Origin of the sequence: Streptomyces sp. NPDC086080 (genome assembly GCF_044540255.1) — a bacterium.
GTDB lineage: Bacteria > Actinomycetota > Actinomycetes > Streptomycetales > Streptomycetaceae > Streptomyces.
Window position 1 is genome coordinate 43,246 of sequence record NZ_JBITRU010000018.1, and the last position, 112,843, is coordinate 156,088.

Annotated in this window: 103 protein-coding genes, 1 tRNA gene and 2 pseudogenes (1 of these 106 cut by a window edge); 71 read left to right on the forward strand and 35 right to left on the reverse strand. The window is 71.5% G+C overall.

Translation table 11 applies throughout. The annotated features are described in order from the left end of the window. Nucleotides 1-523: 523 nt before the first annotated feature. The 15 genes from ACIF9R_RS21585 (at nt 524) to ACIF9R_RS21655 (ending at nt 15,585) form a co-directional block, all read left to right on the forward strand. Nucleotides 524-1,318, forward strand: coding sequence for an aldose 1-epimerase (locus tag ACIF9R_RS21585; protein WP_399982421.1), 795 nt, complete (start codon nt 524-526; stop codon nt 1,316-1,318). Between the two features lie 10 nt (nt 1,319-1,328). Continuing rightward, nucleotides 1,329-1,877 (forward strand): orotate phosphoribosyltransferase, encoded by a 549-nt coding sequence (pyrE, locus tag ACIF9R_RS21590; RefSeq protein WP_399982424.1) that lies wholly within the window; start codon nt 1,329-1,331, stop codon nt 1,875-1,877. Nucleotides 1,878-2,028: 151 nt separating this feature from the next. Beyond that, nucleotides 2,029-3,060 (forward strand): class II fructose-bisphosphate aldolase, encoded by a 1,032-nt coding sequence (gene fbaA, locus ACIF9R_RS21595; RefSeq protein ID WP_399982426.1) that lies wholly within the window; start codon nt 2,029-2,031, stop codon nt 3,058-3,060. A 322-nt stretch (nt 3,061-3,382) separates the two neighbouring features. After that, a complete protein-coding gene (locus ACIF9R_RS21600) occupies nt 3,383-3,796 on the forward strand; it encodes a DUF3151 domain-containing protein (RefSeq protein ID WP_399982428.1) in 414 nt (137 codons plus the stop codon). A 149-nt stretch (nt 3,797-3,945) separates the two neighbouring features. After that, a complete protein-coding gene (locus tag ACIF9R_RS21605) occupies nt 3,946-4,776 on the forward strand; it encodes a tryptophan 2,3-dioxygenase family protein (RefSeq protein WP_399982430.1) in 831 nt (276 codons plus the stop codon). Next, a complete protein-coding gene (gene kynU / locus ACIF9R_RS21610; protein WP_399982433.1) occupies nt 4,769-6,007 on the forward strand; it encodes a kynureninase in 1,239 nt (412 codons plus the stop codon). Before ACIF9R_RS21605 ends, kynU begins: the two co-directional genes overlap by 8 nt. 161 nt (nt 6,008-6,168) lie before the next feature. Beyond that, the gene (locus ACIF9R_RS21615) at nt 6,169-7,038 is read left to right on the forward strand and encodes an alpha/beta hydrolase (protein WP_399982435.1); all 870 of its coding nucleotides are present in this window, start codon (nt 6,169-6,171) and stop codon (nt 7,036-7,038) included. Between the two features lie 358 nt (nt 7,039-7,396). Beyond that, the gene (locus ACIF9R_RS21620; RefSeq protein WP_399982438.1) at nt 7,397-8,317 is read left to right on the forward strand and encodes an alpha/beta hydrolase; all 921 of its coding nucleotides are present in this window, start codon (nt 7,397-7,399) and stop codon (nt 8,315-8,317) included. Next, nucleotides 8,314-9,501 carry an acyltransferase gene (locus tag ACIF9R_RS21625; protein ID WP_399982440.1) on the forward strand — a complete coding sequence of 396 codons (1,188 nt, stop codon included), beginning with the start codon at nt 8,314-8,316 and terminating at the stop codon, nt 9,499-9,501. The genes ACIF9R_RS21620 and ACIF9R_RS21625 overlap by 4 nt, the downstream gene beginning before the upstream one ends. Next, the gene (locus ACIF9R_RS21630; protein ID WP_399982442.1) at nt 9,494-10,837 is read left to right on the forward strand and encodes a sensor histidine kinase; all 1,344 of its coding nucleotides are present in this window, start codon (nt 9,494-9,496) and stop codon (nt 10,835-10,837) included. Before ACIF9R_RS21625 ends, ACIF9R_RS21630 begins: the two co-directional genes overlap by 8 nt. Beyond that, entirely contained in the window at nt 10,834-11,499 is a 666-nt protein-coding gene (locus ACIF9R_RS21635; RefSeq protein WP_399982445.1) for a response regulator, read from the forward strand. Before ACIF9R_RS21630 ends, ACIF9R_RS21635 begins: the two co-directional genes overlap by 4 nt. Before the next feature lie 114 nt (nt 11,500-11,613). Next, nucleotides 11,614-12,978, forward strand: coding sequence for a sensor histidine kinase (locus ACIF9R_RS21640; RefSeq protein ID WP_399982448.1), 1,365 nt, complete (start codon nt 11,614-11,616; stop codon nt 12,976-12,978). Continuing rightward, the gene (locus ACIF9R_RS21645) at nt 12,975-13,640 is read left to right on the forward strand and encodes a response regulator (protein ID WP_399982450.1); all 666 of its coding nucleotides are present in this window, start codon (nt 12,975-12,977) and stop codon (nt 13,638-13,640) included. Before ACIF9R_RS21640 ends, ACIF9R_RS21645 begins: the two co-directional genes overlap by 4 nt. A gap of 40 nt (nt 13,641-13,680) precedes the next feature. Then, entirely contained in the window at nt 13,681-14,904 is a 1,224-nt protein-coding gene (locus ACIF9R_RS21650; RefSeq protein WP_399982452.1) for a cytochrome P450, read from the forward strand. A gap of 87 nt (nt 14,905-14,991) precedes the next feature. After that, entirely contained in the window at nt 14,992-15,585 is a 594-nt protein-coding gene (locus tag ACIF9R_RS21655) for a Uma2 family endonuclease (RefSeq protein ID WP_399982455.1), read from the forward strand. Between the two features lie 44 nt (nt 15,586-15,629). Here ACIF9R_RS21655 and ACIF9R_RS21660 read toward each other — a convergent pair whose 3' ends face one another. Together ACIF9R_RS21660 and ACIF9R_RS21665 are read right to left on the reverse strand one after the other, a co-directional pair. After that, the gene (locus ACIF9R_RS21660) at nt 15,630-17,291 is read right to left on the reverse strand and encodes an ABC transporter permease (RefSeq protein ID WP_399982458.1); all 1,662 of its coding nucleotides are present in this window, start codon (nt 17,289-17,291) and stop codon (nt 15,630-15,632) included. Next, nucleotides 17,288-18,271 carry an ATP-binding cassette domain-containing protein gene (locus ACIF9R_RS21665; RefSeq protein WP_399982460.1) on the reverse strand — a complete coding sequence of 328 codons (984 nt, stop codon included), beginning with the start codon at nt 18,269-18,271 and terminating at the stop codon, nt 17,288-17,290. The genes ACIF9R_RS21660 and ACIF9R_RS21665 overlap by 4 nt, the downstream gene beginning before the upstream one ends. 103 nt (nt 18,272-18,374) lie before the next feature. On the opposite strand from ACIF9R_RS21665, the gene ACIF9R_RS21670 reads away from it, so the two are divergent. Together ACIF9R_RS21670 and ACIF9R_RS21675 are read left to right on the forward strand one after the other, a co-directional pair. Beyond that, on the forward strand, nt 18,375-18,872 hold the full coding sequence (locus ACIF9R_RS21670) for a GbsR/MarR family transcriptional regulator (protein WP_399982463.1): 498 nt from the start codon (nt 18,375-18,377) through the stop codon (nt 18,870-18,872). Nucleotides 18,873-18,952: 80 nt separating this feature from the next. Further along, nucleotides 18,953-19,540, forward strand: a complete 588-nt coding sequence (locus ACIF9R_RS21675; RefSeq protein WP_399982466.1) for a Uma2 family endonuclease — start codon at nt 18,953-18,955, stop codon at nt 19,538-19,540. Between the two features lie 13 nt (nt 19,541-19,553). Here the strand turns inward: ACIF9R_RS21675 and ACIF9R_RS21680 are convergent, their stop codons facing one another. Continuing rightward, nucleotides 19,554-20,390, reverse strand: a complete 837-nt coding sequence (locus ACIF9R_RS21680) for a diacylglycerol kinase family protein (protein WP_399982468.1) — start codon at nt 20,388-20,390, stop codon at nt 19,554-19,556. A 223-nt stretch (nt 20,391-20,613) separates the two neighbouring features. Here ACIF9R_RS21680 and ACIF9R_RS21685 point away from each other — a divergent pair, with 223 nt between their 5' ends. The 6 genes from ACIF9R_RS21685 to ACIF9R_RS21710 all read left to right on the forward strand — a co-directional run bounded on the left by ACIF9R_RS21685 (nt 20,614) and on the right by ACIF9R_RS21710 (nt 24,195). Next, complete coding sequence (locus ACIF9R_RS21685; protein ID WP_399982471.1) at nt 20,614-21,897, forward strand: adenylosuccinate synthase; 1,284 nt, start codon at nt 20,614-20,616, stop codon at nt 21,895-21,897. Nucleotides 21,898-22,018: 121 nt separating this feature from the next. Then, complete coding sequence (locus tag ACIF9R_RS21690; protein ID WP_399982473.1) at nt 22,019-22,210, forward strand: DUF397 domain-containing protein; 192 nt, start codon at nt 22,019-22,021, stop codon at nt 22,208-22,210. Nucleotides 22,211-22,247: 37 nt separating this feature from the next. After that, complete coding sequence (locus tag ACIF9R_RS21695; RefSeq protein WP_399982476.1) at nt 22,248-23,099, forward strand: helix-turn-helix domain-containing protein; 852 nt, start codon at nt 22,248-22,250, stop codon at nt 23,097-23,099. Between the two features lie 12 nt (nt 23,100-23,111). Continuing rightward, on the forward strand, nt 23,112-23,303 hold the full coding sequence (locus ACIF9R_RS21700; protein WP_399982479.1) for a DUF397 domain-containing protein: 192 nt from the start codon (nt 23,112-23,114) through the stop codon (nt 23,301-23,303). Between the two features lie 194 nt (nt 23,304-23,497). Beyond that, complete coding sequence (locus tag ACIF9R_RS21705; RefSeq protein ID WP_399982482.1) at nt 23,498-23,911, forward strand: hypothetical protein; 414 nt, start codon at nt 23,498-23,500, stop codon at nt 23,909-23,911. A 38-nt stretch (nt 23,912-23,949) separates the two neighbouring features. Next, nucleotides 23,950-24,195, forward strand: a complete 246-nt coding sequence (locus ACIF9R_RS21710) for a hypothetical protein (RefSeq protein ID WP_399982726.1) — start codon at nt 23,950-23,952, stop codon at nt 24,193-24,195. A 409-nt stretch (nt 24,196-24,604) separates the two neighbouring features. Here the strand turns inward: ACIF9R_RS21710 and ACIF9R_RS21715 are convergent. After that, a pseudogene (locus ACIF9R_RS21715) lies at nt 24,605-24,712 on the reverse strand (hypothetical protein); the annotation flags it as partial. 306 nt (nt 24,713-25,018) lie between these two features. On the opposite strand from ACIF9R_RS21715, the gene ACIF9R_RS21720 reads away from it, so the two are divergent. Then, nucleotides 25,019-25,537, forward strand: a complete 519-nt coding sequence (locus tag ACIF9R_RS21720) for a hypothetical protein (protein ID WP_399982485.1) — start codon at nt 25,019-25,021, stop codon at nt 25,535-25,537. A 349-nt stretch (nt 25,538-25,886) separates the two neighbouring features. On the opposite strand, the gene ACIF9R_RS21725 is transcribed toward ACIF9R_RS21720, so the two are convergent. The 3 genes from ACIF9R_RS21725 to ACIF9R_RS21735 form a co-directional block, all read right to left on the reverse strand. Beyond that, nucleotides 25,887-26,537, reverse strand: coding sequence for a hypothetical protein (locus tag ACIF9R_RS21725; protein WP_399982487.1), 651 nt, complete (start codon nt 26,535-26,537; stop codon nt 25,887-25,889). 161 nt (nt 26,538-26,698) lie between these two features. Further along, nucleotides 26,699-27,409 carry a GntR family transcriptional regulator gene (locus tag ACIF9R_RS21730; protein WP_399982489.1) on the reverse strand — a complete coding sequence of 237 codons (711 nt, stop codon included), beginning with the start codon at nt 27,407-27,409 and terminating at the stop codon, nt 26,699-26,701. A 163-nt stretch (nt 27,410-27,572) separates the two neighbouring features. After that, complete coding sequence (locus tag ACIF9R_RS21735) at nt 27,573-28,928, reverse strand: aspartate aminotransferase family protein (protein WP_399982492.1); 1,356 nt, start codon at nt 28,926-28,928, stop codon at nt 27,573-27,575. A 205-nt stretch (nt 28,929-29,133) separates the two neighbouring features. Between ACIF9R_RS21735 and ACIF9R_RS21740 the strand changes: the two genes are divergently transcribed. From ACIF9R_RS21740 to ACIF9R_RS21750, 3 genes are all read left to right on the forward strand, one after another. Further along, nucleotides 29,134-29,739 (forward strand): DJ-1/PfpI family protein, encoded by a 606-nt coding sequence (locus ACIF9R_RS21740; RefSeq protein ID WP_399982494.1) that lies wholly within the window; start codon nt 29,134-29,136, stop codon nt 29,737-29,739. Continuing rightward, complete coding sequence (locus ACIF9R_RS21745) at nt 29,736-30,230, forward strand: MarR family winged helix-turn-helix transcriptional regulator (RefSeq protein ID WP_399982497.1); 495 nt, start codon at nt 29,736-29,738, stop codon at nt 30,228-30,230. The genes ACIF9R_RS21740 and ACIF9R_RS21745 overlap by 4 nt, the downstream gene beginning before the upstream one ends. A 79-nt stretch (nt 30,231-30,309) precedes the next feature. After that, entirely contained in the window at nt 30,310-32,319 is a 2,010-nt protein-coding gene (locus ACIF9R_RS21750; RefSeq protein ID WP_399982500.1) for a serine/threonine-protein kinase, read from the forward strand. A 105-nt stretch (nt 32,320-32,424) separates the two neighbouring features. Here the strand turns inward: ACIF9R_RS21750 and ACIF9R_RS21755 are convergent, their stop codons facing one another. Beyond that, nucleotides 32,425-33,171, reverse strand: coding sequence for an SLATT domain-containing protein (locus ACIF9R_RS21755; RefSeq protein WP_399982502.1), 747 nt, complete (start codon nt 33,169-33,171; stop codon nt 32,425-32,427). Between the two features lie 333 nt (nt 33,172-33,504). Here ACIF9R_RS21755 and ACIF9R_RS21760 point away from each other — a divergent pair, with 333 nt between their 5' ends. The 7 genes from ACIF9R_RS21760 to ACIF9R_RS21790 all read left to right on the forward strand — a co-directional run bounded on the left by ACIF9R_RS21760 (nt 33,505) and on the right by ACIF9R_RS21790 (nt 40,502). Then, nucleotides 33,505-33,846, forward strand: a complete 342-nt coding sequence (locus tag ACIF9R_RS21760; protein ID WP_399982504.1) for a YbaB/EbfC family nucleoid-associated protein — start codon at nt 33,505-33,507, stop codon at nt 33,844-33,846. A gap of 110 nt (nt 33,847-33,956) precedes the next feature. Beyond that, nucleotides 33,957-34,556, forward strand: a complete 600-nt coding sequence (gene recR / locus ACIF9R_RS21765) for a recombination mediator RecR (RefSeq protein WP_399982507.1) — start codon at nt 33,957-33,959, stop codon at nt 34,554-34,556. Further along, on the forward strand, nt 34,549-35,208 hold the full coding sequence (locus tag ACIF9R_RS21770; protein WP_399982510.1) for a DUF5063 domain-containing protein: 660 nt from the start codon (nt 34,549-34,551) through the stop codon (nt 35,206-35,208). The genes recR and ACIF9R_RS21770 overlap by 8 nt, the downstream gene beginning before the upstream one ends. Nucleotides 35,209-35,464: 256 nt before the next feature. Continuing rightward, nucleotides 35,465-36,742 carry an aspartate kinase gene (locus tag ACIF9R_RS21775; protein ID WP_399982513.1) on the forward strand — a complete coding sequence of 426 codons (1,278 nt, stop codon included), beginning with the start codon at nt 35,465-35,467 and terminating at the stop codon, nt 36,740-36,742. After that, a complete protein-coding gene (locus ACIF9R_RS21780) occupies nt 36,742-37,815 on the forward strand; it encodes an aspartate-semialdehyde dehydrogenase (protein ID WP_399982515.1) in 1,074 nt (357 codons plus the stop codon). Before ACIF9R_RS21775 ends, ACIF9R_RS21780 begins: the two co-directional genes overlap by 1 nt. Nucleotides 37,816-38,310: 495 nt before the next feature. Next, complete coding sequence (locus ACIF9R_RS21785) at nt 38,311-38,886, forward strand: SigE family RNA polymerase sigma factor (protein WP_399982705.1); 576 nt, start codon at nt 38,311-38,313, stop codon at nt 38,884-38,886. A gap of 305 nt (nt 38,887-39,191) precedes the next feature. After that, a complete protein-coding gene (locus tag ACIF9R_RS21790; protein ID WP_399982517.1) occupies nt 39,192-40,502 on the forward strand; it encodes a hypothetical protein in 1,311 nt (436 codons plus the stop codon). Here ACIF9R_RS21790 and ACIF9R_RS21795 read toward each other — a convergent pair. Continuing rightward, complete coding sequence (locus ACIF9R_RS21795; protein ID WP_399982520.1) at nt 40,469-41,347, reverse strand: SURF1 family protein; 879 nt, start codon at nt 41,345-41,347, stop codon at nt 40,469-40,471. The genes ACIF9R_RS21790 and ACIF9R_RS21795 overlap by 34 nt on opposite strands. 233 nt (nt 41,348-41,580) lie before the next feature. Between ACIF9R_RS21795 and ACIF9R_RS21800 the strand changes: the two genes are divergently transcribed. Further along, complete coding sequence (locus ACIF9R_RS21800; RefSeq protein WP_399982522.1) at nt 41,581-43,428, forward strand: prolyl oligopeptidase family serine peptidase; 1,848 nt, start codon at nt 41,581-41,583, stop codon at nt 43,426-43,428. Nucleotides 43,429-43,644: 216 nt separating this feature from the next. Here ACIF9R_RS21800 and ACIF9R_RS21805 read toward each other — a convergent pair whose 3' ends face one another. Then, nucleotides 43,645-45,519: a potassium channel family protein gene (locus ACIF9R_RS21805; protein WP_399982708.1), complete on the reverse strand. Its 1,875-nt coding sequence runs from the start codon at nt 45,517-45,519 to the stop codon at nt 43,645-43,647. 191 nt (nt 45,520-45,710) lie between these two features. On the opposite strand from ACIF9R_RS21805, the gene ACIF9R_RS21810 reads away from it, so the two are divergent. Next, a complete protein-coding gene (locus tag ACIF9R_RS21810) occupies nt 45,711-46,820 on the forward strand; it encodes a permease (RefSeq protein WP_399982524.1) in 1,110 nt (369 codons plus the stop codon). 8 nt (nt 46,821-46,828) lie between these two features. Beyond that, on the forward strand, nt 46,829-47,533 hold the full coding sequence (locus tag ACIF9R_RS21815) for a TIGR03943 family putative permease subunit (RefSeq protein ID WP_399982711.1): 705 nt from the start codon (nt 46,829-46,831) through the stop codon (nt 47,531-47,533). A gap of 49 nt (nt 47,534-47,582) precedes the next feature. Here ACIF9R_RS21815 and ACIF9R_RS21820 read toward each other — a convergent pair whose 3' ends face one another. Beyond that, a complete protein-coding gene (locus tag ACIF9R_RS21820; protein WP_399982527.1) occupies nt 47,583-47,879 on the reverse strand; it encodes a zinc-ribbon domain-containing protein in 297 nt (98 codons plus the stop codon). A gap of 188 nt (nt 47,880-48,067) precedes the next feature. Here ACIF9R_RS21820 and ACIF9R_RS21825 point away from each other — a divergent pair, with 188 nt between their 5' ends. From ACIF9R_RS21825 to ACIF9R_RS21840, 4 genes are all read left to right on the forward strand, one after another. Further along, entirely contained in the window at nt 48,068-48,493 is a 426-nt protein-coding gene (locus tag ACIF9R_RS21825; protein WP_399982529.1) for a VOC family protein, read from the forward strand. Between the two features lie 738 nt (nt 48,494-49,231). Then, nucleotides 49,232-49,528 carry a DUF3040 domain-containing protein gene (locus ACIF9R_RS21830; RefSeq protein WP_399982532.1) on the forward strand — a complete coding sequence of 99 codons (297 nt, stop codon included), beginning with the start codon at nt 49,232-49,234 and terminating at the stop codon, nt 49,526-49,528. Nucleotides 49,529-49,555: 27 nt separating this feature from the next. Beyond that, entirely contained in the window at nt 49,556-51,067 is a 1,512-nt protein-coding gene (locus ACIF9R_RS21835; RefSeq protein ID WP_399982535.1) for a potassium/proton antiporter, read from the forward strand. A gap of 490 nt (nt 51,068-51,557) precedes the next feature. After that, nucleotides 51,558-52,769: a cation:proton antiporter gene (locus ACIF9R_RS21840; RefSeq protein WP_399982538.1), complete on the forward strand. Its 1,212-nt coding sequence runs from the start codon at nt 51,558-51,560 to the stop codon at nt 52,767-52,769. 208 nt (nt 52,770-52,977) lie between these two features. Here the strand turns inward: ACIF9R_RS21840 and ACIF9R_RS21845 are convergent, their stop codons facing one another. After that, complete coding sequence (locus ACIF9R_RS21845; protein ID WP_399982714.1) at nt 52,978-53,448, reverse strand: cation:proton antiporter regulatory subunit; 471 nt, start codon at nt 53,446-53,448, stop codon at nt 52,978-52,980. A 346-nt stretch (nt 53,449-53,794) separates the two neighbouring features. Here ACIF9R_RS21845 and ACIF9R_RS21850 point away from each other — a divergent pair, with 346 nt between their 5' ends. The 3 genes from ACIF9R_RS21850 (at nt 53,795) to ACIF9R_RS21860 (ending at nt 58,871) form a co-directional block, all read left to right on the forward strand. Further along, nucleotides 53,795-56,713, forward strand: a complete 2,919-nt coding sequence (locus ACIF9R_RS21850; protein ID WP_399982540.1) for an AfsR/SARP family transcriptional regulator — start codon at nt 53,795-53,797, stop codon at nt 56,711-56,713. Between the two features lie 512 nt (nt 56,714-57,225). Beyond that, the gene (locus ACIF9R_RS21855; protein ID WP_399982542.1) at nt 57,226-58,161 is read left to right on the forward strand and encodes a hypothetical protein; all 936 of its coding nucleotides are present in this window, start codon (nt 57,226-57,228) and stop codon (nt 58,159-58,161) included. A gap of 164 nt (nt 58,162-58,325) precedes the next feature. Beyond that, nucleotides 58,326-58,871, forward strand: a complete 546-nt coding sequence (locus ACIF9R_RS21860) for a sigma-70 family RNA polymerase sigma factor (RefSeq protein ID WP_399982544.1) — start codon at nt 58,326-58,328, stop codon at nt 58,869-58,871. A gap of 72 nt (nt 58,872-58,943) precedes the next feature. Here ACIF9R_RS21860 and ACIF9R_RS21865 read toward each other — a convergent pair whose 3' ends face one another. The 3 genes from ACIF9R_RS21865 to ACIF9R_RS21875 all read right to left on the reverse strand — a co-directional run bounded on the left by ACIF9R_RS21865 (nt 58,944) and on the right by ACIF9R_RS21875 (nt 61,308). After that, the gene (locus ACIF9R_RS21865) at nt 58,944-59,978 is read right to left on the reverse strand and encodes a MerR family transcriptional regulator (protein ID WP_399982546.1); all 1,035 of its coding nucleotides are present in this window, start codon (nt 59,976-59,978) and stop codon (nt 58,944-58,946) included. 153 nt (nt 59,979-60,131) lie between these two features. After that, the gene (locus ACIF9R_RS21870) at nt 60,132-60,782 is read right to left on the reverse strand and encodes a DUF305 domain-containing protein (RefSeq protein WP_399982549.1); all 651 of its coding nucleotides are present in this window, start codon (nt 60,780-60,782) and stop codon (nt 60,132-60,134) included. A 118-nt stretch (nt 60,783-60,900) separates the two neighbouring features. Continuing rightward, nucleotides 60,901-61,308: a DUF6153 family protein gene (locus ACIF9R_RS21875; protein ID WP_399982552.1), complete on the reverse strand. Its 408-nt coding sequence runs from the start codon at nt 61,306-61,308 to the stop codon at nt 60,901-60,903. Between the two features lie 451 nt (nt 61,309-61,759). Here ACIF9R_RS21875 and ACIF9R_RS21880 point away from each other — a divergent pair, with 451 nt between their 5' ends. Then, on the forward strand, nt 61,760-63,127 hold the full coding sequence (locus ACIF9R_RS21880) for a S8 family serine peptidase (protein WP_399982555.1): 1,368 nt from the start codon (nt 61,760-61,762) through the stop codon (nt 63,125-63,127). A gap of 25 nt (nt 63,128-63,152) precedes the next feature. After that, nucleotides 63,153-63,419: a hypothetical protein gene (locus ACIF9R_RS21885; RefSeq protein WP_399982557.1), complete on the forward strand. Its 267-nt coding sequence runs from the start codon at nt 63,153-63,155 to the stop codon at nt 63,417-63,419. Nucleotides 63,420-64,094: 675 nt separating this feature from the next. Here the strand turns inward: ACIF9R_RS21885 and ACIF9R_RS21890 are convergent. The 6 genes and pseudogenes from ACIF9R_RS21890 to ACIF9R_RS21915 form a co-directional block, all read right to left on the reverse strand. Continuing rightward, nucleotides 64,095-64,520, reverse strand: coding sequence for a PIN domain-containing protein (locus ACIF9R_RS21890; RefSeq protein ID WP_399982561.1), 426 nt, complete (start codon nt 64,518-64,520; stop codon nt 64,095-64,097). Then, the gene (locus ACIF9R_RS21895; protein ID WP_399982563.1) at nt 64,517-64,795 is read right to left on the reverse strand and encodes a CopG family transcriptional regulator; all 279 of its coding nucleotides are present in this window, start codon (nt 64,793-64,795) and stop codon (nt 64,517-64,519) included. Before ACIF9R_RS21895 ends, ACIF9R_RS21890 begins: the two co-directional genes overlap by 4 nt. 64 nt (nt 64,796-64,859) lie before the next feature. Next, a pseudogene (locus tag ACIF9R_RS21900) lies at nt 64,860-65,003 on the reverse strand (restriction endonuclease); the annotation flags it as partial. Nucleotides 65,004-65,178: 175 nt separating this feature from the next. After that, nucleotides 65,179-65,252 (reverse strand) — tRNA-Pro (locus ACIF9R_RS21905). A gap of 48 nt (nt 65,253-65,300) precedes the next feature. Then, complete coding sequence (locus ACIF9R_RS21910; RefSeq protein ID WP_399982565.1) at nt 65,301-66,074, reverse strand: Pr6Pr family membrane protein; 774 nt, start codon at nt 66,072-66,074, stop codon at nt 65,301-65,303. A 73-nt stretch (nt 66,075-66,147) separates the two neighbouring features. Next, a complete protein-coding gene (locus ACIF9R_RS21915) occupies nt 66,148-67,101 on the reverse strand; it encodes a metallophosphoesterase (protein ID WP_399982567.1) in 954 nt (317 codons plus the stop codon). A gap of 103 nt (nt 67,102-67,204) precedes the next feature. On the opposite strand from ACIF9R_RS21915, the gene ACIF9R_RS21920 reads away from it, so the two are divergent. Beyond that, a complete protein-coding gene (locus ACIF9R_RS21920; RefSeq protein WP_399982569.1) occupies nt 67,205-67,669 on the forward strand; it encodes a GatB/YqeY domain-containing protein in 465 nt (154 codons plus the stop codon). Nucleotides 67,670-67,799: 130 nt separating this feature from the next. Here ACIF9R_RS21920 and ACIF9R_RS21925 read toward each other — a convergent pair whose 3' ends face one another. After that, the gene (locus ACIF9R_RS21925; RefSeq protein WP_399982572.1) at nt 67,800-70,052 is read right to left on the reverse strand and encodes a transglycosylase domain-containing protein; all 2,253 of its coding nucleotides are present in this window, start codon (nt 70,050-70,052) and stop codon (nt 67,800-67,802) included. A 429-nt stretch (nt 70,053-70,481) separates the two neighbouring features. Here ACIF9R_RS21925 and wblA point away from each other — a divergent pair, with 429 nt between their 5' ends. After that, on the forward strand, nt 70,482-70,820 hold the full coding sequence (gene wblA, locus ACIF9R_RS21930; protein ID WP_399982574.1) for a transcriptional regulator WblA: 339 nt from the start codon (nt 70,482-70,484) through the stop codon (nt 70,818-70,820). Between the two features lie 116 nt (nt 70,821-70,936). On the opposite strand, the gene ACIF9R_RS21935 is transcribed toward wblA, so the two are convergent. Continuing rightward, nucleotides 70,937-72,349 (reverse strand): ArsA family ATPase, encoded by a 1,413-nt coding sequence (locus tag ACIF9R_RS21935; RefSeq protein ID WP_399982576.1) that lies wholly within the window; start codon nt 72,347-72,349, stop codon nt 70,937-70,939. A gap of 193 nt (nt 72,350-72,542) precedes the next feature. Continuing rightward, nucleotides 72,543-73,520 carry an ArsA family ATPase gene (locus tag ACIF9R_RS21940; protein ID WP_399982578.1) on the reverse strand — a complete coding sequence of 326 codons (978 nt, stop codon included), beginning with the start codon at nt 73,518-73,520 and terminating at the stop codon, nt 72,543-72,545. A 288-nt stretch (nt 73,521-73,808) separates the two neighbouring features. Between ACIF9R_RS21940 and ACIF9R_RS21945 the strand changes: the two genes are divergently transcribed. The 4 genes from ACIF9R_RS21945 (at nt 73,809) to ACIF9R_RS21960 (ending at nt 76,681) form a co-directional block, all read left to right on the forward strand. Next, entirely contained in the window at nt 73,809-73,970 is a 162-nt protein-coding gene (locus tag ACIF9R_RS21945) for a DUF4177 domain-containing protein (protein ID WP_399982581.1), read from the forward strand. Further along, nucleotides 73,967-74,434 carry a RidA family protein gene (locus ACIF9R_RS21950; protein WP_399982584.1) on the forward strand — a complete coding sequence of 156 codons (468 nt, stop codon included), beginning with the start codon at nt 73,967-73,969 and terminating at the stop codon, nt 74,432-74,434. Before ACIF9R_RS21945 ends, ACIF9R_RS21950 begins: the two co-directional genes overlap by 4 nt. A 538-nt stretch (nt 74,435-74,972) precedes the next feature. Further along, nucleotides 74,973-75,854: an NUDIX hydrolase gene (locus ACIF9R_RS21955; protein WP_399982587.1), complete on the forward strand. Its 882-nt coding sequence runs from the start codon at nt 74,973-74,975 to the stop codon at nt 75,852-75,854. Next, nucleotides 75,851-76,681, forward strand: a complete 831-nt coding sequence (locus ACIF9R_RS21960; protein WP_399982589.1) for an MBL fold metallo-hydrolase — start codon at nt 75,851-75,853, stop codon at nt 76,679-76,681. Before ACIF9R_RS21955 ends, ACIF9R_RS21960 begins: the two co-directional genes overlap by 4 nt. 103 nt (nt 76,682-76,784) lie before the next feature. On the opposite strand, the gene ACIF9R_RS21965 is transcribed toward ACIF9R_RS21960, so the two are convergent. Then, nucleotides 76,785-77,606, reverse strand: a complete 822-nt coding sequence (locus ACIF9R_RS21965; RefSeq protein WP_399982591.1) for a nucleotidyltransferase domain-containing protein — start codon at nt 77,604-77,606, stop codon at nt 76,785-76,787. 142 nt (nt 77,607-77,748) lie between these two features. Then, the gene (locus tag ACIF9R_RS21970; RefSeq protein ID WP_103543795.1) at nt 77,749-78,423 is read right to left on the reverse strand and encodes a Crp/Fnr family transcriptional regulator; all 675 of its coding nucleotides are present in this window, start codon (nt 78,421-78,423) and stop codon (nt 77,749-77,751) included. 275 nt (nt 78,424-78,698) lie between these two features. Here ACIF9R_RS21970 and nth point away from each other — a divergent pair, with 275 nt between their 5' ends. The 3 genes from nth (at nt 78,699) to ACIF9R_RS21985 (ending at nt 81,972) form a co-directional block, all read left to right on the forward strand. Further along, entirely contained in the window at nt 78,699-79,940 is a 1,242-nt protein-coding gene (gene nth, locus ACIF9R_RS21975; RefSeq protein WP_399982594.1) for an endonuclease III, read from the forward strand. A gap of 91 nt (nt 79,941-80,031) precedes the next feature. Then, nucleotides 80,032-80,727, forward strand: coding sequence for an NUDIX hydrolase (locus ACIF9R_RS21980; RefSeq protein ID WP_399982597.1), 696 nt, complete (start codon nt 80,032-80,034; stop codon nt 80,725-80,727). A gap of 45 nt (nt 80,728-80,772) precedes the next feature. Then, nucleotides 80,773-81,972 (forward strand): MarP family serine protease, encoded by a 1,200-nt coding sequence (locus tag ACIF9R_RS21985; protein ID WP_399982599.1) that lies wholly within the window; start codon nt 80,773-80,775, stop codon nt 81,970-81,972. 12 nt (nt 81,973-81,984) lie between these two features. Here ACIF9R_RS21985 and ACIF9R_RS21990 read toward each other — a convergent pair whose 3' ends face one another. From ACIF9R_RS21990 to ACIF9R_RS22015, 6 genes are all read right to left on the reverse strand, one after another. Beyond that, complete coding sequence (locus tag ACIF9R_RS21990; RefSeq protein ID WP_399982602.1) at nt 81,985-82,164, reverse strand: hypothetical protein; 180 nt, start codon at nt 82,162-82,164, stop codon at nt 81,985-81,987. Between the two features lie 138 nt (nt 82,165-82,302). After that, entirely contained in the window at nt 82,303-83,253 is a 951-nt protein-coding gene (locus tag ACIF9R_RS21995; RefSeq protein WP_399982605.1) for an alpha/beta fold hydrolase, read from the reverse strand. Next, the gene (locus tag ACIF9R_RS22000) at nt 83,250-83,738 is read right to left on the reverse strand and encodes a phage holin family protein (RefSeq protein WP_399982608.1); all 489 of its coding nucleotides are present in this window, start codon (nt 83,736-83,738) and stop codon (nt 83,250-83,252) included. The genes ACIF9R_RS21995 and ACIF9R_RS22000 overlap by 4 nt, the downstream gene beginning before the upstream one ends. 85 nt (nt 83,739-83,823) lie before the next feature. Next, nucleotides 83,824-85,260 (reverse strand): Na+/H+ antiporter NhaA, encoded by a 1,437-nt coding sequence (gene nhaA, locus ACIF9R_RS22005; protein ID WP_399982611.1) that lies wholly within the window; start codon nt 85,258-85,260, stop codon nt 83,824-83,826. A gap of 180 nt (nt 85,261-85,440) precedes the next feature. Further along, nucleotides 85,441-87,396 carry an acetate--CoA ligase gene (gene acs / locus ACIF9R_RS22010; protein ID WP_399982614.1) on the reverse strand — a complete coding sequence of 652 codons (1,956 nt, stop codon included), beginning with the start codon at nt 87,394-87,396 and terminating at the stop codon, nt 85,441-85,443. Nucleotides 87,397-87,596: 200 nt separating this feature from the next. Continuing rightward, nucleotides 87,597-90,077 (reverse strand): bifunctional SulP family inorganic anion transporter/carbonic anhydrase, encoded by a 2,481-nt coding sequence (locus ACIF9R_RS22015; RefSeq protein ID WP_399982617.1) that lies wholly within the window; start codon nt 90,075-90,077, stop codon nt 87,597-87,599. A 338-nt stretch (nt 90,078-90,415) separates the two neighbouring features. On the opposite strand from ACIF9R_RS22015, the gene ACIF9R_RS22020 reads away from it, so the two are divergent. Next, entirely contained in the window at nt 90,416-91,687 is a 1,272-nt protein-coding gene (locus tag ACIF9R_RS22020; RefSeq protein WP_399982620.1) for a hypothetical protein, read from the forward strand. Nucleotides 91,688-91,690: 3 nt separating this feature from the next. Here the strand turns inward: ACIF9R_RS22020 and ACIF9R_RS22025 are convergent, their stop codons facing one another. Then, the gene (locus ACIF9R_RS22025; RefSeq protein ID WP_399982622.1) at nt 91,691-92,671 is read right to left on the reverse strand and encodes an ATP-binding protein; all 981 of its coding nucleotides are present in this window, start codon (nt 92,669-92,671) and stop codon (nt 91,691-91,693) included. A gap of 101 nt (nt 92,672-92,772) precedes the next feature. Between ACIF9R_RS22025 and ACIF9R_RS22030 the strand changes: the two genes are divergently transcribed. Continuing rightward, a complete protein-coding gene (locus ACIF9R_RS22030) occupies nt 92,773-93,597 on the forward strand; it encodes an oxidoreductase (protein WP_399982625.1) in 825 nt (274 codons plus the stop codon). 394 nt (nt 93,598-93,991) lie between these two features. On the opposite strand, the gene ACIF9R_RS22035 is transcribed toward ACIF9R_RS22030, so the two are convergent. Then, nucleotides 93,992-94,825 (reverse strand): HAD family hydrolase, encoded by an 834-nt coding sequence (locus ACIF9R_RS22035; RefSeq protein ID WP_399982628.1) that lies wholly within the window; start codon nt 94,823-94,825, stop codon nt 93,992-93,994. Nucleotides 94,826-95,416: 591 nt separating this feature from the next. Between ACIF9R_RS22035 and ssd the strand changes: the two genes are divergently transcribed. From ssd to ACIF9R_RS22070, 7 genes are all read left to right on the forward strand, one after another. After that, complete coding sequence (ssd, locus tag ACIF9R_RS22040; protein WP_399982631.1) at nt 95,417-96,526, forward strand: septum site-determining protein Ssd; 1,110 nt, start codon at nt 95,417-95,419, stop codon at nt 96,524-96,526. Next, nucleotides 96,523-97,731 (forward strand): TadA family conjugal transfer-associated ATPase, encoded by a 1,209-nt coding sequence (locus tag ACIF9R_RS22045; RefSeq protein WP_399982633.1) that lies wholly within the window; start codon nt 96,523-96,525, stop codon nt 97,729-97,731. Before ssd ends, ACIF9R_RS22045 begins: the two co-directional genes overlap by 4 nt. Further along, nucleotides 97,728-98,600, forward strand: a complete 873-nt coding sequence (locus tag ACIF9R_RS22050) for a type II secretion system F family protein (RefSeq protein ID WP_399982636.1) — start codon at nt 97,728-97,730, stop codon at nt 98,598-98,600. Before ACIF9R_RS22045 ends, ACIF9R_RS22050 begins: the two co-directional genes overlap by 4 nt. Further along, on the forward strand, nt 98,597-99,388 hold the full coding sequence (locus ACIF9R_RS22055) for a type II secretion system F family protein (RefSeq protein ID WP_399982639.1): 792 nt from the start codon (nt 98,597-98,599) through the stop codon (nt 99,386-99,388). Before ACIF9R_RS22050 ends, ACIF9R_RS22055 begins: the two co-directional genes overlap by 4 nt. 76 nt (nt 99,389-99,464) lie before the next feature. Beyond that, nucleotides 99,465-99,674, forward strand: a complete 210-nt coding sequence (locus ACIF9R_RS22060) for a DUF4244 domain-containing protein (protein ID WP_399982717.1) — start codon at nt 99,465-99,467, stop codon at nt 99,672-99,674. Next, nucleotides 99,661-100,026, forward strand: a complete 366-nt coding sequence (locus ACIF9R_RS22065; RefSeq protein ID WP_399982642.1) for a TadE family type IV pilus minor pilin — start codon at nt 99,661-99,663, stop codon at nt 100,024-100,026. Before ACIF9R_RS22060 ends, ACIF9R_RS22065 begins: the two co-directional genes overlap by 14 nt. Before the next feature lie 44 nt (nt 100,027-100,070). Then, a complete protein-coding gene (locus ACIF9R_RS22070) occupies nt 100,071-100,499 on the forward strand; it encodes an Rv3654c family TadE-like protein (RefSeq protein WP_399982719.1) in 429 nt (142 codons plus the stop codon). A gap of 49 nt (nt 100,500-100,548) precedes the next feature. Here the strand turns inward: ACIF9R_RS22070 and ACIF9R_RS22075 are convergent, their stop codons facing one another. Continuing rightward, nucleotides 100,549-103,248 carry a DEAD/DEAH box helicase gene (locus ACIF9R_RS22075; protein WP_399982645.1) on the reverse strand — a complete coding sequence of 900 codons (2,700 nt, stop codon included), beginning with the start codon at nt 103,246-103,248 and terminating at the stop codon, nt 100,549-100,551. A 79-nt stretch (nt 103,249-103,327) separates the two neighbouring features. On the opposite strand from ACIF9R_RS22075, the gene bldG reads away from it, so the two are divergent. The 7 genes from bldG to topA all read left to right on the forward strand — a co-directional run. Next, nucleotides 103,328-103,669: an anti-sigma factor antagonist BldG gene (gene bldG, locus ACIF9R_RS22080; RefSeq protein ID WP_003991900.1), complete on the forward strand. Its 342-nt coding sequence runs from the start codon at nt 103,328-103,330 to the stop codon at nt 103,667-103,669. Between the two features lie 111 nt (nt 103,670-103,780). After that, entirely contained in the window at nt 103,781-104,215 is a 435-nt protein-coding gene (locus ACIF9R_RS22085) for an ATP-binding protein (RefSeq protein ID WP_399982648.1), read from the forward strand. Nucleotides 104,216-104,545: 330 nt separating this feature from the next. Then, nucleotides 104,546-106,951 (forward strand): sodium-translocating pyrophosphatase, encoded by a 2,406-nt coding sequence (locus tag ACIF9R_RS22090; protein WP_399982651.1) that lies wholly within the window; start codon nt 104,546-104,548, stop codon nt 106,949-106,951. Nucleotides 106,952-107,144: 193 nt separating this feature from the next. Further along, nucleotides 107,145-107,735, forward strand: coding sequence for a small secreted protein (locus ACIF9R_RS22095; RefSeq protein ID WP_399982654.1), 591 nt, complete (start codon nt 107,145-107,147; stop codon nt 107,733-107,735). 56 nt (nt 107,736-107,791) lie between these two features. After that, nucleotides 107,792-109,321: a methyltransferase gene (locus ACIF9R_RS22100; protein WP_399982657.1), complete on the forward strand. Its 1,530-nt coding sequence runs from the start codon at nt 107,792-107,794 to the stop codon at nt 109,319-109,321. Between the two features lie 317 nt (nt 109,322-109,638). After that, complete coding sequence (locus ACIF9R_RS22105; protein WP_399982660.1) at nt 109,639-109,836, forward strand: hypothetical protein; 198 nt, start codon at nt 109,639-109,641, stop codon at nt 109,834-109,836. A gap of 245 nt (nt 109,837-110,081) precedes the next feature. Next, nucleotides 110,082-112,843, forward strand: partial view of a type I DNA topoisomerase gene (topA, locus tag ACIF9R_RS22110; RefSeq protein WP_399982663.1) — the 5' portion only. It continues 103 nt past the right edge of the window; the window shows 2,762 of its 2,865 coding nt (coding positions 1-2,762); it begins with the start codon at nt 110,082-110,084; its stop codon lies beyond the right edge, outside the window.

The window sequence follows — 112,843 nt, forward strand, 5'->3', positions numbered from 1 at the left end:
CGGCCCGGCGTCTGCCCGGCACGGGGCGCCCGGGACATCGCTCGCCGCCTGCCCGGCGGGACGCTCGGCCCCGCGTCTGCTCCCGGGGCGCTCGGCCCTGCGCCTGCCCGGCACGTTGCTCGGCCCCGCGCCTGCCCGGCACGGGGCGCCCGGGACGTCGGTCGCCGCCTGCCCGGCGGGACGCCCGGCCCCGCGTCTGCTCCCGGGGCGCTCGGCCCCGCGTCTGCTCCCGGGGCGCTCGGCCCGGCGTCTGCCCGGCACGGGGCGCCCGGGACATCGCTCGCCGCCTGCCCGGCGGGACGCTCGGCCCCGCGTCTGCTCCCGGGGCGCTCGGCCCGGCGCCTGCCCGGCACGGGGCGCGCCCGGGACGTCGCTCGCTGCCTGCCCTGCGTCTGCTCGCCGGGGCGCTCGGCCCCGTGTCTGCCCGCCGGGGCGCCCGGCCCCGCGCCCGGCCCCGCGCCCGCCCGGCGGACGCCGTCCGGTGCTGGGGGTGCCCTCTTGATCGTCCCAGTAGGGTCGTCATGTGAGTAACGAACACATCACGCTGACCGCGGGAGACGCGGAAGTGGACGTGCTGCCGGGGAACGGCGGGCGGGTCGGTGGGCTGCGGGTCGGGGGCGTCGAGTTGCTGCGGCAGGGAGAGCGGTTCGGGTGCTTCCCGATGGTGCCCTGGTGCGGACGCATCCGTGAGGGGCGGTTCCGTGACGGCGCCACCGTGCGCCAGATGCCGCTCAACGCCCCGCCGCACGCGATCCACGGCACCGCACGCGACGCCGCCTGGCGCACCGCCCGTACGAGCACCGACGAGGCCGTGATCACGTACGACTTCGCCGAGCCGTGGCCGTACGCGGGCCGGGTCACCCAGCAGATCACGCTCGGCGAGGGGTCCCTGACGCTGACGACGGGCGTGGAGACGTACGAGTCGTCCTTCCCGGCGCAGATCGGCTGGCACCCGTGGTTCAACCGCAGCCTCGGCGGGGACGGCGAGGAGGTGGCGATCGACTTCTCGCCCGCCTGGCAGGAGGAGCGGGGGGCGGACCATCTGCCGACCGGGCACCGGACCGACCCGAAGCCGGGACCGTGGGACGACTGCTTCGGGATGCCCGGCGGTGTCGATGTCACCCTCACCTGGCCGGGCCGGCTGGAGCTGAGGGTGACGAGCCCGCAGGAGTGGGTCGTCGTCTACGACGAGCAGCGCGAGGCCGTCTGCGTGGAGCCGCAGACCGGCCCGCCGGACGGGCTGAACACTCACCCGCGCCTGGTCACCCCCGTGGAGCCGCTGGAGGCCTCGACGACCTGGACCTGGACCCGCCTCTAAGCTGGCCCGCATGACGGACACACGCGGCGCGCTGCTGCAGCAGATCAAGGACAAGGCCGTGGTGCACGGCAAGGTGACCCTCTCCTCCGGTCTGGAGGCCGACTACTACGTCGACCTGCGCCGCATCACCCTCGACGGCGAGGCCGCCCCGCTGGTCGGGCAGGTGCTGCTGGACCTCACCGCGGAGCTGGAGTTCGACGCGGTGGGCGGGCTGACCATGGGCGCCGACCCGGTCGCCGCAGCGATGCTGCACGCCGCCGCCGCGCGGGGCCGGAGGCTGGACGCGTTCGTCGTCCGCAAGGCCGCCAAGGCGCACGGGCTGCAGCGGCGCGTCGAGGGCCCGGACATCGAGGGCCGCCGGGTGCTCGTCGTCGAGGACACCTCCACCACCGGCGGCTCCCCGCTGGCCGCCGTCGAGGCCGTGCGCGAGGCCGGCGCGGAGGTCGTGGGCGTCGCGACCATCGTCGACCGGGCGACCGGCGCCGCCGAGAAGATCCGGGAGGGCGCCGGGGTTCCGTACCTCTTCGCCTACGCCAAGGACGAGCTGGGCCTCGACTGACGGGCCGGCCGCCGCCCAGTGGGCGGACGGCGGGATGGACCTTCCGGCCGAGTCTGGAAGGATGGGCGCGACAATGACGTCGCTTCCAAGGTTCCAGGTCAGGGCCGACAGCACGCAGTACGCCACACCGCACGCTTAAAGGAGCGGACAGATGCCCATCGCAACTCCCGAGGTCTACAACGAGATGCTGGACCGGGCGAAGGCGGGGAAGTTCGCCTACCCGGCCATCAACGTCACGTCGTCGCAGACCCTGCACGCGGCGCTGCGCGGCTTCGCCGAGGCGGAGAGCGACGGCATCGTCCAGATCTCCACGGGCGGCGCCGAGTTCCTGGGCGGCCAGCACAGCAAGGACATGGTGACCGGCGCGGTCGCCCTGGCCGAGTTCGCGCACATCGTCGCCGAGAAGTACGACGTCAGCATCGCCCTGCACACCGACCACTGCCCGAAGGACAAGCTCGACGGGTACGTACGCCCGCTGCTCGCCGTGTCCGAGGAGCGCGTCAAGGCCGGCCGCAACCCGCTGTTCCAGTCCCACATGTGGGACGGCTCCGCGGAGACCCTCGCGGACAACCTGTCCATCGCCCAGGAACTCCTGGAGCGCACCCGCGCCGCGAAGATCATCCTCGAGGTCGAGATCACCCCGACCGGCGGCGAGGAGGACGGCGTCACCCACGAGATCAACGACTCCCTCTACACCACGGTCGACGACGCCGTCCGCACCGCCGAGGCGCTCGGCCTCGGTGACAAGGGCCGCTACCTGCTCGCCGCGTCCTTCGGCAACGTGCACGGCGTGTACAAGCCGGGCAACGTCGTCCTGCGTCCCGAGCTGCTGAAGGAGCTCAACGAGGGCGTCGCCGCCAAGTACGGCAAGCCGGCCGGCTCCCAGCCGTTCGACTTCGTCTTCCACGGCGGCTCGGGCTCCTCCCCCGAGGAGATCCTCACCGCGCTGGAGAACGGCGTCGTGAAGATGAACATCGACACCGACACCCAGTACGCGTTCACCCGTCCGGTCGCCGACCACATGTTCCGCAACTACGACGGCGTCCTGAAGGTCGACGGCGAGGTCGGCAACAAGAAGACCTACGACCCCCGCACCTGGGGCAAGCTGGCCGAGGCGTCCATGTCGGCCCGCGTCCTGGAGGCCTGCCAGAACCTGCGCTCGACGGGCACCCGCATCAAGTAGCCCGCCCGCGGCACGCAGGGCCCGGTACCGCTCGCGCGAGGCGCTCGGTGCCGGGCCCTTCCGTATGCGCGGCCGCATGCCCGACGTCCGGCGGCCCCGTGCGCGGGCATCCTGGTGGCGGGCTCCGCCCTCGCCTTCGCGACCGTACGCCGGCCCGCGCCCGAGTGCCGCCGGCCGGAGTGCCGCACCCACGGCAGCGTGGCGGTGCCGCCGCTGGAGGCGGGCGTCCCGGTGGCCGGCTCCGCCCTGGCCGGCTCCGCCCTGGCCGGCTCCGCCCTGGCCGGCGCGGCGGCGCGGCACGCCGATGTACGAGACTGGACCCATGTCGATTCACGAGAACCTCCTCGGGGGCCCGCCCCCGACCCACCTCCCCGACGACCCCGGCCCGCGCGAGCTGCTCGCGTCGGGCACCTCGTCCGCCGATGTCGCCGCCAAGCACCCCACCTCCTCGCTGGCCTGGGCCCAGCTGGCCGACGAGGCGTTCGAGCGGGGCGGCGTCGTGGAGTCGTACGCGTACGCCCGTACGGGCTACCACCGCGGGCTGGACGCGCTGCGCCGCAACGGCTGGAAGGGGCACGGCCCCGTGCCGTGGGAGCACGAGCCCAATCGCGGCTTCCTGCGCGCCCTGCACGCCCTCGCCCGCGCCGCGCAGGCGATCGGCGAGGAGGAGGAGTACGCGCGCTGCTCCCAGTTCCTGAAGGACTCCTCGCCGACGGCGGCCCAGGTCCTGGGCTGAGCCGTCACACTGTCGTGGCCCGCCTGTGAGCAGGCGGGCCTTGCGGCGGCGGGGGACGATTGCGCAGGATGCACCGTGGGGACCGGGGCCCCCGTGCCGGTAACGGCAGGGGCGGACCGCTACCCGGAGTACAGGTACAGGAGACAGCGATGTCCCACGAGGCTCATGAGCCGGAGACCCCGCATCTCGACTTCCACGGAACGACCCCTTACGAGGACTACGTCCGGGCCGACGTTCTCACCCACCTCCAGCACACCCTCTCCGACGATCCCGGAGAGATGGTCTTCCTGGTCACCACCCAGGTGATGGAGCTGTGGTTCACCGTCATCGTCCACGAGTGGGAGACCGCGGCGAAGGCGCTGCGCGAGGACGACGTGCCGACCGCGACCGACGCGCTGAAGCGGTCCGTGCGGGAGCTGGAGGCACTGAACGCGTCCTGGCGGCCGCTGAGCGGACTCACCCCGGCGCAGTTCAACTCCTACCGCGGCGCCCTCGGCGAGGGCTCCGGCTTCCAGTCGGCGATGTACCGGCGCATGGAGTTCCTGCTCGGCGACAAGTCGGCGTCCATGCTGGTCCCGCACCGGGGCGCGCCGCGCGTGCACGCCGAGCTGGAGAAGGCGCTGCACGAACCGAGTCTGTACGACGAGGTCCTGCGGTTCCTCGCGCGGCGCGGGCACGCGATCCCGGAGGACGTGCTGCGGCGCGACGTGACGCTGCGGTACGAGCCGTCGGCGGAGGTGGAGGCGGCCTGGACGGCCGTCTACTCCGGTGACGAGCGGGACGAGGTGGCCCGGCTCGGTGAGGCGCTGACCGATGTCGCCGAACTGGTGTGGCGCTGGCGCAACGACCATCTGGTCGCCACCCGCCGCGCGATGGGCTCGAAGACCGGCACGGGCGGCTCCGCCGGGGTGGCCTGGCTGGAGAAGCGGGCGCGGAAGAACGTGTTCCCCGAACTGTGGACGGCGCGGTCCCATGTCTGAGCTCGCGGTGAAGGCGGAGAAGCTGGACGCCTCGGACGAACTGGCCGCCAAGCGAGCCGAGTTCGTGCTCGACGAGGTGGTCTATCTCGACGGCAACTCGCTGGGCGCGCTGCCGGCCGCCGTGCCCGGACGGGTCGAGGACGTGGTGCGCCGGCAGTGGGGCGAGCTGCGCATCCGGTCCTGGACCGAGGGCGGCTGGTGGACGGCGCCGGAACGGATCGGTGACCGGATCGCGCCGCTGGTCGGTGCGGCGGCCGGGCAGGTCGTGGTCGGCGACTCGACGAGCGTCAACGTGTTCAAGGCGCTGGTGGGAGCGGTGCGGCTGGCACGGTCGGCGGACGGCGGGGGGCCCGGACGGGACGAGGTACGGGACGAGGTACGGGACGAGATCGTGGTCGACGCGACCACGTTCCCCACGGACGGCTACATCGCCGAGTCGGCCGCCCGGATGACCGGCTGCACGCTGCGTCCGGTGACGCCGTCGGAGGTTCCCGGTGTGCTCGGTGCCCGCACAGCCGCCGTGCTGCTCAACCACGTCGACTATCGCACCGGCCGGCTGCACGACCTGCCGTCGCTGACGGCGGCGGTGCGTGCGGCGGGGGCGCTGGTGGTATGGGACCTGTGCCACAGCGCGGGCGCGCTGCCGGTGGGGCTGGACGAGCACGGCGTGCACCTGGCGGTCGGCTGCACCTACAAGTATCTGAACGGCGGGCCCGGTTCACCGGCGTTCCTGTATGTGCGCGCCGATCTGCAGGACCGGTTCGACTCTCCGCTGCCCGGCTGGAACTCCCACGTGGAGCCCTTCGGCATGCGTGCGGACTACGCCCCGGCGGCCGGTGCGGTGCGCGGGCGGGTCGGCACCCCGGACATCCTCTCCATGCTCGCCCTGGAGGCGGCGCTGGAGGTCTGGGACGGGGTGGGCGTGGCAGCGGTCCGGGCGAAGTCCCTCGCCCTGACGGACTTCTTCCTGGAGTGCGTCGGGGCGTATGTGCCCAAGGGCCGGGTGGAGTGCGTGACACCGCTCGCGCACCCGGAGCGGGGCAGCCAGATCGCGTTGCGCTGCGAGGACGCCGGTGACGTGATGCAGCGGCTGATCGAGCGGGGCGTGGTCGGCGACTTCCGGCGTCCGGACGTGCTCCGGTTCGGGTTCACCCCGCTGTACGTCGGCTTCGCGGACGTGGAGCGGGCGGCGCGGGTGCTGGCGGACGTGCTGGCGGAGGTTCCGGCGTAGGCCGGGGTCGGGGGCGGCACCGCACGGTGCCACCCCCGACCTCGCTGACCGTGCGTGACATCCGCATGTCGGGGCACGTGGGCGTCCTGATACCGTCCCGGCCAAACGGCCGTGTCTCCGCCCGGTCCGTCGAACTACGGTGTATCGCTGAGAGGTTGAGCATGACGGACGACGTCGCAGCCGCACGGGCCGCAGCCGAGGAGGAGTCGGCCTTCTCCCACCCGCCCGTGGACCCCGACGCCACGGCGGCCTACGGCGACGACCCGGATCAGCTGATCGACTTCTACCTGCCGCGCGGGGAGGGCGGGCCGGGGCCCGCGCCCGTGGTGGTCGTCCTGCACGGCGGTGCCTGGCGGGCGCCGTACGACCGGCGCCACATCAGCCCGTTCGCGGCCTTCCTGGCCGGGCGGGGCTTCGCCGTGGCGAGCGTCGAGTACCGGCGCGGGGACGCGGGTGGCGGCGACACGATCGCCGGGCGGTGGCCCGACACGTTCGACGACGTGGCCGCCGCGATGGACGCGCTGCCCGGGCTGATCCGGGAGCATCTGCCGCAGGCCGACCCCCGGCGGATCGTTCTCACCGGCCACTCGGCGGGTGGGCATCTGGCGCTGTGGGCCGCCGCCCGGCATCTGCTGCCCCGTGACTCCGCCTGGCGGACCGACGGTCCGGCGCCGCTGCGGGGGGTCGTCGCCCTGGCCCCGATCGCCGACGTCGAGGTCGCGGACAAGCTGGGTGTGTGCGGGGGTGCCGTGCGGCAGCTCCTCGGCGGTGACGATCACTTCGCCGAACGCCGGCCGTCCGCGGATCCGGCGCTGCTGCTGCCCACCGGGATCGCCACGACCCTGGTGCAGGGGCGCACCGATGTGGATGTTCCGCAGGCGGTCGCCGAGTCGTACGCGGAGGCGGCGGCCAAGGCGGGGGAGGTGGTGGGGGTGACGCTGCTGGAGGACGTCGGGCACTTCCCGCTGATCGATCCGGCGGCGGACGCGTGCGCGGTGGTGGCGGAGGAGATCGCCCAGCTCGGCTGGTGAGCGGTTCCCTGCGAGGGGGCGCTGCCGTGCCCGTCTCCGGCATACCTGGCAGAGGGGTCTCCGTCATACCCCTAGTACCTGAGAGCTACCCCGTGAGTGAGTCCCCCGGTGGGACGCGGGTTACCTCCTTTGACCCGTAACTTCCTTGTCCGTCAGGCCCGATGGGCGGGTCGGTGGACGAGGGAGGGGCGAGGCGATGGGGCGCCGGCATCGGGCGGGGACACCGGACTTCCCGAGCCCCGGGGGTACCTCCTCCGAGGGAGACACGACGGTCCGCGGGACCGGAGGTGGGAGCCGGGACGGGGCCGGAGGCGGACGCGGGAGCCGGGGTGCCGTCGGCCGGTGGTGGCGGGGACTGATGGCGTTGGTGGTCGCCGGGGCCGTCGTCGTCCCGCTCGCCGGGGCCGGGCGGGCGCGGGTGCCCGCGCCCGTGCCGGCGGTGCCCGCCGCGGCGGGGCTCGACGCGACCTACGCGGCCCACCGGGGCAACGCCCGGGAAGCCGCCCGTATGGCCGACGCCTACGGCGACCGGAAGCGGGCCGCGGTCGACCGGGCGCTCGGCGCACGGCAGTTGCTCTACTTCGACGGGCGCGGGGACGGACTGGTCACCGAGGTGCTCGGTGATCTCGCACGCGCCGACCGGGTCGCCGTGCTCGTCCCGGGCTCCGACACCGGGCTGGACACCTACGGCCGGTTCCGCGCCGCCGCCCTCGCCCTGCACGAGCGCCTGCGCGACGAGGCCCCAGACGGTACGCATACGGCCGTCGTGGCCTGGCTCGGGTACGAGACGCCCGGTACCTTCAGCACCTCCGTCGCCACCATGGAGCGGGCGGAGGAAGCCGCTCCCGAACTGCGGGCCGCTGTGACGGAGTTGCGTGCCGTCGCAGGGCAGCGGGGGCAGCGGACCCGGATCTCGCTGCTCTGCCACTCCTACGGATCCGTCGTCTGCGCCGAGGCGGCGCACGGTCTCGACGTCGACGACATCGCCCTCCTCGGCAGCCCCGGCACCGGTGCCCGCACCGCGGCCGCCCTGCACACCCGGGCCCGTGTCTGGGCCGCCCGGGGCGGCGACGACTGGGTGGAGAACGTGCCGCACCTCAGTGTCGACCTGCCCGGCACCACCGTCGGCTTCGGCACCGACCCCGTCTCCCCTGACTTCGGCGCCCGGGTCTTCGCGGCCGGGGACGGAGGTCACAGCGACTACTTCGCCCCCGGCTCCGTCTCCCTGGCCAACCTCACCCGGATCGTCCTCGGCGACCTGCGGGCGGTGACCTCATGAGCCGCCTCACCACGGCGATACGCCGCGCCGCCGCGCGTGTCGACACGGCCACCCCGCAGCACCGCGACCGCGCCGTGGACGCCCTGCGCGCCCTCGCCATCCTCGGTGTCGTGCTCGGGCACTGGCTCGTCACGGCGCTCGTCGCGGACGGCCGCACCCTGCACACCGCCAGCCCGCTCCAGCACATGCCGTGGCTGGCCCCGATCTCCTGGATGTTCCAGACCCTCGCCGTGTTCTTCCTGGTGGGGGGTCATGTGGCGACCCGCGGGTACGCCTCGGCCCGCTCCCGGGGCGTCCCGTACCACCGATGGCTGCGCGACCGGACGACCCGGCTGTTCACCCCGGTCGTCGCCGTCCTCACCCTGTGGACGGCCGTCACGGTCGTGCTGCTGCTCTCCGGCGCCGAGTACGCGACCGTCCGCGCCCTGACGAAACTCGCCCTGTCCCCCCTCTGGTTCCTCCTGGTCTTCGCCGCGCTCACCGCCGCGACCCCGCTGCTCGCCCGGCTCCACCCGCTGTGGCCGCTCGCCGTCGTCCTCCATGTCGACCTGTTCCGCTTCGGCCTCGGCGCCCCCGACTCGCTGGGCCTGCTGAACCTGGCCGCGGGCTGGCTGGTGCCGTACACCCTGGGTGCCGCCTGGACCCGGGGTGAGCTGGAACGCCGCAGGTCCGGCCTGATCCTCCTGGTCGCCGGTACGGCGGCCACGGCCGCGCTCGTCGCCTTCGCCGGTTACCCGGCGTCGATGGTCGGCGTCCCGGGCGCCGAGGTGTCCAACCTCAACCCGCCGACGCTCGCCGCCGTCACCTTCGGCGTCGCCCAGTGCGGGCTGGCGCTGCTGCTGCGGGAGCGGCTGCGCGGCGCGATGCGCAGGCCGGTCGCGTGGGCGGCGGTGGCACTGGTCAACCTCTCCGCGATGACCCTCTTCCTCTGGCATCAGACGGCCCTCATGGCGACCACCGCCGCCGCCCTGCCCGCCGGCCGCCTGCCCGGGTTGCACACCGTCCCCGACGGCCTCGGCTGGGTCGCCGCCCGGCTGGTGTGGCTGCCCGTGTTCGTCCTCGCCCTCGCCGTCTGCGTGTCCGCGTTCCGGTCCTGGGAGCGGGGCGGGGGAGGGCGACGGCGCGGACGGTCCCGGGTGGTCCGCGCCCACCGGCCGACGACGGAGGGCGTACGGCATGTCTAGGCTGAACGGCGTGGCGCACAAGGGGGAAGGGCTCGTCCGGCGATGGCTGGGCGCGCTGCGGGACGACCTGTGGACCTGGGAGGCGAACCCGCTGCCCCCGTCGGTGTGGCTGCGCTGGGTGCCGCACGGGTTCGTGGGGCTGGCCGCGTTCGGCATCTTCTTCGGCGTTCTGGACCAACTCCAGCAAGCCGGGCAAATCGGCGACGGCAACGCGCTGCTGATCGCGGTCGGGCAGTGCGGGGCGATCGTCCTCGCACTGCGGCGCCCGGTGCCGGCGCTGTGGTTGTCACTCATCGCCTCGCTGGCGGGTGCCGTCCTGCTGCGCCGCTTGCTGATGGCCGGCCAGATCGACGGGTTCCCGTGGCCCTGGAACGCGTGGGGGATCGCGGCCCACCTGCTCGTCCTGCTGTTGCTCGCCCTGCGGGTCCGCACCCGTGTCTCCGTCGAGGCACTGGCTCTGACCGCGCTGCTCACCTATGTCCTCCAGGGCCTCTGGGGCGCGTGGAACCACTCACCCACCGGCCAGACCGCGGTCTCCCTGTTCGCGGTCGTCGTCGTCCTCGGCATCGCCCTGCGCGGCCGCCGCGAGGCCCGCGCCGAGCTCGGCCGGCAGACGACGCTCACCGCCGAGGAACGCGCCCGGCGCACCCTCCTGGAGGAGCGCGGCCGTATCGCGCGTGAGCTGCACGACGTGGTGGCCCACCACATGTCGGTCATCTCCATCCAGGCGCAGGTCGCCCCCCACCTCGTCGAGGACCCGCCGGACGAGCTGAAGGAGAACCTCGCCGGCATACGGCAGAACGCGGTCGAGGCGCTCACCGAACTGCGCCGCGTCCTGGACGTTCTGCGCTCCGAGCACCCCGCCCCCGGCGAGCCCGCGGACGCCGCTGATACCTCCCGGCACGCCCCGCAGCCCACCCTCGACCGGCTCGGGTCACTGGTGGAGAACACCCGCGCCGCCGGACTCACCGTCACCACCGAGATCACCGGTGAGCGGCGTCCGCTGCCGCCCGGTGTGGAACTGTCGGCGTACCGGATCGTGCAGGAGGCGCTGAGCAACGTGCTGCGGCACGCGCCCGGCGCGACCGCGCGCGTCGTCCTGGCCTACGCTCCGCGGGAGCTCCGGGTGGAGGTCGTCAACACCGGCCCGACCCGCGAGGCGGCGCCGTCCGCCGGGGCCGGGCACGGGCTGCTCGGCATGCGGGAGCGGGCCGTCATGCTGGGCGGCAGGCTGACGGCCGGTCCCTGGTCCGGCCGGGGCTACCGGGTCGAGGCCCACCTCCCGGTCCCCGCCCCGCACGCCTCCGACCCCGCTCCCCAGGACGGCACCCCATGATTCGCGTACTCGTCGCCGACGACCAGCAGATGGTCCGCCAGGGCTTCACCGTGCTGCTCAACACGCAGCCCGACATCGAGGTGGTCGGGCAGGCGGTGGATGGGCTGGACGCGGTCGCGCGGGTCGCCGAACTCGCGCCGGACGTCGTCCTGATGGACATCCGCATGCCCGAACTCGACGGGATCGGGGCCACCGCGCGGATCACTACGGCCACCCCGGACATCAGGGTCCTCGTCCTGACCACCTTCGACCTCGACGAGTATGTGTACGAGGCGCTGCGCGCCGGGGCGTCCGGCTTCCTGCTGAAGGACGCCTCCGCCGACCAACTCGCCGAAGCCGTACGGGTGGTGGCGGCGGGTGACGCCCTGCTCGCCCCGGGCGTCACCCGCCGCCTGATCGCCGAGTTCTCCCGGCTGGACCCCCGGCCGCGCAGCACCCCGCCCGGACAGCGCGTCGGCGAGCTGACCGACCGTGAGACGGAGGTACTGGCGCTGATCGCGCAGGGCCTGTCCAACGCGGAGATAGCGGTACGGCTGGTGGTGGCCGAGCAGACCGTGAAGACCCACGTCGGCCGCATCCTGGTGAAACTGGGTCTGCGGGACCGCACCCAGGCGGCGGTGTTCGCGTACGAATCGGGGCTGGTCCGCCCCTCGGGGTACTGACCCCGGGATACTCGAAGGTAACCCGCCGTGGCCTGCGTAGTACCTGAGACGGACGCCCCGATACCCACCTCAGCGGGGACGACCGCGACCACCCGGTCGGCCTACCGTGTGAGCGTGACCGAGACGACTCACCAGCAGCCCCCGGGCGCCCCGCGCGGCGACGGGAACGGAACCGGGACCCGCAGCCCGGAGTACCGGCTGGTCCAGAACTCCCTGCGGGGCCTGCGCCAGGACCTCTTCCGTGACGCCTTCGCCTATCTTCCGCTGCCGACCCGGCGCACGGACGGCCCGTTCGTCCGCCGGCTGCCCGGCCGGATACGCTCCGCCGCCGCATACCTCCCGCACGCGGTGGTGGCGGGGATCGCGTTCCTCGCCCTGACCGTCGGCACGCTGTCCAGCGGCCTGCCCGGTGGCGACCTGCGGGCCCTGTTCATCGGCCTGTTGTGCGCGCTCCCGGTGCTCGCCACGCTGGTCCGGCCGGTCGGCGCGTTCTGGCTGTCGCTCGTCGTCACACCGGTGGTGGCCCTGGGCATGAGCGGTCAGAGCGACTGGCCGTGGATGCCGGGCGCGTTCGTCGGCCACCTCGGGGTGCTGGTCGTCGTGGCGGTGCGCACCCGGCCGCGCACCGCCTTCTGGATGTGGGCCGTGACGGCCGTGTACGCCTTCGTCTCGGACACCTTCGGCGGCGGGTCGTACTACTACTCGAACGGCGCCCCCATGCTGGTGACGTCCGCCTTCGCCCTGCTCGTGGTCTCGCTCTGGCACGTCCGGCACATCGCCCAGCAGGAGGTGACCGCCCAGCAGACGGTCACCGCCCACGAGCGGTCCCGGCGCACGGCGCTGGAGGAGCGCACCACCATCGCCCGTGAGCTGCACGACGTGGTGGCGCACCACATGTCGGTGGTCGCCATCCAGGCCGAGGCGGCGCCCTACCGGGTGGAGAACACGCCGCCGGAGCTGGAGCGCGCCTTCGCCACCATCCGGGAGAACGCGGTCGCCGCACTCACCGAACTGCGCCGGATCCTCGGCGTGGTCCGGGCGGAGGACTACGAGGCCCCGGACGCGCCCCAGCCCACCCTCGCCGATCTGGAGGCCCTGCTCGTCAATGTGCGCGACGCCGGTCTCGAGGTCGAGAAGGTGGTGACCGGCGCGGTGCGGGAACTGCCGCAGGGGGTGGAGCTGTCGGCGTACCGGATCGTGCAGGAGGCGCTGAGCAACAGCCTGCGCCACGCGCCCGGCGCGAGCGCCCGGGTCGAGATCGGGTACGTGCTCGGCGGGCTCGGCGTGCGGATCGTGAACGGTCCGGCGCCCGAGCCGAGCCTCGTCAAACCCTCGCCCGGGGCCGGTCACGGCATCACGGGCATGCGGGAGCGGGTCACCATGCTGAACGGCGAGATGACGGCGGGCCCGACGGACGACGGCGGCTACGAGGTCGCCGTGTACCTGCCGGTCGCCACGGTGAACGAAGGTGACGTATGACCATCCGGGTCCTGATCGCGGACGACCAGATGATGGTGCGCGAGGGCTTCTCGGTGCTGCTCGGCGCGATGCCGGACATCGAGGTCGTCGGCGAGGCGGTGAACGGCCGGCAGGCGGTCGAGCGGGTCCGTGAACTCTCCCCCGACGTCGTCCTGATGGACATCCGTATGCCCGAGATGAACGGCATCGAGGCGACCCGGGAGATCGTCGCCACCGACGGCACGGCGAAGGTGCTCGTGCTGACCACCTTCGACCTCGACGAGTACGTCTACCAGGCGCTGCGGGCGGGTGCCTCGGGCTTCCTCCTCAAGGACGCCTCGGCCCGCCAGCTCGCCGACGGGGTACGGGTGGTCGCGTCCGGGGAGGCCCTGCTCGCCCCCACCGTGACCAAGCGGCTGATCACCGAGTTCTCCAAACTGGCCGAGGCGCCGCGGCTGATGCCGTCCGCGCAGGCCGCGTACGGGGATCTGACCGACCGTGAGACGGAGGTGCTGGTGCTGATCGCGCAGGGCCTGTCCAACGCGGAGATCGCCGGACGGCTGGTGGTCGCCGAGTCGACGATCAAGACACATGTGAGCCGCATCCTGGTGAAACTGGGCCTGCGGGACCGCACCCAGGCGGCGGTGTTCGCGTACGAGGCACGGCTGGTCACGCCGGGCTGACCCCCTGGTCCGAGGCCGGTTTCCGGGCTACCGTCCGGTCATGGCAGCCCTTCGTGACCTCGCCTTCGACCCGTGGGACCCGGCGTTCGTCGCCGACCCCTACCCCGCCTACGCCGAGCTGCGGGCACAGGGCCGGGTGCGGTACTTCGAGCCGACGAACCAGTGGCTGGTGCCGCACCACGCGGACGTCTCGGCGCTGCTCCGCGACCGCCGCCTGGGCCGGACCTACCTGCACCGCTTCACCCACGAGGAGTTCGGCCGCACGCCGCCCCCGCCGGAGCACGAGCCGTTCCACACGCTCAACGACCACGGCATGCTCGACCTGGAGCCGCCGGACCACACCCGCATCCGCCGCCTGGTGTCGAAGGCGTTCACCCCGCGCACGGTGGAGCGGCTGAGGCCGTACGTCCACCGCCTCGCGGGGGACCTGGTGTCCGCGCTGGCCGAGGCGGGCGGCGGCGACCTGCTCACGGACGTCGCCGAACCCCTGCCGGTCGCGGTGATCGCCGAGATGCTGGGCATCCCGGAGGGGGACCGGGCGCCGCTGCGTCCCTGGTCGGCGGACATCTGCGGAATGTACGAGCTGAACCCGTCGCGGGAGACGGCGGCGAAGGCCGTCCGCGCCTCGCTGGAGTTCTCGGACTATCTGCGCCAACTGATCGCCGAGCGGCGGGAGAAGCCCGGCGACGACCTGATCTCGGGCCTCATCGCCGCCCACGACGAGGACGACGACCGGCTCACCGAGCAGGAGATGATCTCCACCTGCGTCCTGCTGCTGAACGCGGGCCACGAGGCCACGGTGAACTCCACGGTCAACGGCTGGTGGGCGCTGCTGCGCAACCCCGACCAGCTCGCCGCCCTGCGCGCGGACCACTCCCTGGTCCCCTCCGCCGTGGAGGAGCTGATGCGCTACGACACCCCGCTCCAGCTTTTCGAACGCTGGGTCCTCGACGAGATCGAGATCGACGGCCAGGTGATCCCGAGGGGCGCGGAGATCGCGATGCTCTTCGGCTCCGCCAACCACGACCCGGCGGTCTTCACCGACCCGTCCCGCCTGGACCTGACCCGCGCCGACAACCCGCACATCTCCTTCAGCGCCGGCCTCCACTACTGCATCGGCGCACCCCTGGCCCGCATCGAACTCGCCGCCTCCCTGACGGCCCTGCTGAAGAAGACCCCGACCCTGCGACTCGCGGCGGAGCCGAAGCGGAAGCCGAACTTCGTGATCAGAGGCTTGGAAGGTCTGAGCGTGGAGGTGGGGTGATCACCCGTTCGGATGATCACTGATCGATTCCGAGTGACGGACGTGGATGGCTCGTCAAGCTGGTGCCTGCCTACGGAGGGAGGCACCATGACGGTTATGGCAGAACGCGCGTCATCACAGTTGTCGGTGGACATGTTCGAGCGGATCGCCGAGTTCGCCGAGCGTGAGGACGAGACCGTCAAGTTCGAGTTCATCAACGGACGGATCGGGCTCAGGAAAGTGACCAACGGCAATCACGGCGCGATCATCATGTGGCTGGTCCGTCAGTGCATGCAGGCCAGGCCCGAACTCGATCTCAGTCCGGTGCAGGGGCTGAAGGTGGAGTCCTACCGCAAGGGCCGGGCCCTGCCCGACGCGGTGCTCGCCCCTGTCGCCCACTTCGCGGGGCAGGGGGACTGGGCAGACACCAAAGGCGTGCTGATGACGGTGGAGGTCACCTCCTTCGACTCGGACACGCATGATCGCGACCGGGTGGAGAAGCCCCAGGCCTACGCCGAATCCGGGATCCCCGTCTACCTGCTGATCGACCGCGACCGTCGCTCGGTCCTCGTGCACAGTGACCCGGACCCGGTGGTCGGCTACCGGAACGTCCACAAGCGCCGGTTGGGCCAGAGGGTCGTGCTTCCCGACCCCGTCGGCATCGCATTCGACACCGAGGAGCTCAAGCCGTACATGGACTGATGGCCCTCTGTCGCCGGGTGGGGCAGGGGGCCGGGTGGCTGGGACTACTTCGTCTCCAGGTCGCGTCGGCGGAAGCCGGTCAGGCCCAGCCACAGCAGAGCGGTGGCGACGAGGGTCAGCAGGAACAGCGGGGTCCAGTTCATGTCGGCGGCGGGCAGGCGGGGGATGTGGCCGAAGGGGGAGAGGTTGTTCATCCAGTCCGGGAACTGGAGGATCTGGCCGAGATAGCCGACCACGAACGCGTACACCGGCACGATCCAGGCCGCCTGGCTCGCCCGGGGGAACCAGCCGAACAGGACCACGGCCACACCGACCGTGACCCACAGGGCCGGTGCGTACGCGAGGGCCGCGCCGGTCAGGTCGGGTACCAGCCCGGCGTCACCGGTCGAGGCCGCGCCGGCCAGGCCGAAGCCGAGCCCGGCCAGCAGCAGGACGACGGTGCCGCCGCCCATGGCCACGGCCAGATGGCCGCCGACCCAGCGGGAGCGCGAGAGGCCGGTGGCGAGCAGCGGCTCGGCGCGGCCCGCCGTCTCCTCGGAACGGGGCCGCAGGGCCGCCATCACGACGTACACCGACGCCACGACCGTCAGGACGACCATGACCATCGAGGCGAAGGACTCGGCGACGCTCGCCCCGCCGATGCGCTCCAGGGCCTCCTCGATCTCGTCGATGCCCGCCAGCATGTCCTCGGCGTCCCCGAGGATCGACCCGTACATCGCGCCCATCAGGAACAGGCCGGCGCCGAAGCCGGCCAGCGTCCCCCGGTGCAGGCGCAGGGCGAAGCCGACCGGTGTGGTGAGCGCGGCGGAGGCCGTGGGGCTGCCCGGCTTCTGCGGACGCAGTCCCGCGCCCACGTCCCGCCGGATGGAGAGCCAGAACCCCGCCGCCGCGCACACCACCGCGCACAGCAGGCACAGCAGCAGCGGCCACCAGCGGTCGTCGACGTACGGGTAGCTGCGCTGCACCCAGCCGATCGGGGACAGCCAGGACAGGGTGTCGTTCTCGCCGCTGTCGCCGGCGGCGCGCAGCACGTAGGCGACGCCGATGACCGCGAGCGCCATGCCGGACGCCCCGCGGGTGTGCGCGGTGAACTGGACGGTGACCGCGGCGACGGCGGCGAAGACGAGACCGGCGGCGGCGTGGGCGAAGCCGTAGACCAGCGAGCCCCCGGTGTCGATGCCCTCCATCCCCAGGCCGGCCAGGCCGAGGGCCAGCAGCAGGGCGAGCGCGAGGTTGGCCAGGACGGCGACGGCCAGGGCGGCGGCGAGGTGGGCGTGCCGGCCGACGACGGTCGAGCGCACCAGCTCGGCGCGGCCCGTCTCCTCCTCCGCGCGGGTGTGCCGGGTGACGATCAGCACGCTCATGAGGCCGACGAGGACGGCCGTGAAGCCGATCATCTGGTGGCTCAGGATGGAGCCGAAGCCGTCGTCGGTGAGGTAGTGGCGGGGGCCGGACATGGCCAGGCCGGCCGGGCTGTCCACGCTCTTGACGGCGTTCGCCCGGTCCTCCGGGTCGGCGTACAGCGTCCTGAAGCTGTTCGCCGTCATGAGGGTGCCGAGGAGCAGGGCCAGGATCCACACCGGGAGCCGGATCCGGTCCCGGCGCAGGGCGAAGCGGATCAGGGTCCGGGTGCCGGTCAGCGCGTTGCCGCCCGCGACCGCTGCGGCGGGCGCCCGGGTGCCGGGGTCGGCGGTCGCGGAGGTCATCGCGGCTCTCCGTTCGTGCCCTGTCCGGGGGTGTGCCCGTCGGTGTCGGTGCCGGTGTCGGCGCCGGTGCCGTGCCCGTTGGCGGCGAGCTCGTCGCCGTAGTGGCGCAGCATCAGTTCCTCCAGGGTCGGCGGGTGACTGACCAGGCTGCGGACGCCGTACTCGGTGAGTTCGCGGACCGCGGTGCCGACCTGGGCGCCGTCGACGGTGAAGCGGACCCGGCCGGTGGTCTCGTCGACGGTCCGCAGATCGTGGACGCCGGGGAGGCCGGCCAGGGCGGTGGCCGGCCGTTCGGTCTCCGCCTCGATGGTGGTGCGGGTCAGATGGCGCAGTTCGCCGAGGGTGCCGGACTGGACGGTGCGCCCCAGCCGGATGATGCTCACGCGGTCGGCGAGCTTCTCCACCTGGGCCAGGATGTGGCTGGAGAGCAGGACGGTCTTGCCCGCGGCCTTGGCCTCGCCGATGACGTCCTGGAAGACGACCTCCATGAGCGGGTCGAGGCCCGCGGTCGGCTCGTCGAGGAGCAGCAGCTCGGCGTCGGAGGCGAGCGCGGCGACGATGGCGACCTTCTGCCGGTTGCCCTTGGAGTAGGCGCGGCCCTTCTTGGTCGGGTCCAGGTCGAAGCGCTCGATGAGCTCCGCGCGGCGCTTCCTGTCCAGGCCGCCGCGCAGCCGCGCCAGCAGGTCGATGGCCTCGCCGCCGGTCAGGCCCGGCCAGAGCTCCACGTCACCGGGGACGTAGGCGAGGTGCCGGTGGAGCTCCACGGAGTCCGTCCACGGGTCCCGGCCGAGCACCTGGGCGGTCCCCGAGTCGGCGCGCAGCAGTCCGAGCAGCACGCGGATGGTGGTCGACTTGCCTGAGCCGTTGGGCCCGAGGAAGCCGTGGACCTCGCCGGTCTCGACACTCAGGTCGAGACCGTCCAGGGCGTGGGTCCGGCCGAAGGACTTGCGCAGTCCGGACACGGTGATGGCCTTCGTCATGCCTCGGAACGTACGCTCCGTTCACACATTTGTGAAGTTAAGGAAGCGTATAAACGCTGACTAGACTGGCCGAGGGCGCCTGAGCAGGGGAGATGGTCGGATCATGGCGGAACCGAGCGGGACGGCCCGGGATCCGGAGGTGGTCTCGCGGTTCGTGGAGCACTTCGCGGCGCAACTGGTGGAAGCCGGGCTGCCGCGGATGCCCGCCCGCGTCTTCGCGGCCCTGCTCGCCTCCGACACCGGGGTCATGACCTCCGCCGAACTGGGCGAGCGGCTCAGGATCTCACCGGCCGCGGTGTCCGGCGCGGTGCGCTCCCTGGCACGGCAGCACATGGTCTCCCGCGAGCGCGAGCCCGGCTCCCGCCGCGAGCGGTACCGGGTGCACGGCGACCAGTGGTACGAGGCCCTCACCAACCGCGAGGCCGTCATCAGGCGCTGGGAGGGCGCCCTGCGCGACGGCGTCACCAGCCTGGGCGCGGACACCCCGGCGGGGCGGCGGCTGGCGGAGACGCTGGCCTTCTTCGAGTTCGTGGAGCAGGAGGTCGAGGCGATGATGGGGCGCTGGCGGGCGGTTCGGGAGGAGCGGTTCGGGCGAGAGTAGTCGATCCGATACGCTGAGTGTTGACTGGTCCGTTTCAAGGTGGCTGGTCCGTTTCAAGGGGAGGGCGCATCATGACAGTCATGGCAGAGCGACCGACGATAAACGGCACCGAGCCCCGCGGCTTCGACTTCGAGAAGATGCTGGACCAACTCGACGAGCTGCAACTGCACGACGGCTACAAGGCCGAGATCATCAGGGGGAACATCGTCGTGTCGCCGTGGTCGAAGGCGTTCTACCTCGACGTCATGGAGTTGGTGTGCGAACAGCTTCGGCCGCACCTCCCTGAGGAGCACCGGATCAGTTACGGTCCTTTCCTCTACCTGTTTCCAGGTCTGGGGCGAGCGTACGGACCCGACATCCACGTGGCGCATCGGAGTGCCAGCCGGAATACCAGCAATCACCTGGACGGGGAAGCTCTTTCCTTCGTCGCCGAACTGACCTCGTCCTCCACACGGAACGACGACCTGACCGACAAGGTCGAGACCTACGGAAAGGCGGGCGTCCCCGTCTATCTCCTGCTCGATATGCAGGAGGAGCAGGCCACGGTCTTCTGGATGCCCTCGGCCGACGGCTACGAGGCCCGCTGTTCCGCGCCGTTCGGTGAGAAGCTGCCGATTCCCGCGCCGTTCGACTGCAGTCTGGACACGATCGAGTTCAAGGCTCCCTGACCCGAGGCGTCCACTACCTCACCGGCACCGTGAGCCCCCACGCCCCCTCCCTCACCACCCACGTCCGCGTTCGCACCGGCCCCGACACCACCGCGTCCGCGCGGTAGCGGAAGTGCGCGCCCGACACGGTGACCGTGCGGCCCTCGGCGGTCAGCGGGGACGCCTCCGCGCCCACCGACACCGGACGCACCTCGACCCGGGCCCTCCCGGAGACACCCGGCGCGACCGAGACGCCCTCCACCGGCTGCCCCAGATCGACCAGCGTCTCCCCGTCCACCTCCACCCGCAGCCGCGTCGGCCCCCCTTCCGGCGCGGACAGGGGCCCGGACGGCCGCGACGGCACCAGGGTCCGTACCAGCGACCGGCACGTGCGCAGCCAGGGGCGCCCCGCCCGGCCGGCCGCTTCCCGCACCGGCGTCACGCCCCCCACCGGCGGGATCCGCAGCGTGCCGAGCACCACCCCGTCGCTGTCGTCCACCAGCAGGTCCAGCCGCCGCTCCGTCCCCTCCAGCACGGCCCGCGCCGCCGCCACCGCCTCCGTGGGCACCCCCAGTGACCGGGCCAGGGCGACGGCGCTCCCCACCGGCACCAGGGACAGGGCGCATCCGGCCAGCTCCCGCTGCCGGTGCAGCAGCGTCACGGCCCGCACCAGGGCCCGGTCGTCGCCCACCACCACCGGCCGCCGGGAACCGCGCCGGGCGAGTGCTCGCGCGAACTCCTCCGGGTCGTCCGGCAGGCACACCTTGGTGCCCGCCGCACCCGCGCCGATCACGTCCTTCGCGATCCGGACGGACTCGCCGTCCGCCCGCCGGGCCATCGGATCGACGACCACCAGGAGCTGATCGGGCACCGCGGAAAAAGTCCTGGTAGTCGCCACCTCGGCCCTGCCTCGCTTCCTCGGGTAGCATCTTTGTGCAAGAGCCCCTTGCGCTGTTGCGCCAGGGGTTTCGTCTATTCCGGGGCATCCGGTCCGACGGTTGGCGGCCAACGGTGGTCGCGCGGTGCATACGGCGGTGATCCTCCGTGTGCGCCCCTGACCCTGGACATGCCCCGCCCGGAAGGGGTGTACGCGCGTGCCCGCACTTGTGCTGCTCGGTGCTCAGTGGGGTGACGAAGGCAAGGGAAAGGCGACGGACCTGCTCGGTGGTTCCGTCGACTATGTGGTGCGCTACCAGGGCGGCAACAACGCCGGCCACACGGTGGTCGTGGGTGATCAGAAGTATGCCCTGCACCTGCTCCCTTCCGGAATCCTGTCCCCCGGCTGCACGCCGGTCATCGGCAACGGCGTCGTCGTCGACCCGTCGGTCCTGCTCTCCGAGCTGAGCGGTCTGAACGAGCGCGGCGTGGACACGTCGAAGCTCCTGATCAGCGGAAACGCTCACATCATCACGCCGTACAACGTGACGGTGGACAAGGTGACCGAGCGCTTCCTCGGCAAGCGCAAGATCGGGACCACCGGCCGGGGCATCGGCCCGACCTATGCCGACAAGATCAACCGCGTCGGTATCCGCGTCCAGGACCTGTACGACGAGTCGATCCTCACCCAGAAGGTGGAGGCGGCCCTCGACGCCAAGAACCAGATGCTCACCAAGCTCTACAACCGGCGCGCGATCGCCGTGGAGCAGGTGGTGGGGGAGCTGCTGGACTACGCGGACAAGCTCGCCCCGTACGTCGCCGACACGGTGCTGGTGCTGAACCAGGCGCTGGAGCAGGACAAGGTGGTCCTCTTCGAGGGCGGCCAGGGCACGCTCCTCGACATCGACCACGGCACGTACCCCTTCGTCACCTCGTCCAACCCGACCGCGGGCGGCGCCTGCACGGGCGCGGGCGTGGGCCCGACGAAGATCAGCCGGGTCATCGGCATCCTGAAGGCGTACACGACCCGCGTCGGCGCCGGACCGTTCCCGACCGAGCTGTTCGACGAGGACGGCGAGGCGCTGCGCCGCATCGGTGGCGAGCGTGGCGTCACCACCGGCCGTGACCGCCGCTGCGGCTGGTTCGACGCGGTGATCGCCCGCTACGCGACCCGGGTCAACGGTCTGACGGACTTCTTCCTCACCAAGCTCGACGTCCTCACCGGCTGGGAGCAGATCCCGGTCTGCGTGGCCTACGAGATCGACGGCAAGCGCGTCGAGGAGCTGCCGTACTCGCAGTCCGACTTCCACCACGCGAAGCCGGTCTACGAGATGCTGCCGGGCTGGAGCGAGGACATCAGCAAGGCGAAGTCCTTCTCCGACCTGCCGAAGAACGCCCAGGCTTACGTCAAGGCCCTGGAGGAGATGTCCGGCGCCCCGATCTCCGCGATCGGCGTGGGCCCGGGCCGCACCGAGACGATCGAGATCAACTCGTTCCTCTGAGCCGTCCTCTCCGGAGACCCGGGGATCCGATGGGACGGCCGGCGCGGTGAACCCGCCCGGCCGTCCCGCTCGGGAAAGCGTCTCCCGGCACCCGTCGTGCAAGAGGCGGGACACTGCTGAGATGACGGACATTCGGTGGCACAAGTCGTCGTACTCCGAACAGGCAGGAAACTGCCTGGAGCTGGCGGTGGCAGACGGAGAGGTGCTGGTCAGGGAGAGCGACGCGCCCAATGCCGTCGTCAGGACCACGCGCGCCAAGCTCGCGGCCTTCCTGGCCGGGGCCAAGGCGGGTGAGTTCGACGAGTTGCTCTGATCCTCATCCTCCTCCTTCAGGTAGGAAGATGGGGCGTATGCCTGTCAGAAAGCCGTCCACGGAGCGGCAGCGCCGCCTCGGAGCCGAGCTGCGCAGGATGCGCGAGCACATCGGCGTGACGATCAACGAGGCCGCCACCGTTCACCGCACCGACCGGACCACGGTCAGTAACACGGAGTCGGCCCGTTCCGGAGTGAGCAGCGACCGGGTCCGGGTGTGGGCCGCCAACTACCGTTGTCCGGACGCCGCGTACATCGACGCGCTCGCCGAGATGGCCAGGGAACGTGGACCGCACTGGTGGGACGAGTACCGCGATGTGCTGTCTGCCGGACTGCTGGACATGGCAGAGATGGAGCACCACGCGGCGGCGTTGCGTTCCGCTCAGATCATGCACATGCCGGGGCTACTTCAGTTGCCTGACTACATGCGAGGCATCTTCGCGGAAGCGGTCCCGGCCATGTCACCGGCTGACCTGGAGCAACATGTCGCCTTTCGGCTGAGGAGGGCGCAGATCCTCGACCGCTCGGACCCGCCACCCTGCGAGTTTCTGGTCCATGAGTCAGCGCTACGGATGCGATTCGGGGATCGCCGTGTCCTGCTACGGCAGATTGAGCATCTGCTCAAGCAAGCCGAGCGACCCAGCGTCGCTGTGAGGGTGGTGCCGTTCAGAGCCGGAGGCTTCGCCAACGCGGGCAGTTCGACACTCTACGCCTGCGGTCCGGTCCCTCAGCTGGACACCGTGCAGATCGACGTACCCACCGGCGTCACCTTCCTGCACGCCGAGACTTACCTGGTGAACTACCGTGCCGTACTCGACCGGATGCGTGAACGTGCCCTGGAGGCAGGGGAGTCGATTGACTTCATCCGGCAAGTTGCGGAAGAGATCTGAGGCAGGGGTCCGGTGGAACTTCACTGGCACAAGTCGTCCTTCTCGGCGGACACCGGGAGTTGCATAGAGGTCGCGGAACACGACGGGTGGGTCTTCCTGCGTGAGGGAGATGAACCGGACGTGGTGGTGCGGACTACGCGCCGCAAGCTCCGGGCCTTCTTGGAAGGAGCCAAGGCGGGTGAGTTCGACCACTTCGCTACGTAGCGCCTGTAGGGCGAGTCCGGCATATGCCACTTCATGCGCTTCGCGCAACATGTTGTCTCGCACATCATTATGCGCGTACTGTGTGTAGTGCTCGACAGTCAACCTGTGACCGTCAGGTGATTGCGGGCAAACAGAAACGCCCCGGCGGTGAGCCACCACCCCGGGGCAGGCCAACGCTGCATAGGAGCGTCAACATGCCCAAGCGTATCCGGCATGCCCTCGAACGGGCACTTGCCCTGATCCTCGCCCACCTCTTTCCCGCCACCGGCCGGCGCCGACGGCGAGGTCGGCCGCGGCACGCCCACGCGGTCCCACGTACCCTCTCCGGCCTGCGGCTGTTCGTCCAGGAGACTGCCGTACCCGCCCTGAGTGAAGCCCTCCTGGCGAAGGGGAAGTTCCGCACCACCACACGGCCCGACATCACCGCCCCGCTCGACGACACCGGCTCCCTCGTCCGTCCCTACCTCCTCGCTCACGAACGGCGACAGCGGCAGGCCGAACGTTGTGCGGCCCTCGTTCTCGCCCTGGAAGGGATCGACATCGGGCCGTGGGTCATCCGCGGCCACCGCATCGGCAACCCCGGCGTGCCTCTGGGGGTGGCGGTCTGATGAGTGCGACGCCGCGCCCGCGGGTCCAGGTGGACCGTGTGCCCAGTAAGCCCGTCCGCCGACAGGATGACGGAAGCATCGCCATCGACCTCTGGCTGCGCCGGGACGGGGTCTTCGACTCGGACACCGTGCTGCGTCTCAGCCCTGCCGAGGCCGAGGTGCTCCACGCTCAGCTCTGCTACGTCCTGGACGACGACACCGCCACCCTGATCGTTCCGGAGAGCAAGCGGCCCGACTGCCGTAAGGGGGTTGCCGCAGGCCGTGGGCGTCTGTGGGGCGCGTAGCGTCCGGAACCGGCGGAGACGCCCGCGCCGCTGACCGAAACCCGTGCGTCGACTCCTTGGACGCACGGGTTTCGCCGTATGCCCCAACCGGCTGCGCAGCCGGTTGCAGAGCCAACGCACGAATGAAAGGCGTGCCGATGTGGCCGCGGTGAGGGTGGTCGGGAAACCGCGCGACGGCCGTGGCGAAACCGGCCTGGGTCACTTGTTGCTCGGTGACCCCCTGAGGCCGACGTCCTAGCAGGGAATGCCAAGGTCCCTGAGGTAGGTGAGGCGAGCGTTGATCGCCGCTGAGAAGTGGCGCCAGTCGAGACTTTCCACCAGTTCGATGGGCTTGGGGTTCTCGGCCGAGGGAGGTGACATAGCATGCGGCGTCGTAGAGTTGCTCGGCTATGAGGCGCTCACAGAAGATCCCGAACCGGTCCTGGTACGAAGCGCCGTGCCAGACCTCGTCGGCGGGAAGGGCGTCCTGCGCGGATCTGACAACCGCTACCTGCACTGCTACATGGCGTCGCCGCACCGCTGGACTGACCGACCCTTCGCACTTCAGCCGTCCGTCCCCAGCATTGTCGGTGACTGATCCGTAGGACTGCAGAGACTCACTCTCCAAGGTGTGCGCGAATCGTCAACTGTCCTGCGTGAACGGACAAGGTCGCACGTGGCTGCTGTCAGCATCCTGGATGGCGGAGCGAGGTCTGAGTCCGGAGCTACAGCACCAGCCCTGTTCAGCACACGGCTCTCCCGGGCAGCCACCGCTCCCAGGCGCAGCCTCTGCACCAGCCACCAGGTGCTCCTGCAATCATCAGCACTATCCCGAAGGAGAAAGATGCGCTTCCGTTCAGTGGCCGCAGTCGGCGCGGTTGCATTCACCGTCCTCATAGCGGGACAGGGTCAGGCCTTCGCCATAGAGTTCGAGAAACCGTTCGAAGATCAAATGTCCACGTTCACCTACGATTCAAGCGCTGAGCGCTGCTCGGAAGTTGTTATCTGGAACCCGAAATCGCTCTCGTACGACAGGACAGCAAAAGGCTGCTTCACCCGGCATGGCGACAAGTGGACCATCCAAGACTCGCTCGCGGAAGGTAACCAGACCTTCGTCTACTGGGAGAATTGGCTCAAAAATGGCTCCACGTGGGCGCCATACCGATCCGGTTGGTGCAATAACAACCTGGGTGCCCCCAATTGGGGTGTGTGCAACAAGGACTACTACGAGTCATCTAGCACCAATTACTACGGAAGCGAAGGTAGCAGGATTCGCTTCCAAACCTGCCGCCGCGACCTCATCAACACTGTCTGCACTCCTAGCAACATCAGCGATGCACCCTGGATCAACAACAACGCCTGAGGGGTCATGAAATCCCACTTGGAGGGCTGTCCGGGCGTAGTCCGGACAGCCCTCCAAGAATGCGGTGCCCATAGGTTGCGTCGCGTAATGGATCGGGCAGGTTGTGTCACGCGCGACCAGCACTACGTCGCAGCACCGCATCCGCCTGCGTGTCCGCGATGCCGGCTCCTCGCACGGCAGCGCCCGCAGAACAGCGCCAGCGTGTGCCGGACTTCACGGTGGTCATCCTTCGTGAAGCCCTCGCGAATCGGGTGTGTCCAGCGAGTGGTGCAACTCGTGGGTTGGTTGTTACCACCGGGTCGCGGTGAGGTGGCCGTCGAAGGCGATGTCGAAGGCTTGGAGGGTCGCGTCAGCTGAAGACGATCATTGAGCCCTGGGCCAGGCTTCGGGTCGCCGCCGCGTGCAGGCCCAGCCAGACGTGGCGTTCACGGGCGAAGGGGCTGGGGTCGTACGGGGCGGGGACGGCCGGTTCCTCCAGTTCCGTCGGGGCGCGCGGCGGCTCGGGGGCGGCCGGCGGGTTCGCCGGGTCGATGCCGATCGACGGGGCGACGAGTTCCAGTTCGCGCAGCAGGCCGTGGGAGGAGCCCAGGGGGCCGCCGCCGGCGAGGAGTTCGTCACTGGCGAGGGGGGTGGGGAAGTCGACGGGGACGTACGCGCCCGCGTGGTCGTAGTGCCAGACCAGATGCGACTGCTGGGCCGTCGCCTCGAACATCTCCAGCAACTGCTCGTAGTCGCCGCCCAGTTCGTCCACCGGCGTGACCGGAAGACCGCACATCTGGAGCAGGTACACGCGCCGCAGGAAGTGCAGCGCGTCGTAGTCGAATCCCGCGACCGGGGCCACCTCGCCGGTCAGTCCCGGCATGTACTGGTACACCGGCACCGGTGGCAGTCCCGCCCGGTCGAGTACCGAGTTGTACTGCGCGAGTTCCTCGGCGAAGGGATTGTCGGGCGTGTGGCACAACACGTCGACGAGCGGTACCAGCCACAGGTCACAGGCCAAAAGAGGGCTCCTCGCATCGCGCGGTCGTCGGGGTGGTCGTCCCGGCCGGGGCGTGCCGGACGGGTTGTCCCGGTCAGGGAAGGGTATCGGCGCCCGGGCCGGGCGGCTCCCCCCGTGCGGACCGTAGTGCGGGTCCCTTGCCTGTCCGTGGTGCGGGTCCCTTACCCATCCGCGTCGGGTGTCAGGCCTTCGACCAGGGACAGCGTGTGCGCGTTGTACGCCTCGACGATCGCGCGGGCGGAGTCGGTGTCACGGCGCACCAGCGCGTCGACCAGTTCGGTGTGCCGGGACCACAGATGTCCCCGGAGGTCGGGTACGTGCCGCAGCTGCTGCACCGCGTACACCCACCCCTGGACACGGAGCCGGTGCAGGAAGTCCGTGAGGTAGGGGTTGCCGAACACGGCCACGAGTTCCCGCCAGTAGCGCAGGTCGTAGCCGACGAGGACGGTGACGTCGCCGGCGAGGGCCGCGCGCCGGGCCTCCTCGCCGCGTCGGCGCACCCCGGCGAGGGCGGCGGCGACCCGGGGGTCGTCCGGCCGGAGGTGGGGCAGGTGGCCGTCGGTGAGCGCGTGGAACATCCCGTCGATCACCAGACTGCGGGCCGCGATCATGCCGCGGAAGTCGTCGGCGGAGTACTCGTGCACATGGAAGCCCCGGTGCTGGTCGGCGGCGAGCAGTCCCTGTGCGGACAGGTCGACCAGCGCCTCCCGGACGGGGGTCGCGGACACGCCGTACTGCTCGGCGATCTCCTTCACGGTGAACGCCTGCCCCGGCTGGAGCCGCCCGCCCAGCACCTCGTCACGGAGCGCGTCGGCGATCTGCTGCCGGAGCGTGCTGCGTGTCACGGCGCCATGGCCACTGATGCCGGGCATGGTCGGGCGTCTCCCTCGTCGCGTTCGAACGGCTGTACCCGCACATGGTGACGGGCACGCCACCTTACGCCGTCGGACGGGGCATGACGTGTGCGAACGGGCGCGAGGTGAAGGCCACCTCGCGCCCGCTCCGACCGGGTCTCACGCCGAATAGCCCGCCCGGTTACGCCACGTAACCGTCGGCCACGGTCAGGGCGGCGTCCAGCGCCGCCAGCCCCTCCTTCAGCTCGGCCTCGCTCGCGTTGCACGGCGGCACCACATGCGTGCGGTTCATGTTCACGAAGGGCCAGATGCCGTTCTTCTTCGCGGCGGCGGCGAAGGCCGCCATCGGGGCGTTCGCCTCACCGGCCGCGTTGTACGGCACCAGCGGCTCCCGGGTCTCCCGGTCGCGCACCAGCTCCAGCGCCCAGAACATGCCGACGCCGCGGACCTCGCCGACGCAGGGGTGCCGCTCGGCCAGTTCCCGCAGGCCCGGTCCGACGACCGACGCGCCGAGTGCCGCCGCGTTCTCGACGACGCCCTCCTCCGCCATCACGTTGATCGTGGCGACGGCGGCGGCGCAGGCCAGCGGGTGCCCCGAGTACGTCAGTCCGCCCGGGTAGGGCCGCCTGGCGAAGGTCTCGGCGATCGCCCCGCTGATGGCGACACCGCCCAGCGGTACATAGCCGGAGTTCACGCCCTTCGCGAAGGTCATCAGGTCCGGGACGACGTCGTACAGGTCCGCCGCGAACCAGCTGCCGGTCCGCCCGAACCCGGCCATGACCTCGTCGAGGACCAGCACGATGCCGTACGTGTCGCACAGCGCGCGGACCCCGGCGAGATAACCGGCCGGGGGCGGCATGATCCCGGCCGTTCCCGGGACGGTCTCCAGGATGATCGCGGCGATGGTCGACGGCCCCTCGAAGGCGATCGTCGCCTCCAGGTGTTCGAGGGCCCGCGCGCACTCCTGCTCCTCCGTCTCGGCGTAGAAGCGCGAGCGGTACAGGAACGGCGCCCAGAAGCGCACGACTCCCGCGGTGCCGCTGTCGGAGGGCCAGCGGCGGGGGTCGCCGGTGACGTTCACGGCCTGCTGGGTGCCGCCGTGGTAGGAGCGGTAGGCGGACAGCACCTTGGGGCGCCCGGTGTGCAGCCGCGCCATGCGCAGGGCGTGCTCGACGGCGTCGGCGCCGCCGTTGGTGAAGAAGATCTTGTCCAGGTCGCCGGGGGTCCGCTCGGCTATCAGCCGGGCCGCCTCCGAGCGCGCCTCGACGGCGAACGCGGGCGCGAACGTCGTCAACCGTGCCGCCTGCTCCTGGATGGCGGCGACGACCTTCGGGTGCTGGTAGCCGATGTTCGTGTAGACGAGCCCGCTGGCGAAGTCGAGATAGCGCCGGCCGTCGTAGTCCCAGAAGTACGACCCCTGCGCCCCGGCGACGGCGAGCGGGTCGATGAGCTCCTGGGCGGACCAGGAGTGGAACACATGCGCACGGTCGGCGGCCTTGACGGCGGCCCCGACCTCGGGGTTCGGCTGAGGGGTCATGCCGCCGAGGGTAAGCGGGGCGGGCGCGGCCCCGACATCGGCGGCCTGTCTGGCGTCGGGGGCTTTCCGCGACAGGTTGTCGACAGGCGGCCTGCCCGGGCGTACCCGCACCGGGGGTGCATTGACAGCCTGCTGCCAAAATGACAGACTGCTGTCATCGGAGGGCGGGGGCACGCACTCCGGCCCCACACCCAAGGGAGCGGTCATGACCCGCAAGCCCGTGCACCTCGCCGTCTACGACACCTACGCCGACTGGGAGACCGGTCACGCCACCGCGCATCTCGCGCTCGCCGGCTACGAGGTGCGCACCGTCACCCCGGCCGGGGAGCCGGTCACCAGCATGGGCGGACTGCGCGTCCTGTCCGACCTGGCGCTCGACGCGCTGCGCCCCGAGGACAGCTCGCTGCTGATCCTCACCGGCGCCGCCCGCTGGGACGAGGGCGACGAGCTCGCGCCCTTCGCCCGCACCGCCCGCGCCTTCCTCGACGCCGGCGTGCCCGTCGCCGCGATCTGCGGGGCCACCGCCGGGCTCGCCCGGGAGGGGCTGCTCGACGACCGCGGGCACACCAGCGGCGCCGCCCCCTACCTCGCCATGACCGGATACGCGGGCGCCGGACGGTACGTCGAGGCCGACGCGGTCACGGACCAGGGTCTCGTCACCGCAGGACCGACCGAGCCCGTCGCCTTCGCCCGCGAGATCCTCCGGCTGCTCGGCGCCTACGACGTCAGGACGGCCGACGCCTGGTACCGCCTGTTCCACGACTCGGACCCGGCCGCGTACGCCGCGTACACGGAGGCGCTGAGCCGGTGAACCGTCGACAGCAGGACCTGCTCAGCCGGGGCGCGCTCGGCACCTTCCGGCTGAACGGCCAGTTCCTCGCGGTCGCCGAGGAACTGGCCCGCCCCGCCGGGATCACCGCCGCCTGGTGGCAGGTGCTCGGCGCCGTTCTCCGCGAGCCGCTCCCGGTCTCCGGGATCGCCAGGGCGATGGGCATCACCCGGCAGAGCGTGCAGCGCATCGCCGATCTGCTGGTGGAGCGCGGACTGGCCGAGTACCGGCCCAACCCCGCCCACCGCCGCGCCAAGCTGCTCGCCCCGACCGAGCAGGGCCGTACCGCGGTCGGCCGTATCGACCCCGGCCACGCCGCCTTCGCCGAGCGGCTCGCGGCGGCGTACGGGAAGGAGTACGGGGAGGAAGCGCTCGCCACGGCGGTCCAGGCGCTCGAACGGCTGTCCACGGTGCTCGACGCACTCGGCCCGCCGGCGCCGGAACCGGGGGCCCCGCCTGTTACGGAACCGTAGACAGCGCCCAGCTCGCGCCGTACCGGCCCCGCACTATCCTCGGGCTGTTGCTCACTGCAGGGGGGAAGGCGGCGCAGCGATGGACAAGCTCGGGGTCGGGGATCCGCGGAGCATCGGGGCGTACCGGCTGCTGGCGCGGCTCGGGGCCGGCGGGATGGGGCAGGTCTACCTCGCCCGTTCCGACCGGGGACGCACCGTCGCGGTGAAGCTGGTCCGCGAGGAGCTGGCCCGGGTGGAGGAGTTCCGGGCGCGGTTCCGCCAGGAGGTGCAGGCCGCGCGGCAGGTCGGCGGCGACTGGACGGCGCCGGTGCTCGACGCGGACACCGAGGCGTCCGTGCCCTGGGTCGCCACCGGATATGTCGCGGGGCCCAGCCTCCAGCGGGTCGTCGGGCGCGACCACGGTGCGCTGCCCGAGCGTTCGGTACGGATCCTCGCCGCCGGTCTCGCGCACGCGCTGAAGGACATCCACGCCGTCGGGATCGTCCACCGCGACCTGAAGCCGTCCAACGTGCTCGTCACCATCGACGGTCCGCGGGTCATCGACTTCGGCATCGCGCGGGCGCTGGAGACGGTGACGGACGGCGGGCTGACGCGCACCGGGGCGCTCGTCGGATCGCCCGGGTTCATGGCGCCCGAGCAGGTGCGCGGCGACCGCATCACGCCCGCCTGCGACGTGTTCTGCCTCGGCTCGGTGGTCGCCTACGCCGCCACCGGCGTCCTTCCCTTCGGCACCGCCAACAGCGGTGTGCACGCCCTGATGTTCCGCATCGCCCAGGAGGAACCCGACCTGGAGCGGGTGCCCGAAGGGCTGGCCGAACTGGTCCGCGACTGTCTGCGCAAGGACCCGGCCGCACGGCCCACGCTCGACCAGGTGCTGGCGCGCACCGGCGCGGAGGACACCGTCGTCGGCGGCCGCTCCCGCGACCCCTGGCTGCCGAGCGCCCTGGTCGCCCAGCTCGGCCGGCACGCGGTGCGACTGCTCGACACGGAGGACCCGGAGGCGCCCGAGCCGCCGGGCGGGCCGGACGGCGGACAGCCGGGACCGCACGGTCCGGTCGCGCCGGTCGCCGGCCACCCGGGGGAACCGGGGCCGGGCCGTGCTGCCGGGGAGCCACGTCCCGGGGAGCCCGCCGCGCGGCGGCCCGGGGCCGCCACGCCCGAACACGCCCGCGCCGACGACGACTCCGCCGCGCCGCCGCCCCCCGCGAACCCGCCCGGCACACCCGGTCCGCCCTCCGGGGGACAGCCGGGTGTCAATCACCTCCCCACCCTGGTCGCGGGCCAGAACGGCCAGATCACCCCCACCCCGCCCCCCGGCCCGGCCCCGGGCCCGGCTCCGGGTGCGTACGGGCAGGCCCAGCAGCACCCGCAGCCCTCGGTGTATGGCTACCCGTACAACGGCCACGGCGCCGGCCACACCCCGCCGTACGGGCCGCCGCCGTACGGGCAGGGCCCGCCCTTGTACGGACAGGGCCCGCCGCCGTACGGGCCGGCGTCCGAGCCGCGCAGGGACGGCCGGTCCACCGCGCTGCTCGTGGTGATCGCGCTGGTCGTGGCGCTCGCCGCGGGCGGCACCGTGTACGCGCTGATGAGCGGCGGAGCCACCGACGACAAGCGCGCCGGCGGGGACCCGTCGGCGTCCTCGACGCCGGGTGACGCGTCCGGGACCGCGGGGCCGGAGACGCCCGACGACACACAGCCGCCGCCCGAGACGCGCCGGCCGAGCACCTCCGCACCGGCGGACGGCACGATCCCGGCGGAGTTCCTGGGCGACTGGTCCGCCACCATCGACAACGCGAGCGGGCAGCACGGCCGCCGGCTCACCGTCCAGCAGGGCGAGGTGGGCGACACGGTGATGTCCCTCGTCGCCGACGGGCCCGCGGGGAACGGCACCTACCACTGCGTCTTCGAGGCCCGGCTCACCGGCAGTTCCGGCGGCCGGCTGGACATCGGCCCGTCCTCCGTCACGGTCGGCCCGGCCAGTACCTGCACCCCGGGCGCCGCCAGCCGGATCACCCTGCTCCCCGACGGCTCCCTCCAGCGCGTGAACATCGGCACCGGTGAACAGCTGACGTACACCCGGGACTGAAGGGCCTGCCGCCCCCGCCCCCGTCCCTGTCCGCGTACGGCAGGCCGTACGGTGGCCGCCCGGTGAACGGCCGGGTTCCGTGTGACGGTGCGGTCGGCGGTCGGGTCAGCGGGGTTCCGGTGGGCGCTGCCTCGGCATGTTCGGGCGGGCCGGTCCCGGCGGGGAGGGGAAGCGGCCGTGCGGGAGGGTGCCCTCCGAGCGCCCCGAACCCGCCACCGCCGTCTGTACCCCCAGCGGAGCGCCTCCGCTGCGGAACTCCACCATCCAGTCGGCCGTCTCGACCCGCACCAGCTCCGTCACGTCCTCCGAGAACCGCCGCAGCACCGTGAGGCACCGCTCGGCCGCCTCGCTCGCCGTGCCCTCCGCCGGACCCAGCACCTCACGGATGCACTCCGACGCCCAGTCGAACTGGAACGTCTGCAACCGCCGCTGCAGGGCCTGCGCCGTCGCCACGTCCCGCATCCACCCGGACGTCATCCCGAAGAACCGGTCCCCCGCGACACACGCCACCGCGAGCAGCAGCGCCAGATAGCCCCAGGGCGCGGACCCGTCGGCCACCCCGGTCAGGTCGAGCAGCGGCAGCGCGGCCCCGGTCAGCGCGCCCGCCGCCGTCCCGGCCCGCAGCCCCCACGCGCACCGCCGCTTCCACGCGCGGTCCGTGAGATACCAGGCGGCCGTCTCCAGCGCCCCGCGCTCCACCCACCGGTACAGCTCGTCCAGCCGGGCCGCCGGGTCGCCCCAGTTCCCGAGCGGGAACTCCCGCCCGGCCGGATCGCCCGGCCACGGTCCGGCCGCCCCCTCGCCCCACCGGTCCCGAGACCGACCCTCGGGCTGCATCTCCGGCTGACCCACCCGGCATCTCCCTACTGCACCGACCCTGCCGACCCCTGCTGATCCCCGCTGATCCCCGCTGATCCGTTGAGCTCGCGTACGTTCCGTGCGTGAAGTGTGACGCCATGTGCTCGCGCGCCCGACCCTTCCTACCTCCCAATGGGTGGCCGCCTCGGGGGTTCGGGCGCTCTTTCCCCCGGAAGGAGGCCGTGATCAGGTATAGGGGTCTTCATCGGGACTCACTCGAAAGAGTGCTGGGGCGACGGCTGTCCCGACCACGTAGGCTCGTGCCGAACGGCAAAAACCGTGAGAACCATGAAGCACGGACCGACGGACCGACCAAGGAGCTGAATCGTGATCCCCGGTGGTGGCCAGCCCAACATGCAGCAGCTGCTCCAGCAGGCCCAGAAGATGCAGCAGGACCTGGCCAAGGCCCAGGAGGAACTGGCGCGTACGGAGGTCGACGGCCAGGCGGGCGGCGGTCTGGTGAAGGCCACCGTCACCGGCTCCGGCGAACTGCGCGCGCTGAGGATCGACCCGAAGGCGGTGGACCCGGAGGACACCGAGACCCTCGCGGACCTGGTCGTCGCGGCGGTCCAGGCGGCCAACGAGAACGCGCAGACACTCCAGCAGCAGAAGCTCGGCCCGCTCGCCCAGGGTCTGGGCGGCGGAGGCATCCCCGGCCTCCCCTTCTGACCCTCCGGCCTTCCGGCCCTCGGCCTTCGTGGCCTTTCCGGCCTTTCTAAGACGGCCCGCGGGCCTCTACCGTACGTACTGCAGGAACACCAGGAAGGACGGGCAGTCCGTTGTACGAAGGCGTGGTCCAGGACCTCATCGACGAGCTGGGGCGGCTGCCCGGCGTCGGTCCCAAGAGCGCGCAGCGGATCGCCTTCCACATCCTGCAGGCGGAGCCGGCGGACGTGCGGCGCCTCGCGCACGCGCTGACCGAGGTCAAGGCGAAGGTCCGCTTCTGCGCGACCTGTGGGAACGTCGCGCAGGAGGAGCACTGCGCCATCTGCCGCGACGCCCGCCGCGACCCGGCGGTGATCTGTGTCGTGGAGGAGCCCAAGGACGTGGTGGCCATCGAGCGCACCCGTGAGTTCCGGGGCCGCTACCACGTCCTCGGCGGCGCGATCAGCCCGATCGACGGGGTGGGCCCGGACGATCTGCGGATACGGGAACTCCTGGCCCGCCTCGCGGACGGCACCGTCACGGAGCTGATCCTGGCCACGGACCCGAACCTCGAGGGCGAGGCCACGGCGACGTACCTCGCCCGCATGATCAAGCCCATGGGCCTGAAGGTCACCCGCCTGGCCAGCGGCCTCCCGGTGGGCGGCGACCTGGAATACGCGGACGAGGTCACCCTCGGCCGCGCCTTCGAGGGGAGACGACTCCTAGATGTCTGACGCCACGCTGCACGCGACGCACCAGAACCCCGACGACTTCGCGGTCCAGATCGCCGACCAGATCGAGAGCTTCCTGGTCGCCGTCACGGAGGTGGCGAAGGGCGACGAGCCGGACTCGGCGGTCCCCTTCCTCCTCCTGGAGGTCTCCCAGCTCCTGCTGGCCGGCGGCCGCCTCGGCGCCCACGAGGACATCGTCCCCGACGAGCGCTACGAGCCCGACCCGGGCCCGGAGCCCGACGTGGACATGCTCCGCGAGAACCTGGCCCGCCTCCTCGAACCGATCGACGTCTACTCCGAGGTCTTCGACCCGTACGAGCCCCGCCAGGCGTCCGTCCCGGCCCGTATCTCCGACGATCTCACCGACATCATCACCGACCTCCGCCACGGCATGGTCCACTACCGCGCCGGCCGCACCTCGGAAGCCCTGTGGTGGTGGCAGTTCTCCTACTTCTCCAACTGGGGCTCCACGGCCTCCGCCACCCTGCGCGCCCTCCAGTCGGTGGTCGCCCACGTCCGCCTGAACCAGCCTCTCGCCGCCCTCGACGGCCTCGACACCGACCAGCACATGGGCGACGACACCCTGGAGTTCGAGGCGGGCAAGGTCATGGCGGAGGAGATCGGCGCTCCCCTGGGCGTACGCCCGGTCACGTGAGGCCTCCCGGCCCCGTCGGCATCACCCTCGACACCGAACCCCTCACGGACCTCGTCGACCGCGCCCGTGTGTGACGCGGGGCACTTTTCCGAGTGGGCCGTGCCGGGGTGGGCATGAGCCCCACTGCACGGGCGCCGGGAGTCTCACGATGCGGTATCGCGGAGGGGTTTTTCGGACGCTCGATAGACTGAACCGACCGCGGCGCACACCTGTGTGTGCGGACCGCGGAAAACGACGGATTGAGCGAGGAGCGCACGTGGGCCTTGTCGTGCAGAAGTACGGAGGCTCCTCCGTAGCCGATGCCGAGGGCATCAAGCGCGTCGCCAAGAGAATCGTGGAAGCCAAGAAGAACGGCCACCAGGTGGTCGCCGTGGTTTCCGCGATGGGCGACACGACGGACGAGCTGATCGATCTGGCAGAGCAGATTTCCCCGATCCCTGCCGGGCGCGAGCTCGACATGCTGCTGACCGCCGGAGAGCGGATCTCCATGGCCCTGCTGGCTATGGCGATCAAGAACCTGGGCCACAACGCCCAGAGCTTCACCGGCAGCCAGGCAGGTGTCATCACCGACTCGGTCCACAACAAAGCCCGCATCATCGATGTCACGCCGGGCCGGATCAGGGCCTCGGTCGATGAGGGCAACATCGCCATCGTCGCCGGTTTCCAGGGCGTCAGCCAGGACTCCAAGGACATCACGACGCTCGGCCGCGGCGGCTCCGACACCACCGCCGTCGCCCTCGCCGCGGCGCTCGACGCCGAGGTGTGCGAGATCTACACGGACGTCGACGGCGTGTTCACCGCCGACCCCCGTGTGGTGACCAAGGCCAGGAAGATCGACTGGATCGCGTTCGAGGACATGCTCGAACTGGCGGCCTCCGGTTCCAAGGTGCTGCTCCACCGCTGTGTGGAGTACGCCCGCCGGTACAACATCCCGATCCACGTCCGCTCGTCCTTCAGCGGACTGCAGGGCACGTGGGTCAGCAGCGAGCCGAAGAAGCAAGGGGACAAGCAGGTGGAGCAGGCTCTCATCTCCGGTGTCGCGCACGACACCTCCGAGGCCAAGATCACGGTCGTCGGTGTGCCGGACAAGCCCGGCGAGGCCGCCTCGATCTTCCGCACGATCGCCGATGCCGAGATCAACATCGACATGGTCGTGCAGAACGTGTCCGCCGCCTCCACGGGCCTGACGGACATCTCCTTCACCCTGCCGAAGACCGACGGCCGCAAGGCCATCGACGCGCTGGAGAAGAACAAGGGCGCCATCGGCTTCGACTCCCTCCGCTACGACGACCAGATCGGCAAGATCTCCCTGGTCGGCGCCGGGATGAAGACCAACCCCGGGGTCACGGCCGACTTCTTCACGGCGCTCAGCGAGGCGGGCGTGAACATCGAGCTGATCTCGACCTCCGAGATCCGCATCTCGGTCGTCACCCGCAAGGACGACGTGCCGGAGGCCGTCCGCGCCGTGCACACCGCGTTCGGGCTCGACTCCGACAGCGACGAGGCCGTGGTCTACGGGGGCACCGGCCGCTGATGGCCACCACCGCGGGACCCGGACGTTCCGGGCGGCCGACGCTCGCGGTCGTGGGCGCGACCGGCGCCGTCGGCACGGTCATGCTCCGGATCCTGTCCCAGCGGGCGGACATCTGGGGCGAGATCCGGCTGATCGCCTCCCCGCGTTCGGCCGGCCGCAAGCTGGCCGTGCGCGGCGAGGAGGTCGAGGTCGTGGCGCTCACCGAGGAGGCCTTCGACGGGGTCGACGTCGCGATGTTCGACGTACCCGACGAGGTCGCCGAGCGGTGGGCGCCCGTCGCCGCCGCGCGGGGCGCGGTGGTCGTCGACAACTCCGGCGCCTTCCGCATGGACCCGGACGTGCCGCTCGTCGTGCCCGAGGTCAATCCGCACGCGGTACGGCGGCGGCCGCGCGGGATCATCGCCAACCCGAACTGCACCACCCTGTCGATGATCGTCGCGCTGGGCGCGCTGCACGCCGAGTTCGGCCTGCGCGAGCTGGTCGTCTCCTCGTACCAGGCGGTCAGCGGCGCGGGACACGCGGGCGTGCGGACCCTGCGCGAACAACTGTCCCTGGTGGCCGGTACGGAGCTGGGGACCCACCCCGGTGACGTGCGGCGGGCCGTGGGCGACAACACCGGGCCGTTCCCGGAACCGGTCGCGCTGAACGTCGTACCGTGGGCCGGGTCGCCGCGCGAGGACGGCTGGTCCTCGGAGGAGATGAAGGTACGGGACGAGACCCGCAAGATCCTGGGCCTGCCCTCGCTCCCCGTCGCGGTCACCTGTGTCCGCGTCCCCGTCGTCACCACGCACTCCCTCACCGTGCACGCCCGCTTCGAGGGGGAGGTCACCGTCGACAAGGCGCGCGAGATCCTCGCCACCGCCCCCGGCGTCGTCCTGTTCGACAATCCGGCTGCGGGGGAGTTCCCCACCCCCGCCGATGTCGTCGGCACCGACCCGACGTGGGTCGGGCGGGTACGACGGGCCCTGGACGACCCCACGGCGCTGGAGCTGTTCGTGTGCGGCGACAACCTGCGCAAGGGATCGGCGCTCAACACCGCACAGATCGCCGAACTCGTGGTGGTTGAACAGTAAAAAGTTCTGGATCGCACAGGAATCATTTGTAGGATCCATGTAAGACTCCTGTGCCGGGTTCTCGGTCTGGACCACTTGTACCTGCAGGTCCGGGCGACCGAGGATGGCACGAGGATGTACCTCCCCGTCTCCCGCAACCGCGCGGGGGGCGGGGAGCGTCTTTGCGTTCACCCTTCCGGGGCGCGGGGACGCTGCCTTCCAGGCGTGGGGACGGCTGGAACCGGGCGTGGGGACGCCCGTTCATATGAATCACAGGGGAAGTGCGGGACGCATGAGGGCATTTGATGTGCTGTCGGTGGTGCTGCCTGATGCGGACGGGCGGCCGACGGCACCGGCCACCGCAAGAGTGACGCCCGGCACGTACAACCCTTACGAGGGGACGTGTGTCCAACTGGCGTGGCTGAGGTACTCGATTTCACGGCGCCGCGTGGCATGGCCCTCCGGCCGCCCCGCCAGGCTCTCCGACCCCGCACGTCCGGCGCGTCCGGCGGCGGCATGCCGGTGATCGCGCCGATGCCCGCAGCGCGCCCCGCCCGCATACCCGGTCAGCGTGACGGCGCGGACGACGCCGTCCCGGCCGGCACCACCGTCGACCACCTCACCGAGACCTACCGCGCGCACTACCGCTCGCTGCTGGGCCTCGCGGCGTTGCTCCTCGACGACACCGCCTCCTGCGAGGACGTCGTCCAGGAGGCCTTCATCCGCGTCCACTCCGCCCGCAAACGCGTCCGGGACCCGGAGAAGACCCTGGCCTATCTGCGCCAGACCGTCGTCAACCTTTCCCGTTCCGCGCTGCGCCGCCGCATCCTCGGTCTCAAGCTGCTCTCCAAGCCCATGCCCGACATGGCGAGCGCGGAGGAGGGCGCCTACGACCAGCTGGAGCGCGACTCCCTGATCAAGGCGATGAAGGGCCTCCAGCGCCGCCAGCGCGAGGTGCTGGTGCTGCGCTACTTCGCGGACATGACGGAGGCACAGGTCGCCGAGACGCTCGGGATCTCACTGGGCTCGGTGAAGGCGTACGGCTCGCGCGGTATCGCGGCGCTGCGGCTGGCCATGGGGGCGTCGGCATGAGCGAGGGCAAGGACGCGCGGCGCGAGGAACGCGAGCCGGAGGCTTCGCGTGCGCCCGGCCGTGAGCCGGAGGCTTCGCATGCGCCCGGCCGTGAGCCGGAGGCTTCGCGTGCGCCCGGCCGTGAGCCGGAGGCTTCGCGTGCGCCCGAGGGGGTGCCGGAGCCCACGGGCGGGCAGGGGGCCGATGGCGCGCAGGGGTCCGATGGCGCACAGGGGTCCGAGAGCGCACCGGACTCCGAAAGCGGGAACGAGTCCGACGCCGGGCGGGAACCCGAGGACGTCAGGGGGCCCGCAGGTACCCGGGAGGTGGAGGACGCCCGGGAGTCCGCAGGCGTCCGGGAGGTGGAGGACGCCCGGGAGTCCGCAGGCGTCCGGGAGGTGGAGGACGCCCGGGAGTCCGCAGGCGTCCGGGAGGTGGAGGACGCCCAGGAGTCCACCGGCACCCGGGAGTTGGAGGACGCCCGGGGGCCCGTAGGCGCCCGGGAGCCGGAGGACGGGCCCGTGCGGTCGCGCGTACCGGCGGCGCCGCACGAGCAAGAGCCGAAGCACACGCACGCTGGGAACGGAACTGTGAACGACGGCCTGGACGAACGAAGCCCCGAAGGGCTCGACTCGGACGAGCTGGAACTGCGCGCCCTGCTGCACCAGGCGGTACGCGAGGTGAAGCCGGGCGACGGCACCCTGGAGCATCTGCGCCGGGCGGTACCCGCCCGCCGGGCACGCAGGCGTCATGCCCTCGTCGGCATGGCCGCCGCGGCTCTCTTCCTCGGTACGGCGGTCCCGGCGGCCGTGCATGTCTCCGGCACCGCCGGTTCCGACACCGACCCGTCCGCCGTGGGCCACGCCTCGCAGGCGCCCGGCGGCACCGGCCAGGACGAGGACCCGGGCAGCGGCGAGAGCACCGCGGGCGGCTCCTCGGACCCGGTGGACGGCGGCGGCACGGGCGGCCGGCAGGACGAGGACAAGAGCGGCACGAGCACCGGCTCCGGTGCCGGCGCGACCGAGGGGACCGATCCCTCGGCGGGTGCCTCCGCCACGGCGGACCCCTGCACCGCGGCCCAGCTCGGCCCCGCGGCCGCGAGCAGCACCGCCCCCGACTCGACGGGCGCGGTCTACGGCTCCTTCGGGGTCACCAACGTCTCCGACGCCGCCTGCGCGGTCGACGGTGCCGGCGGGGTGAGCGTGACGGCGCAGGGCGCGGCCTCGGCCGCCAAGGTGGGCACGGCGCGGCATGTGGCGGGGGACGCGGCGGCCGGTCTGCCCAACCCCTCCCTGGAAGCGCCGCGGCTCGTGCTCGAGCCGGGCGCCGCCTACGAGGTGCGGTTCGCCTGGGTGCCCTCCGAGACGTGCCCCGACCCTGGAGACCCCACGGGCGGCGGCACCGGCGGCCCCTCGCCCGACCCGTCCCCCAGCGCCCCCCCGACGTCGACGACCGGCGCGTCCGCCGGCGCCGACAGCGACACGGGCACCCAGCTGGTCCGGGAGGACGGCGGGGCCGACGGCAGCGTGGTGGTGACGTACACCGCGTCGACGGGATCGAGCTCGGCCACCGCGACGGTGGCCAACGCCTGCGCGGGGACGGTCTACTGGACGGGGCTGCTGACGCCCGTCGACTGACGGGGGAGGTCGTCGCCGGAGTCCCGGGAGTCCCCGGAGTCCGGGGAGCCCTCCTCGGACTCCCCGGTGTCCCCGGCCTCGTCCTCCGCCGCGGTCAGGCCCAGTTCCGCGTCGCGGGCGAGTTCCACCTCACGGCGCAGCAGACGGAACCACATGAAGATGACGAACCCCACGAAGGCGAACCACTCGGCGGTGTAGCCCAGGTTCTGGAACGCCTTCAGGTCCAGGCCGGTGCCGTCCGGCGCGGACGCCGGTACCGCCCGCATCCCCGGATCACCGCGGTTGAGCGTGACCCAGGCGTCGTACACGTCGTACGGCACCAGGTTCACCAGGGAGGCCGCGCTGATCGCGGCCGTCTGGCCCTCGGGCAGGCCGCTGCGGGCGCTGACGCCGTTGCTGCCCGGTGTCTCGGACGCCTGGAGCGCACCGGTGACGGTCACCTCACCGGTGGGCGCCGCGGGCACCTTCGCCGGGTCGGGATCGCCGGGCAGCCAGCCCCGTACGACGGGCAGCGCGCGGCCGGTGTCGGTGCGCAGCAGGGTGAGGACGTAGTACCCGTCCTCGCCGTCCAGCTGCCGGTCGGGCACGAGCAGCTGGGTGTCGTAGCGTCCGCTCGCGGTGGTCTGTTTGCCGGAGGTGGCCTTGGTCACGGGCAGCAGGCCGTCCAGCGGCCTGGCCTTCTCGCGCTGGTCCGAGACGACCCGCTCCTCGGCGTCGCGGTGGCTGTCCACCCGGTCCTCGAACCGTCCCAGCTGCCAGGACCCCATGAAGACGCAGAAGGGGATGGACAGCAGCAGGAAGACGTTGATCCCCCACCAGCGGGGCGTCAGCAGAAACCGGTACACGCCCCCAACGGTACGGGCAGGCGGACCGAAGCCCGCCCGTGGGGTCGGCCCCGCCCCGCGCGGACGCCGCCCGCGCGGACCTTCCCGTCCACCGCCGGGGCCGCCCGTCCCGACCTGCGGAGGGAGACGGAGGGAGACGGAGGGTACGGCGACGGTGACGGATCCGGTGCAGGTTGTCCACAGGGCTGGGGACCATGTCGCTGGAATGCCCGCGGGACGGGCAGTATGGCCTCATGACTGTGAGCAACGGGTCCGACGCGCCGGGCCGGGCGGACCACCAGACCGAGCGAGTGGAACAGGGCGCGGGCATGCCCGACTGGGAGAAGCGCTTCCGGGCACCCCGGGTGTCGCTGCCCGACTGGGCCGAGGACGCCCCGGAGCGCTCCCTGTTCGTGTCGAACGCGACGGGGACGTACGAGCTGTACGCGTGGGACCGTTCGACGGACGAGCAGCGTCAGGTGACCTGCCGGCCCAACGGCACGACGGACGGCGTGCTCTCGCCGGACGGCGAGTGGATCTGGTGGTTCGACGACAAGGACGGCGACGAGTTCGGCGTCTGGCGCCGGCAGCGGTTCTCGGGCGGCGAGGACGAGCTCGCGGCACCGGGCCTGGACCCGTCCTACCCCGCCGGTCTCGCGCTGGGCAGGGACGGCCGTACGGCGGTGGTGGGCCGCTCCACGGACGAGGACGGTACGACGATCCACCTCGCCCGGACCGGTGAGCCGCCCGTGGAGCTGTACCGGCACCGTGAGTCTGCGGGCGTCGGCGACCTCTCCTACGACGGTTCGCTGATCGCCGTCGAGCACACCGAGCACGGTGACGCGATGCACTCCGCGCTGCGGGTGATGCGTCCCGACGGCACGACGGTCGCCGAGCTCGACGACACCGAGGGCGGCACCAAGGAGCTGGGCCTGGAGGTGCTGGGCTTCGCGCCGGTCGCGGGCGACACCCGGCTGCTCATCGGTCACCAGCGGCGCGGACGCTGGGAGCCCCTGGTGTGGGACGTGGCGACGGGGGAGCAGACGGACCTCGCGCTGGACCTGCCCGGCGACGTCAGCGCCGAGTGGTACCCGGACGGCACGGGGCTGCTCGTGGCGCACGGCTTCGAGGCACGTGGCGAGCTGTTCCGCTACGACCTGGCCGGGCGCCGGCTGGTGAGGATCCCCACCCCGCGCGGCGCGGTATCGGGAGCGACGGCCCGGCCCGACGGCAGCGTGGAGTACCTGTGGTCGTCGGCCGCGCAGCCGCCTGCGGTGCGTTCCACGGCGGGCGGCGTGGTCCTCGACCCGCCCGGGATGAAGTCGCCGGGGTCGGTGCCCGTGGAGGACGTATGGGTGGAGGGGCCCGGCGGCCGTATCCACGCCCTGGTCCAGAAGCCGGCCGGTGCGACCGGTCCGCTCCCCACGGTCTTCGACATCCACGGCGGCCCCACCTGGCACGACAGTGATTCCTTCGCGGCGGGCCCGGCGGCCTGGGTCGACCACGGCTACGCGGTGGTCCGTGTCAACTACCGGGGTTCCACGGGGTACGGCCGCGCCTGGACCGACGCGCTGAAGCACCGGGTGGGCCTGATCGAGCTGGAGGACATCGCCGCGGTGCGCGAGTGGGCGGTGGCCTCCGGTCTGGCGGACCCGGCCCGGCTGATCCTCACCGGCGGTTCCTGGGGCGGCTACCTCACCCTGCTCGGCCTCGGCACACAGCCCGAGGCGTGGGCGATGGGCATCGCGGTGGTCCCGGTCGCCGACTACGTCACGGCGTACCACGACGAGATGGAAGCGCTGAAGGCGATGGACCGTACGCTGCTCGGCGGCACCCCGGAAGAGGTCCCCGAGCGTTTCAAGGCGTCGTCCCCCCTCACCTACGTCGACCGGGTGACGGCCCCGGTCTACATCTCGGCGGGGGTCAACGACCCGCGCTGCCCGATCCAGCAGATCGAGAACTACGTCAAGCGCCTGGAGTCGCGCGACGCGGTCCACGAGGTCTACCGCTACGACGCCGGTCACGGGTCGCTGGTCGTCGACGAACGCATCAAACAGACCCGCCTGGAACTCGACTTCGCGAGAAGACACCTTCCGGTGTAGCGGCGGGCGCCGACGGTGCCGAGGGCGGGCGGCACCCACCTCGCCGCCCCCGGCCGCGGGCACCGTCGGGCGCCGCGCTGGGGGTGGCACCCCGCAGCCGGCCCCCCCCCAGCTGCGGGCAGTCGTGCCGCTGGGGCGGCACGGGTGGGCGCAGCGGCACCCCGCGAGCGCGGGTAAGTGATGCTCACCTTGTCCCAGCCCTGCACCGGACGCCCGCTAAGTGGCGCTGCGCGCCCGGCGACTCAGCAGCTCCGCCAGCCCGCGCCGGGTGGCCGCCAGGACCACCCGGTCCCCGGACCGCAGCACATACGTGTCCGGCAGGTCCCACACCAGCCCCGACTCCGGCGCGCCCGCCGTCGCCGCCCCGCCCCGCGCCGCCGTGTCGAGCGCCAGCACCCGCCACGCCCCCGCCCGGAACGCCTCGCCCACCGTCCGGCCCTCCAGCTGCGGGTGCCCGTCCACGACCAGCGCCGCGAACAGCAGCACCCGGCGCTCCACCGGGATCGCCCCCAGGATCTGCCGCCCCATCATCGCCCCGGCGAAGGCCGGCGCCGCCAGGTGCGTCACACTGCGGCTCCGCGTCAGCGCACCCGGGTGCGCCGTCCGCAGCGTCCGGTACACCGCCTTCGCGAAGTCGTCGTCGTACAGCCGCAGCACCGCCCGCAGATCCGGCCGTACGGACCGGGCGTACAGCACCGCCTCCAGGTTCGTCGTGTCCTCGCTGGTCAGCGCGAGCAGCGCGTCCGCGCGATGGATCTTCGCGGACTCCAGTACGCCTTCCTGGGTGACGTCCCCGACCACCACCGGCACGCGTAACCGCCGTGCGGCGGCCAGGCCGCGCGCCTCCGGGTCCGCCTCGACGCACACCACCGGGATGTGCAGTTCCCGCAACCGCGTCAGCACCCGGGTGCCGATCTTGCCCAGGCCGAGCAGCACCACATGCCCGCTCAGCCCGCGCGGCGGCTTCCGCAGGGACGACGCCGTCCGGAACGTCCCCAGCGCCTCCAGCACCGCCGCCAGCAGCACCGGCAGCAGCAGCAGTCCGACCAGCATGGACAGCAGTTGCAGCACCTGCCGCCCGGTGGACTGGTGGTGCGCGGGCTCGTTGATCGCGAACAGGTCCAGCAGCGTGACGTAGGTGGCGTGCAGCGGATTGTCCCGTGTCACCACCGTCAGCGCGACGGCGAGCGCGATCACCGCCGCCGCCAGCCCGGCGAGCGACCAGCGCAACCGCCGCGAGAACAGCGAGGCGAACGGCGGTCCGCCCCGCCCGGCCGGCAACGGCGGTCCGGAGTAGGACAGCTGCTCCAGCACCACCGTGCCCCGCCCGGTGGCGGCCGCCACCGCCGCCGCGTCGGGCAGCAGCCGCGGCCCCTGATCGCCGCTGTCCTCCGAACCCTCGGCCCCGGCGGGGTCGTTGCTCGTGGCGGACAGCAACGCCAGGGTGCAGAGCCCCGGGTGGGCCACCTCGCCCGGTCCTGGAGGCCGGCGTTCCACGGCCCGCAGCAGCAGCCCCTCCGCGTCGACCACCTTGCTCGTGCCGACGAGGGCGGTGGCGACCAGCGAGGGCGCGGCCGTGTCGGCGTCGGACAGCACCGTCGTGGTGATGTCGGTCCCCGTGACGCCGTGCCCCGCCACCGCATCGCCCGCCAACTCCGCGGCCTGGTCGAGCAGTTCCTCGATGTGCTGCCCCAGCCGCCGGTTGTAGAGCCGCAGGACGAGCCGCAGCCGCGGGTTGAGCCGGCGGGCGGTCAGGGCGGCCCGGATGTTGGTCTCGTCGTCGTCGTACACCAGCGCCAGCGCGGCGGCCCGTGCCACGCCGGCCTCGGCGAGCACGGCCTCGGTCGGCTCGGCGGCCTCCACCACCCGTTCGCCGGGCGCCAGGGTGTCGTCGGACCCGCCGTTGCCCCGGTTGACCGCGGTCACGACCCGGTCGAGCAGGGCGGCGGAGGCCGCGCGGGCCCGCCCGGCCATCGGCTGCCGCACGCCGGGCCCGGCCCGCGGCACGACCAGGGTCACCTGTTCGCGGTAGACACCGCGCAGTTCGGCGGCGAGCCGGTGCGCGAGCCCGTCCTCCCCGCAGACCACCATGTGTGCGGAAGGGTCGCTCGGCGGGGCGGGGTTGGGAAGGAGGCTCACCACAAGAGAAGAGACTGCCTCATCACGACGGGTGGTTCCAGGCTTCCCCCCTGAACGCGCGTGCCCTGTTCTCCGTACCAGAGGGCCGGGGACCCGAGCGGCCCCGTCCTTTCGCGCGCGCATCCTGGGAGGTGCACCGGCCCGTGGCCACCACCACGTCGTCCCCGCGCGGAACCGGAGGGCCCGAACCCGGCCCGCCTCACGGCCCGCCTCACGGCCCGCCTCACGACCCATCTCCGGAGACGCCCCCAGGGACGGTCGGCCGCGACGGGAGGGGGCACGGGACATCCCCCGAGGAATCCGGCCCGTTCAGCCCCTCCCTCCTCCTCACCCTGTTCCTGCTCACGGCCCTGATGTTCCAGGGCCCCGTGCGCGGCGCCCTGGCCGCCCCGGTGATGCAGAGCTGGATGACGGTGTTCGTGGCCGTCGTCGTACAGGCTCTGCCCTTCCTGGTGCTCGGGGTGCTGCTCTCGGCGGCGATCGCGGTGTTCGTGCCGCCGTCGTTCTTCGCCCGCGCCCTGCCGAAGCGGCCGGCGCTGGCGGTGCCGGTCGCGGGTGCGGCGGGCGCGGTGCTGCCCGGCTGCGAGTGCGCGTCCGTCCCGGTGGCGGGCGCGCTGGTGCGCCGGGGCGTGGCCCCGGCGGCGGCCCTGGCGTTTCTGCTGTCCGCCCCCGCGATCAACCCGATCGTGCTGACGGCGACGGCGGTCGCCTTCCCGGGCAACCCCGAGATGGTCCTCGCCCGGTTCGTCGCGAGCCTGCTGGTGGCGTGTGCGATGGGCTGGCTGTGGCAGCGTCTCGGCCGTACGGACTGGCTGCGCCCGCCCGCCCGTTCGGCGGACGACGACGGCCGGAGCAGGGGGGCGGCGTTCTGGGGGTCGGTACGGCACGACGTGATGCACGCGGGCGGCTTCCTGGTGGTCGGCGCGATGGCCGCGGCGACGCTGAAGGCGGTGGTGCCGGCCCAGTGGCTGAGCGCGGCGGCCGGTCATCCGGTGCTGTCGGTGCTGGCGCTGGCGGTCCTGGCCGTCCTGCTGTCGATCTGCTCGGAGGCGGACGCCTTCGTGGCGGCGTCGCTGACCCAGTTCTCGCTGACGGCGCGGCTCACCTTCCTGGTGGTGGGGCCGATGATCGATCTGAAGCTGTTCGCTCTGCAGGCCGGCACGTTCGGCCGGGCGTTCGCCCTGCGCTTCGCCCCCGCGACCTTCGTCCTGGCCGTCGCGGTGTCGGTCCTGACGGGAGCGGTGCTGCTGTGAGAGCGCGGATCGACGCTCAGGCCCAGGCGGCCCTGCTGTTCCTGCTCGGCGCGACCGTGCTGCACACCGGTCTCACCGACCTCCACCTGCGGTACGTCAAGGCGGGCCTGCGTCCGCTCCTGCTGCTGTCGGGCGCGGTACTGATCGCGACGGCGGCGGCGACGGTCCGGTACGAGTGGCGGCGCCCGCCGCGCTCGGGGGAGGCGCACCGCGAACCCCGTATCGCCTGGCTGCTCACCCTCCCCCTGCTCGCCCTGATCCTGATCGCCCCGCCCGCTCTCGGCTCCTACAGCGCCACCCACACGGGTACCGCGCTGCAGAAGCCCCTGGGCTTCCCCGAACTCCCCGCCCGGGGACCGCTGAGGCTCAGCGTCGGGGAGTACGCGGCCCGCGCGGTCCACGACGACGGCCGTCACCTGCGCGACCGGCCCATCAGCGTCACCGGTTTCGTGGCCACGAACGGCACGGACGCCCCGTACCTGGTCCGGATGAGCCTCAACTGCTGTGCCGCGGACGGCCTGCCGGTCAAGATCGCCCTGACCGGCGCGGTCCCCCCGGTCCTGCGGCCGGACACCTGGCTGGAGATCACCGGCACCTACACCCCGCGCCGTACGAAGGACCCGGTCAACGACGGCCCGGTGCCGTACATCGAGGTCGTCCGGGCGCGACCGGTCCCCGCCCCGTCGAACCCGTACGACGAGTGGAACGGCTAGGACGGGCAGGCCCCGGGACAGGCGGACCGGACCCCAGGGCGGGCAGACCCTAGGACTGGTACGGCTGCTGCTGGTGCGGTTGGCCGTGCCCCTGCCCGCCCTGGCCACCGCCGATGGCCTGCGCCTGGAGCTGCTCGGCCTGTTCCCCGGTGATCTTCTGCTCGGCGCCGCAGAAGGTGCACTGCGTCGCGTACTTCGTCGAGACCGGGAACAGCGGCACGAAGAACAGGGTGAACTTCGTGACCCGCTTCCTGAGCGTGTGCGCGGAAGGGTTCCCGCACTGCGCGCACACCAGCGTCAGTATCGCCAGCTGGTACACGTACCCCTTGGTACCAAAAATGATCATGTCGTCGATCCTTCCCGGGGCAGGTCCCCCCGAACCACCACACCAGACGGTGGGGGCGGTCGGCAACGTGACCGCCCGCAAGACTGCCGCACCCGGCACAAGCGCGCGCGGCCCGTCCGCTGACAGTCTGGTCGCGTGAGAGATGCCCCCGCCACCGGCCCGATCGCCCCGAGAGAGAAGAGAAGCCTGTGCAGATCACTGTCTCCACCGTGTCGCTGACCGTCGACGACGTGACCGCCTCGCAGCAGTTCTTCACCACCTGCCTCGGATACAAGGAGATCGCCGCCGCCGACGGTTTCGCCTCACTGACCCGCGGCGGCGCCGCCGTCGACATCGTCCTGCTGCGCCGGGGCACCGAGGTCCTGCCCGCCGGCCAACGCGACCGGCACGCCTCCGGGGTCGTCCTGGCCTTCACCGTCGCGGGCATCGAGGAAGAGGAGCGGCGGCTGCGGGAGCAGGGGGCGGACATCACCCTGCCGTTGCGCCAGGAGCCGTGGGGCGAGTGGCGCTTACAGGTCACCGACCCCAACGGGGTCGTCGTCCAGCTAGTCGAGTGGGCGACTCCGGCCGGCGCGGACGGGGGCCGACCTGCTGACCAGCGCATAGCTGACTAGCGCATAGGGGACAACACCCACGTGTCACGCCATCCGTGCGGGTCCCACCCCGCCCCATTTGGGTGTCGTCCCCGATGGTCCGCGCCTCCCCCGGCAGGTGAGGGTGTGATCACCACACTCCCCGGCCTGCCCCGCGCCCGTCCTGCCGCAGAGGTATCACGCGCCTCGCGGAACGGACCGCACGGCTGCCGGATCCCGAGAGGAGTCCGCACCCTGATGCACGCGGTGACGCACCGAACCGGCCTCCACGACGTGTCCGTCCCGGCCCCTCTGGTGCTGTTGCCGTGTCGCTCGGCCGCCGCGCGGGAACGAACGCCCGAGGCCGCCGGAAGGGTGGGATCGGCGCCGAGCGGCTCGCGGTGAGTGCCACGGCACGGAGGGCGGTGGCGGTCTTCGCCGCCGTCCACCGGAACGTCGTCCTCCCACTGCTCGGCATGATGTCGATCGGCGCCGTGCCAACTCGCTGCGTCCCGCACACCGCGCCGCCTCCGGACCCCTCGGCGGTGGCCGTCGGTGGCCGGGAGTCACCCCCTCTCGTTCCGGCGGCTCAGCCGCTACGGACTGATCGTCACCGCGGTCACCGTCACGGTCGCGGCCGCGTATGTGTGGCCGCGCCACTTCGCCCTGGTGTGATCGTGGGGTACGGGATACGCGAGGAGAGCAGATGCACCACACCGGCGACCGCGACCACACCTTCCCCCCGCCCCCTGCCACGAGGAGGCGGCCGAGAAGAGGCGCATGGACGGACCACCGGATGACGAACGCCTCCACGAGATCGAGGCCCGTCTGCTCCACGAGGACCCCCGGTTCGCCCGCGGCCTGGGACACGGCCGCCCCTGCCCGCCGCGCGAGTACCGGTACGCCAGGGCCTGGCTGCTGCTCGCCGCCGCGCTGGCCGTGCTGGGTGCCGGCATCGCCGTGGCCCACGGGCTGCTCATCGCCGCCGGGCTGGTACTGGCCGGGGTGGCCGGCGAGATGTTCGACCCGCACCGCGGTGAGCGGCACCGCGGCAGCGGGCCGCCACGCGACGTCTGAACGCGGTCGCGCTGCGGGGACCGTCCGATGACGCTGTCCGAGTTGTATGTGACGCTGCTGATCGGCGGCGCCGTGCTGCTGGCCAGCATCGCCGCCGCCCGCACCGCCCACCGCGTCGGTCTGCCCAGCCTGCTGCTGTTCCTGGCGGTCGGTGTGATCGCCGGAGAGGACGGGCTCGGTCTGGAGTTCGACGACGCCCAGCTGGCCCAGGCACTGGGCACCGCGGCGCTCGGCCTGATCCTCGTCGAGGGCGGTCTGAGCACCCGGTGGGACGACGTCCGGCGCCAGCTGGCGCCCGCCAGTGTGCTCGCCACTGTGGGCGTGGCCCTCTCGGTCGTGGTGACCGCCACCGGCGCGCACTTCCTCCTGGGCATGGACTGGCAGCTGGCGCTGCTGCTCGCGGCGATCGTCTCCTCCACCGACGCCGCCGCCGTGTTCGCCGTCCTGCGCGCCCTGCCGATGCCGCAGAGACTGCGCGGTCTGGTGGAGGCGGAGTCCGGCTTCAACGACGCCCCGACGATCATCCTGGTCACGGTGTTCTCCACCGCCACCGCCGACCTGCCCGGCCCCGGGCCGCTCGTGCTCAACCTGCTCTACCAGCTCGCGGTGGGCGGCGCCCTCGGTGTGCTGATCGGCCGTCTGGGCGCCGCCGCGCTGCGGCACATCGCCCTTCCCGCCACGGGGCTGTACCCGCTGGCCACGGTCGGTTTCGGCGTCATCGCCTTCGCCGCCGCCGGAGCCGTCAACGCCAGCGGCATCATCGCCGCCTATCTGTCCGGCATGGTGCTGGGCAACGCCCCGCTGCCGCACCGCGCCGCCACCCGGTCCTTCGCCGAGGGCGTCGGCTGGCTCGCCCAGATCGGCCTGTTCGTCATGCTCGGCCTGCTGGTCGACCCCAGCGAACTGCCCGCCGCGATCGTCCCGGCCCTCGTCGTCGGATCGGTCCTGCTGCTGGTCGCCCGTCCGATCTCGGTCGTGCTCTGCCTGCTGCCCTTCCCGATCCCCTGGCGCGAGCAGACGTTCATCTCCTGGGCCGGGCTGCGCGGTGCGGTGCCCATCGTGCTCACCACGTTCCCCATCGTCGCGGGGATCCCCGGGGCCGGCGAGGTGCTGAACATCGTGTTCGTCCTCGTGATCATGTTCACCCTCATCCAGGGCCCCACCCTGCCCGCCGTCGCCCGCCGCCTGGGCCTGGTCCGTACGGGTGCGCTGCGCGAGATCCAGGTGGAGGCCGCGCCCCTCGACGTCCTGGACGCCGACCTGCTCACCGTCGGTATTCCGGAGGGCTCCCGGCTGCACGGTGTCGCCGTCTTCGAGCTCCGGCTGCCGCCGCCCACCGTCGTCACCCTGATCGTCCGCGGCGGCGTCACCCTGGTCCCCGACCGGGACACGGTGCTGCGCTCCGGCGACGAACTCCTGCTCATCACGACCCCGCTGACCCGCGAAGCGACGGAACGACGGCTGCGGGCCATCGGGCGCAGCGGCAAACTGGCCCGCTGGCACGGTGAACACGGGTCCCCGAGCGTTTCCGGCGGATAACCGAGTGAATGCGATGAATGGGTATTTCGTCGTGCGGTAAACTCCTTTACCGAGTCTTGGCGCTCCATTGAGCGGCCGAACGCTCGGTTTGAGAAGCGGATCTCGGATTGACGGGGGGACATGACATGCGTCGATGTGACATGAACCGGCCCGTACGGATCGACAACACCGCTCGCGACAGCGTTCCCGAACCGGGCAGCGCCCCCTCCGGCGCCTGATCCCCGGCCCGTCCCGCTCCCAGGGTGCTCCCCCGCCGGAAGGCGGGACCGCCGAGCCGCCGTCACCGGCGGTACCGCCCCGCGCGAACGGCCCGTCCCGCCCGGACGGCACGGCCGCTTCGGCCGGACGCCGCCCCCCACGCTCCCCACCAAGTAGCACCCGCTCGCCGCCGAGCGGACTGCCCGCCTGCCCGCCGCTGCCGCCGCAGCGGCAGCCCTCTTGCCACCGAAGGCACTGACGCCGCCGTCACCGACCCGGAGGACCGACGCCCGTGCACAACACCACCGCCATGCTCATCGAACTCGGGGGGATCATCCTCGCCCTGGGCCTGCTGGGCCGCCTCGCCGGACGGGTGGGCTTCTCACCCATACCCCTCTACCTGCTGGCCGGACTCGCCTTCGGCCACGGCGGCATCCTGCCTCTGCGGGCCAGCGAGGAGTTCACCGCCACCGGCGCCGAGATCGGCGTCATCCTGCTGCTCCTCCTGCTCGGGCTGGAGTACAGCGCCTCGGAACTGGTCACCAACCTCAAGACCCAGTACCCCTCCGGCCTGGTGGACTTCGTCCTCAACGCGGTGCCCGGCGCCGTGGCGGCACTGATCCTGGGCTGGGGCCCGGTGGCCGCCGTCGCCCTGGCGGGTGTCACCTGGATCTCCTCCTCCGGCGTCATCGCCAAGGTCCTCGGCGACCTGCGCCGGCTCGGCAACCGCGAAACCCCCGTGGTGCTCGGCGTCCTCGTCATCGAGGACCTCGCCATGGCCGTCTACCTGCCGATCCTCACCGTCCTGCTGGCCGGCACCGGCCTGGCCGCGGGCGGCGTCACCCTGCTGATCTCGCTGGGCACGGTCGGCGCCGTCCTCTACCTCGCACTGCGCCACGGACGGCTGATCAGCCGCGCGGTCTCCTCCGAGAACGCGGAGATGCTGCTGCTGGTCGTCCTCGGGCTGACCCTCCTGGTCGCCGGGCTCGCCCAGGAACTCCAGGTCTCGGCGGCCGTCGGCGCCTTCCTCGTCGGCATCGCCCTGTCCGGCGAGGTCGCCGAGGGCGCGAGCAGTCTCCTCACGCCGCTGCGGGACCTGTTCGCCGCCGTCTTCTTCGTCTTCTTCGGCCTGTCCACCGACCCCGCCGACATCCCGCCCGTCCTGGTGCCGGCCCTGTTCCTCGCCGTCGTCACCATGCTCACGAAGATCGCCACCGGCTGGTACGCGGCGCGTCGCGCCGGGATCCGGGGCGCGGGCCGTTGGCGCGCGGGCGGCACCCTGGTCGCGCGGGGCGAGTTCTCCATCGTCATCGCCGGCCTCGCCGTCGGTGTCGAGCCCGGTATCGGCCCGCTGGCCACGGCGTACGTCCTGATCCTGGTCGTGCTCGGCCCGATCACGGCTCGCTGGACCGAGCCCGTGGCCCGCCGTCTGGGCGGTGGTCCGGCCGCGCCGCCGGCGCCGATGGACCAGGACCGCGCGGAACCGACGCGCGTCGAGGCCTGACCACGCCGGGGACGGCCGGGACGGGGCCGACCGGGCGGGGGCGGGGCCGACGGGGTCACGTCACCGCCGGCCTCGTCGGCCTCGCTGCCGTCGTCGCTGTCGAGGCCGGGATCGGTCCGCAGGCACGGCGTACGTCCCGATCCTGGTCGTGCCCGGCCCGATCACCGTCCGGCTCATGTCCGCGCCGGATCGCCTCAGCGGGAGGCGATCACGTCCGTGCGAGGATGCCGGCGGCGACCCCGACACCCTCATGCGTGCCGATCACGATCAGGGTGTCACCGCCGGCCAGCCGGTAGTCCGGGCCGGGGGAGGGAATCGCCTCGGTCCGGCGCAGCACGGCGACGACGGAGACTCCGGTCTCCGTACGCATCCGGGTGTCGCCCAGCAGCCGTCCGTTCCAGTGCGACGCCGCCGGCAGTTCGATCCGCTCGGCGACCAGTCCCAGCTCGGCCGTCGCCAGCAGGTTCGGGCTGTGGTGGGCGGGCATCACGGCGTCGATGACGGCCCCCGCCTCGTCGGCGGTCATTCGCAGGGACAGCGCGGTGGCGTCGGGATCGTCGGTGCGGTACGTGCTCAGCGTCCGGGACCCGTCGAGGTGCGCGATCACCGACAGCCGCCGCCCCTCCCGGGTGGAGAGGTCGTACCGTGTGCCGATCCCCGGCAACGGTGTGTGCCCCATGCGTGCGGCGCCGCCCATGACCGCCCCCCTGCAAGATGTGAGTGTTCCTACGGGCCATGACCGACGGCACCATACGGCACCGCGGCGACCGTTCGTCATCCGGCCCGCTCCACCGGCCTCCCGGCCCTGTTCCCTTCCGGCGTTCCCGGCCGAGTGGACCCGGTCGGTCCCGCCGTGGCGGATTCGCGTACCGCAAGGGGCGTGGTGGGGAAGCCGTTCCACGTCCGGGAGGGACGCCGGGCCCCGGTGGCAATCACACCAAAAGCCATGACAGCGATATTCAGGACGGAATGGCATGTTCCGTCAAAGCGGCTACGGTCGGGTGGACGGTCAATAGAGTCCAAATGTGCCTGCTGATGAAATGTCGGTTCGCTTCTCCGTGCTGGGACCGGTCCGGGCATGGTGCGGTGAACAGGAACTGGAACTCGGATCGCCGCAGCAACGCGTGGTGCTCGCGGCGCTGTTGCTGAGCCGGGGGCGCCCGCTCGCCCTCGGCGAACTCATCCGTGCCGTCTGGGGTGAAGAGCCGCCGGCAGCCGCCGTGTCGGTACTGCGGACGTATGTGTCACGCCTGCGCAAGATCCTGGAAGCCGGACGGGAGCCGGGCGATCCGCCCCGGCTGATCGTCTCGGTCGGCGACGGCTACCGGATCCGGATCCAGGAGGACGCCCTGGACCTCGCCGTGTTCGAGCGGCGGGTCGTGGAGGCGAAGAAACGGTACGCCGACGGCGAGCTGCCCGCCGCCGCGGAACTGCTGCACACCGCGCTCGACGCATGGCAGGGGCCGGCCCTCGCCGGACTGCCCGGCCCGCTGGCGGAGTCGGAGTGCTCATGGCTGGACGAGCAACGGCTCACCGCGCTGGAGACCCGGCTGGACATCGATGTCGCCCTGGGGCGTCACGACACGGTCGTTCCCGAGCTGTTCTCGCTGACACTCAGGCATCCGCTGCGCGAGCAGCTGTGCCGGCTGCTCATGCTGGCCCTGTACCGGTCGGGGAGACAGGCCGAGGCGCTGACGGCCTATCGAAGGACGCGCGACGCCCTGCTGACGGAGCTGGGTATCGAACCGGGCACCGCGCTGAAGGATCTGCACGACCGCATCCTGGCCGCCGATCCGTCCCTACTTCCCGGCTCGCGGTCACCCGCCGACCCGAACGCGGCCGTGGACCCGTATCAGGCCGCCGACCTGCCCGCGGAGCCGGAGGGCCAGGCCGGGCAGGGCTCCCCGGCCGCCGTCGGCCACCCGGCCACCCGGCCGGCGCAACTCCCCGCGGACCTCCCGGCGTTCGCCGGCCGGCAGGCGGAACTGAACCGCCTGCGCGCACTGCTGCCCCAGGACGGCAGCGCACCGGGGACCCTGGTGATCAGTGCGATCGGCGGCATGGGCGGCATCGGCAAGTCCGCCCTGGCGGTGCATTGGGCCCACGAGATCGCCGACCGCTTCCCCGACGGGCAACTCTGCATCAATCTGCGGGGTTTCGACCCGAGCGGCTCGGTGATGACCCCCGACGAGGCCGTCCGTGTCTTCCTCGACGCACTCGGGGTTCCCCCGGTGCGGATTCCCGCCGACCCGGATGCCCAGGTGGCGCTGTACCGCAGCCTGCTCGCGCGGCGACGGATGCTGATCCTCCTCGACGACGCCCGCGACACCGAGCAGGTCCGCCCGCTGCTGCCCGGCTCACCGGGCTCCCTGGTCATCGTCACCAGCCGCAACCAACTGGCCGGTCTGGTCGCGGCGGACGGAGCCCAGCCACTGACCCTGGACCAGATGACGCCGACCGAGGCGTTCGATCTCCTGGCCGCCCGCCTCGGCACCGACCGGCTGGTGGCGGAGCCCCGTGCGGCGGGCGAGATCATCGCACGGTGCGGCTGGCTGCCACTAGCACTGGCCATCGTCGCCGCCCACGCCGCCGCCCGCCCCGGATTCCCGCTCGCCGCCATCGCCGAAGACGTACGCGACAGCCATGGGAGCCTCGACGCCTTCACCGGGGGCGACGACATCACCACCGATGTGAGGGCCGTCTTCTCCTGGTCGTACAAGGCGCTGTCCGCCCCGGCGGCCCGCCTGTTCCGGCTGCTGGGCCTGCACCGCGGACCTCACATCTCGGCGCCGGCCGTGGCCGCGCTCGCCGGACTGCCACCGCGCGAGACCCGCGCGGGGCTCGGCGAACTCACCCGCGCGCATCTGCTCACGGAGAACTTCCCGGGCCGCTACGCCCTGCACGACCTGCTGCGCGTCTACGCCGCGGAGCGGGCCGAGGCCGAGGAGACGGCGCGGGACCGCGACGAGGCCGTCGAACGGCTGCTGGCCTTCTACCTGCACACCGCCGACTCCGCCTATCCGCTCATCACCCCGAGCCGTCACCGGATCCCCCTCGAACCCCTGCCCGCCGGGTGCCGGCCGCTGGAGTTCACGACACGGGAGGAGGCCCTGGAGTGGTGCGAGAGAGAGCGGGTCAACCTGGTCGGCGCGGTGCACCGGGCCGCCGGGGCCGGTCTCGTGGGCATCGCCTGGCGGCTGCCCGCCGTCCTGTGGGGATTCTTCTACCTCCGCAGCCACAGCCACGACTGGCTGGACACCACCACCACGGGACTGGCGGCGGCCCGTGCCGCCCACGACCGCCGGGGTGAGGCCCAGGGCCTCGCGGACCGGTCCGCGGCGCTGCGCGACTCGGGCCGGCCGGACGAGGCCATCGCTCCCCTGCACGAGGCGATGGAGATCTGCCGCGAACTCGGGGACATGACGGGCATGTCGTTGGCCGTGGCGAACCTGGGAGACGTCTACCTGCTGGCCGGCCGGCTCGACACGGCCGTCGAGTACATCCGCCGGGCGCTGGCCATGGCCCGGATCCAGGGCGACGCCTGGGGCCAGGGCATCACGCTGTCGAACCTGGGCGACGCCCTCCAGCGGCTCGGCAGGTACGACGAGGCCATCGAATCCCTGGAGCAGGCGCTGACCTTCCTGCGTACCCACGACAACCGCTGGGTCGAAGGCGTCACCCTCGACATCCTCGGCACGGTGTACCGAGGGCTGCGCCGTTATGACGAGGCGATCGAGTACTACCACCAGGCCCTCAAGACGCACCGGGACATCGGGAACCGCTGGGGGGAGGGCCACACCCTCGGCAATCTCGGTGACGCCCATCTGGGTGCCGACGACCCCGAGGCGGCGCGCAGCAGCTGGCGGGAGGCATTGGCGATCTTCTCGGACTGCGACCACGCGGATGCCGCGAAGATCCGCGAGCGGCTCGATCGGCTGGGCTGACTCCTTCCTTCGACTGGTGCCCGGCCACCGGGTAGGGCGGACGGCGGCCGGGCACCGGTACAACGGGCCCCGGACGAGGATGGTTCAACTGCCGGGTCCGACGGCGATGCCGGAGGAGGGGGCAGAACTCATGCCTGCCCCACCCCTTCTCCGCTGGTGCTTCGACCCTTTCGGATCATCTGTTTTCCACCGTTTTGAACTCTTTGGGGTCCGGGCCCGTTAGGTTGTGCCGAGCCCGTCGGGCAGCACAACGGACCGTTCGGCCACCACGGTTCAAGGCGGAGAGCAAGAGAAGGCGGGCAACCATGAGCGGCGCCGGTACGACAGGCGGCACCCCGGCCATCACCCAGGGCGCCACCGGCCTGGGCCGGCTGTCCGCCGATGGCCCCCGCCCTCGCCGGAACGACCGGGTCCACCACCGGGCCCGTCCCGGAATCGTCAGGCCCGTCGCCCACCGGTTCCGTCTCCGGTTCCGCTTCCACCACTCCCTTCGTATGAGGAGGACAGCGACCATGGCCCGCTTCGAAGTGCACATCTCCGACGAAGGACTGGCCGACATCGACGGGGAACCCCTGCCCGCCGGCCCGGGCCGGTCCGTGCACGAGGCCGTACTGGACCGCTTGCAGCAGCACGCGGAGCAGCGGGGCGCCCCGGTCGAGGCGACGGTGAACGACGGGTCCGGCACCGCCCATTTCGTCCTCCAGGTCTCTCCCGACGGCTCCAGCCAGGTCCTCACCCCCTCCGATCCCCTGCCATCGGACCCCGACCCGGCCGCAGACCCGGTCCTCGTCCCGGAACCGGCTGTCGAACCGGCTCCCGAGCCCGCCCCCCGAGCGGCACGGGCGGCCCCTGCCCCCGCCCCTGTTCCGGTCCCCGCCCTCGCCTCCGACTCGGCCGTGGCCACCGCGATCGCCCGCGCCCATGCCCATGCCCATGCAGGGACCACGGCCGCCCCGGCCCCCGCCGACCGATGGGCCACTGGGACGACCCCGCCCCCCGCTCCCCTCCCCACGGACCTGCCCGAACGCATCACCGGCATCAACGCGTTGGTGTCCGCCGGACGGCTCGACGAGGCGTCCGCCCAGGCGACCGCGCTCCGCGAGAGCCTGACGGCTTCCCTGGGGGCCGAGTACCCGGACGCCCTGGAGGCGCGGGCGATGGAGGCGTACCTGGCTCACCTGCGCGGTGACCACCGTGAGGCCACGGTGCTGGCCCTGTCGGTGGCCAGGATCATGTGCCGGACCGGCGACGCGCAGGCGCCCGCGGCGCTGGCGCGGGCGACGGCCGCCTGGCAACGACTGGGCGACGAACGGGCCGCGGTGGTCCACGGAGGCGAGCTGCTGCGCATGTGGGACGGCCTGCGCAGCCAGGGCCTGCTGCCCCCGGGACACGCGGAACTGGCCGACCGGGTCCGCGGCCAACTGGAGGAACGGACGGCCTACGCCTGACCGGAACGCGCGCCCGCGCCGTGCTCGGTCCCCGCGATTGACGCGGCGTACAGCGACCGTCAAACGAATGTGGAACGTTCCCAGGAACACTCCATGGCTCCGGAGGCTCCGGAGCCCGTCCGACAGGACCGGCTCCGGTCACCCCCAAGGAGCTGGAGCACACCATGAACGTCACGGTCATCGGATCGGCGAGCGCCGCATCCCCCGAGGAACGGGCCCTGCGCGACCTCTATGTGGAACACGGCCCGGCGCTGTACGCGTATGTACTGCGCATGCTGGGCGGGGACACCCACCGCACGGAGGACATCATCCAGGAGACCCTGCTGCGCTGCTGGGCCAAGCAGAACCTGGTCGACGACGAGGGCATGGCCGTACGTCCCTGGATGTTCCGTGTCGCACGCAACCTGGTCATCGACGGACACCGTTCCCGCGCGGCCCGGCCGGCGGAAGTGGGCGGCGCCGGGTGGCTCGCCGAACTGGGCGGCGAGGCCGACGACATCGAACGCATGCTGTCGTCCATCGTGCTCAGGGACGCCCTCGCGGCCCTGACCCCCGCGCACCGTGAGGCCCTCCAGGCCACCTACATGGCCGACTGCACCACCCAACAGGCGGCCGCGGTCCTCGGCGTCCCCCAGGGGACGGTGAAGTCCCGCGTCTACTACGCCCTGCGCAGCCTGAGAGCAGCCCTGGAGGAACGGGGCATGAACTGAACGCGCCCGGCCTCGGCCGGCCCCGCGACACCCGGCCCGCTCCCCACCGCGCGCACGACACGGCCGACCACGTCACCGACGGCGCGGCCCACCCCGATCCGACACCGGCGCCCGCATGGCGTCGGCGATCCAGACGTAGGGGACAGCACCGGCGTGCTCCTCGCCCGCCGCGGTCCCGTTGATCAGCGACACCAGGGACACATACCGGCCGTGGGTGTCGTCGTAGACGGGGCCTTCCGCAGCGGCGTCCTCCTCGGCGATCCGCTGGAGGAGGCCGGGCACCTGCCGGTAGCCGTCGGCCATCCGGTTCCGGAGTTCCAGGGTGAGGGGCGTGCCGGACAGTGCGGTGGCCGCTTCCATGAAACGGAGGACGGCCCGCTGCGCCCGCGGCGACCGCGGGGACTCCCCGGCCCGGTGCGCGGCAAGAAGCTCCTCCATGAGGGGAGCCCCGCTCGCGTGGATGAATTCCTGGAAGGGACCGCTCGCCACGGCCCGGGCCTCCGGCGCGGAGTACGTCTCCTCGAGATACGCGCGTACCGCGTCACGGAACCCCGGATCCCGCACCAGGTCGGCCAGCTCGATCCACGCCTCGAGCTGGGCGGCCGAGGGATCCGCGGGAAGCACCGGACGCATCGCCCGCAACCGGTCGACGAATCCGTCCGGCACCTCCAGCCCTTCCCCGACGTCGTTCCAGAACGCGTCGATGACCTCTTCACGCTCCTCGTCGGTCATCGAGACGAGCTTGTGCATCAGGCCGGCCCGGGCGGTGGCGTCCTCCTGCCCGATCAGGGTCCTGAGCACCGCCCGCCGGCCCCGCAGGGTGCGCTCCTGACGCTCGACGATCTCCAGATGCGTGGCCAGCAGCTCGCGCAGGGTCGTACCCCCGTCGAGCAGGCGACGGATCTCCTCCAGACCGGCGTCCAACTCGCGCAGCGTGCGCACCAGTTCCAGCCGGGCGATGGCGTCGACGTCGTACATCCGGTGCCCCGCCCCGTTCAGCCCCGTGGGCTCGACCAGCCCACTGGCTGCATAGAACCGGACAGCACTCACACTCAGCCCACTACGGCGCGCGGCGTCCCCGATGGGATACAGCTCATCATCGTCCATGCCACCACGGTCCTACCTCAACCCACTTGAGCCGCAAGCCCCTGCCGGGCGAACCTCCGGCTCTTCATGAGGAGACTGGCGTAGGACGTGCCCGCACAGGGGCCGGGCCCGGGCCGCGCGGAAGAGCGGGCCCAGCCCTCGATGCGGGGGTCGTCAGCTCTTGCCGAGGAGCTTGTTCATCTCCTCGATCTCGGCGTTCTGCGCGGTGATGATGTCGTCGGCCAGCTCCTTGGCCGGTCCGTAGCGGCCCTTGTCCTTCTCGGTGGTGGCCATCTCCACGGCGCCCTCGTGATGCTCGACCATCATGGTCAGGAACATCGTGTCGAAGCCCTTGCCGGACGCCTCCATCAGCTCGTCCATGTCCTCGATGTCCATCATCCCGGGCATGCCGGAGTCGTCGGAGTGACCACCGCCGTGGTCCATGCCCGGCATGGACGAGGGCACGTCCTCGCCCCAGGACTCCAGCCAGCCGGACATCGTCCCGATCTCCGGGTCCTGGGCCTTCTCGATGCGCGCGGCCAGGTCCTTGACCTCGGCGGAGGACGCCTGACCGGCGGCCATCCTCGACATCTGGATGGCCTGCTGGTGGTGGGGGATCATGCCCTGCGCGAAGGAGACGTCCTGGTCGTTGTGGGCTCCGGCGGTGTCCTCGGCGCCGGCTGAGGCCGACGTCCGCGCACCGGACCCGGTGTCGGACCCGGTGTCGGAGCCGTTGTCGCTGCCGCAGGCGGCGAGGACGAGGGCGGCGGCCACGGCCGTGCCCCCGAGAGCGGCACGACGGATGAGGGAACGGGTGTTGGTCATGGTGGTACTCCAGCGGTCTGCGAAGGAAGCTGCGCCGAGCGGCGCGGGACATGACTGAGTGCCGTACGGCCGCTCGCCGGGGCACAGCGGGCGAGGCGGGGTACGGCTCGGCCTTGTCCTAGATCCGCAGGAGTTGCAGTTCGGCCAGCGTGGGCGGCGCGCGACCGCCGTCAGGCGTGCCGGCGAGGGCGGTCGGGCCGCTGTCGGCGGGCGAGAGGGTGCCGACGGAGTCGGGCGACGGGGCGGGAAGGGCCGGTCCTGTGCCGACAGCACCGGACGCGCATGTCGCGTCGGCGTGCTCGGCGTGGCCGCCACCACCGTCACCGTGGCAGACGTACTCGTCGCTCCCCATCGTCATCCCGGCATGCGCGAGGACGGAGGAGGAGTGGGAGGCGCCGACGGCGACGGCCCCGCCCGGACTGAGGGCGTGCATACCGAGAAGGCCGGCCAGTAGCCCGAGCACCAGCAGCGCGCGCCACCGCCCACGGGGCGATCGCGCGGAGTGGAGCAGTGCACGGGCTGTCACAGCCCTCATGCTACGGAACCGCTCGACCCCGCGCGGGCAGGCGGGCACATGGCCCAAACCGTCGCTTGCGGAGGCATCGAGCAAGGCCCGACGCAGCGGGGGCGTCCCGTGTCCAGGCCGCGGTGCCTCCGCCCGTCAGTCCAGCCGTACGGAAACGCCTCGAAGTTGGTGGCGGCCCTGACGAGGCTCTGGAGGGCGTGCCGGTCAGTGGTTGAAGGGTGGAGGGACAGGTCGCCTGTAGGCCATTCGGGGGGGTATGACGTGCGGTGCCGCTTTTGCGCGGTGAGTATGGGCGACGGCGCCTGATCCGTATCGGCCCACCGCGCGCTCGGTCCCGGCTGATCGGCCGTCGAGGACAGGTCGCAGGGGAAGAAGGCCACCCGTCCCTCGCAACGGCTCCCCACCCAGCCGCACCCTCCGCGCCGAATTCCGTCCCCCATCGAGGAGAACCATGCGTGTCCTCATCCAGATGAAGCCCGAACGCGACGTCGTCGAGGCCGTCGCCAACCCGCAGCTCACCGCGACCACTCAGGATGTCGCCGGGTCGATGCCCGGCGTCGAGCTGGACCAGTCGTTCACACCGGTGGCGCTGCCCAAGCCGGTGCCGACCACGGCCGACGGGGACCCGCTGTCCCTGACCCAGCCGTTCCGGTTCTCCATGCGGCCGGAAGACGCCACCGTCCTGGTTCGTGGAGAGATCCACGACTACGACGCCGCCAGCCGCCTCTCCATGCTGGCTCTCAGCCGCCCGCAGATCGTCGGCATCTCCGCCGACCCTGTCATCCAGACGTCGCCCACGTGTCCCGGGGACGGACCTGTCGGAAGCTGGCAGGACGTGAAGCACCTCCTCGCCGAGCTCGGCGCGGACGACCTGGACGGCAGCGGTATCGCGCTGGCGATCACCGACACCGGCATCAACACAGAGCATCTGAGCAACGAACTGGACCGTCCTGTCACGGTCGACGCGGCACGCAGCTGGAACCCGCCCGGAGTGACCGGCAGGCCGGGCCAGTTCCCGGTCGGCCACGGCACCATGTGTGCCTTCGACGCCCTCATCGCCGCACCGAAGGCGATGCTGATCGACGTGCCGGTCCTGCTCTCGCAACAGCAGGGCCCGACGGTCATGAGCGGACTGCTCTCGGACGCCGTGGCGGCCTACTCCCACCTGTGGAGCGTGCTGGAGACGATGCCCGACGACAAGCGGGCCCTGGTCGTCAGCAACAGCTGGGGTTCCTTCTCGCCCCGGTGGGACTTCCCGCCCAGCCACCCCGGGAACTACTCGGACAACCCCGGCCACCCCTTCAACCTGATGGTGACCGCGCTGGAGAGCGCGGGCGCCGACGTCCTGTTCGCGGCGGGCAACTGCGGCCTGGACTGCCCCGACGGACGCTGCGAGTTCCCCGACCGGCCCATCGTCGGCGCCAACTCGCACCCCCGTGCGCTGTCCATCGGCGGCGTCGACACGCGGGGCAACCGGGTCGGCTACTCCTCGCAGGGCCCTGGCCGGCTCGATCCCGACAAGCCGAACATCTGCGCGTACACCCACTTCGAGGGCTCACACGCCTTCGGGGCGGGCGAACCGGACTCCGGGACCTCGGCTGCCTGTCCGGTGGCCGCGGGCGTGGTCGCCGCCGTCCGCACGCAATGGTCGGCCAACGTCATCAAGCCGGCCGAGCTTCGCATCCTGCTGCAGCGGACGGCCGACGACCGCGGCGCCGCCGGCTTCGACCACGACTACGGGTTCGGCATCATCAACGTACCGGCGATCATGGATGCGCTGCGCCGCCGCAGCAAGAACGGGCACGGCATCCGCAGGTAGCCGCTTCACATCGGAGGAGAGACCGATGGCTCCCGACAAGCCAACCAGCCTCATCACGGTCACGCTCCCGTCGGGAGCCACGCTCGAGGACGCCATGCGTCAACTCGGCATCGGCCCCGACGAGGTCGACACCGACTACGGACTCGTCGACCTGCACAACGGCACCTACGCCCTGCTCGTGACCGAGGCGGTTGCCGAGCGCGTCCACGGCACGCCAGGTGCCCAGGGGCCATACGCGAACCCGAAGATCGAACCATTCGGGCCGCCCCAGCCCCGCCCCGACGAAGACTGAACCCCGACGACACAGGGGCCCACCCGCCACAACGGCGGGCCAGGGATCAGGGCTCGCCTGTCCGGTGCGCGGCCCAGGCCTGTGCCGCGCGCTGCACCGGCTTCGCCCGATTGTCTGTGCTCTCCTCCGCGATGGAGTTCCGGAGTCGGCTCTGGAAGCGGGAGTGATCTCCCGGCTCGTCGGGTACTCCGCCGTGGCCATGGACGGGATCTTCGACGCTGATCCGCAGCGGTCGTAGACACGCGGGAACCCGCAGTCAGGCACACGAAACAGGTGAGGCACCTACTCAATGGAGCAGGTGCCTCACCTGGTGTTTCTCTGTCGGGGTGGCGGGATTTGAACCCACGACCTCTTCGTCCCGAATGAGGATCGGTTAATGATCTTTCCTGCCTGGATTGTGTTTGCGCAGGCCAAGGGGGTGGCCCCGGTTGGCCTCGGGTGGTGTGGAGGGGGCATGGAGAGCAGGGCGGCTCCCAGATGGCCCCCAAGGGTGCTGCTGCCTGGCTGGTGCTGGAGAGTCAGCCCTGCGACCCGAAGGCAATCCACCGGCCACCAGTGCCAGGAAGTCGAGTCGGCCACACTATTCGCCGTCCGCTGCCTGGCGTCGGAGACTGCCGATGTGGTCCGGACAAAGTACGCGATGGCTTCGCGGGCGCTGGAGGGGCGCGGGTCGGGTCACACCTTCTTGACGACGATCGTGTCCGGAACCAGCTTCTCCAGGTCGTCGACGTCCGAGGTGAAGACGGTGACCTGTCCCCTCTGCTGTCGCGCGATGACGGCGAGCACGGCATCGACCGCGTACTTGTGGCCGTGCAACTTGGCGTCGGCCAGAAGTCGACGCGCCTGGCGGGCCTCGTCCTTCCCGATGTCGACGACCTGGAGCCGGGACAGGACCCAGTCCCAGCGCTGCTCGGTCGTTCTGCCGTCGTACGCCTCGACCAGTGTCATCGGGGACGTCACCACTTCGGCCTCCCCGCGTGCCGCGAGGTCGAGCCAGGCGATCATCTTCCGGTCGCCCCGTACCGCAAGGGACAGGGCTTCACAGTCCAGTACGAAGACGCGGAGGGGCCGCTGTCCGTGCTCACCGGCTCGCTTCTTCACGCAGCCTCTCCGGCGTTGTGCTTTCCGGCGGCTCGACGCCGCTCGTGTTCGGCGTCGAGTTCGTCCAGCTCGACGAGCGCTGCCGCATGCTCGTCCTCGGTGATGGGGCCGTGCTCTTCCTGCAACCAGCCGACCAGTTCCAGGAGCCGGTCTCGGTCACGCTTGAAGCGCAGCGCCTCGGCGACATACGCCGACAGGCCCCGCTCTGCCGCGTCCGCGCGGATCTCGTCCAGGAGATCCTCGGGAATCGTCACGGTTACCTTCTTCGTCGCCATACAAGAGACCATACTCCCGGTATCGCACTCCTTACCAGCGGGTCACGTGATAGGCGCTCGGCGATCAGGCGGCCGGGGCGGGGAGTGGGCTGCCGTGGAAGACCTGGCTGGTGTGCCAGGAGCGGTGGACCGCCGCGACGGGACGGGCAGGAAGCGATCTCCCGGCTCGTCGGGCTCTCCGGTACGGCCGTGACCGAGGAGGTCTACCGGGTACAGATCCGGCCCGTGATCCAGGCCGGCGCCGTGGTCATGGACGGGATCTTCGGCGCTGATCCACGGCGGCCGTAGACACGCGGGAAGCGGTAGTCACGCAGATAGACACGCACACACCAGATCACCCGGGCTACTCATGTGAGTAGCCCGGGTGATCTGGTGTTTCTCTGTCGGGGTGGCGGGATTTGAACCCACGACCTCTTCGTCCCGAACGAAGCGCGCTGCCAAGCTGCGCTACACCCCGATCGTCGCTGCTTTCGCGGCGACGACGTTTACTTTAGCCCACCGGTGGCTAGAGACGAAATCCGGTTTTCGAGCGGCGGCGGACCGGGTTCGGGCGGGTGTGGTCCAGGGCGACGAGGAGGACGGCCAGGGCGTAGAAGGCGAGGCCGATGAGGAGGGCGTTCGCGAGGACGCCGCGGTAGCCGTGCCGGGCGACGTCGAGGAACGGGTAGAGGTAGCGGTCAGGGGAGTGGGGGAGGAGTTCGCCCCGGGCGAGGGAGAAGGCCAGGTAGGCGAGGGGGTACAGGAGCCAGGCCGGGGCCTGGCGGAGGTGCGTGCCGGCGGGTGGGGTGAGGAGCAGCCAGTCCAGCAGCGCGGCGACGGGGAGCACCGTGTGGAGGGTGTGGGCGGCGAGCGGGACCGGCCAGGAAGGGGCTGATGAGGTGGTGGCTGTCAGGAAGATGTGGGGGGTGGCGTCCGTGAGGAGCAGGTGGTGGACCAGGGACGCCGTGATCACGTAGAGCAGGGCCGCTCCGGTGACGGCGCCCGGCAGGGGATGGCGGGCGCACCACGCACGGCGGGCCGAGGCGAGCATCACCAGGGCCAGGACGATCGCGCTCTGGACCGTGAAGTGGCTCAGGGCCCGGGCAGGGCTGCCGAGAAGGACCTCGACCAGCACCGCGCCCGTGGCCGTCAGCGCCAGGACGAGGCGGTACGCCGCCGCCACCGGCCGCCGCACCAGCGGTACGACGGCTCTGGCGGGGACGGCGGAGGGCAGCAGCCGGGACCTCGTCCGGGGAAGGGCCGGGAGGTCCGGGATGTCCCTGGGTATCGGGGCGGTCATGCGCCCCAGCGTGCGCGGACGGGTGACCCGGGGCGAGGTGGGTGGACCGGACGGGTGAAGGGCCCGCTCGTGATCAATACGCCTGGCGGGCGACGCCGCTCTGGTCGCGGTCCACCAGGGTGAGCAGGGTCGCCTCCGGGGGGCAGGCGAAGCGGACCGGGGTGTAGCGGCTGGTGCCGCAGCCCGCCGAGACGTGGAGGTAGGACGTGCGGCCCTCCGACGTGTGCGTGGAGAGGCCCTTGACGCGGTCCGTGTCCAGGTCGCAGTTGGTGACCAGGGCGCCGTAGAAGGGGATGCAGAGCTGGCCGCCGTGGGTGTGGCCGGCCAGGACCAGGGGGTAGCCGTCGGCGGTGAAGGAGTCGAGGGCTCGCAGGTAGGGGGCGTGGACGACGCCCAGGGAGAAGTCCGCGCCGGTCGAGGGGCCGCCCGCCACCTCCGGGTAGCGGTCGCGCTTGATATGCGGGTCGTCCAGGCCGGTCAGCTCGATCGACGTGCCCTCGGTCTTCAGGGTGCCCCTGGTGTTCGTCAGGTTCAGCCAGCCCGCGGAGTCGAACCCGTCCCGCAGGTCCTCCCACGGGTTGTGGACCGCGCCGACCACCGGGGGGTTGCCATTCAGGCCGTGGCGGCCCTGGAGCTTCTCGATCAGGTAGCGGCCGGGGTTGCGCGGGGTGGGGCCGTAGTAGTCGTTGGAGCCGAACACGTACGCGCCCGGGAACTCCATCAGCGGGCCCAGCGCGTCGAGGACCTCGGGGACGGCCTCGGGGTCGGACAGGTTGTCGCCCGTGTTGATCACGAAGTCGGGGCGCAGGCCCGCGAGCGAGCGCAGCCAGCGCTGCTTCTTGCGCTGGCCGCCGACCATGTGGATGTCGGAGACCTGCAGTACGCGCAGGGGGCGCATCCCGGAGGGCAGTACGGGGACGGTCACCCGTCGGAGGCGGAAGGAGCGGGCCTCGAAGCCCGCCGCGTACAGCAGCCCGGCGGCGCCGGCCGCCGTGATTCCCAGGGGGATTCCGTATCGCGCGCGCATGCGTACATCGTGTCAGACCCGGGAGGTCCCTCCGAACGCCCCTGGTGGCGGGGGAGGTTAAATCAGCGGGCGTTCTCCCTGCCGCACCTGCGACAATCGAGCCATGACCACGCTCAAGTCCAAGCTGCACGACGACCTCAACGCCGCGATCAAGGAGCGCGACGAGCTCCGCTCCTCCACGCTCCGGTTGACGCTCGCCGCGATCACCAAGGAGGAGGTCGCGGGCAAGGAGAAGCGCGAGCTCTCCGACGACGAGGTGCAGAAGGTGATCACCCGCGAGGCGAAGAAGCGCCGCGAGGCCGCTGAGGCCTTCGCGCAGGGTGGGCGCCCCGAGCAGTCCGAGCGGGAGAAGGCGGAGGGCGAGGTGCTGGCCGGGTACCTGCCCCAGCAGCTGTCCGACGACGAGCTGAACGCGATCGTCTCCCAGGCGGTGGAGGAGGCGAAGGCGGCGGGTGCGGAAGGTCCGCGGGCCATGGGTGCCGTGATGAAGATCGTGAACCCGAAGGTGGCCGGGCAGGCGGAGGGCGGCCGGGTGGCGGCCGCGGTGAAGAAGCTGCTGGCCGGCTGAGAGCGTACGGCGCCTCGCCGCCGGGGTGCGCGTCGCCGCGCGAGGACCACGGCGAACGGCTCCTTCCCCGTGTCGGGGGAGGAGCCGTTCGTCATGTCATGGGTGACGTCCGTGCTGTGCGGCGGACCGGTCAGCCGCGTCCGCCCGGCCCGTTGCCCTGCCCCTGGATGAAGCCCTCCGGGATGGAGAACGTCGGGTCCGGTTCGGCGCCTCCGTTGCCGCCTCCGTTGCCCCCGCCGATCAGGCCGCCGATGAGACCGCCGTCGTCGTCACGGTCGCGGTCCTTGTCGCGGCCCTTGTCCCGCTTCTTGGGAGGGTCCGGGATGTTCACGAGGTTGAAGGGCGGGGACTCCTTGCCCGCCAGGGCGCCGGTCATGGCGTCCTTCCAGATCGGGCCGGGGACCGCGCCACCGAAGACCAGGGGGTGGTACTGGCCGCCGATCGTGATGTCCTTCATCTCGACCTTCTGCGACGCGCTGCCCACCCAGACGGCGCCCGACATGTTCGGGGTGTACCCGACGAACCAGGCGTTCTTGCGCTCGTCCGTCGTACCCGTCTTACCGGCGTTGGCCCGGTCGCTGAGGCCGGCCGCCTGACCCGTACCGGAGTCGACCACACCCTGCAGCAGGGTGTTCACCGTGTCCGCGGTGTTCTCGCTCATCGCGCGGGAGCACGTCGACTTCGGTACCTCGAGCGACTCCTGCTTGTCGCCGGCCTTCCGGGTGATCGACTCGATGGCGATCGGCGTGCAGTACATGCCCCGGGAGGCGAAGGCGGCGTACGCGCTCGCCATCGTCAGCGGCGAGAGACCGGTGGAACCGAGGGTCATGGAGGAGGGGACCTCGGGGACCTTGTCCCCGTTGCCCTGGACCACGTCGAGCTTGTCGAGGAGGGTCACCACCGGGCACATGCCGATGTCCTCGATCATCTGCACGAAGTAGGTGTTGACCGACTTGGCCATCGCTTCCTTGAGCGGGTACGGGCCCACTTCGGACTCGTTCTCGTTCTCGAGCTTGTAGTTGCCGTCGTTCACCCAGGGCTTGTCGCACCCGCGCACGGTCTGCGGGTACGGCATCTCGTACGGGGCGGAGTAGGTCTGGGTCGGCGGCCTGCCCTCTTCGATGGCCGCGGCCGCCACGAACGGCTTGAACGTCGAACCCGTCGGGAAGCCGAAGTTCGAGCCGCCCCAGGCATGGTCGACCGAGAAGTTGATCTCCGTCTCGTTCTTGCCGTAGCCGTACGGCTTCGACTGGCCCATCGCGACGATCTTGCCGGTGCCGGGCTCGACCAGGGTGCTCGCGGCGGCGACCTTGTCGGACTGGTAGACGTGGTCCTTGAGCGACTTCTGCACCGACTTCTGTGCCTGCGGGTCGAGCGTCGTACGAATGGTCAGGCCGCCCCGGTTCCAGATCTTCGACCGGGCCTCCCGGGTCTTGCCGAAGACCGGGTCGCCGAGGAAGACCTCCTTCACGTACTTGCAGAAGAAGCCCGCTCCCTTGGACGCCGTGATGCAGCCGCTCTTCGGCTTGCTGACGTCCAGGCCCAGCGGGCTCTCGGCCGCCTGGTCGGCCTGCTCCTGGGAGATGTCGCCGACGTCGGCCATCCGCTTCAGGACGACATTGCGCCGCTTCCTGGCCTCCGTCTCGTCGTTGACCGGGTCGTAGCGGCTCGGTGACTGGACGAGCCCGGCGAGGAGGGCGGACTCCTGGAGGTTGAGGTCCTTGGCGTGCTTGGAGAAGTAGCGCCGGGCGGCGGCCTCGACGCCGTAGGCCTGCTGGCCGAAGAAGGTGATGTTCAGGTAGTTCTCGAGGATCTTCTTCTTGCCCAGCTCCTCCTCGACCTGGATCGCGTACTTCAGTTCGGCGATCTTGCGGCCGATGGTCTGCTGCGTGGCCTGCGCGACCTTGGTCGGGTCGTCACCCGCCTCCTCGACGAAGACGTTCTTCACGTACTGCTGCGTGAGGGTGGACGCGCCCTCGGAGACCTCCCCGCTGCGCGCGTTGCTGTTCAGCGCGCGCAGGACGCCCTTCAGGTCGACCGCGCCGTGCTGGTAGAAGCGCGAGTCCTCGATCGCGACGATCGCCTTCTGCAGGTACGGCGAGATGTCCTTGAGTTCGACCACCGTGCGGTCGCGCGAGTAGACGGTGGCGATCGTGCCGCCGTCGGCGTCGAGGATGGTGGTGCGCTGGCTCAGCGGCGGCGTCTTGAGGTTGGCCGGGAGCTCGTCGAAGCTCTCGACCGATCCCTTGGCCGCCAGGCCCAGCGCGCCCACAGCGGGCAGCGCGATGCCGGCCATGACAGCTCCCGCGAGGACACTGACACCGAGGAACTTGGCGGCCTGCTGCGTGGAGGACAGACCACCGCCCGAGCGCTTCTTTGGCATGGGAGCAGCCTACGTTCTCATTCGCCGGACAAGCGTAAAGGCCTTGGCCTAAGCTGCACTCAACTGTCACAGCAGTGAGGCCACGTATCAATACGTCCGGCGACCCCGAATCGTTCCGGATCCCTTCGACTTTCTTCATACGAGTTCTGTCGAGGGGCGTTGAGCCCGTGTCCGGATCCGCCTCGTGTGTCACGTGGTGCCCGTTGTGGCGCAACTGAATTAACCCGAAACGCCCCCTTTGTCGTGCATGTCGCCCCCTCACTCCCCCGGGTGATCTGCCGCTTACCCATAGTCCGTTCGGACCATTCAAGATTGGGCCCGCTGGGGGTGTTGCGCTGTGCCCGCCTTCCGTAACGTCCTCAACTGGCGGCGGTGAATATGCCGCTGCCGCCGTGGGGGAGCCTCGATTCGGGAGAGGACGGCGCCGGTATGGGCTGGGTTACCGACTGGAGTGCGCAGGCTGCCTGCCGCACTACCGATCCGGATGAACTGTTCGTTCAAGGAGCAGCGCAGAACAGGGCCAAGGCGGTGTGCACCGGATGCCCGGTGCGTACGGAGTGCCTGGCGGACGCGCTGGACAACCGCGTCGAGTTCGGCGTATGGGGAGGCATGACGGAACGTGAGCGCCGCGCGCTGCTGCGCCGGCGGCCGACCGTGACCTCCTGGCGCAGGCTGCTGGAGACCGCGCGCTCGGAGTACGAGCGGGGGACGGGTGTCGTGCCCCTCGACGACGACGAGGTGTACGAGAGCTACGCCGCGGTGGGCTGAGGGCCTCCGGGGGGTCGGTCCTTGGTCCGTCCTGCCGCGCGGAGTAGTAGGGCGATCGAAGGTGCTTGAGGGCGCTTGAGGGCGCTTGAGAGCTGTTCAGTGCGGTTCGGTGCGGTTCAGGGTGTTTCGGGCTCGGGCAGTTCCGGCCGGTCGGCCGCGAGCCGGTCACCGATGTCCCGCAGCCCCGCGAGGTCGTGCACATCGCCGGGCAGCGCGGCCACCTCGGTCACCGCCACCTCGGGGTGGAGCGCGGTGAAGCGGTCGCGTGTGCGCTGCTCGCGCGAGAGCAGCCGCATCCGCTCGGCGTGCAGACGCAGCAGGCCCGCGGTGAGCTCTTCGACGGACCACTCCGGGGCAACGGCTGCCTGGGTGTCGTCCACGGTGGCGGGGGAGCCTTCCCCGGGGACGTCCTGAGCCGGTGATCCGGCGTCCTGGGCCGGTGTCCCGGCCGTCGCGGATGAAGCGGAAGATTCAGAACTGCCGTACGTGTCGGGAGAGTTACGAAGTCCAGCTTTCCCGTCCTCCTGATCCACAATGCGGGAGTCCTCAAGATTTTCCGCGGCCGACAGTGCCCGCTCCGCCGACAGCCGGGTCGCGCCGCTGCCATGGACCCGGTTGAGCACCAGACCGGCGAGCGGCATGTCCTCCGCGGCCAGCCGCTCCACGAAGTACGCGGCCTCGCGCAGCGCGTCCCGCTCCGGGGCCGCCACCACCAGGAAGGCCGTCCCGGGCGCCTGGAGCAGTTTGTACGTGGCATCCGCGCGCGTACGGAACCCGCCGAACATCGAGTCCATCGCGGCCACGAACGTCTGGACGTCCTTCAGCAGCTGACCGCCGAGCACCTTGCCCAGCGCGCCGGTCATCATCGACATCCCGACGTTCAGGAACTTCATCCCCGCGCGGCCGCCGACCTTCGCCGGGGCCAGCAGGACGCGGATGAGCTTGCCGTCGAGGAAGGACCCGAGCCGCTTGGGCGCGTCCAGGAAGTCCAGCGCGGACCGGGAGGGCGGGGTGTCGACCACGATGAGGTCCCACTCGTCCCGGGACCGCAGCTGGCCCAGTTTCTCCATCGCCATGTACTCCTGCGTGCCCGCGAAGCCCGCCGAGAGCGACTGGTAGAAGGGGTTGCCCAGGATCGCGGTGGCCCGCTCGGGGTCCGCGTGCGCCTCGACGATCTCGTCGAAGGTGCGCTTCATGTCGAGCATCATCGCGTGCAGTTCGCCGCCCGCGGAGTCGTCGATGCCCTTCACCCGGCGCGGGGTGTTGTCGAGCGAGTCGATCCCCATGGACTGGGCGAGCCGGCGGGCCGGGTCGATGGTGAGGACCACCACCTTGCGTCCCCGCTCGGCCGCGCGCAGACCCAGCGCCGCCGCGGTGGTCGTCTTGCCGACCCCGCCCGAGCCGCAGCAGACCACGATCCGGGTGCCCGGATCCTCGATCAGAGGGTCGATGTCGAGCGTGCGTGTGGGGGAGAGGTGGTGACGGGCGGCCGGGTCGTGCGTCTCCGCCGGTTCCGGGCGACGGCTCATGACTTCCCCTGCTTCCGGTGCTTCCGACTCGTGACGGGGGTGGTGCTGGTACGGACGGGGCTGGTGCTGGTACGGACGGGGGTGGTCCCGGTGCAGGCACGGGCAGGGTCGGTGCCGGTACGGACAGGGACGGTGCAGGTGCGGCGGTGACGGAGGCGGGGGCGCGGCAGCTGGGACGTGACGACGCGGTGGATCATGAGACGTCCTGTCCGCGCAGCTCCCTCGCCAACGCGTACAGGCCGGCCAGGTCCATGCCCTCCGCGAACAGGGGAAGTTCGTGCAACGGCACGCCCAGGTCCGCCAGCACGGCGCGCTGTTCCATCTCCAGCGTGTACCGCTCGGCGTACTCCTCCGCCTGCGTGAGCAACGGCTCCACCAGCCGCTCGGCGTGTCCGCCACGTCGCGCGCCGCCGAGGCCGGCGGACGACAGAGCCCGCGCGACAGAGGAACGAGGGACCGCGGCCACGAGTTCCAGGGCCGCCGCGTCCAGCACCTGCGGCCGCACCATGTTCACGATGACGCGCCCCACCGGCAGCCCCGCGGCGCGCAGCTCCGCGATGCCGTCCACGGTCTCCTGGACCGGCATCTCCTCCAGCAGTGTCACCAGGTGCACGGCGGTGTCCGGCGATTTCAGCACCCGCATGACCGCCTGCGCCTGATGGTGTATCGGGCCGATCTTGGCCAGCCCGGCGACCTCGTCGTTGACGTTGAGGAAACGGGTGATGCGGCCGGTCGGCGGGGCGTCCATCACGACGTAGTCGTAGACGAACCGGCCGTCCCGGTCCTTGCGCCGGACCGCCTCGCACGCCTTGCCGGTCAGCAGGACGTCCCGCACGCCGGGGGCGATGGTGGTCGCGAAGTCGATCGCGCCGAGCTTTCTCAGGGCCCGGCCCGCGCCGCCCAGTTTGTAGAACATCTGGAGGTAGTCCAGAAGGGCCAGTTCGGCGTCGATGGCGAGTGCGTACACCTCCCCGCCGCCCGGCGCGACGGCGATCTTCCGCTCCTCGTACGGCAGCGCCTCCGTCTCGAAAAGCTGTGCGATGCCCTGCCGGCCCTCGACCTCGACGAGGAGCGTCCGCTTCCCCTCCGTGGCCAGGGCCAACGCGAGGGCGGCGGCCACCGTGGTCTTGCCGGTTCCGCCCTTGCCACTGACGACCTGGAGCCTGCTCACGCCTTCGAGCCTAAAGGCTCGCCGCGCGCCCCGGCGGCTCCGGGGGGCAGTTCCCGGAAGTCGCGCCCCCACGCGGTGGGTGCGCAGGTGGTCTTCGGGGGTGGGTGTGCGGAGCCCCGACCCCGCGGGCCGGGTGCCGGTGGTGCGTGCGCGGGTGTCGTCAGCTGGTGGGTTCGCGCGTTTCGCCTGGCGGGCTTCCGCCTGGTGCCGGGCGCGGTGGTGGTGGGCGGGCTCGCGGGGGTGGTGGGGCCGCCGGGACCGGTGGTGGCAACGGCTAGAGTCGGCCGTATGGCGAAATGGGAATACGCGACTGTGCCGCTTCTCGTCCACGCGACGAAGCAGATTCTGGACACCTGGGGCGAGGACGGCTGGGAGCTCGTCCAGGTCGTGCCCGGGCCGAACAACCCGGAGCAGATGGTGGCCTACCTGAAGCGCGAGAAGCAGGCATGAGCGCCGTCGAGGCGAAGCTGGCCGAGCTGGGCCTGACTCTGCCGGAGGTCGTGCCGCCGCTGGCCGCCTACCAGCCGGCCGTGCGGTCGGGGCAGTACGTCTTCACCTCCGGCCAGCTGCCCATGGTGGACGGCAGCCTGCCGATGACCGGCAAGGTCGGCGCGGAGGTCACACCGGAGGAGGCGAAGGAGCTCGCGCGCACATGTGCGCTGAACGCCCTCGCCGCCGTCAAGTCGGTCGCCGGGGACCTGGACCGGGTGGCGCGTGTGGTGAAGGTCGTGGGCTTCGTGGCCTCCGCGACGGACTTCACGGGCCAGCCGGGCGTCATCAACGGCGCGAGTGAGCTCCTGCGCGAGGTCCTCGGCGACAAGGGTGTCCACGCGCGCAGCGCGGTGGGCGTCGCGGTACTGCCGCTGGACGCGCCGGTGGAGGTCGAGATCCAGGTGGAACTCACGCAGGCGTAGGCCTCGCGGCACGGCCGGGGGATGCGGGCGCCGCCGTGCGCGAGGGCCCGTTCCCGGCGAGGCCGGGCGGAGGGCCGGGCCGTGGCGCCGGGGACCTGGGTTGCGGCGCCGGAGACCCGGGTCGTGGCCGGAGTCCGGACCGCCCGCGTCCCCGAGGCGCACGTACGGCTGTCCTCGCTGTCCTCGCTGTCCCCGGGGTCACCTGGCTCCCCCGAGGATGCCCCGGCCTTCAGCCCTTGGAGGAATCGGACCCCTGCGAAGCAGGGCAGGAAACGGGGTTTCGCCGTCAAGGCGAAAGACCGCCCACCCGGCCGGGCATGCTGCACGCCGTACGTTGCGAGAACCAAGCGCGTGCGTCGTGCTGATCGAGAACCAGGACAGCACATGGACCTCCGAGCTTTGCTGTATGACCCCGGGTTGGTTTCAACCCGGCTGGTGCTGATCGTGGAAGACCTGTCGGGTCGCTGACCCGCAGGCGGCGTGAGCCAGGAGTCCCCCTGCTTCAGCTGGGGGAGGATTCAAGGGATAGCCTCCGTCCATGGCGCATGCGCAGGCAGATGGGCAGTGGTACCCGCCGGAGTGGCCGGAGCGGATCCGGGCGCTCGCCGGTGGCAGCCTCACGCCGGTCGTGCCGAAGCGGGCGGCCACCGTCATGCTGCTCAAGGACACCGGCGACGGGCCCGCCGTCCACATGCTGCGCAGGCGTACGTCCATGGCGTTCGCGGGCGGCGCCTACGCCTACCCCGGTGGCGGTGTCGACCCGCGTGACGACGACGGGCACGTCCGCTGGGCGGGTCCCACGCGCGCATGGTGGGCGGACCGGCTCGGGGTCGACGAGGCGGGGGCCCAGGCCATCGTCTGCGCGGCCGTACGGGAGACGTACGAGGAGGCCGGAGTCCTGCTCGCCGGACCCACCCCCGGCTCCGTGGTCGGTGACACGACGGGCGAGGACTGGGAAGCGGACCGTTCCGCGCTCGTCGCGCGGGAGATGTCCTTCGCCGAGTTCCTGGAGCGCCGCGGCCTGGTCCTGCGCTCCGACCTGCTCGGGGCCTGGACCCGATGGATCACTCCCGAGTTCGAGTCCCGCCGCTACGACACCTGGTTCTTCGTCGCCAGGCTCCCCGAGGGCCAGCGCACCCGCAACGCCTCCACGGAGGCGGACCGCACGGTGTGGATCGCCCCGCGCGGGGCGGCCGCCGGCTACGACCGGGGCGAACTGCTGATGATGCCCCCGACCATCGCCACCCTGCGCCAGCTCACCGCGTACGCCACGGCCGAGGAGGCGCTCGACGCGGCTCCCGCGCGGGATCTCACGCCGGTACTGGCCACCGCGCGCCTGGAGGAGGGCCGGATCGTGCTCTCCTGGCCCGGGCACGACGAGTTCACCAAGCACATCCCGACCGGGGGAACCCGCGCATGACGGACGCAAGCTCCCTGCCCGGGCAGCCGCGGGGCGGTGTCCTCTCCGGTCCCGCCACCGCGCGTGCCGTCAACGTGCTCGCTCCCAACCCGTCGGTGATGACCCTGGACGGCACCAACACCTGGATCCTGTCGGAGCCGGACTCGGACCTGGCGGTCGTGGTGGACCCGGGCCCGCTGGACGAGGGACACCTGCGGCACGTCGTCGCAACGGCGGAGCGGGCCGGGAAGCGGGTCGCCCTCACCCTGCTGACGCACGGTCATGCCGACCACGCGGAGGGCGCCGGCCGGTTCGCCGAACTGACCGGAACCAAGGTGCGGGCCCTGGACCCGGCGCTGCGGCTGGGTGACGAAGGGCTGGCCGCCGGAAACGTCATCACCGTCGGCGGCCTGGAGCTGAGGGTCGTACCGACCCCCGGCCACACGTCCGACTCGCTGTGCTTCCACCTCCCGGCGGACCGGGCGGTCCTCACGGGCGACACCGTCCTGGGCCGCGGTACGACCGTCGTGGCCCACCCCGACGGCCGCCTCGGCGACTACCTGGACACGCTGCGCCGACTCAGGTCGCTCACCGTCGACGACGGCGTCCACACCGTCCTGCCCGGCCACGGTCCCGTCCTGGAGGACGCCCAGGGCGCCGTCGAGTACTACCTGGCCCATCGCGCGCATCGCCTCGCCCAGGTCGAGACCGCCGTCGAGGCCGGTCACCGCGGCCCGTCCGAGATCGTCGCCCACGTCTACGCAGACGTCGACCGCGCGCTGTGGCCGGCCGCGGAGATGTCGGTACGCGCCCAGGTGGAGTACTTGCGGGAGCACGGCATCATCTAGCCGGGTGCGGGTGCGGGTGCGGGTGCGGGTGCGGGTGCGGGTGCGGGTGCGGGCGCCGTGGTGAGGTGGCGAGGGGCCCCGGGCATGCGCGGGACCGCTGTGCTCACTTCGGCCGGGCCGCCTTCACGCCGTGCACGCGCGCGTACTCCGCCGCGAGCCACGGGCCCAGGTCGTCGACGTACGAGGCGAGGACCGCGGGGTCGCCGGACGGCTCGCGGCCGAGGGCGGCGGCCGCCCGTAGCCGGGCCGCCCGCTCCGGGTAGTACGCGCCGAACGCCTCGGCCATCTCCGTCAGGTCGCTGGTCCAGCCGTTCCAGCGGGGCATCACCAGGGTGAAAGCGGTGCGCACGAGGTGACGGGACATGAAGCGCACGAGGGGCCGCAGTGCCTCCTCCGTGCCGTCGGCCCCGGCGATCCGCTCACGCCAGCGGGGGAGGAGCAGCGCCAGATCGCCGTTGGTCTCGCGGGCGAGCAGCGCATCGGGCCGGTAGCGCGGCAGCAGCCCGGCGAGGTCCTCGCCGCACAACGGTGTGCACAGGCAGGAGACGAACCACCCCAGGTCGTGCCTCTCCAGCTCGCTCAGCAGCCGTTCCCGTGCGTAGAGCAGCGTGCCGACGCCGTCGATCTGCGGGAACGCGCCGTTCAGCCGGTCCTCCATCGCGCGCGCGGCGTCCCGGTCACGGGCGGTCGGCTCACCGTGCAGGGCGACCAGCAGGTCGAGGTCGCTGCGGCCCACGCGTGCGGTGCCGCGCGGTACGGACCCGTAGAGGTACGCGCCGTTCAGCCGCGTCCCGAAGATGGCGCTCAGCCGCTCCCGCGCGGCGGCCACCATGGGGCGGAACGCGGGCTGCACCCGCGCGAGGGAGCCCTCGCGCCTGATGTATCCCTGTGGGTCCAGTCCGGGTCGCTGCACGGTGTCGGCCATACGCGTCACTGTGTCGCGCGGGGGCGGTCCGGGGCAGGTCGTTTTCCGGGGCCTCGCGTCGGACCGGGCGGGAGTACGCGGACACGCCGGAGCCCCGCTCTCCGTGGAAAGCGGGGCTCCGCCGGACGGTCGTGCCCGGAGGTCAGCGGGAGCGCTTCGCGAGGCGCTCGACGTCGAGGAGGATCACCGCGCGGGCCTCCAGACGGAGCCAGCCGCGCTGGGCGAAGTCCGCGAGGGCCTTGTTGACCGTCTCGCGGGACGCGCCGACCAGCTGGGCCAGCTCCTCCTGCGTGAGGTCGTGGACCACGTGGATGCCCTCCTCGGACTGCACGCCGAAGCGGCGGGAGAGGTCCAGCAGGGCGCGGGCGACACGGCCCGGGACGTCCGAGAAGACCAGGTCCGACATGGCGTCGTTGGTCTTGCGCAGCCGGCGCGCGACGGCCCGCAGCAGCGCGGTGGCGACCTCGGGACGGGTGCTCAGCCAGGGCGTCAGGTCGCCGTGGCCGAGGGCGAGCAGCTTGACCTCGGTCAGCGCCGTGGCCGTCGCGGTGCGCGGGCCCGGGTCGAAGAGGGACAGCTCACCGATCAGCTCGCCCGGGCCGACCACGGCGAGCATGTTCTCGCGGCCGTCGGGGGAGGTGCGGTGCAGCTTGACCTTGCCCTCGGTGACCACGTACAGGCGGTCTCCGGGGTCGCCCTCGTGGAACAGGGAGTCGCCCCGTGCCAGAGTCACCTCGCTCATGGAGGCGCGAAGCTCCGCGGCCTGCTCGTCATCGAGCGCCGCGAAGAGCGGGTTCCGCCGCAGAACGTCGTCCACGAGTTCTCTCCCTTGTCGAACTGCTCAGGGGATCTTGTTCCCCACGTACCAGGGGACCGTGGTGCCCATTTTGCCGGACGGTCCAAACAGTGTGATCTGTCACAAGGATGCCGTACGGGCCGGTCGGGGTATGCGGCAGGGGTCCAATTGGATGCCGGACTTCAGGGACCGGGGCGGATGTCGGTGCCGGGTCGTAGGCTGGCCGGGTGTCCAAATCGCCGGTGAGAGCACAGGCCGAGGGGGCTGCGCGAGTGAGGGTACGTCGCGATTCCGCTGTGGGCGAACAGGTCTCCGATGGCGGTAAGGGAACGGCGGAAGCGGCAAAGAGGTCGCCGTCGAAAGAGCCGGAGGAGAAGCCGCGGAAGAAGGCCGCGTCCAGGAGGACCGCGGCCGGGAAGGCCGGAAGCGGCAAGGCGTCGGACGACGAGACCGCACCTGCCCGCAAGGCGGCGCCCGCGCGCAAGGCGGCACCCGCGTCCAAGGCGGCGCCCGCGCGTAAGGCTGCACCCGCGTCCAAGGCTGCACCCGCGTCCAAGGCAGCGCCGGCGCGCAAGGCTGCACACGCGCGCAAGGCTGCACCCGCCAAGAAGGCCGCCGCCGGTGGAAGGACGACCACCCCCTCCGCCAGGAAGGTCACTCCCATCAAGAAGGCCCCGCCTCCCAGGAAGCAGCTCGTCGCCCCCAAGAAGGCGACCGCGGCCGTCCGGGCGGCCCCTGCGAAGACCGTGGTGAAGCCGGCCGGGGACGAGTCGCGCACCGCGCTGGTCCGGCGGGCGCGCCGGATCAACCGTGAGCTCGCCGAGGTGTACCCGTACGCCCATCCCGAGCTGGACTTCGAGAACCCCTTCCAACTCGTCGTCGCCACGGTGCTGTCGGCCCAGACCACCGACCTGCGCGTCAACCAGACGACGCCCGCCCTCTTCGCGAAGTACCCCACCCCCGAGGACCTGGCCGCGGCCGACCCGGAGGAGGTGGAGGAGATCCTGCGCCCCACCGGCTTCTTCCGGGCCAAGACCAAGTCGGTGATCGGACTCTCGAAGGCGCTCACGGAGGACTTCGGCGGCGAGGTGCCCGGCCGGCTCGAGGATCTCGTCAAGCTGCCCGGCGTGGGCCGCAAGACCGCCTTCGTGGTGCTGGGCAACGCCTTCGGCCGCCCCGGCATCACCGTGGACACCCACTTCCAGCGACTCGTGCGCCGCTGGCGGTGGACCGCGGAGACCGATCCCGACAAGATCGAGGCGGCCGTCGGCGCGCTCTTTCCCAAGAGCGACTGGACCGATCTGTCCCACCACGTGATCTGGCACGGCCGCCGCATCTGCCACGCCCGCAAGCCCGCCTGCGGCGCCTGCCCCATCGCGCCGCTCTGCCCGGCGTACGGCGAGGGCGAGACGGATCCGGAGAAGGCGCGGAAGCTGCTGAAGTACGAGAAGGGCGGCCTTCCGGGCCAGCGTCTGAACCCCCCGCAGTCCTACCTCGACGCCGGTGGCAGGCCCGCTCCGCCGCTGGGGGCCGGATGACGGAGCACCGCGCCCCACGGCGCCCGGAGGAACGATCTCGGTGGTGCAGGGCGTTGAACCCCTGGGACGCGGCCGGACGAGGGGGGTGGCGATGACACGGGCGAGCGGTACCCAGGGTGGCCCGGTGACGGTCAGCCAGGAGGGGCTGCCCCGCTGGCTCGACCCGGTGGCCCGGGCGGCGGAGACGGTCGCGCCGAGGCAGCTGAGCCGCTTCCTGCCCCCGGAGAACGGCGCGGGGCGGCAGTCGGCCGTCCTCGTCCTCTTCGGCGACGGCGTGCGTGGCCCGGAGCTGCTGCTCATGGAGCGGGCGAGCTCACTGCGCTCGCACGCCGGGCAGCCGTCCTTCCCCGGCGGCGCCCTGGACCCCGAGGACGGTGACCCGCAGGGCGAGGGGCCGTTGCGGGCCGCTCTGCGCGAGGCCGAGGAGGAGACCGGGCTCGACCCGTCCGGCGTCCAGCTCTTCGGCGTTCTGCCCAAGCTCTACATCCCGGTCAGCGGCTTCGTCGTCACCCCCGTGCTCGGCTGGTGGCGCGAACCCAGCCCGGTGGACGCCGTCGACCTGAACGAGACCGCGCGGGTGTTCACCGTTCCCGTGGCGGATCTCACCCACCCGGACAACCGTGCGACCACGGTCCACCCCAGCGGGCACCAGGGCCCGGCATTCCTGGTCGAATCGGCCCTTGTGTGGGGTTTCACCGCGGGGGTCATCGACCGGTTGCTGCACTTCGCGGGGTGGGAGCGCCCCTGGGATCGCGACAAGCACGTCCCCCTGGACTGGCGGTCATGACAGGGTGGTCGCCGTGCTGGGTACGAAGAGGCGGGGCTTGAAGCGGTGAACGTGCTGGACATCCTGTTGCTGCTGGCCGCCGTGTGGTTCGCGGTCGTCGGCTACCGGCAGGGTTTCGTCGTCGGCATCCTGTCCGTGATCGGCTTCCTGGGCGGCGGACTCGCCGCCGTGTATGTGCTGCCCCTGGTCTGGGACGCCATGACGGACGACGCGGAGGTCGGCACGACCGCCGCCGTCGTCGCGGTCGTGGTCGTCATCGTCTGCGCCTCCGTGGGCCAGGCACTGACCACGCACCTCGGCAGCACCCTGCGCCGCTACATCTCCTGGTCCCCGGCCCGCGCGCTCGACGCCACCGGCGGGGCCCTGGTCAACGTCGTCGCGATGCTCCTGGTCGCCTGGCTGGTCGGCTCGGCCCTCGCGGGTACGACACTCTCCACACTGGGCCGGGAGGTCCGCGGCTCCAAGGTGCTGCTCGGGGTCGCCCGGGTGCTGCCCGACCGGGCCGACACCTGGTTCGCCGACTTCTCCTCCATCCTCGCGCAGAACGGTTTCCCGCAGGTCTTCAGCCCGTTCGCCAACGAGCCGATCAACGACGTGAGACCGCCGGACCCGGCCCTCGCGAGCAGTCCCGTGGCCGTCCGCGCACAGGGTTCCATCGTCAAGGTCATGGGCACCGCCGAGAGTTGCGGCAAGGTTCTGGAGGGCACCGGCTTCGTCTTCGCCGACCGTCGCGTGATGACCAACGCGCATGTCGTGGGCGGCGTCGACGAACCGACCGTGCAGATAGGCGGCGAGGGCAGGAAGTACGACGCGCAGGTCGTCCTCTACGACTGGGAGCGCGACATCGCCGTCCTCGACGTCCCCGACATGAAGGCACCGGCGCTGCGGTTCGCGACCGAGGACGCGAGCAGCGGTGACGGGGCCATCGTCGCCGGCTTCCCCGAGAACGGGGCGTACGACGTGCGGGCCGCGCGGGTACGCGGCCGCATCACGGCCAACGGGGCGGACATCTACCACCGGAGCACGGTCCGGCGTGATGTGTACTCCCTGTTCGCGAATGTCCGTCAGGGCAACTCCGGCGGGCCGCTGCTGAGCACCGACGGCACGGTCTACGGCGTGGTCTTCGCCAAGTCCCGGGACAACGCCGAGACGGGGTACGCGCTCACCGTGGACGAGATCCAGGAGGACATCGTCAAGGGGCGTACCGCGAACCGTCAGGTGGACAGCGACAGCTGCGCGCTGTGAGCCGAACCGGCGTCAGCCGCGGGGATGGCGAAGGCGTACGGACACCCAGCGCGCCCGGCGGCGGAGGATGCGCGGGATTCCCACCCTGAGATCCGTATCCGCCATCTGCGGTGCACCGCCTCGCTGGTGGGATCCCACACCGCTCGCCGAGCGGCGATTGCGGCCTGCGTTGTAGTCGTGCGTCCAGCCCATACCCCGACGTCTGCCCCCGCCTCATGGTCGATAACCGCCTGATGAGCTCTCAATTGGCCTATGCGGCGGGCAAGTGGCGTTCGTCGGACAAGCGTTCAGAATGGGGGATCGGGAGGACGACGGAGGGCGTCCGATCGGTTACCTGTCCGGCTCGGGATCCTTCAGCCAATTGATCAGTTCTGTCGAGAACGTGACCGGGTCCTCCTCGTGGGGGAAGTGTCCCAGCCCGTCGAACAGCCGCCAGCGGTACGGCGCTTCGACGTACTGCCCGGAACCCGCGGCGCTGCGGGTGTGTACGACCGGATCCAGCGAGCCGTGCAGATGCAGCGTCGGCACCCGCACCGGCCGCTTCATCCTGCGGTTGAACTGGATGCCGTCCGGCCGGGCCAGGGAGCGCACCATCCAGCGGTACGGCTCGATCGAGCAGTGCGCCGTGGAGGGGACGCACATGGCCCGCCGGTAGTTCTCCAGCGCCTTCTCGTCGGGCGGCTGGGGCCCGGACCACTCCTGGATCAGCTTCGCCACGAGTGCCCCGTCGTCCGCGGTCAGCTGCCGCTCCGGGATCCAGGGGCGCTGGAACCCCCAGATGTGGGAGAGGGCGGCCGACTGCCTGGCGTGGGAGAGCATCGCCGACCGCCATTGCCGCGGATGCGGCATGGAGGCGACCGCCAGCCGTCGTACGAGCTTGGGGCGCATCGCCGCGGCCGTCCACGCCAGATATCCGCCGAGGTCGTGTCCGACGAGCGCGGCGTCCGGCTCGCCGAGGGAGCGGATCACCCCGGTGATGTCCAGCGCGAGGTTGGCCGGGTCGTAACCGCGCGGCGTGCGGTCGCTGCCGCCGACGCCCCGCAGGTCCATGGCGACGGCCCGGAACCCGGCGTCGGCGAGCGCCGTCAGCTGGTGCCGCCAGGTCCACCAGAACTGGGGGAACCCGTGCAGCAGCAGCACCAGGGGGCCGTCGCCCACCTCCGCGATGTGGAAGCGGGCGCCGTTGGCCGCGACATCCCGGTGGATGAGCCCCGGGCCGCCGGGGACGTCGAGGCGTACGACCGAGAAGGGTTGCGCCGAAGGGGTGGCGGGGTCCGTCATGAGGACGAGCGTGCCACAGCCTCGATGGCGGGGGGGACCCGGTCCTCGGGCAGGGCGGGACGCGGATGCGGCTTGGCCCTCTGCAGCACGCCCGCCGTCTCCTTCACCGAGGCGGCCACCTTCTGCGGGCCGCGGCTCTTCTTGGCCTTCTTGAAGAAGACCACGCCGATGAGCGCGAGAACCACGGCGATCAGCACGTTCGCCGCGAAGGACGCAAGGAAGCAGAGCGCGAGGTTCCAGTCGCTCCAGGTGTGGATGCCGTAGGCGAGGGCGAAGTTCAGCATCGGGAGGGAGAACAGCAGCAGCACTCCGGCCGCCGTGAACGCGCCGCCACTGGTCGCACCCCGCTTGACGTCCTGCGCGATCTGCGCCTTCGCCAGCGCGATCTCGTCGTGCACCAGCGCCGACATGTCGGCCGTCGCCGAGGCGAACAGCTGGCCGATGCTGCGTTCGGCGCCGACCGGGCTGCCGTCGGGTGCGCTCATCGCGGTCTCCCTCTCCTGCGTACGCCCTGCGTACGATCCTCATGTCTGCGCGTACGGTCCAGAACTTTTGTACCGTCTCGTCAGATCATGCCGGACCGTCCTGCTGATCGCTTGCCCCGCCCGTCACTTCGGCAAGCGCGTCCCGCTCGGCGGCCTTCTCCTGGGCGAGTCGGCGGTGCTCTGCGGCCTTGCGTTCGTGGATCGCGGCCATGCGCAGGTGGTACGCCGGGTCGTCCTGTTCGTAGACGTCCGGCACGCCGCTGAGGTCCTCGTCGCGCTCCTCTTCCTCGATCAGCCTGCGGTACTTGGCGTTCCGTACCTTCAGCAGGACGGCCGCGACGGCGGTGGCGATCAGGGATCCGGTCAGGACGGCGGCCTTGACGCTGTCGGTCATCGCAGCGTCTCCCTCGAAGGCGAGTTCACCGATGAGCAGCGAGACGGTGAAGCCGATTCCGGCGAGGGTCGCCACCGCGAACACGTCCGCCCAGGCGAGGTCGTCGCTGAGCGAGGCCTTGGTGAAGCGGGCCGTCAGCCAGGTGCCGCCGAAGATGCCGAGCATCTTGCCGACCACGAGTCCGAGGACGACGCCGAGCGTCTCGGGCTGGGTGAACACCTCCGCGAGCGCTTCGCCGGAGACCGCCACGCCCGCGCTGAACAGAGCGAACAGCGGGACCGCGAGGCCCGCCGAGAGCGGCCGGACGAGATGCTCGATGGTCTCGCCGGGGGAGTGCTCCTCGCCTTCGTGCCGGTGGCAGCGCAGCATCAGGCCCATGGCGACGCCGGCGATGGTGGCGTGGATGCCGCTGTTGTACATCAGCCCCCACACGACGAGCGCGAGCGGCACGTACACGTACCAGCCGCGTACGCCCTTGCGCAGCAGCAGCCAGAAGAGGGCCAGGCCCGCGGCGGCGCCGCCGAGCGCCGCGAAGTTCAGGTCGGCGGTGAAGAAGACCGCGATGATCAGGATCGCGAACAGGTCGTCGACGACGGCGAGGGTGAGCAGGAAGGCGCGCAGCGCGCTCGGCAGGGAGGTGCCGATCACGGCGAGCACGGCGAGCGCGAAGGCGATGTCGGTGGCGGTGGGCACGGCCCAGCCGGCCAGCGAGCCGCCACCGATGCCGTTGGTGAGCGTGTAGACCAGCGCCGGTGCCGCCATGCCGCACAGGGCGGCGACGACGGGGAGCGCGGCGGCCTTGGGATCGCGCAGGTCACCGGCCACGAGTTCGCGTTTGAGCTCGATTCCGGCGACGAAGAAGAAGATCGCGAGCAGCCCGTCGGCGGCCCAGTGCGCCACGGACAGGTTCAGCCCGAGGGCTCCGGGGCCGAAGTGGAAGTCGCTGACGCTCTCGTAGCTGTCGCTCAACGCGGGTACGTTCGCCCAGATCAGCGCGGCGACGGCGGCGAGGAGGAGCAGCACACCACCGACGGTCTCGGTGCGCAGCGCGTCCGTGATGAACGTCCGCTCGGGCAGTGTGAGACGTCCGAGGACTTTGCGGGAGTCGGGGGTGCGGGGCGCGGTCACAGGGTGTTCCTCCGGTCGGCGGGTAGCACGAATCGCGTGCCGACCAGACTTCCCGGCGCCCCATGAGACAACAGTTTGGTGTTCACCCTAACCAACGTGCCCCTGAGCTGCACCAGCAGCCCCCCGGGTATCCGGCACGGGGTGTGCCGGATACCCGGTCGGGATTCAGCCGCCGCCCGCTCAGTCCTCGCCGGGCGCCTGGGGCAGCTTGGCCTGGATGAGATCCATGACCGTGGAGTCCGTCAGGGTGGTGACGTCTCCGAGCTGGCGGTTCTCCGCGACGTCCCGGAGCAGACGGCGCATGATCTTGCCGGAGCGGGTCTTCGGCAGCTCGGCCACCGGGAGGATCCGCTTGGGCTTGGCGATCGGGCCGAGCGTGGCGCCCACGTGGTTCCGGAGGTCGCCGACGAGGTCCTCGGTCTCGGCCGCCGTACCGCGCAGGATCACGAAGGCGACGATCGCCTGGCCGGTCGTCTCGTCCGCCGCGCCGACCACGGCCGCCTCGGCGACCGACGGGTGGCTGACCAGCGCCGACTCCACCTCCGTGGTGGAGATGTTGTGCCCGGACACCAGCATCACGTCGTCGACCCGGCCGAGCAGCCAGATGTCGCCGTCGTCGTCCCTCTTGGCGCCGTCGCCGGCGAAGTACTTGCCCTCGAAGCGGGACCAGTACGTGTCGATGAACCGCTGGTCGTCACCCCAGATGGTGCGCAGCATCGACGGCCACGGCTCGGTGAGGACCAGGTAACCGCCGCCGCCGCTGGGCACCTCGTTCGCCTCGTCGTCGACGACGGTCGCGGCGATCCCGGGCAGCGGGGTCTGGGCGGAGCCCGGCTTGGCCGCGGTCACACCCGGCAGCGGTGAGATCATCATCGCGCCGGTCTCGGTCTGCCACCAGGTGTCCACCACCGGGGTGCGGTCCGCACCGATGTTCTTGCGGTACCAGATCCACGCCTCGGGGTTGATCGGCTCACCGACGGAGCCCAGCAACCGCAGCGAGGAGAGGTCGAACTTCGCGGGGATGTCGTCGCCCCACTTCATGAACGTCCGGATCGCGGTGGGCGCCGTGTAGAGGATCGTCACGCCGTACTTCTGCACGATCTCCCAGAAGCGGCCCTGGTGCGGGGTGTCCGGGGTGCCCTCGTACATGACCTGGGTGGCGCCGTTGGCGAGCGGGCCGTAGACGATGTAGGAGTGCCCGGTGACCCAGCCGACGTCGGCCGTGCACCAGAACACGTCGCTCTCGGGCTTGAGGTCGAACACGGCCCAGTGGGTGTACGCCGTCTGGGTCAGATAGCCGCCGGAGGTGTGCAGGATGCCCTTCGGCTTGCCCGTCGTTCCCGAGGTGTAGAGGATGAACAGCGGGTGCTCGGCCTCGAACGCCTCCGGGGTGTGGTCGGCGCTCTGCCGCTCCACCGTCTCGTGCCACCACAGGTCGCGGCCCTCGGTCCAGGCGACGTCCTGGCCGGTGCGGCGGACGACGAGGACGTGTTCGACGTTGTCGACGCGTCCGACGGCCTCGTCCACGGCCGGCTTCAGCGCGGCCGGCTTGCCGCGCCGGTAACCGCCGTCGGCCGTGATGACCACACGGGCGTCGGCGTCCTGGATACGGGTGGCGAGCGCGTCCGCCGAGAAGCCGCCGAAGACGACGGAGTGCGCGGCGCCGATGCGGGCGCAGGCCAGCATCGCGACGGCGGCCTCGGGGATCATCGGCAGGTAGACGGCGACCCGGTCGCCCTTCCGCACGCCCAGTTCCAGCAGGGCGTTGGCGGCCTTGGACACCTCGTCCTTGAGCTGGGCGTAGGTGATGGCGCGGCTGTCGCCCGGCTCGCCCTCGAAGTGGATGGCCACCCGGTCGCCGTGCCCGGCCTCCACATGACGGTCCACGCAGTTGTAGGCGACATTGAGCTCGCCGTCCTTGAACCACTTGGCGAACGGCGGGTTCGACCAGTCCAGGGTCTCGGTGGGCTCGGTGGCCCAGGTCAGCCGACGGGCCTGTTCGGCCCAGAAGCCGAGCCTGTCAGCCTTGGCCTGTTCGTACGCCTCCGCCGTGACGTTGGCGTTCGCGGCCAGGTCGGCGGGGGGTGAGAAGCGACGCTCCTCCTTCAGAAGGTTGGCCAGGCTTTCATTGCTCACGGCATCTGCCTTTCCCAGGGTGTCCGTTGTGTCCCAGACCACAGCTCATCAGACCCGGTGGGCGCTGACAAGGGCCGACGGTAAATTGGTTTAGACCTATCGGGGGGGTCGTGTGGCGGGATGTACGTCACCCCCTCCCACGGGTCCCGGAGCGACCGGGTTCAAGGTCTGTAACGCCTCTCACACCCGGACACGCCGCCTCACATCGCCAGGTCCGAGGCCCGCACTCGATCGAACATTCTTTCCCCATCCCGCTCCGTGAGGAGATAGGCCTGGGCCTCCCCCACGTGGAAGTACAGCCCGTGCAGCTCCAGGGTGCCGCCTTTCAGGGCCCGGGCCACCGATTCATGGGCGCGCAGGTGATCCAGCTGCTGCACCACGTTCGCCAGGCACAGCTCCTCGGCCGTGTCGGCGGGCGGCCGTCCGGCCAGCCGCGGCGGGGGCCCACTCGCGCCGCCCAGGCGCTCCAGGCTCGGCTGCCCGTGCCGCAGCCAGCGTCTCAGCGGCGTACGGACGCCGCCCGGTTCGGAGTCGAGCAGCGCCTGCATGGCGCCGCATCCCGAGTGACCGCACACCGTGATCGAGCGCACCGCCAGCACCTCCACGGCGTACTCGATGGCGGCCGCCACCGAGTCGTCGCCGCTCTCCGCCTCGGGTGGCGGCACGAGATTGCCGACATTGCGCACCACGAACAGGTCTCCCGGACCACTGGACGTGATCATGGAGGTGACCACCCGTGAGTCGGCGCAGGTCAGGAAGAGCTGCGTGGGCCGCTGTCCCTCGCGCGCCAGCCGGGCCAGCTCACCTCGGACCAGCGGAGCGGTGTTGCGCTGGAACGTGCTGATTCCGCGCACCAGCCGACTTCCGCCGGTGCTGTCCCGCCGCTCCGGTTCCCGGCCCCTTCCTCTGCCCGTTCTCCGCGTTCCGTCGGCTTTGTTCGCTCCGTCTGCTCCGTCTGCTCCGTTCGTTCCGGGGGTTGGGCTCGGCCGAAGGCCGGTGTCCGGCACGGACCGTGGGCGCTCGCACTGGTGGTTGCGCCAGGCCGTCCAGGGTCGGCAGCGGCAGTCGGCGTCGGTCGCGTCGGCCGACTCCGGGCCGTCGGCGGGATGTCCCGAGGAGAGGGCGGCGGGTTCGGCGATCCGGACGCCGGCGCGACGGCCGGTGATCCGGACGGTGCCGCCCCCGGCGGTGTGGGTGCTCTGCCAGTCCTGGAGCGCCTCGTACGCCGCGTGGTCCATGAAGGAGCCGTCCAACGCCACGACGACACGGGATCCTTGGGGTACGAGGTGCAGGGCCCGGCTGAGCCGCGGCACCGCGAGGAATGTCAACTGTCCTCTTACGTGTACGTGGTGGGCTCCTTCCTCTTCCTGATGAGTGATACGGGTGCGGGTGAGGCGGTGCAGGGCCACGCCGACGGCGACGGCGATACCGAGAGCCACGCCCTCCAGGACGCCGAGGGACACGACGCCGAGGGTGGTCACCGCGTAGACCAGGACTTCCCGGTGTCGGGTCACCGTGCGGATGTGGTGCAGGGACACCATCTGGATGCCGACGGCCATCACCAGGGCGGCGAGGGAGGCGAGCGGGATGAACTCCAGCAGTGGGACCATCAGCAGCGCGGCGGCTACTACGAGAACGCCGTGCAGCATCGTGGAGTTCCGGCTCACGGCACCGGCATGGATATTCGCGGACGTGCGGACCGCGACTCCGGCCACAGGCAGTCCACCGAGCGAACCTGACACGATGTTGGCCGCGCCCTGGCCCAGCAGTTCGCGGTCCAGGTCGGACCGCCCGACCTGTTCGGGACCTGGCCTCCCGGACACCAGCTTGTCCACGGCGACGGCGCCGAGCAGCGACTGCACGCTGCACACCAGCGTCGTGGTGAGTACGGCGGCGGCGAGGCCGAGCACCGGACCCTCGGGCAGTCCGGCCAGCGCGTGGTTGCGCCAGGAAGGCAGGTCCACCGTGGGCAGGACGAGGCCGGCCGCGGCGGCGATCGTGGTGGCTCCGGCGACGGCGACGAGCGCGGCCGGGACCCTGCGCAGCAGGCGTGCGGCCCGGCCGGGGAGCCTTGGCCAGAGCAGCAGCAGCGTCAGGGTCAGCACGCTCACCGAGAGTGCCGCGGGGTGCAGGTTCGCCAACTGGGCGGGAAGTGCGCGGAGGTTGTCGGGAACGGAGCTCTGCGGGGTGCCGCCGAGGACGATGTGCAGCTGGGCGACGGCGATGGTCACCCCGATGCCGGCGAGCATGCCGTGCACGATCGCGGGGCTGACGGCGAGCGCGCCGCGCGCCACCCGCAGACAGCCCAGCCCGAGCTGGGCCAGGCCGGCGAGGACGGTGATGGCGCAGGTCGTTCGCCATCCGTAGTGCTGGATGAGGTCGGCGGTGACGACGGTGAGTCCGGCGGCCGGACCGCTGACCTGGAGGGGGGAGCCACCGATCCGCCCGGCGACGAGACCGCCGACGGCGGCGGCGACCAGTCCGGCCTGGAGCGGCGCGCCGGTGGCGAGGGCGATGCCGAGGGACAGCGGAAGGGCGATGAGGAAGACCGCGACGGCGGCCGACACGTCGGCGCTCGCGACATGGAAACGCCGGGGGCCGCGGGGCGGCGGGCTGTGGGGTGGATGGGCGCGCTCGGTGTGGTCCGCATCGGTGGCGCGGGCAGGAACGCAGGCTGACATGATGTCCCGTCTCCTTCGGGTCTGCGCGGTCGCGTGACTGGTGGGGCCCCACTCGGTGAGGGGGCGGTCGCGGCCGTGGGGCATGGCCCCAGAACGGCGGGAAGTGACAACAATCAGTAAATGAATCGTAATTCAGAGTAAAGCGGTGGCATGGACTTTTCGGGCAAATGGCGGAACATGTCACTCCGGCGAGTGAAGTAAGTATTTAAGCGGCTTGTCGTATTAATCCTTCCTCTCTTTCGTGCGACGTTGACGGCGCTGTCCGTATGGACCGGCACAGCACCAGAAAACGCCCTCACTCATCGAGATCGGCCCGAGAGAAGGAAGAAGGTGGGCGGATGGCCGCCACCCACAAGATCGCCGCGGGCACCGTGATCGCCGCGGTCTGCGTCGCCTCGCTCGCCGCCTGCGGAACCGGCGCCGACAGTGCCGGCGAACAGCCCCGGGACCAGGAGAAGGCCAAGCCGGCGCCCGCACCGAAGAACGTCGTCCGGCTGATCGGCGACGGTTCCACCGCGTACACCGGGGCGCAACCCCGTGTGCCCCGGCCGAAGCGGCTGAAGTCCGGCGAGAAGCCCCCGCAGTTCGTCGTCTTCTCCTGGGACGGCGCGGGGGAGGACAGCCAGCGGCTCTTCTCCCATTTCCGCAAGGTCGCCAGGGAGAACAACACGACCATGACGTACTTCCTGAGCGGCGTGTACCTGCTCCCGGAGGAGAAACGCGACCTGTACAAACCGCCGCGGCACTCCCCGGGCCGCTCGGACATCGGCTTCAACGACGCGCAGGGCATCGCCGACACCGTGAAGCAACTGCGGCTGGCCTGGCTCGAGGGCAACGAGATCGGTACCCATTTCAACGGACACTTCTGCGGCAGCGCCGGCGGGGTCGGTGAATGGTCGGTGGCGGACTGGAAGGACGAGATCGCCCAGGCGAAGCACTTCGTAAAGACCTGGAAGACCAACGCCGGCATGAGTGACTCGGCGCCGCTGCCCTTCGACTACGACAAGGAACTCATCGGCGCCCGCACGCCCTGCCTGGAGGGGCAGCAGAACTTCATGAAGGCCGCCCGCCAACTGGGCTTCCGCTATGACACCAGCGGTGTCAACAACCAGGTGTGGCCGAAGAAGAAGGAAGGGCTGTGGGATCTGTCGATGCAGCTCGTGCCCTTCCCCGGACACTCCTTCGAACAGCTCACCATGGACTACAACTTCATGGTCAACCAGTCCGGTACCACCACCCAGGGCGACCCGGCCAAGCACGAGATGTGGGGTGATCAGATGCGGGACGGTCTGCTCCAGGGCTTCGAGCGGGCCTACCGGGGCAACAGGGCGCCCCTGATCATCGGTAATCACTTCGAGTCCTGGAACGGCGGCACCTACATGCGGGCCGTCGAGGAGGTCATCGAGGCGGTGTGCAACAAAGCCGACGTGCGCTGTGTCTCCTTCCGGCAACTGGCCGACTGGCTGGACGCCCAGGACCCGGCCACCCTGGCGAAACTGCGCACGCTGGGCGTCGGCGAGACCCCGAAGAAGGGCTGGGAGTCCTTCCTGGCCGGCGGCCCCGCCCCGGCTCCCAAGGGGGCGCCGGGGTCACCTGCGGCCAAGGGGTGATCGTCAGGCGGACGCCGTGACGCTGTCGCCGAGCACGAAGCCGGGGTCGACCTGGGCCGCCAGGTCGGCCCCTGTGCGCTCGTTCCCCCACGACCGGGCGTTCTTCAGATGGAAGTGCACCATCTGGCGGGTGTAGCGCTCCCGGTCACGCAGTGCGTACGTCGCGTCGGCGGCCGAGCGCAGCAGGCGCAGGGCCTGCCGGTTGGGCTCCTCCAGAAGCTCGAACCGGGGTGGCCGGCCCTTCTCCATGGCCCGGACCCAGTTCGAGTGCCCCACCGTCACGAGCAGGTCGTCCCCGACCTCCGCGCGGAGGAAGTCGAGGTCGTCCGGGCCCTGCACCTTGTTGCCGACCACCTTCAGGAGGACGCCGAAGTCGCGGGCGTACTCCTTGTACTGGCGGTAGACGGAGACCCCCTTCCGGGTCGGCTCGGCGACGAGGAACGTGATGTCGAAGCGGGTGAACATGCCGGAGGCGAAGGAGTCCGAGCCCGCGGTCATGTCGACCACGACGTATTCGCCGGGGCCGTCCACCAGGTGGTTCAGGCACAGCTCCACCGCTCCGGTCTTGGAGTGGTAGCAGGAGACCCCGAGGTCGGCGTCGGAAAAGGGGCCCGTGACCATCAAACGGACGGTCGCGCCCTCGAGTTCCACCGGATGCGCGCAGGCGTCGTAGACCGGATTGTCCTCGCGCACCCGCAGGAGCCGGGAGCCCTCGCCGGGGGGCGTCGTCTTGATCATCGTCTCGGCGGAGGCGATGCGCGGATTGCTGCCGCGCAGATAGTCCTTGATCAGTGGCAGGTGCTCGCCCAGCGCGGGCAGGGCGGCGGACACCGCCTCGTCCAGGCCCAGCGCCGCTCCGAGGTGCTGGTTGATGTCCGCGTCGACCGCGACGACCGGAGCCCCGTCGGCCGCGAGGTGGCGGATGAACAGGGAGGACAGGGTCGTCTTGCCACTGCCGCCCTTCCCCACGAAAGCAATTTTCATGTTCACGAAGCGTAATGGAGTGTTCGCTGTATGTGATAGTCGGGCGTGAAGAAGACCACTCCATCGTGGGGCGGGCGCCCGGGGTGCGTAATGTCGTACTCATGAGTACGACAGGTGCGACCGCCGACCCGCTCGCGGCCCTGGGTGCCTTGCCCGGTGTGGCCGACTCCGTGGAGTCCGTGCGCAAGGCCGTGGACCGGGTCTACGGACACCGGGTCATGCGGCGGCGCAGCAACGAGATCACCTCCGAGGCGGCGCTGCGCGGCGCCCGTGGCTCGGCGGCGCTGTCGGGCGCGGACTGGGCCCTGGAGGAGGTGCGCCGGCGCAGCGACTTCAGCGGCGACGACGAGGCACGCTCGGTGGGTGCGGCGCTGCGCCTGACCGCCGAGGCGGGTCAGCTGCTGTCCATCTGGCGACAGTCTCCGCTCAGGGTGCTGGCCCGGCTGCACCTGATCGCGGCGGCCGACAAGGCCGAGCAGGTCGGGCGGCCGCGGCAGGAGGGTGAGCCGGTCGACGAGCCGCTGATCGTCCTTCCGCTGCCGAGCGCGCCGGAGGCGCACGGCCGGCTGGACGGCCTGTCCGAGCTGATCATCGCGGGCGGTTCCGCACCGGCGCTGGTGACGGCCGCGGTCGTGCACGGCGAACTCCTCGCGCTGCGCCCGTTCACCTCCCACAACGGGCTGGTCGCCCGCGCGGCCGAACGCATCGTTCTGGTCGGCAGCGGGCTCGACCCCAAGTCGGTCTGCCCGGCCGAGGCGGGCCACGCCGAACTGGGGCGGGAAGCCTATCTGCGGGCTCTGGAGGGCTATGTCTCCGGGACGGCCGAGGGAGTGGCCGCCTGGATCGCGCACTGCGGGCGGGCGGTCGAGCTCGGGGCGCGCGAGTCGACGGCGGTGTGCGAGGCGCTGCAGCGCGGGGCGGCTTGAGAGGCGGTCGTACGGGAACCGCGCAAAGATGCGGCGGTACGAGAACTCGTACCGCCGCTGGCATGTTCACCGCGTTACCAAGCGTCCTCGAAATATGCCCATCAGGCCGGGGACTTTGCCCGTCACCTGGTGCGGCTGGCCCGTAATCGACGGGTCGACGTCGCGTGGGTTCTCGGTGTTCATGCGCGGTCCGTGGGGCCAAATGCGTTGCGAAGGTGATCCTCTCGGATGTCCCTTGGTCTCGCGGGCCGTTAAGTCCTTTGTACTCCGGGTTCGAAGGAAGGGGAAGTCCCGGCCCTGCTTCTTTGCCTTTGGGTGCAAAGGCGCGCCCATCGGACGTCGATAGGGCAAAGGTGTGCCGGCATCCCGTCCGTGAGGCTCGTGGGGCGGGATCTCAGGCCGCCGGCGCCCGGCGTCGGCTGGCGTACCAGACGAGACCGGCCGTGGCCGCCGCGGCTCCTATCGCGGCCGCCGCGACCAGTGCCGGGCGGGGCGGTACGGAGAAGGCGGGGAAGCGCTGCTTGAGGCGTACCGGCCGGTGGAAGTCGAGGATCGGCCATTCGCGCGTGAGTGCCTCGCGGCGCAGCGCGCGGTCCGGATTCACGGCGTGCGGGTGGCCCACGGACTCCAGCATCGGCACATCGGTCACCGAGTCGCTGTAGGCGTAGCAGCGGGCCAGGTCGTAGCCCTCGGAGGCGGCGAGTTCGCGGATCGCTGCGGCCTTGGTCGGTCCGTACGCGTAGTACTCCACCTCGCCGGTGAAACACCCGTCGTCCCCTACGACCAGGCGGGTGGCCACGACCCGGTCGGCGCCGAGGAGTTCGCCGATCGGCTCGACGACCTCGGCGCCCGATGTGGACACGATCACGACGTCGCGCCCCGCGGTGTGGTGCTGCTCGATGAGCGTCGCTGCCTCGTCGTAGATGATCGGGTCGATCAGGTCGTGCAGCGTCTCGGCGACGATCTCCCTGACCTGCTGGACGTTCCAGCCGCGGCACAGGGCCGACAGGTACTTGCGCATCCGCTCCATCTGGTCGTGGTCCGCGCCGCCGGCGAGGAACACGAACTGGGCGTATGCGGTACGCAGGACCGCCCTGCGGTTGATCAGACCGCCTTGGTAGAACGACTTGCTGAAGGTGAGCGCGCTCGACTTCGCAATGACCGTCTTGTCCAGGTCAAAGAAGGCGGCTGTGCGGGGCAAGGAGTGGTTTTCCACATCCCTGAGCATAGGCGCAGCCCATTCGGCGTAAGGTGGGGCGCGTGGGTTTGCCTGAGAAGGCTCTCGGGTACACCATGGAAGTCACGGATCGTTCGCGACCGTGTCTAACCCGGTCCGACTCCTCCCCCCCCGAGTCGGCCGTGGGGACGACCCCCGCTCTCCCCCCCGGCGGGGGTCGTCGCATGTCCGGACGCATTTCTTCCTCTTCAGCCCGGCCTCGAGGCGCCGTCGCGACTCTTGTTCCCGGTGTCTTGTCATGCGCATGAAAGGTTACTTTGAGTAGTCGACGGGCTGCTCTGCGGCGCTCGCGTGGAGCGCACCGCTCTCACCGGTATGAGTGTCCGCGATATTCACAGTCGTCGCCTCATCCACAGAAATCGACCAAGATCCACATCTTTTTCCGGACCGCCGCACCGTGATTTCGACGCGACCCGCTTGCCGCGAGTTCCTACCCGGTTCCGCTCGCGGAGTCGCGTACGGCCGGTTTCCGTCGGCCGACCGCAGGAGGGCCGCCGACCGGTTCTCCGCATGTCCGGGAATCGCGGGGCCGCAGAGGTCGCGCGGCGATACGTCAAGGCGATACGTCAAAGGGGGACGAACATGAACGGAACCATCACGCACGACCCGCCGCCCGCCTCCGGAGGAGGAGGGCGACAGGGTGCGCCGCTGATCGTCACGGAGGACGCCGGACTCCTCGACGACCTGTTGCGCCTGTGCGCGGCGGCCGGTGCCACACCGGAGGTTCATCACGGGGTGCCGGAGGCGAGGGGCAGCTGGGAGACGGCACCGCTCGTGCTGGTCGGCGACGATGCCGCACGTCGTGTGCGTGGCGCGGCCCGCCGGCCGGGAGTGGTGCTGGTCGGACGGGACCAGGACGACTCAGGGGTCTGGCGGCGGGCCGTCGGGATCGGCGCCGACCATGTGCTGATGCTGCCCGACGGCGAGCAGTGGCTCGTCGACCGCATCGCCGACGTGGCCGAAGGCGTCGGCCGGCCCGCCCTGACCGTAGGCGTCATCGGCGGCCGGGGCGGCGCCGGAGCGTCCACACTCGCGTGTGCGCTCGCCGTCACCTCCGCGCGTGAGGGACTGCGCACCCTGCTCGTGGACGCGGATCCCCTGGGCGGCGGACTCGACGTGGCCCTCGGCGGGGAGACGGCCAAAGGGCTGCGCTGGCCCGCGTTCGCCGCGTCACGCGGCCGGGTCGGCGGCGGGGCCCTGGAGGAGTCACTGCCGGAACTGCACTCGCTGCGGGTGCTCAGCTGGGACCGCGGTGACTGCCTCGCCGTACCGCCCCGGGCCGTACGCGCGGTGCTCGCCGCGGCCCGGCGTGGAGGCGGCGCCGTGGTGGTGGACCTCCCGCGGCGCGTCGACGACGGGGTCGCGGAAGTCCTCGCGCAACTGGACCTCGGCCTCCTCGTGGTCCCCGCGGAACTGCGCGCCGTCGCGGCGGCGGGCCGTGTCGCCTCCGCCATGGGCATGGTCCTGCGCGATCTGCGGGTGGCGGTACGCGGGCCCTACGCGCCGGGACTGGACGACCGTGAGGTGGCCCGGCTGCTGGGACTGCCCCTCGCGGGAGACGTGCCCGTCGAACCCGCCCTCCAGCGCCCGTACAGCACGGGACGACCTCCCGGGGCATCCGGCAGGAGCCCGCTGGCCCGCTTCTGCAAGGAGTTCTGGGAGCGCGCGCTGGTGGAGGCGAGGACGGTATGAGGGGAGCGGTGGTGAGCGGGGCGGGAATGCCTCCCGGCCTGCTCGACGGGGTGCGGCGGTGGCTGGCCGAGAGCGGCGCCGAGCCGACGCCCGCGCGGGTGGCGCAGGCGCTGCGGGACCAGGGCCGGGTGCTCGGGGACGCCGAAGTGCTCGGTGCCGCCGAGCAGTTGCGGTCGGAGCTGGTCGGCAGCGGCCCGCTCGAGCGGCTGCTGGCCGATCCGTCGGTGACCGACGTCCTGGTGTCGGCACCGGACCGGGTCTGGGTGGACCGCGGCGGCGGGCTGGAACTCAGCGAGGTCTCCTTCCCGGACGAGACGGCCGTGCGGCGCCTGGCCCAGCGGCTCGCCGCCGTGGCCGGCCGGCGCCTCGACGACGCCCGGCCGTGGGTCGACGCACGGTTGCCCGACGGGACCCGGCTGCACGCGGTACTGCCCCCGGTGGCGGTGGGCTGCACCTGTCTGTCGCTACGGGTCGTCCGGCCGCGCGCCTTCACGCTCGGCGAATTGGTGGCGGCGGGGACGGTTCCGCCCGGCGGGGACCGTGTACTGCGGGCACTGCTGGACGCACGGTTGTCGTTCCTGGTCAGCGGAGGGACCGGCAGCGGCAAGACGACCTTGCTGAGCGCACTGCTGGGCCTGGTCGGGCCGGACGAACGGATCGTGCTGGCCGAGGACTCGGCGGAGCTGCGTCCGGATCATCCGCACGTGGTGCGCCTGGAGACCCGGCCCGCCAACCAGGAGGGTGCCGGTCTGGTCACCCTCGAGGACCTGGTGCGCCAGGCGCTGCGGATGCGGCCGGACCGGCTGGTCGTGGGCGAGGTCCGCGGTCCGGAGGTGGCCCATCTGCTGGCCGCCCTCAACACGGGCCACGAAGGCGGTTCGGGAACGGTGCACGCCAATGCCGCCGCCGATGTGCCCGCCCGGCTGGAGGCGCTCGGTACGGCTGCCGGACTCGACAGGTACGCCCTGCACAGTCAACTGGCCGCCGCGCTCTCGGTGGTGCTGCACCTCGTGCGGGACCGGAGCGGCCGACGGCGGATCGCGGAGGTGCATGTGCTGGAGCGGGACCCGTCGGGGCTGGTGCGGACGGTGCCGGCACTGCGATGGGGTTCCGAGGCGTTCGTCCACGAGCGCGGCGCGGAACGGCTGCGGGACCTGCTCCGGAACGCCGGCGGCGAAGGACCGGGGCAGGAGGCCGGGCGATGAGCGGGACGACCGAGGTGTCGATGGGCGCGGTCGTGGCCTGTCTGGGGGCAGCCGCCTGGCTGCTGGGCGGCGGGCACGTGGGGGCCAGGCGGGCCCGGTTGCTGCTGGCCCCGGGCGGCACGGTGGAAGAGGGGCCGCCGAGGTGGCCCCGGGCGATCCACGAGTGGGCCCGGGTGCGAGGGCGGTCGCGGAGCGAGTGGTCGTCGTTGGCCGCCGGGCTGCTGCTGGCGTTGCTGGGCGGGTCGGTGCTGCCGGTCCTCGCCGGGGCGGTCGGAGTGCCCCTTCTGCGGCGCGTGCGGCGGTCCGCCGGGGAGCGCCGGGCCCGGGAGAGGCGCGGCGAGGCGGTGATCTCGCTGTGCGGGGCGCTCGCCGGTGAGGTGCGGGCCGGGCGGCAGCCGGGTGAGGCACTGCTGTCGGCCGCCAGGGACTCCGGCGGGCTCGGCGACACCCAGGCGGCGGTGCTGGCGGCGGCGCGATTCGGCGGGGACGTCCCGGAGGCGCTCGCGGCGGCGTCCCGGCAGCCGGGCGCGGAAGGGCTGCGAGGGCTCGCCGCGTGCTGGCGGGTGGCGGTGGACCAGGGAGCCGGGCTTGCGGCCGGGCTCGACCGGCTGGAGGCGGCGCTGCGTGCGGAACGGGACCAGCAGGCCGATCTGCGAGCTCAGTTGGCCGGTGCCCGTGCCACCGCGGTGATGCTCGCCGGTCTCCCGGTCGTGGGCCTGGCGCTCGGCGCGGCCCTCGGTGCCGACCCGCTGCACGTCCTCCTGCACACGCCGGCGGGACTGGCCTGTCTGGCGGCCGGTGGGGTGCTGGAGGCCCTGGGGCTGTGGTGGGTCCTGCGGATCATGCGGGGCGCGGAGGCGACGGTATGAGCGGGGACGTTGTCCACAGGCTGGGGACGGTCCTGGGGATCGTATCGCTGCTCGGCCCGCCGGCGGGGTGGTGGTGGCGTACGCGGTGCGAGCGGAGAGTACGGCGGCGGCTGGCCGAGGTGCTGCCGACGGAACGGACGGCGACTGCCTCACGCCCCGGGCTGCTGCGGGCCGCCGCGCGGAGGTGGCTGCCGCTGGGGGGTGTGGTGTGTGCCGGGTGGGGGCTGGTGGGCGGTCCCGCCGGAGTGGCGGTGGGCCTGGCAGCCGCGGCGGGGCTGTGGCGGTGGCGACTGCGACAGGCGGCCGCCGGTGTGGACAGCCGGCAGGCGGACGCCGCCGAGGCGGCACGTCAGCTTCCCCTGGCCGCCGACCTGCTGTCCGCCTGCATCGCGGCGGGCGCCGGGCCGGTACTGGCGGCGCAGGCCGTCGGGGAGGCCCTGGACGGGCCGGTCGGAGGTGCGCTCGCGCGGGGCGCGGCGGAGGTGCGGCTCGGCGGTGAACCGGGCGCGGCCTGGCACGGACTGGCGGTGCTGAAAGGAGCCATGCCGCTGGCCCGGCTGCTGGAACGGGCCGATGTGTCCGGCCTTCCCCTGGCCACCCCCATGAGCCGGCTGGCCGCCGGCGCACGCGCGGAGTGGACCCGCGCGGCTACGGCACGGGCCCGGAGAGCGGCCGTCATGGTCAGCGCCCCGGTGGGGCTGTGCTTTCTTCCCGCGTTCATCGCGGTCGGCGTGGTGCCCGTGGTGATCGGGCTCGCGGACGGGGTCCTGGGAGGAGGTGGTGGGTGACGGGAGATGACCGGCTGAACCGGAAGAAACAGCGCTGTCCACAAGATCAATACGACTTCTCCTCATGGAGGTTGAGATGTATCAGGCGGTACGGGCACGACTGCGTGCCCTGGTGTGCAGGGCGCGTACGGCACGGAGGGACGCCGGAATGGTGACCTCGGAGTACGCCATGGGAATCGTGGCGGCGGTGGCGTTCGCCGTGGTGCTCTACAAGGTGGTCAACAGCGGACCGGTCAGCACGGCGCTGCGGAACATCGTGCAGCAGGCACTCGATGGCCGCATGTGAGCGGCGCGCGGACCGGGGGTTCGTGACGGCGGAGGCGGCCATGGTGCTGCCTGTCCTGGTGATGTTCACGACGGCGCTGGTCTGGGGCCTGCTGGTGGTGGCGGCGCAGATCCAGTGCGTGGACGCGGCGCGCACGGGCGCCCGCGCGGCGGCCCGGCACGATCCGCCCGAGGCGGTGGTCGAGGTGGCCCGCGCGGCGGCACCGCCCGGCGCGAGGGTCACGGTGCGCCGGGAGGCGGAGCGGGTGCGGGTCGTCGTCGTGGCCAGGCCACCGGTGCTGCACGGGTTGCCGTTCGAACTGCGGGAGGAGGCCGTCGCGGCGGTGGAGGAGATGGTGGGAGTGGGAGCGTGAGAGCCCGGTCGCGTGAGCCGTGGGCCGAGGGCGGCCGAAGCGCTGTGCGCGGCACCGGCCGGGGGCCCGCCGGGTACCGACGTGGTGGCAGCGACCGGAAGCGCGGCGGCCGGCGGCCCGCGCCGCGCTCCGACCGAGGGTCGGCAACGGTCTGGAGTGTCGGTGCGACGGCCGTGCTGTGCGTGGTGTTCGGCATCGTCCTCGCCCTCGGACACGCCGTCGTGGTCCGGCACCGGGCGGCCGGGGGCGCGGACCTCGCGGCGCTCGCGGCGGCGGACCACTGGATGGCAGGCGGTCCGGCCGCGTGCGAGCGGGCGGACCGGGTGGCCCGGGCGCAGGACGCGCGGCTCGTGCGGTGTGCGATCACCGGGGAGGTGTCCGATGTGTCGGTGGTGTCGGGCCGGGGCCCGTTCGCGGTGGAGGTGAGGGCACGGGCCGGGCCGGCCGACGGGGCGGTACCGCGGACGGGGTAGCGGGCCGTTCCCCGGAGGGCGTGCACTGGGGCCGTTCGGGAAGCGTCCCTCAGCGACTCCGGTCGCGGGGGGCCTCCGGGACCGGACCACGCGGGCCCCGGTGCGGAGGTTCCGGTCGGTCTCCGGGCTCTGTGTCCGTCCCGGGCGCCGGTGCCCGCCCAGGCCTCACCGCGACGGTCCCACCAGCCGCGCCGGCCCCCTCCGACTCCTCCGGCCCTTCCGGCCCTTCCGGCCCTTCCGGCCCTTCCGGCCCTTCCGGCCCTTCCGGCCCTTCCGTGTCCTCGGTCCCCTCCCGCCGCTGTGCCGGTGCGCCCTCCAGCAGCACGGTGAGCAGCCGTACCGCGCCCCGTTTGTGCAGCGGGTCGTTGCCGTTGCCGCACTTGGGGGACTGGATGCAGGAGGGGCAGCCGGCGTCGCATTCGCAGGAGGCGATGGCCTGACGGGTGGCCGTGAGCCAGGAGCGGGCGGTGTGGAAGGCCCGTTCCGCGAAGCCCGCGCCGCCCGGGTGGCCGTCGTAGACGAAGACCGTCGGGAGCAGGGTGTCGGGGTGGAGCGGGACCGACACACCGCCGATGTCCCAGCGGTCGCAGGTCGCGAAGAGCGGCAGCATGCCGATCGACGCGTGCTCCGCGGCGTGCAGGGCACCGCCGAGGATCTCCGGGTTGATCCGGGCCCGGTCCAGTTGGTCCTCGGTGACGGTCCACCACACCGCGCGGGTGCGCAGCGTACGAGGAGGGAGGTCGAGCTTCGTCTCGCCCAGCACTTCGCCGGTGATCTGGCGCCGGCGCAGGAAGGAGACCACTTGGTTGGTGACCTCGACGGAGCCGAAGCACAGACGACCGTCGCCCCAGGGGATCGCGGTGTCCGTCTCCAGCACGGTGATCGACGTCGTGTCCCGGGCCACCGTCGTGTAGGCCGGGCTCGCCCGCTCGACCAGGGCGACGGAGTCCTCCAGGTCGAGGGAGCGGACGAGATACGTGTGGCCCTGGTGCAGATGGACGGCACCCTCGTGGACACTCGTGTGCGCGGCGCCCGCGTCGACGGTGCCGAGGAGTCGGCCCGTACCGGCCTCGACGACCTGCACCGGGCGGCCGCCCTCGCCGCGGATGTCGGTCAGGTCGGCGGCGCGTTCGCGGCGGGTCCAGTGCCAGGCCTTCGTCCGTCGGCGCAGCAGCTTCGCGGCCTCCAGCTGCGGCAGCAGATCCCCGGTGGCCGGGCCGAACAGAGCCAGATCCTCCTCCGTCAGAGGCATTTCCTCCGCGGCCGCGCACAGGTGGGGGGCGAGCACGTAGGGGTTGTCGGGATCGAGGACGGTGGATTCCACCGGCCGGTCGAAGAGGGCCTCGGGATGGTGGACGAGGAAGGTGTCCAGAGGATCGTCGCGGGCGACCAGAACGGCGAGGGCACCCTGCCCGGAACGGCCGGCGCGGCCCGCCTGTTGCCACAAGGAGGCCCGGGTGCCCGGATATCCAGCGATCACCACGGCGTCCAGACCGGAGATGTCCATGCCGAGTTCGAGGGCGTTCGTCGCCGCGAGGCCGAGGAGTTCGCCGGAGTGCAGGGCCCGTTCGAGGGCGCGGCGCTCCTCGGGGAGGTAACCGCCCCGGTATGCCGCGACACGCCGGGCCAACGAGCGGTCGACCTCGGCGAGGCGTTCCTGGGCGATCACGGAGATGAGTTCGGCGCCCCGCCGGGAGCGTACGAAGGTGACGGAGCGGATTCCCTGCACGGTCAGGTCGGTCAGCAGATCGGCGGCCTCCGCGGTGGCCGTGCGGCGGACGGGGGCGCCCTTCTCGCCGTGCAGTTCGGTGAGCGGCGGCTCCCAGAGGGCGAACACCAGTTCACCGCGGGGTGAGGCGTCGTCGGCCACTTCCACCACCGGCAGGCCCGTGAGACGGCGGGCGGCGACCGCGGGCTCGGCGGCGGTCGCGGAGGCCAGCAGAAACACGGGGGACGCGCCGTAGCGGGCGCACAGGCGCCGCAGCCGGCGCAGCACCTGGGCGACATGCGAGCCGAACACACCCCGATAGGTGTGGCACTCGTCGATGACGACGTACTTCAGCGATTTCAGGAAGGAGGACCAGCGGGGGTGGGACGGCAGGATCCCCCGGTGCAGCATGTCCGGGTTGGTCAGGACGTAGGTGGCGTACTGGCGGATCCACTCGCGTTCTTCGAACGGCGTGTCACCGTCGTAGACCGCCGCGCGCACCGAATGGCCCAGTGGTCGTGAAAGGTCCTTCACAGACCGGCACTGGTCCGCGGCGAGGGCCTTCGTGGGCGCCAGATACAGAGCGGTCGCCCCCCGGCCGTTGGGGGCCTCGGCCCCGTCCAGGAGCGTGGACAGGACGGGCATCAGATACGCCAGGGACTTGCCGGACGCCGTACCGGTGGCGACCACCACGGACTCGCCGTCCAGGGCGTGCTCGGCGGCGCGTGCCTGGTGGGCCCAGGGATGGCCGATGCCCGCGGCCCGCACGGCGTCGACGACCTCCGCGCGGATCCGGTCCGGCCAGGGGGCATGGCGACCCGCGCGCGGGGGCAAGTGCTCGGTATGAGTAATGCGCGAAGCCCGGCCCGGTCCGGACACGAGGCGGTCCAGGACCACGCCCGGCGCGGTCCTGGACGGGGTGTCCGTCGGGGGTCGATCGGATCGGTGATTCTTGGCCATCGGCACCGAGTGTGTCACTGGAGTGACGGACAATGGGGCCAAGGCGTCGTGCACGCCTGCCGGTAAGTGATTGAATGCCATCGCGGCTGGCGAACCGTCCCGGGGGCTGAGCCGAGATGCCCCAAGGGCGACCGCTCGATAGCTAGGTGCTGGAGGATCCGTGGACCTGTCCCTGTCGACCGAGACCATGGGCGATCGCACGATCGTCAGGGTCGGTGGCGAAATCGACGTATATACCGCGCCCAAGCTGCGCGAGCAGCTGGTCGAGCTGGTGAATGACGGCAGTTTCCACCTTGTCGTCGACATGGAAGGCGTGGACTTCCTCGACTCCACCGGACTCGGCGTGCTGGTCGGCGGCCTGAAGCGGGTGCGTGCCCATGAGGGCTCGCTGCGCCTGGTCTGCAACCAGGAGCGCATTCTCAAGATTTTCCGTATTACCGGCCTCACCAAGGTGTTCCCGATCCACACCTCGGTCGAGGAAGCGGTGGCGGCCACCGACTGACCGCTCCGCTCCCGGACCGGTGGTCCGGGCGGCAGAAGAGAAGCACGAGGAGGGCCGGGCGTTCGGCGGCCTGGCCTCTCCACAGCACGCCCGTAGTCGCGAGGGGGATGCATGGCCACCGTTGAACTCCGCTTCAGCGCGCTGCCCGAGCATGTCAGGACCGCACGCCTCGTGGCGGCGGCGGTGGCGCGCAGGGCCGGAGTGGACGAGGCCGTCCTCGACGAGGTCCGGCTCGCCGTCGGCGAGGCGTGCACCCGCGCCGTGGGACTGCACCAGCACGGCGGCATCTCGGCGCCGGTGAAGGTGCTGCTGATCGAGGAGGAGAAGCAGTTCTCCATCGAGGTCGGCGACAAGGCGCCCCACGCGACCCCCGGCCGGAACGGGTCCGGTGACGGGCCCGGCACCGACGTGGAGACCGAGGAGGACGAAATGGGCCTCGCGGTCATCAGCGGCCTCGTCGACGACGTCGAGGTCAGTGCGGGGCAGCACGGTGGATCGATCCGCATGAGGTGGCCCACCGTGCCGCCGGCCACCCTCCTCGCCTGACCGCGCCCACCCGGTTCATCCGGACGGCGACTCCTGTACCGAAGGGCCCCCCTCGCGGGGCCCTTCGGCACGTGCGGGTGTCGTTGCCCGCGCTTACAGTGGTCTCGCGTGGTTGATCGCGTGAATTCGTTCACGATCGACCCGTGCCCTGGAAATTCGATCACGTGAATGCGTCAAAGGCATTACCGATTTCCGGCGGGCGGTCGCCCGGCGATCATCGGGAAGAGTGCAGGCAAGCCATTTACATTTCCCGCGCTCTGTTTTGATCAGGTTCCGGTACCTACAATCCCGTCCACATCTTGAGCTCAGCCCAAGCGTCAAGGAGGACGAATGGCGGAGCTTTTCATCCCACATCAGTCGGGCCAGACCACATCCCTCGCGGCCGCCGTGCTCACCGACGGCAACCGCCTGCTCGTGGTGGCCATCGGAGTCGTCGCGCTGGCGGCGCTCGTGGTCGCGGGAGCCCTGGTGCGCCAGGTACTCGCGGCCGACGAGGGCACCGGCAGCATGAAGAAGATCGCCGCAGCGATCCAGGAGGGAGCCAACGCCTATCTGGGCCGTCAGCTGCGCACGCTCGGGGTATTCGCCGTAGTCGTGTTCTTCCTGCTCATGCTGCTGCCGGCGGACGACTGGAATCAGCGTGCCGGGCGTTCGGTGTTCTTCCTGATCGGAGCGGCGTTTTCGGCAGCCACCGGCTATATCGGTATGTGGCTCGCTGTGCGCACCAATGTGCGGGTCGCGGCAGCGGCGCGCGAAGCCACTCCGGCGGAGGGCGAGCCGGAAAAGGATCTCACCGCCGTCTCGCACAGAGCGATGAAGATCGCTTTCCGTACGGGCGGCGTCGTCGGCATGTTCACCGTGGGCCTCGGCCTGCTGGGCGCCGCCTGCGTGGTGCTGGTGTACGCGGCCGACGCGCCCAAGGTGCTCGAGGGATTCGGTCTCGGTGCCGCGCTGATCGCGATGTTCATGCGGGTCGGCGGCGGCATCTTCACCAAGGCCGCCGACGTCGGCGCCGACCTGGTCGGCAAGGTCGAGAAGGGCATTCCGGAGGACGATCCGCGCAATGCCGCGACCATCGCCGACAACGTGGGCGACAACGTCGGCGACTGCGCGGGCATGGCGGCCGACCTCTTCGAGTCGTACGCCGTGACCCTGGTGGCCGCGCTGATCCTGGGCTCGGCGGCGTTCGGCGACGCCGGGCTGGCGTTCCCGCTCCTCGTTCCCGCGATCGGTGTGCTCACCGCCATGATCGGCATCTTCGCCGTGGCACCACGGCGCGCCGACCGCAGCGGCATGAGCGCGATCAACCGGGGGTTCTTCATCTCCGCGGTGATCTCGCTCGCCCTGGTCGCGCTCGCCGTCTTCGTCTATCTGCCGTCCTCGTACGCCGATCTCGACGGCGTCACCGACGCGGCGATCCAGGGCAAGAGCGGCGACCCGCGGATCCTCGCGCTCGTCGCGGTGGGCATCGGCATCCTGCTCGCCGCCCTGATCCAGCAACTCACCGGCTACTTCACCGAGACCACCCGGCGACCCGTGCGGGACATCGGCAAGACCTCGCTCACCGGCCCCGCCACAGTCGTCCTCGCCGGCATCTCCCTCGGTCTGGAATCCGCCGTCTACACCGCCCTGTTGATCGGGCTCGGTGTGTACGGGGCGTTCCTGCTCGGCGGTACGTCGATCATGCTGGCGCTGTTCGCGGTGGCGCTGGCGGGCACCGGACTGCTCACCACGGTCGGTGTGATCGTCGCCATGGACACCTTCGGACCGGTCTCGGACAACGCGCAGGGCATCGCCGAGATGTCCGGTGACGTCGAGGGCGCGGGTGCCCAGGTGCTCACCGACCTGGACGCGGTCGGCAACACCACCAAGGCCATCACCAAGGGCATCGCCATCGCCACGGCCGTGCTGGCCGCGGCGGCGCTGTTCGGTTCGTACCGGGACGCCATCACCACCGGTGCGAGAGAGGTGGGTGAACAGCTCAGCGGTGAGGGCGCGCCCATGAGCCTGATGATGGACATCTCCCAGCCCAACAACCTCGTCGGTCTGATCGCGGGCGCGGCGGTCGTCTTCCTCTTCTCGGGACTGGCCATCAACGCGGTGTCGCGGTCGGCGGGTTCGGTGGTCTACGAGGTGCGGCGGCAGTTCCGCGAGAAGCCCGGGATCATGGACTACAGCGAGAAACCGGAATACGGCAAGGTCGTCGACATCTGCACCAGGGACGCCCTGCGCGAACTCGCCACGCCCGGTCTGCTCGCCGTGATGTCGCCCATCTTCATCGGGTTCACGCTCGGCGTCGGCGCCCTGGGCGCCTTCCTGGCGGGCGCGATCGGCGCGGGCACACTGATGGCGGTGTTCCTCGCCAACTCCGGTGGCGCCTGGGACAACGCCAAGAAACTCGTCGAGGACGGCCACCACGGCGGCAAGGGCAGCGAGGCCCATGCGGCCACCGTCATCGGCGACACCGTCGGCGACCCCTTCAAGGACACCGCGGGACCCGCGATCAACCCCCTGCTGAAGGTGATGAACCTGGTGGCGCTGCTCATCGCGCCCGCGGTCATCAAGTTCTCCTACGGCGCCGACAAGAGCGTCGGAATGCGGGTGCTCGTCGCGGTCCTCGCGCTGCTCGTGATCGTCGGCGCGGTGTACGTGTCCAAGCGGCGCGGCATCGCCATGGACGACGAGGGCGACGCCGAACCGGAACCCAAGTCGACCGATCCGGCGGTGGTTTCCTAGGAGCGGAGAGCGAACACCCGGTCACGGTGAGGGCGGACGGCGCGTACTGACGCGCCGTCCGCCCTCACCAGGGCTTCAGCGCCCCTTCCGTGAGCCTTCTCTCGCTTGGTGCAAATGGCTTCAAAAGTGTCTTGGCGGACGCTCGGCTGGTGGGTGTAGTCCATCCGGCGTGTATGTTCCGGGGCCGAGAGCCATGGAAGGGACCAATCCGGTGAACAAGAAGCTCGCGGTCGCACTGTCCGGCGGTGCGGTACTGGTACTGGCGCTGACGGGATGCGGCGGCGACGACAGCAACGAGAAGCTCGACGCCTGGGCGAAGGAGGTCTGCGACGCGGTGCAGCCGCAGGCCGCGAAGATCAGGTCGGCCAACGCCGCGATCCAGAAGGAGACCTCGGACAACAGCACTCCGGTAGAGGTCCAGACGGCCGACTCGAAGGCCTTCCAGGACATGTCCGACGCCTACAAGGCGATCGGCGGCGCCGTGGACAAGGCCGGTCCGCCGGACGTCGAGAACGGCGAGAAGAAGCAGACGGACGCGGTCAAGGAACTCAACGGCATCTCCGCGTCGTACGCCTCGCTGAAGAAGCAGGTCGACGGACTCGACACCGAGGACCAGGCGGAGTTCGCGGACGGTCTGAAGGACATCGCCGCCGAGCTGGACAAGCTGAGCAAGAGCGGGAACAACGCACTCAGCGCCCTGGAGGAGGGCGAGGTCGGCGAGGCGATGTCCCGGCAGCCCAGCTGCCAGACGGCCACCGCGTCGGCGGGGGCCACCAAGAGCTGACGCAGCGGCAGCGGCAGCGGCGGCGGGGCGCGCGCGGGGCGCGGGCGGCGGCCACAATGGAGGGCGTGAGTGACGCCAGCCTGCCGCCCCTGCCCTCGTCCGACCGTCCCGAAGCCGCCGCCCGGCTGCGGGACGCGCTGCTCGGAGCCTCCTTCACCGCCGACGGACTGCTCGAACTGCTCGGCGCCCCCGCCTACGCCGCACTGGCCCGCGGTGAGACCGTGCCCGCCCTCCGGGCCACCCGCGGGGACACCCCGCTGGAGACGCTCGTACGGCTGTTCCTGCTCCAGCAGCCCGTGCCTCACGCGCGTGTGGCGGACGTACTGCCCGTCGAGGACTGTCTGGAGGGCGGGTGGCTGACGCGCGCCGGCGCGGACGAGGTCACCGCCACGGTGGACGTCAGGCCGTACGGCGGACCGGACGGCGAGGACTGGTTCATCGTGTCCGACCTCGGATGCGCGGTCGGCGGAGCCGGCGGCATCGGCAGCCGGGACGAAGGCGTGGTCCTCGGCGTCGGCGGTGCCTCCACGACCCTGGCCGGCATCACCGTCCGTACGCCCGTGGCCTCCGCGCTCGATCTCGGTACCGGCTCCGGCATCCAGGCGCTGCACGCCGCGCGGCACGCCACCCGCGTGACCGCCACCGACGTGAACCCGCGCGCGCTGCACATCACCGCGCTCACCCTGGCGCTGTCGGCGGCCCCGGCCGCCGATCTGCGTGCGGGCTCGCTGTTCACGCCGGTCCGCGACGACGAGACGTACGACCTGATCGTGTCCAATCCGCCCTTCGTGATCTCGCCGGGCGCGCGGCTCACCTACCGCGACGGAGGGATGGGCGGGGACGATCTGTGCCGCACGATCGTTCAGGAGGCGGGGGGACGGCTGAACGAGGGCGGGTTCGCGCAGTTCCTCGCCAACTGGCAGCACGTGGAAGGGGAGGACTGGCAGGACAGGCTCAGGTCATGGGTGCCCCGCGGGTGCGACGCGTGGATCGTGCAGCGCGAGGTGCAGGACATCACCCAGTACGCCGAGTTGTGGCTGCGGGACGCGGGCGACCACCGTGGGGACGAGGCCGCGTACCAGGCGCGCTACGACGCGTGGCTGGACGAGTTCGAGGCGCGCAAGGTGAGGGCGGTCGGCTTCGGCTGGATCACCCTGCGCAAGTCGGGCTCCACCGCGGAGTCGATCAGGGTGGAGGAGTGGCCGCACCCGGTCGAGCAACCTCTCGGCGAGACAATCCGGGCACACTTCGACCGGCTCGACTATCTGCGTGCGCACGACGACGCGGCGCTGCTCGAGGCATGTTTCGAGCTGGCGGCCGAGGTGGTGCAGGAGCAGGTCGGGCTGCCCGGGGCGGAGGACCCGGAGCATGTCGTCCTGCGGCAGAACCGCGGGATGCGCCGGGCCACCCGGGTGGACACGATCGGCGCGGGCTTCGCGGGTGTCTGCGACGGCACCATGAGCGCGGGCCGGATCCTGGACGCCATTGCCCAGCTCCTCGGCGAGGACCCCGTGCTGCTGCGCGACCGTACGCCGGCCCAGATCCGGCTGCTGGTGGAGCAGGGCTTCCTGGAACCGGCCGGCTGAGTGGAGCAGGGCTTCCTGGAACCGGCCGGCTGAGTGGAGCGGGTGGGGCGGCGGCCGGTGGTCCCCCCGGGTCACATCGCTCTCGTAGCCACATCGAGCCCCACCCTTCACGCCGGCACCGGTCGCCCCTCCGTCTCTTTCACAGCGATCCGGAATTTTCTGAGCGGGGCCCCGGGACCGCTTCCGGCCGAGTTGCGGCCCCCCGTAGCCCCCACGTTCACCTCCGGTTCGCTCCGGCGCCGCCCGGGCGTGGCAGCGTCACGTCCGGGCCGGTACCGGCGGACGGAAAACGGACGGAAAGAAGGGCTCGGGCGATCATGGAGAGCGGACCGGCGGTCTTCACGGGGATGGTGTTCTGCCTGTTCGGCGCCGCATTGCTGGCCTGGACGACGACCCGCGCCCGGCAGCAGCGTCCGGTCGCCCAGGGTGTGAGCCCCGTCGCATCGGTCGCCGTCGCCGGACTGGCCGCGGTGATCGCCCTGGCCCTCGGCGCGTGGTGTTTCACCCGGCTGTGAGAGGGCTCGGGGTCATGGCCGTTCCCGGTAACCGGTAGGCCGCGCTCCGCATGAGGGCAGGCGCAGTCTGGACACTCCGGGCGGCAGGAACGGTGGTAGTCGGGTTACCGTTCGAGTGGCCGTTGCGGGCTTTTCCCGTTTGACACGGGGGCGGGATGTACCGTCACACTCCGCAGCGTCACCATGACCCGACCCGGGGAGACCGCCTGGGGAGGCCCCAGCGTCGACCGGAGAGAAGAGCGAAGTTGTCCCCGACCAGCGAGACCGCGAACGGCGGCCGCCGACTCGTCATCGTCGAGTCGCCTGCCAAGGCGAAGACGATCAAGGGTTATCTCGGCCCTGGCTACATCGTCGAGGCGAGCGTCGGGCACATCCGCGACCTTCCCAGCGGCGCCGCCGAGGTGCCCGAGAAGTACACCGGCGAGGTCCGCCGCCTCGGTGTGGACGTCGATCACGACTTCCAGCCGATCTATGTGGTCAACGCGGACAAGCGGGCCCAGGTCAAGAAGCTCAAGGACCTGCTCAAGGAGTCCGACGAACTCTTCCTCGCCACCGATGAGGACCGCGAGGGCGAGGCCATCGCGTGGCACCTGCAGGAAGTGCTCAAGCCGAAGATCCCGGTCAAGCGGATGGTCTTCCACGAGATCACCAAGGACGCGATCCGCCAGGCCGTCGCCAACCCGCGCGAGCTCAACCAGAAGCTGGTCGACGCCCAGGAGACCCGCCGCATCCTCGACCGCCTCTACGGCTACGAGGTCTCGCCGGTCCTGTGGAAGAAGGTCATGCCCCGGCTGTCCGCCGGCCGTGTCCAGTCCGTCGCCACCCGGCTCGTGGTGGAGCGGGAGCGCGAGCGCATGGCGTTCCGTTCCGCCGAGTACTGGGACCTGACGGGCACCTTCTCCCCCACCTCCGACTTCGCTCCGGCGGGGGGACCCCCAACCGGCCGCGCGGGTGACGCGTCGGATCCGTCGTCGCTGGTCGCCCGCCTGGGGACCGTCGACGGGCGGCGGGTCGCGCAGGGCCGCGACTTCGACTCCCTGGGACAGCTGAAGAGCGCGAACACCCTCCACCTCGACGAGGCGAACGCCCGCGCGCTCGCCGCCGCCCTGGAGAACACACGGTTCGCCGTGCGTTCCGTTGAGTCCAAGCCGTACCGCCGCTCGCCGTACGCCCCCTTCCGCACGACGACCCTGCAGCAGGAGGCGAGCCGCAAGCTCGGCTTCGGCGCGAAGGCCACCATGCAGGTCGCGCAGAAGCTGTATGAGAACGGCTACATCACCTACATGCGTACGGACTCGACGACCTTGAGCGAAACGGCGGTCGCCGCCGCCCGCGCCCAGGTCACGCAGCTGTACGGCGCCGACTACCTGCCCCCGCAGCCGCGCACCTACGCGGGCAAGGTCAAGAACGCGCAGGAGGCGCACGAGGCGGTCCGCCCCTCGGGGGACCGTTTCCGTACGCCCGCCGAGACCGGGCTGACCGGTGACCAGTTCAAGCTGTACGAGCTGATCTGGAAGCGGACCGTCGCCTCGCAGATGAAGGACGCCACCGGCAACTCCGTCACCGTGAAGATCGGCGGCGCGGCGGCCGACGGCCGGGACGTCGAGTTCAGCGCGTCCGGCAAGACGATCACCTTCCACGGCTTCCTGAAGGCGTACGTCGAGGGCGCGGACGACCCGAACGCCGAGCTCGACGACCGCGAGCGCCGGCTGCCGCAGGTCGCGGAGGGCGACGCCCTGACCGCCGAGGAGATCACGGTCGACGGGCACGCCACCAAGCCCCCGGCCCGCTACACCGAGGCGTCGCTGGTCAAGGAGCTGGAGGAGCGCGAGATCGGCCGCCCGTCGACGTACGCGTCGATCATCGGCACGATCCTCGACCGCGGCTACGTGTTCAAGAAGGGCACCGCCCTGGTGCCGTCCTTCCTCTCCTTCGCCGTGGTCAACCTGCTGGAGAAGCACTTCGGCCGGCTCGTCGACTACGACTTCACCGCGAGGATGGAGGACGACCTCGACCGCATCGCGCGCGGTGAGGCGCGGGCCGTGCCGTGGCTGAAGCGGTTCTACTTCGGCGAAGGCACCGACAACGGCGGCGCGGCCGAGGCGGGCAACGGCGACGGGGACCACCTGGGCGGTCTCAAGGAGCTGGTGACCGACCTGGGCGCGATCGACGCGCGTGAGGTGTCGTCGTTCCCCGTGGGCAACGGCATCGTGCTGCGCGTCGGGCGCTACGGCCCGTACATCGAGCGCGGCGAGAAGGACACCGAGGAGCATCAGCGCGCGGACATCCAGGACGACCTGGCGCCCGACGAACTGACCGTCGAGCTCGCCGAGGAACTGCTGGCCAAGCCGAGCGGCGACTTCGAGCTGGGCGCCGATCCGGCGACCGGGCACGCGATCGTCGCCAAGCACGGCCGCTACGGTCCGTACGTCACGGAGGTCCTTCCCGAGGGCACCCCGAAGACCGGCAAGAACGCGGTCAAGCCGCGCACCGCCTCCCTGTTCAAGTCGATGTCCCTGGACACGATCACGCTCGACGACGCGCTGAAGCTGATGTCGCTGCCGCGCGTGGTCGGCGCGGACGCCGAGGGCCAGGAGATCACCGCACAGAACGGCCGCTACGGGCCGTATCTGAAGAAGGGCACCGACTCGCGGTCGCTGCAGTCCGAGGAGCAGCTGTTCACGATCACGCTGGAGGAGGCGCTGGCGATCTACGCCCAGCCCAAGCAGCGTGGCCGGGCGGCGGCCAAGCCGCCGCTGAAGGAGCTGGGCACCGACCCGGTCAGCGAGAAGCCGGTCGTGGTGAAGGACGGCCGCTTCGGCCCGTACGTCACCGACGGGGAGACCAACGCGACGCTGCGTTCCGGCGACAGCGTCGAGGAGATCACCCCGGAGCGCGGGTTCGAGCTGCTCGCGGAGAAGCGGGCGAAGGGGCCCGCCAAGAAGACCGCGAAGAAGGCCGTCAAGAAGACGGCGGCCAAGAAGGCACCGGCGAAGAAGACGACGGC

What these genes read in the sequence shown, in the direction of transcription:
- ACIF9R_RS21665 (WP_399982460.1), bottom strand. Translation starts at nt 18,271, where the DNA reads ATGACGAAGGCCATCACCGTGTCCGGACTGCGCAAGTCCTTCGGCCGG.
- ACIF9R_RS21880 (WP_399982555.1), top strand. Translation starts at nt 61,760, where the DNA reads ATGCGTGTCCTCATCCAGATGAAGCCCGAACGCGACGTCGTCGAGGCC.
- ACIF9R_RS21990 (WP_399982602.1), bottom strand. Translation starts at nt 82,164, where the DNA reads ATGGGCTGGACGCACGACTACAACGCAGGCCGCAATCGCCGCTCGGCG.
- ACIF9R_RS21635 (WP_399982445.1), top strand. Translation starts at nt 10,834, where the DNA reads ATGATTCGCGTACTCGTCGCCGACGACCAGCAGATGGTCCGCCAGGGC.
- ACIF9R_RS21830 (WP_399982532.1), top strand. Translation starts at nt 49,232, where the DNA reads ATGGACGGACCACCGGATGACGAACGCCTCCACGAGATCGAGGCCCGT.
- ACIF9R_RS21750 (WP_399982500.1), top strand. Translation starts at nt 30,310, where the DNA reads ATGGACAAGCTCGGGGTCGGGGATCCGCGGAGCATCGGGGCGTACCGG.
- ACIF9R_RS21735 (WP_399982492.1), bottom strand. Translation starts at nt 28,928, where the DNA reads ATGACCCCTCAGCCGAACCCCGAGGTCGGGGCCGCCGTCAAGGCCGCC.
- ACIF9R_RS21885 (WP_399982557.1), top strand. Translation starts at nt 63,153, where the DNA reads ATGGCTCCCGACAAGCCAACCAGCCTCATCACGGTCACGCTCCCGTCG.
- ACIF9R_RS21600 (WP_399982428.1), top strand. Translation starts at nt 3,383, where the DNA reads ATGTCGATTCACGAGAACCTCCTCGGGGGCCCGCCCCCGACCCACCTC.
- ACIF9R_RS21820 (WP_399982527.1), bottom strand. Translation starts at nt 47,879, where the DNA reads ATGATCATTTTTGGTACCAAGGGGTACGTGTACCAGCTGGCGATACTG.
- ACIF9R_RS21660 (WP_399982458.1), bottom strand. Translation starts at nt 17,291, where the DNA reads ATGACCTCCGCGACCGCCGACCCCGGCACCCGGGCGCCCGCCGCAGCG.
- ACIF9R_RS21770 (WP_399982510.1), top strand. Translation starts at nt 34,549, where the DNA reads ATGTCTGACGCCACGCTGCACGCGACGCACCAGAACCCCGACGACTTC.
- ACIF9R_RS22085 (WP_399982648.1), top strand. Translation starts at nt 103,781, where the DNA reads ATGGCCACCGTTGAACTCCGCTTCAGCGCGCTGCCCGAGCATGTCAGG.
- ACIF9R_RS21945 (WP_399982581.1), top strand. Translation starts at nt 73,809, where the DNA reads ATGGCGAAATGGGAATACGCGACTGTGCCGCTTCTCGTCCACGCGACG.
- ACIF9R_RS21925 (WP_399982572.1), bottom strand. Translation starts at nt 70,052, where the DNA reads ATGCCAAAGAAGCGCTCGGGCGGTGGTCTGTCCTCCACGCAGCAGGCC.
- ACIF9R_RS21690 (WP_399982473.1), top strand. Translation starts at nt 22,019, where the DNA reads ATGACGGACATTCGGTGGCACAAGTCGTCGTACTCCGAACAGGCAGGA.
- ACIF9R_RS21895 (WP_399982563.1), bottom strand. Translation starts at nt 64,795, where the DNA reads ATGGCGACGAAGAAGGTAACCGTGACGATTCCCGAGGATCTCCTGGAC.
- ACIF9R_RS21785 (WP_399982705.1), top strand. Translation starts at nt 38,311, where the DNA reads ATGCCGGTGATCGCGCCGATGCCCGCAGCGCGCCCCGCCCGCATACCC.
- ACIF9R_RS21615 (WP_399982435.1), top strand. Translation starts at nt 6,169, where the DNA reads ATGACGGACGACGTCGCAGCCGCACGGGCCGCAGCCGAGGAGGAGTCG.
- ACIF9R_RS21860 (WP_399982544.1), top strand. Translation starts at nt 58,326, where the DNA reads ATGAACGTCACGGTCATCGGATCGGCGAGCGCCGCATCCCCCGAGGAA.
- ACIF9R_RS22045 (WP_399982633.1), top strand. Translation starts at nt 96,523, where the DNA reads ATGAGGGGAGCGGTGGTGAGCGGGGCGGGAATGCCTCCCGGCCTGCTC.
- ACIF9R_RS21835 (WP_399982535.1), top strand. Translation starts at nt 49,556, where the DNA reads ATGACGCTGTCCGAGTTGTATGTGACGCTGCTGATCGGCGGCGCCGTG.
- ssd (WP_399982631.1), top strand. Translation starts at nt 95,417, where the DNA reads ATGAACGGAACCATCACGCACGACCCGCCGCCCGCCTCCGGAGGAGGA.
- ACIF9R_RS21670 (WP_399982463.1), top strand. Translation starts at nt 18,375, where the DNA reads ATGGCGGAACCGAGCGGGACGGCCCGGGATCCGGAGGTGGTCTCGCGG.
- ACIF9R_RS21695 (WP_399982476.1), top strand. Translation starts at nt 22,248, where the DNA reads ATGCCTGTCAGAAAGCCGTCCACGGAGCGGCAGCGCCGCCTCGGAGCC.
- ACIF9R_RS22065 (WP_399982642.1), top strand. Translation starts at nt 99,661, where the DNA reads ATGGCCGCATGTGAGCGGCGCGCGGACCGGGGGTTCGTGACGGCGGAG.
- ACIF9R_RS21605 (WP_399982430.1), top strand. Translation starts at nt 3,946, where the DNA reads ATGTCCCACGAGGCTCATGAGCCGGAGACCCCGCATCTCGACTTCCAC.
- ACIF9R_RS22055 (WP_399982639.1), top strand. Translation starts at nt 98,597, where the DNA reads ATGAGCGGGGACGTTGTCCACAGGCTGGGGACGGTCCTGGGGATCGTA.
- ACIF9R_RS21995 (WP_399982605.1), bottom strand. Translation starts at nt 83,253, where the DNA reads ATGACGGACCCCGCCACCCCTTCGGCGCAACCCTTCTCGGTCGTACGC.
- ACIF9R_RS21870 (WP_399982549.1), bottom strand. Translation starts at nt 60,782, where the DNA reads ATGACCAACACCCGTTCCCTCATCCGTCGTGCCGCTCTCGGGGGCACG.
- ACIF9R_RS22015 (WP_399982617.1), bottom strand. Translation starts at nt 90,077, where the DNA reads ATGTCAGCCTGCGTTCCTGCCCGCGCCACCGATGCGGACCACACCGAG.
- ACIF9R_RS21780 (WP_399982515.1), top strand. Translation starts at nt 36,742, where the DNA reads ATGGCCACCACCGCGGGACCCGGACGTTCCGGGCGGCCGACGCTCGCG.
- ACIF9R_RS21655 (WP_399982455.1), top strand. Translation starts at nt 14,992, where the DNA reads ATGACGGTTATGGCAGAACGCGCGTCATCACAGTTGTCGGTGGACATG.
- ACIF9R_RS22105 (WP_399982660.1), top strand. Translation starts at nt 109,639, where the DNA reads ATGGAGAGCGGACCGGCGGTCTTCACGGGGATGGTGTTCTGCCTGTTC.
- ACIF9R_RS21915 (WP_399982567.1), bottom strand. Translation starts at nt 67,101, where the DNA reads ATGCGCGCGCGATACGGAATCCCCCTGGGAATCACGGCGGCCGGCGCC.
- ACIF9R_RS21705 (WP_399982482.1), top strand. Translation starts at nt 23,498, where the DNA reads ATGCCCAAGCGTATCCGGCATGCCCTCGAACGGGCACTTGCCCTGATC.
- ACIF9R_RS22020 (WP_399982620.1), top strand. Translation starts at nt 90,416, where the DNA reads ATGGCCGCCACCCACAAGATCGCCGCGGGCACCGTGATCGCCGCGGTC.
- ACIF9R_RS22090 (WP_399982651.1), top strand. Translation starts at nt 104,546, where the DNA reads ATGGCGGAGCTTTTCATCCCACATCAGTCGGGCCAGACCACATCCCTC.
- ACIF9R_RS22050 (WP_399982636.1), top strand. Translation starts at nt 97,728, where the DNA reads ATGAGCGGGACGACCGAGGTGTCGATGGGCGCGGTCGTGGCCTGTCTG.
- ACIF9R_RS21730 (WP_399982489.1), bottom strand. Translation starts at nt 27,409, where the DNA reads ATGCCCGGCATCAGTGGCCATGGCGCCGTGACACGCAGCACGCTCCGG.
- ACIF9R_RS21720 (WP_399982485.1), top strand. Translation starts at nt 25,019, where the DNA reads ATGCGCTTCCGTTCAGTGGCCGCAGTCGGCGCGGTTGCATTCACCGTC.
- ACIF9R_RS21625 (WP_399982440.1), top strand. Translation starts at nt 8,314, where the DNA reads ATGAGCCGCCTCACCACGGCGATACGCCGCGCCGCCGCGCGTGTCGAC.
- ACIF9R_RS21650 (WP_399982452.1), top strand. Translation starts at nt 13,681, where the DNA reads ATGGCAGCCCTTCGTGACCTCGCCTTCGACCCGTGGGACCCGGCGTTC.
- ACIF9R_RS22035 (WP_399982628.1), bottom strand. Translation starts at nt 94,825, where the DNA reads ATGCTCAGGGATGTGGAAAACCACTCCTTGCCCCGCACAGCCGCCTTC.
- ACIF9R_RS21955 (WP_399982587.1), top strand. Translation starts at nt 74,973, where the DNA reads ATGGCGCATGCGCAGGCAGATGGGCAGTGGTACCCGCCGGAGTGGCCG.
- ACIF9R_RS22100 (WP_399982657.1), top strand. Translation starts at nt 107,792, where the DNA reads ATGGAGGGCGTGAGTGACGCCAGCCTGCCGCCCCTGCCCTCGTCCGAC.
- ACIF9R_RS21740 (WP_399982494.1), top strand. Translation starts at nt 29,134, where the DNA reads ATGACCCGCAAGCCCGTGCACCTCGCCGTCTACGACACCTACGCCGAC.
- ACIF9R_RS21630 (WP_399982442.1), top strand. Translation starts at nt 9,494, where the DNA reads ATGTCTAGGCTGAACGGCGTGGCGCACAAGGGGGAAGGGCTCGTCCGG.
- ACIF9R_RS21800 (WP_399982522.1), top strand. Translation starts at nt 41,581, where the DNA reads ATGACTGTGAGCAACGGGTCCGACGCGCCGGGCCGGGCGGACCACCAG.
- fbaA (WP_399982426.1), top strand. Translation starts at nt 2,029, where the DNA reads ATGCCCATCGCAACTCCCGAGGTCTACAACGAGATGCTGGACCGGGCG.
- ACIF9R_RS21980 (WP_399982597.1), top strand. Translation starts at nt 80,032, where the DNA reads ATGACACGGGCGAGCGGTACCCAGGGTGGCCCGGTGACGGTCAGCCAG.
- ACIF9R_RS22030 (WP_399982625.1), top strand. Translation starts at nt 92,773, where the DNA reads ATGAGTACGACAGGTGCGACCGCCGACCCGCTCGCGGCCCTGGGTGCC.
- pyrE (WP_399982424.1), top strand. Translation starts at nt 1,329, where the DNA reads ATGACGGACACACGCGGCGCGCTGCTGCAGCAGATCAAGGACAAGGCC.
- ACIF9R_RS21675 (WP_399982466.1), top strand. Translation starts at nt 18,953, where the DNA reads ATGGCAGAGCGACCGACGATAAACGGCACCGAGCCCCGCGGCTTCGAC.
- ACIF9R_RS21645 (WP_399982450.1), top strand. Translation starts at nt 12,975, where the DNA reads ATGACCATCCGGGTCCTGATCGCGGACGACCAGATGATGGTGCGCGAG.
- ACIF9R_RS21805 (WP_399982708.1), bottom strand. Translation starts at nt 45,519, where the DNA reads ATGGTGGTCTGCGGGGAGGACGGGCTCGCGCACCGGCTCGCCGCCGAA.
- ACIF9R_RS21960 (WP_399982589.1), top strand. Translation starts at nt 75,851, where the DNA reads ATGACGGACGCAAGCTCCCTGCCCGGGCAGCCGCGGGGCGGTGTCCTC.
- ACIF9R_RS22000 (WP_399982608.1), bottom strand. Translation starts at nt 83,738, where the DNA reads ATGAGCGCACCCGACGGCAGCCCGGTCGGCGCCGAACGCAGCATCGGC.
- ACIF9R_RS21950 (WP_399982584.1), top strand. Translation starts at nt 73,967, where the DNA reads ATGAGCGCCGTCGAGGCGAAGCTGGCCGAGCTGGGCCTGACTCTGCCG.
- kynU (WP_399982433.1), top strand. Translation starts at nt 4,769, where the DNA reads ATGTCTGAGCTCGCGGTGAAGGCGGAGAAGCTGGACGCCTCGGACGAA.
- ACIF9R_RS21620 (WP_399982438.1), top strand. Translation starts at nt 7,397, where the DNA reads ATGGCGTTGGTGGTCGCCGGGGCCGTCGTCGTCCCGCTCGCCGGGGCC.
- ACIF9R_RS21935 (WP_399982576.1), bottom strand. Translation starts at nt 72,349, where the DNA reads ATGAGCCGTCGCCCGGAACCGGCGGAGACGCACGACCCGGCCGCCCGT.
- ACIF9R_RS22095 (WP_399982654.1), top strand. Translation starts at nt 107,145, where the DNA reads ATGGAAGGGACCAATCCGGTGAACAAGAAGCTCGCGGTCGCACTGTCC.
- ACIF9R_RS22075 (WP_399982645.1), bottom strand. Translation starts at nt 103,248, where the DNA reads ATGGCATTCAATCACTTACCGGCAGGCGTGCACGACGCCTTGGCCCCA.
- ACIF9R_RS21855 (WP_399982542.1), top strand. Translation starts at nt 57,226, where the DNA reads ATGGCCCGCTTCGAAGTGCACATCTCCGACGAAGGACTGGCCGACATC.
- ACIF9R_RS21965 (WP_399982591.1), bottom strand. Translation starts at nt 77,606, where the DNA reads ATGGCCGACACCGTGCAGCGACCCGGACTGGACCCACAGGGATACATC.
- ACIF9R_RS22060 (WP_399982717.1), top strand. Translation starts at nt 99,465, where the DNA reads ATGTATCAGGCGGTACGGGCACGACTGCGTGCCCTGGTGTGCAGGGCG.
- ACIF9R_RS21845 (WP_399982714.1), bottom strand. Translation starts at nt 53,448, where the DNA reads ATGGGGCACACACCGTTGCCGGGGATCGGCACACGGTACGACCTCTCC.
- ACIF9R_RS22025 (WP_399982622.1), bottom strand. Translation starts at nt 92,671, where the DNA reads ATGAAAATTGCTTTCGTGGGGAAGGGCGGCAGTGGCAAGACGACCCTG.
- ACIF9R_RS21910 (WP_399982565.1), bottom strand. Translation starts at nt 66,074, where the DNA reads ATGACCGCCCCGATACCCAGGGACATCCCGGACCTCCCGGCCCTTCCC.
- ACIF9R_RS21865 (WP_399982546.1), bottom strand. Translation starts at nt 59,978, where the DNA reads ATGGACGATGATGAGCTGTATCCCATCGGGGACGCCGCGCGCCGTAGT.
- wblA (WP_399982574.1), top strand. Translation starts at nt 70,482, where the DNA reads ATGGGCTGGGTTACCGACTGGAGTGCGCAGGCTGCCTGCCGCACTACC.
- ACIF9R_RS21920 (WP_399982569.1), top strand. Translation starts at nt 67,205, where the DNA reads ATGACCACGCTCAAGTCCAAGCTGCACGACGACCTCAACGCCGCGATC.